Genomic DNA, 110,476 nt, shown 5'->3' with positions numbered 1-110,476 from the left:
AGAAATGCGTTTGAGTTTTCCTGCACCCCGGCTTGCCGAAAATCGGGCGGATGACTTGTGCCGTTTTTATCCTGTGAGGTGTTATGGAGAACTCGATTTTCAACGAAATGGAGTCTTCGGTCGCCTCCTATTGTCGATCGTTTCCCGCCCTCTTCTCGAAAGCCAGTGGCAGCGAAATCTGGGACGTGGAGGGCGTGCGCCGCCTGGACTTCCTGGCGGGGGCCGGGGCGCTGAATTACGGCCACAACCATCCGGCCCTGACCGCCGCGCTGGTCGAGTACATCTCGAAGGACGGCATCGCCATGAGCCTCGATTTGCACACCGAGGCCAAGGCGGCGTTTCTCTCCACCTTCGCGGAAACCGCGATGTCGCGCTGCGGGCTCGATCATGTCGTGCAGTTCACCGGCCCGACCGGCACCAACGCCGTCGAGGCGGCGATGAAGATCGCAAGGAAGGTGACCGGTCGCACCACAATCGCCGCCTTTACCAACGGGTTCCACGGCATGACGCTCGGCGCGCTCGCGGCGACCGGCAATGCCGCGCATCGGCGGGGGGCGGGTCTGCCGCTGCCGGGTGGGGCGCTGTTGCCCTATGACGGGTATCTCGGGCCCGATGTCGACACGACGGCCTATTTCGAGGCGCTGCTCTGCGATCCCTCATCGGGCTTCGATTGGCCTGCCGCCGTGATCGTCGAATGCGTCCAGGGCGAAGGGGGGCTCAACGTTGCGCGGGCAGACTGGCTGCGCAACCTGTCACGCGTCTGCCGCGCCCATGGGGTTCTGCTGATCGTCGACGACATCCAGGCCGGTTGCGGGCGGTCCGGCGGCTTCTTCTCCTTCGAGCGGTCCGGCATCGTGCCCGACATCGTCACCCTTTCGAAATCCCTATCGGGTTCCGGGCTGCCGATGTCGATCGTGCTGATCCGCCGGGATCTCGATCAGTGGGAGCCGGGCGAGCATAACGGCACCTTCCGGGGCAACAACCTCGCCTTCGTCACCGCCCGGGCCGCGCTCGATCTGTTCTGGCGCGACGACACCTTCGAACTTGAGATCGCCCGGAAGGCCAAGCGGGTCCATGAGGCCCTCGCAGGGATCGCGGAGGATCACCCCGGGGTATTCGCGGGGCAGAAGGGGATCGGCATGATGCAGGGGCTGCTCTGCGTCGACGCCGAACGGGCGGCGGCGATCTGCGGCGCCGCTTATGAACGCGGTCTCATCATCGAGAGGGCGGGGCCACGCGACGAGGTGCTGAAGGTCTTCGCGCCGCTGACGACACCACTCGCGCAGCTCGACGAAGGCCTGGGGATCCTAGCCGAAGCGGTCGACGTGACCTCTGGCCAAAGCTGCCGGAATGTCGCCTGATGGCGACATCGTCGCGCGGCTGCGCGTTGAGCCGGACTTGGCTGCCGAGGGCTCCAATGGTGCGCCCGCCGCCGCGGCCGGCAAGGCTCGTTTCGTGCTGCGCTCAGGCCATGACGACCGGCCCCGCTGGCGCCGGGGCGAGCGTCTGCACCACCTGTTCGAACGTATGGCCGACCGCATGCCTGCGTCGGTCGCGGTCGAAACTCAGTGCCGCATCATCACCTATGGCGCGCTCGACCGGCTGGCGAACCGGTTGGCGCGTTACCTGCTGTCGCAGGGGCTGGGCGACGGCGACGTCGTGGGCCTGCTCTTCGACCGCTCGGTGGAGAGCTACGTCGGGTTGCTGGCGGTGCTCAAGATCGGTGCGGCCTACGCACCGCTCGACCCCGGATTTCCGGCTGACCGCATCGCCTTCATCGCCGAGGATGCGGGGATCAAGGCGGTCCTGACGGTCGCGTCCTGGACCGGTCTGGCCGAGGCCGCAGGTGGTCCAGTCTTCGCCATCGACATGCTCGGAGACGAACTGGCCCGGCAGGACGTCGCCCGCCCCGACCGGCCATCGATTGCCTCCGATGCGCTCGCCTACGTGATCTACACATCCGGCACCACGGGGCGCCCCAAGGGCGTGCCGATCGATCATTCCATGATCGTCAACTTCGTCCGCGTGGCGGGCGAGATCTATGGCTATCGGCCGGGCGACCGGGTCTATCAGGGGCTTACCCTCGCCTTCGATTTTTCGGTCGAGGAGGTCTGGGTGCCGCTGCTCACAGGGGCAACGCTGGTGCCGAACGATGCCGGGGCGAGCCTCGTGGGGGAGGACCTGCAAGCGTTCCTCGGCGCGCGGCGCATCACCGCCCTGTGCTGCGTGCCGACGCTCTTGGCGACGCTCGAGCCAGAACTGTCCGAATTGCGTCTCCTCATCGTGTCGGGCGAGAGCTGCCCCGCCGATCTCGTGTCGCGCTGGCACAGTGAGAAGCGGCGGATCCTCAACGCCTACGGGCCGACGGAGGCGACCGTCACCGCCACCGTGGCCGAGCTACAGCCGGGCCGCCTGGTGACCATCGGTGTGCCTCTTCCGACCTACTGGACCTGCATCCTGGATCCCGATACCGGCAGCTTCGTCGAGCGGGGCGGCACGGGTGAGATCGCGATCGGCGGGATCGGTGTCGCGCGCGGCTATCTGAACCGGCCCGGCCTGACCCAAGCGGCTTTCGTGCCGATAAAGCCAGGACAAGCCTCGTCCACGCTCGGCCGATTGTACCGGACCGGGGATCTGGGCCGCGTCGACGAGACCGGCGAACTCGTATGTCTCGGCCGGATCGATACCCAGGTGAAGATCCGTGGCTACCGGATCGAACTGGCGGAGATTGAGTCGGCGATCATGCAGATCGAAGGGATCCGCCAGGCGGTGGTCGAGGTCTTCACGCCAGAGCCTGACATGACCGAACTGGTGGCCTATTTCACCGGCGACACCGCCGTCGAGGAGATCGTCGCGGCGCTGCGGACAAGGCTGCCGGCCTACATGATCCCGAGCTACTTCGAACGCCTCGAAGAGATCCCGATGCTGGTCTGCGACAAGGCGGATCGAAAGGCGCTGCCGCCGCCGCGCAGCCGTCGCATCGGCGGCCGCGGCTGCGTCGCGCCCGGCAACCAGCTAGAACTCGCCCTCGCGGGTTGCCTCGCCAGTGTTCTCGGGCTGGAAGAGGTGTCGGTCGTCGACCACTTCTTCGACGACATGGGGGCGAACTCGTTGCTGATGGCGCGGTTCGCCGCTCGGGCGCGCGCCGAGCTCGGCGTCACGGCGCTGTCGATCCGAGAGGTCTACGGCCACCCGACGATCCGGGGACTGGCGGGCCAGCTTGCATCCCTGCAAGCGCCGGCACCGATCGAGCGGCGCGAGGACAATATCCACCGCGCCGGCGCGCTGGCCTATTGGGGCACCGGTGCCGGTCAGGTCGCGTTCGGCCTGCTCTATACCTGGCTCGGCCTCGAACTCGCGTTGGCGGGGCTTACCTACGTCTTCGAGGCGGCTGGCATCGCGGGGATCTACTGGCGCGCCGTCGCAGTCTCATTCGCCTTGCTTGTCGGGTTCTCGGCGCTGCCGGTGGCGGCGAAATGGCTCCTCGTCGGTCGCTGGCGGGCGACGGAGTTCCCGGCATGGGGGCTGACCTATTTCCGGTTCTGGCTGCTTCGCACCCTGTCGCGCGCCTCGCCGCTGGCGCTGATGACCGGCACGCCGCTCTACAATGCCCATCTCCGGCTGCTCGGCGCCCAGGTGGCCTTGAGCGCGCTGATCCGCTCCAAGCCGCCCGTGCCTGCGGATCTCGTCACCATCGGGTCCGGTACGGTGATCAATCGTGGCGTCCTTCTTTCCGGCTACAAAGCGGTCTCCGGGCACATCCGGCTTGGCCCGGTGCATATCGGGCGCGACGTTCATGTGGGCGAAGGGGCGGTGATCGATATCCAAACACGGATCGGCAATGGCGCGGACATCGCCCATGTCTCGACCGTGATGGAGGGGCAGGACCTGCCGCCGGAGGGCAGCTATGTCGGCGTCCCGGCGAGGCCCGCCGAACGGGGGTTCCGCCCGTTCAGGTCGCGGCACCGCACGGTGCTGCGAAGCTGGCTCTACAGCCTCTATCTGGTTGCCACCATGATCTTTTGGGCCGGGCCGATAGGGCTCGCGCTGTTCTCGGTGCTCTATGCCTTCGTGTCGGGGGCGCTGGAGATGCCAGTGGCGCTGCCCGATACGACGTCCACCCTGCTGGCGCTGCCCTACATCCTCGTCGGCACGCTGGCGCTCTTCGTCGTCGGGATGATCCTGTCGGCGCTGAGCGCCTTGCTGGTGCCCCGGCTGGCATGGCTGTTCCTGAAGGAGGACCGGATCTACCCGCTTTACGGCATCCATCACCTGATGTTCCGGATTCTCGCCGGGGCGGCCAACAACAAGTTCTACAACGAGTTGTTCGGGGACAGCAGCTATATCGTTCCGTGGCTTCAGGCGCTCGGCTACCGGTTCGGGACGGTCGTCAACACCGGCACCAATTTCGGCATGAGCCAAAGCCAGGACGTGCCGTTCCTCTGCGAGGTCGGTGCCGGGACGATGGCCTCCGACGGGCTGGTTCTGGCCAATGCCGAATACGCCAATGGCTGCTTTCGCCTCAAGCGGATCCGCCTCGCCGAGCAGAACTTCCTCGGCAACGCCGCCATCGTGCTCCCCGGCTCCCGGGCCGGGCGGGACGTGCTGATCGGCACCAAGACCCATATCCCGGTTCACGGGCCCTGGCGGCGGGAGACGGGCCTGCTCGGCTCACCGGCCTTCGAGATCCCGAGATCGGTCCGCCGGGACCATCGCTTCGACCGCTACAAGGCGCCGGCGGTGCTGGCCGGACGGCTGCGTCGCAAGAACCGGCACAATATCCAGTCAATGGGGCTCTTTCTGCTGTCGCGGTGGGGCGCGTTCGTGGTCTTCGCGGTGCTGGGGCACATGATGACGGTGGATCTGGGCCTGACGTCGCCCTTCGGGCTGGCCTGCACCATGGCGGTCCTCTTCGTCGCGACGCTGCTCTACCAGATCGCCTGGGAATTGGGTGCGCTCCGCGGACGGCGGCTCGAACCCAATTACTGCTCGATCTACGACAGCTATTTCTGGTGGCACGAGCGCTACTGGAAACTCGGCATTTCCGGCCTGAGCGCGTCGCTCAACGGCACGCCGTTCAAGCCCCTGCTGTGGCGCGCGCTGGGCATGCGGGTGGGGCGGCGGGTTCTCGATGACGGCATGAACGCCCCGGAGAAGTCGCTTTGCGAGATCGGCGACTATTCGACCTTCAACATCGGGTCGGTCCTGCATTGCCACTCCCTCGAGGACGGCACCTTCAAATCCGGAAGCGTTCTCGTCGGTGCGGGCGCGACGATCGGGATTGGGACCTGGGTGCATTACGACACGCGGGTGGGCGCCGGGGGGCTGGTCGATGCGGGCGGCTTCCTGATCAAGGGAGAGGTGGTCGAGGATTGGACCCGCTGGGTCGGGAACCCGGCACGCGCAGCCTCGGCCGAAACCCGAGAGATGAGTGGCCCAAACGCGGACGTCCGCGCCTCCTCCGTGGCAGCGGATGCCGTGTCGGCTTGAGGGTACAGCGACGCCCAAGTCGATATTCGAGGCTGAGGGGCAGGCATGCGGGCCTCGCGATGGCCGGGGGTGCCGCCGTTCATGCGAAGAACAAGGCCAAGAGGGCTCGACTGGCCTTGCCTGCTAGCCCTCGGCTTCATGCAGTCAGACCGTTGAGCAAGGGGCGCCACCAGCCAGCGGCATTGGGTTGATGCAGCCCGGCAACGCAGAGGCATTACCCGGTCCGGGCGCCGCGAGGTCAAGACGGGTATTCCCCGGGTTTTTGAGCAAAATCAGACAGTAGTCTCGTCGGCGGCGGAAAAGACGACTCCGCCACATCCCTGCCACATTCGGTGATTTAACAGGGCACCACAGGGCCAATACTTTAGAATAGGTTTATACTGCTCTCGTACAGTGCTTCGATTTTCGCTAACGAGGCCGGGCAGGCAGCTACCGGAAGGGCAGACCGATGAGCATTTCCTACGCCATGCAGACCGGCGTGAGCGGTCTGCGGGCGAATTCGACGGCGGTGGGCCGGATTTCGGAGAATATCGCCAACGCCAACACCGACGGCTACCGGCGCAGCTTCGTGCAGATGGTCACCACCAGCACGCTGAGCCAGAACGGTACGGTGGCGCCCTCTGGCGTGCGGGCGGTGCAGGGCTCTGAGATTTCGACCGAGGGCGCGCTGCGCGCCACCGAGCGGGCGACCGATCTCGCGATCGGCGGGCCGGGCTTCTTCGTGGTCTCCAAGCAGCCGAACGAGACCAACGAGGCGAACTTCATGCTCACTCGCGCGGGCTCCTTCCTGCCCGACGAGAACGGCAATCTGCGCAACGCCGCGGGCTACTACCTCGCGGGCTTTCCCTACGACCAGACAGCCAATCTGGGCAACATCGACCGCAACCAGTTCGGTGATCTCAAGACCGTCAACCTCGGCAGCCTGTCGCAGACCGGCTCGCCCACGGCGGAGATGACGATCAGCGGCAACATCCCGGCCCAGCAGACCGGCCTGGCAACACCGGGCGAGCCCTTCCTGAGCTCGGCGGAGTATTATAGCCCGTTGGGTGCCGCGCAGCGGATGCAGTTCTCCTGGCAGCCCGGCGCGGTCGACAACCAATGGACCCTCAGCTTCAACGGCGCCGATGGTACCCAATACGGCAGCGTCACGGTCGATTTCCATGACAGCGGCGCGCTGGCAGGGGCGCCGCGGCTCTATTCGAACGCCACCTCCACCGCCGCCGCGCCTGCAAACTTCGCCTTCGACCCCGCGACCGGCGTGGCGACCCTGACGATCGACAACGGCGCGGTGCCCCAGAATGTCGCGATCAACATCGGCGCGCCGGGGACCTATGACGGCATGACCCAGTTCGCGGGCGACTACTCGCCGCTCAAGATCAGCGCCGACGGCGCCGAGAGCGGGGTTCTGGTGCGGACCGAGATCGACGAGCGCGGCGATGTTTATGGCGTGTTCGACAATGGAAGCCGCAAGCCGCTCTACAACATCCCGCTGGCCGAGGTGGCCAACCCCGACGGCCTGCTCAAAGCCGACGGCAACGCCTTCCTGCTGTCCCGCTCCTCGGGCAAGTTCAGCCTCAACCAGGCAGGCGAGGGATCCACGGGATCGTTGACGGCGGGCGCGCTGGAGAGCTCGAACGTCGAGGTGGCTCAGGAACTCACCGACCTGATCAGCACCCAGCGGGCCTATTCCTCGAACGCCAAGATCGTGACCACCGTCGACGAGATGCTCGACGAGACGACCAGACTGAAGCGCTGACCGCGAAACCGGTTACCGGACCGGAAGACAACAAGGCCTGCCGGTTCGATCCGGCAGGCCTTTGTGTTTGCGATCCGCCTTGTGGGTTCTCGGCTTTGGCAAGGTACCTATTGCGCGTGCGTGGCACGGCCGAAGCTCACCGGTTTCCGCGACGGTGCTGCGCGGGTTGCTCAGTCTTCGCGCTCGAGGCGCGCGGCGCGCAGAGCGGCGATCTTGGCATTGCGGGCCTCGTTCTCGGCGTCGAGGATCGCGCGGGCGGCGCGGGTCGTGACGTCCCCCTTGGTTTCCGGCACCGGGGCCGGGGCAGGGCGCTCGGGCATAAGACCGGCCGCACGGCTCATGCGGTCTTCGAGCTTGGCGAAAGTAGATTCGAGGGCGTTCATCAGACGGTCCTTTGGTCTGTCACGCGGCGATGCGATCACCGCGCCATTATACCTGACCTATAGCGCGCACATGTTTCGACAAGGTCGCGTCGTGAATCGAAAGGGGCTGTGGCGGTGCCGCACACCGGTGTAGAAGCAAATCGGACCATGGCACTAAGACCAATCAACGGGACACGGGCAGATGATGACACGGGCATACGGATCTATTGGCATGACGGTGGGGCTGCTGGCCTTGGCCGCGACGGGCGCGCAAGCGCAGGGCTTTGCGGGCGGCACGCTCGCGGTCGAGACCTCGGCGCTGTTCGAGGCGGGCGAGATCGGCCACACCAGCTATTCGGGCGGGCTGCAATTCGACGTCGGACTGGGCTTCGGGCTGGCGCTCGACCTCGCCTCCTACGGCTTTTCGGGCTTTGGCTCGGATGGCAGCAACGCGACCCTGCATGCGATCTACGGGTCCGGGCCCTGGCTCGGTGTCGACGGGCTGGCGCTGGGCGGCTTCGTCGGGCGGGACGGCTTCGATGAGGGCGACTCGGAAATCTACGGCCTCGAGGTCAAGGGCTGGCTTCTCGGGATCGAGACCGAAAGCTACCTCGCCCGTCATGACGGCGAGATCGGTCGGGTCAACCTGGCCGGGCTGAACGCGCGCTACGAGTTCACCCCGGCGATCTTTGCCATGGGCGAGCTGGGCTTTGCCGATGGCGAGGGCGAGTTGCTGCGCGGCGCGCTGGGTGGTGGCTACCAGATCGACGGCGGTCCCGAGATCTGGGGCGAGCTGGGCCGGATCAAGGACGAGGACGATGCCTTCGGAGGCGACGAGACCTATCTGGCGATCGGTGCCGAGATCGGCTTCGGTCAGCTGTCGGGCACCACTTTCGGCACCCGCAGCCTGTTCAACGTGGTCTCGGGGATCTGAGCCCTCAGGGCGCGGCCCCGGCCGCGCCCGCATGACCGATGGCGCGCAGAAACGACGTCACCTGCGCGGCCCACTCATCGGGGCGTTCGGCCGGGGCGAGATGCCCCGCCCGCCGCAGGATCTCGAAACGTGCGCCGGGGATGAGGGCGACCGTCTCGCGCATCAGGTCGGGCGGCGTCGAGCGGTCCTCGGCCCCGGCGAGGCCTAGGGCGGGCAGCCGCAGCCCCGATGTCGGCGTCCAGAAATCGGTGCCGGACACGGCGGCGCATCCGCCGACATAGCCCTCGACCGAGGTGCCGGTCAGCACTCTTCGCGCCCGTGCGGCCACCGGGCCGTGCCGCGCGTCGCGACCCAGCCAGCGGTCAAGCACGGCATCGGCCTGCGCGGCGATACCGGCGCGGCGGATCGCGGCGATCCGCTCCTCCCACAGCTTGGGCGTGCCGATCTTGGCCGCCGTGTTCGCCAGCACCAGCCCCCGCACCAGGTCGAGCCGCTTGATCGCCAGCCCCTGCGCCACCATGCCGCCGAGCGACAGGCCAGCAAAGACCGTGTCGGTGAGGTCATGCGCCTCGATCACCGCCTCGGCGTCCGAGATCATCTGCCCCATCGAGTAGGGCGCGGCAGGCGCGTCGGAATTGCCGTGGCCGCGCAGGTCGTAGCGCAGCACCCGGATGTCACCGGGCAGCAATGGCATCACCGCGTCCCACAGCGTCATGTCCATGCCGAGCCCGTGCGCCAGCACCAGAGCGGGCGCGCCCTCGGGACCCTCGATGCGGGTGGCGAGGCGGCAGCCGTCGCGGGCGGTGACGATCATTCCAGCGTGCTCAGCGCGCGGGCGTAGAGCGCGGCATCGACGTTGCCGCCCGTGGCGACGGCGATCGCCGTCTCGCCCGTCAGCGCCTCGGGGCGGAACAGGGCTGCGGCGAGCGAGACCGCGCCGCCCGGCTCGATCACCACCCGCAGGTGGCGGAAGGCCAGCGCCATGGCGCGCAGCACCTCGTCCTCGCTCACCGCGAGGCCCGGACCGCACAGCCGCCGGAGGATCGGAAAGGTGAGGTTGCCCGGCTGCGGCGTCACGATGGCGTCGCAGATCGAGCCCGACAGGCGGTCGTTGCGGCGGATCTCGCCCGCTGCGAGGCTGCGCGCCACGTCGTCGAAGCCCTCGGGCTCGCAGGTCCGCACCCGCAGGCCCGGCGCCTCGGCTTCGAGCGCCAGCGCCACGCCGGAGCTCAGCCCGCCGCCACCGCAGCAGACCAGCACCTCGGCGCTGGTCACGCCGTGCTCGTTCGCCTGTTCCGCCAGCTCCAGCCCCAGCGTGCCCTGTCCTGCGACGACGAGCGCGTCGTCGAAGGGCTTGATCAGCGTCAACCCGCGCTCCTCGGCCAGCGCCGCGCCCATGGCATCGCGGTCGTCGCGCTCGCGGTCGAACAGCACCACCTCGGCGCCCAGCGCCCGCGTGCCGTCGATCTTGGCCTTCGGCGCGTCCTGCGGCATCAGGATCACCGCCGGGACGCCATGCTCTCGCGCCGCATGGGCCACGCCCTGCGCATGGTTGCCGGACGAGAAGGCGATGACGCCGCGCGCGCGGACCTCGGGCGCGATCGCCGAGACCGCCGACCAGCCGCCGCGCGCCTTGAACGATCCAGTCACCTGCAGGCATTCGGCCTTGAGCAGCACGCGCCGCCCGGCGATCGCGTCGAGGGCGGGCGCCGACAGGAGCGGCGTGCGCCGCAGATTGCCTGCGATGCGCGCGCGCGCGGCGCGGATCATCTCGATATCGCTCAACTTCACTCTCCCCAGACCGACCGGCAGCGCGCCAGCCAGTCGTTCAATGCCGCGCGCGCCGCCGGCTCGTCAAGGAAGGGGACATGGCCGCGTCCCGGCACCTCGGCAAAGATCATCGCGGGATTGCGGCGCTGCATCTCGTCCGCGGTGGCCGCCGTCAGGAGATCCGAGTTCGCGCCCCGGATCAGCGCCAGCGGCAGCCCCTCCAGCGCGTCGAACAGCGGCCAGAGATCCGGCGCCGGCTGCACCGCGCCGCCCAGCACCGTGTCGCGCAGGCGCGGGTCGTAGCGCAGCTCTAGCCCGTCGGGCGTTTCCTCGTACTGGCCCCTGACCTCGGCCAGCCAACGCGCGTGCGGGACGCCCTCGAAGCCGGTCCAGGCGCTGGCACGGAAACGCGCGGCCTCCTCCCATGTGCGCTGTGCCGGACGGCGGCCGAGATATCCTTCGATGATTTTCAGCCCGGCGGGGGCGATCTCCGGCCCGATATCGTTGAGCGCCACGCCGATCACCCGTGGCCGGGCCGTCGCGGCCAGCACCATCGCGATCAGCCCGCCGCGCGAGGTGCCAAGGATCGCCGCGCGCTCCAGCCCCAGATGATCCATCAGGGCGAGGATGTCGCGCGCTTCCTGCGCGACCGTGTAGGTCGCAGGGTCGGCCCAATCCGACCTGCCGCGCCCGCGATAGTCGGGACGGATCAGCCGGACATCCTCCAGATGCGGCGCGACATGGTCGAAATCGGCGGCGTTGCGGGTGAGGCCGGGCAGGCACAGCACCGGCAGCCCTGTGCCCTCGTCGAGGTAGTGCAGCCCGACCCCGTCCTCGGCCTCGTGCCGCGGCATCAGGCGAGGTTCGCGATATGGGTGAGGTCGGGCAGCACATGGGTCGGGCGCGACCAGAGCCGGTCGCGCGGCTGCTCGGTCCGGTTCACCCATGCGGTGATGAAGCCGTAGCCCGTCGCCCCGGCCACGTCCCAGAAGTTCGAGGTGACGAAGAGCACCTCGTCCTTGGTGCCGCCGAAGCGCTTCTGCACGAGGTCGTAGACCCGGGCATCCGGCTTGAACACGCCGACTTCCTCGACCGAAAGCACGGCATCGAGACTGTCACCGATCCCGGCCGAGTCCACCGCGCGCTCCAGCATTTCGGGCGTGCCGTTCGACAGGATCGCGACGTTGCGCCCCTTGGCCTTGAGATCGGCCAGCACCTCGCGCACCTCCGGATAGGCGGGCAGCGTGTCGTAGAGCGCGAGCAGCCGAGCGCGCAGCTCGGGGCTCTCGATGCCGGATTTCTCCATGCTCCAGGTCAGGGCATCGGCCGTGACATGGCCGAAATCGACATGGTTGCCGGTGATCGCGCGCAGCCAGGTGTATTCGAGCTGCTTGAGGCGCCAATCCTGCGCGAGCTGCTCCCAGCAGCGCGCCAGCATCTCGCCGCCGGGCTCGGCGCTCGCGATGCGCGCCGCGCCGTTGACGTCGAAAAGCGTGCCGTAGGCGTCGAAGACGATTGTACTGATGGTCATGCGTTCCCCCTATGGTCGCGAGGCTGACATGCCCCGCCTCCGGAAGAAAGACCTCTGGGGGCGATCGGGTTGCGAACCGCGCGCGGACTTCCTACCTTGATGGGGACCGACGAGGAGCACCCGCGAGCAGGCGGCCTCCAGACATTCACCCCGACAGACCGAAAACAGGAGAGGCTCATGACGCAAGTCAAGCAGGGCGACACCGTGCGCATCCATTACACCGGCACTCTGAACGACGGCCAGACCTTCGATTCCAGCGAGGGCCGCGAGCCGCTCGAGTTCCAGGTGGGCTCGGGCCAGATCATTCCCGGTCTCGACAGCGCCATGCCCGGCATGGAAGTCGGCGAGACCAAGACCGTCGAAGTGGCCTGCGAGAACGCCTATGGCCAGCCCGACCCGAATGCCCGCCAGGCCGTGCCGCGCAACTCGATCCCGGACGATATCCCGACCGAGCCCGGCACCCGGCTGCAGATGCAGACCCCGCAGGGCCAGGTGGTGCCGGTCACCGTGATCGAGGCCAACGAAGAGCAGGTCACGCTCGACGCGAACCACCCGCTGGCGGGCCAGGACCTGACCTTCAAGGTCGAGCTCGTGGGCGTCGACCCGGCCTGATCCAGGCCATCTGAACGATGAAGGGCCCCGGTGACGCGCGTCGCCGGGGCCTTTTCATATGCGGTTCCAGGTATTGCGGGGGGCTCAGCCCTTCTGGGCGGCCATCGCGGCCTGCATCTTCTCCATGTCCATCCAGCCCGGCTCGAACACGTTGCCGTCCGGGTCGCGGAAGGTCCGGCCATACATGAAGTCGCCGAACTCTTGCTTCTTGCCGGTATCGCTGCCGCCATGCGCTACCGCCGCTTCGACGATGGCGTCCACCGCCTCGCGGCTGTCGCGCGACAGCGCCACCAGAACGCCGGTCTGCGTGGCGGGATCGGCGACCGGGCCGGGGGCGAAGCCCGCGAAGACCTCGCGCTCCAGCAGCATCAGGTAGATCACGTCCGAGACGCGGATGCAGATGGAGCGGTCATTGGTGAATTGCGGCACGACCGAGAAGCCCAGCGCCTCGTAGAAGGCACGCGACCTGGCGCCGCTTTCGACCGGCAGGTTGATGTAGACGATCTGTGGCATGGAAAGGCTCGCGACAGGGGTGACCTGCCGCGAGCCTATACCGGTCGCGCCATCGCGCAAGCGTTCAGAGGTTCTCGCTCTGGGGCATACCCAGCACGTGGTAGCCGCCATCGACATGGACGATCTCGCCCGTCGTGCAGGCCGCCGCGTCGGAACAGAGGTAGAGCGCGGTGCCGCCCACCGCCTCAAGCGTCGCGTTGGAGCGCAGCGGCGCGTTGGCGTCGGTGTGCTTGAAGGTCTTGCGCGCGCCGCCGATGGCCGCCCCCGCTAGGGTCTTCATCGGGCCGGGCGACACCGCGTTGACGCGGATGCCCTCGGGGCCGAGATCGTTGGCGAGGTAGCGCACCGAGGATTCCAGCGCCGCCTTGGCCACGCCCATCACGTTGTAGAACGGTGTCACCTTGTTCGAGCCCTGATAGGTCAGGGTGACGATCGAGCCACCCGCGCTCATCAGCGGATGCGCGCGGCGCGCGATATCGATCAGCGAGTAGCAGGAGATGGTGAGCGAGTTGCGGAAGTTCTCGCGCGAGGTGTTGATGAAGCGCCCGGCCAGCTCGTCCTTGTTGGAATAGGCGATTGCGTGGATCACGAAATCCAGCCGGCCCCAGCGCTCCTCGATCTTCGCGAAGGCCGCGTCGAGCGAGGCGTCGTCGGTGACGTCCACATCGAGCAGGAAATCCGAACCGAGCTGGGCGACGAGCGGCGCGACGCGCCGCCCGAAGGTCTCGCCCTGATAGGAGAACGCCAGTTCGGCACCGGCGCCGTGCAGCGCCTGGGCGATGCCCCATGCGATCGAGCGGTCGTTCGCGACCCCCATGACCAGGCCGCGCTTGCCCACCATCGACATCATCTGCGTCTCTCCCGCTCTATCGTCAGTCGTCGTAGCGGGACAGCAGCATCGAGCCGTTGGTGCCGCCGAACCCGAAGCTGTTGGTCATCACCGTGTCGAGCCCGGCATTCTCGCGCAGCTGGGTCGCGATCTCGCCCTCGTTGATCCCCTCGGCGAGGTTCTCGACGTTGATCGACGGCGCGATGTAGTCGCCCTTGAGCATCAGGAGGCAGTAGATCGCCTCCTGCGCGCCGGTCGCACCCTGGCTGTGGCCGGTCATCGACTTGGTCGAGGAGATGGGGGGCGTGTTGCCCTCGCCGAAGACGCGGCGCACGGCCTCGACTTCACCCACATCGCCGACTGGGGTCGAGGTGCCGTGCGCGTTGATGTAGCCGACCTTGCGGCCCTCGGGCAGGGTGGAGAGCGCCAGCCGCATCGCCCGCTCGCCGCCTTCGCCCGACGGGGCGACCATGTCGTGACCGTCGGAGGTCGCGGCGAAGCCGGTGACCTCGGCATAGATCTTGGCACCGCGCGCGCGGGCATGCTCGAGCTCCTCGAGCACCACCATGCCGCCGCCACCGGCGATGACAAAGCCGTCGCGGTCGCGGTCGAACGCGCGCGAGGCCTTGGTCGGGGTGTCGTTGAACTTCGACGACATCGCGCCCATCGCGTCGAACAGGCAGCTCAGCGTCCAATCGAGCTCTTCGCCGCCGCCGGCGAACATCACTTCCTGCTTGCCCATCGCGATCTGCTCGGCGGCAGCGCCGATGCAGTGCAGCGAGGTCGAGCAGGCGGAGGTGATCGAGTAGTTGATGCCCTTGATCGCATAGGCTGTGGCGAGGTTCGCCGAGACCGTCGAGGACATGCCGCGCGGCACCATCAGCGGCCCGATGCGCTTGGGGCTGCCGGTCTTGAGCACGGTCTGGTGCGCGGCAAAGAGGTTCGAGGTCGACGGGCCGCCAGAGCCCGCGATCAGGCCGGTGCGCTCGTTCGAGATTTCGCTCTCATCGAGCCCGGCATCGGCGATGGCCTGGCGCATCGAGAGATAGGCATAGCCCGCACCCGGACCCATGAAGCGCAGGGTCCGCTTGTCGATCTCCTCCTTGAGGTCGATCTTGAGCGTGCCAGCGACACGGCTGCGGAAGCCGTATTCGGCCATTTCCTCGGAGAACTCGATGCCCGAGCGGCCGGCGCGCAGCGCGGCATCCACTTCCTCGGCCGAGTTGCCGATGGGCGAGACGACCCCGAGGCCGGTGACGACGACGCGACGCATGGCGCCTCCTTCCTTGACGGTTCAGCTCTCGGAGAGAGCGACCTTCATGTCCTTGACGAGATAGATGGTTTCACCGTCGGCCTCGACCCGGCCATCGGCGACGCCCATGGTCAGCCGGCGAGTCTGCACCGCCTTGGTGAAATCCACGTAATAGGTAAGCTTCTTGCGGTCCGGGCGCACCATGCCGGTGAGCTTCACCTCGCCGACGCCGAGCGCGTAGCCGCGGCCTTTCCAGCCGCGCCAGCCCAGGTTGAAGCCGGTGAGCTGCCACAGCCCGTCGAGGCCGAGGCAGCCGGGCATGATCGGGTTGCCCGGGAAGTGGCATTCGAAGAACCACAGGTCGGGGGTGATGTCGAATTCGGCCACGACATGACCCTTGCCATGCTCGCCGCCATCCCCGGAGATATCAGTGATGCGGTCCATCATCAGCATCGGCGGCGCCGGAAGCTGCGCGTTGCCCGGGCCGAACAGCTCGCCGCGCGAGCACTTGAGCAGTGCTTCCTTGTCGAACTGGGTCGGATAATCTGACATGTGGCCCCATGGTCTTGCGATGTGTCTGATCCATGCCTCTAGCACCGGCCTGCGCGGCAGGGCAAGGGCGGCGCGGGTCGCCGACATGCTGTCCGAGATTGAAATCGGGCGCGCGGAAGGGCATATCTGTTGCGTCATGACGCAAGCATCCCTTTCCTCCGCCCGCCGCGGCGCCGATTGGCTGGCCACGGCCGGCCTGCGCCCGACGCGGCAGCGGCTGGCGCTCGCCGCGCTTCTGGTCGGCGACGGGCAGGACCGTCACGTCACCGCCGAGAGCCTGTTCGAGGCGGCGGCGGCGGCCGGGCACAAGGTGTCGCTGGCCACGGTCTACAACACGCTGGCCGCGTTCTGCGCCGCTGGCCTGATGCGCGAGATCACCGTCGACGGCTCCAAGAGCTATTTCGACACCGACATGACCGACCACCCGCATTTCTACTGGGAAGAGGAGGCGCGGCTCTCGGACGCGCCGGCCGAACAGCTCGAGATCGCGCGGCTGCCCTCCGCCCCTGAGGGTGCGGAAATCGCCAAGGTCGACGTGGTGATCCGGCTGCGCCGCCGCTGAAGCGGCTTGGGCCGGTCAGACGCTGAACTGCAACTCCACCGGGCCTTCCTGGACCTGCGGCGGGGTGCCGAGATGCGCGGCGTTCTCCTGCAGCCATGCCTTCGCCCGCTTCAGGCTTTCCTCCGTGCCCGAGCTGTCCTGGCAGATCGTGATGGTAGCGCCGCCATCGGAGGTGCGCATGAGCGCGTAGGAGACGAGGCCCGGCACGTCGCGCAGGATCTCCTCGACCTCGGCCTTTCGCTCGCTCAGAAGGTCAAAGAGCTCCGTCGCGCCGGCGCCGGAATAGGATCGTATCATCGCGTGCATGACGACTCCTCCTAATACTGCATGAAAAAATGCGGCGCCGCTGGGCACCTGTGACAGCATAGCACGGCGCGGGGTGCGGGTCTGTCGTTCCGGGCGACGGGAAGGGGCCACGGGCCATCTGCTTGCAGCTTGCCGCCTGCGCGCCTAGCCTCGCGCGAAATTCAAAAAGGAGGTTGCGCCATGCAGATGGATGACGTTGCGCGCCGGGGCCTCGTGCTCCTGGGCTGCGGCAAGATGGGCTCGGCGATGCTGGCGGGCTGGCTCGAGGGCGGGCTGCCGAAGTCCTCGGTGACCGTGCTCGATCCCAAGCCCTCCGACTGGCTGCAGGGGCTGGGCGTCCGGCTCAACGAGGAACTGCCCGAGGATCCGGCGATCGTGCTGGTCGCGGTCAAGCCGCAGATGATGGGCGATGCGCTGCCCTCGATGCAGGCCAAGGGCAACGGCACGACGCTCTTCGTCTCGGTCGCGGCCGGCACGCCGATCGCCACCTTCGAGCAGTCGCTGGGCGAGAAGACCCCGATCGTGCGCGCCATGCCCAACACGCCTTCGGCTATCGGCCGCGGGATCACCGCGATCATCGGCAACGCCCATACCACGCCCGACCAGCTCGACCTCGCAGAGGCGCTGCTGAAGGCGGTGGGGCAGGTGGTCCGGCTCGAGCGCGAGGACCAGATGGACGGCGTCACCGCCGTGTCCGGCTCCGGCCCGGCCTATGTGTTCCACCTGATCGAGACCATGGCCAAGGCCGGCGAGGAGCAGGGGCTCAGCCCCGAACTGGCGCTCCAGCTCGCCAAGGCGACGGTGGGCGGTGCCGGCGCGCTGGCCGAGCGTTCGGACGAGCATCCCGGCAAGCTGCGCGAGAACGTCACCTCGCCCAACGGCACGACCCAAGCCGCGCTCGACGTGCTGATGAACGAAAAGGACGGCTTCCCGGTGCTGCTGAGCCGCGCGCTCAAGGCCGCCGCCGACCGCTCGCGCGAGCTGGCGAATGGCTGAGGTCGCGCCGGAAATCGTCTTCGACGATTTCGCCAAGGTGGACATCCGCGCGGGGCGGGTCATCCGCGCGGAACCCTATCCGGAGGCGCGCAAGCCCGCGATCAAGCTCTGGATCGATTTCGGCCCCGGGATCGGTGAGAAGCGTTCCTCGGCGCAGATCACCGAACATTACGCGCCCGACGCGCTTCTGGGCCGGCAGGTGCTGGCTGTGGTGAACTTTCCGCCCCGCCAGATCGGCAAGTTTCAATCCGAGGTGCTGGTGCTCGGCCTGCCCGATGCCGAGGGCGCGATCGTGCTGATCGGCCCCGACCAGCCCGTGCCGCTTGGAGGGCGGCTGTCATGACCAAGAAGACCATGCTCGTCACGCGGCCGCTGCCGCAATCCGTGCTCGACGCCTGCGCGCAGCAATTCGACGTCACCTTCCGGGATGCCGATCGCGGGCTGACCGAGGCCGAGGCGGCCGAAGCGCTCGGGGCGTATGACGCGATCCTGTGCACGCTGGGCGACCGCTTCACCGCCGAGGCCTTCGCGCAGGCGGGAGAGATCCGTTGCGGCGTGCTCGCCAATTTCGGCGTGGGCTACAACCATATCGACGCGACCGCGGCGCGCGCCGCTGGTGTCGCGGTGTCGAACACCCCCGACACGGTGACCGACGCCACCGCCGATATCGGCATGACGCTGCTGCTGGCCGCCGCGCGGCGCGCGGGCGAGGGCGAGCGGCTGGTGCGTCGGGGCGAGTGGAGCGGCTGGGCGCCGACCCAGATGCTCGGCCGCCACGTCACCGGCAAGACGGTGGGGATCGTCGGCATGGGGCGGATCGGTCAGGCGGTGGCGCGGCGCTGCGCGCTGGGCTTCGAGATGCAGGTGCTCTACCACAACCGCTCGCCCAAGGCGGTGCCGCTGCCGGTGATGCAGGTGGGCGACCTCGAGGAGCTGATGTCCTCCGCCGACTTCATCGTCGTCACCGTGCCTGCGACGCCCGAGACGCGGCATCTGATCAGCCGCGAGATGATCGCGGCGATGAAGCCGGAGGCGATCTTCATCAACATCGCGCGCGGCGACGTGGTCGACGAGACCGCGCTCATCGAGGCGCTGGAGGCGGGCCGGATCGGCGGCGCCGGGCTCGACGTCTACGAGAACGAGCCGCAGGTCCCCGAGCGGCTCCGCCAGCTCCACAACGCCGTGCTGCTGCCGCATCTGGGCACCGCGGCGCTCGAGGTGCGCGAGGCGATGGGGCGGATGGCGCTCGACAATGCCTGCGCCTGGGCCAAGGGCGAAACGCCGCCCAACCTGGTCAACTGAGCCTTACGCGGGGCGGTCGCCGATCGCCTCGCGGAAGTGCCGCCGGCAGAGCGAGACGTAGCGGTCGTTGCCGCCGATCTCGACCTGGTCGCCCGCCATCGCCACGCGACCCTCGGCATCCTTGCGCACCACCATCGTCGCCTTGCGCCCGCAATGGCAGATCGTGCGCACCTCGCGCATCTCGTCGGCCAGCGCCAGCAATGTCGCCGAGCCGGGAAAGAGGTGGCCGAGGAAATCCACCCTCAGCCCATAGCACATCACCGGCACGCCCAGATCGTCCACCGCGCGGGCGATCTGCCAGACCTGCTCGGGCGACAGGAACTGGGCCTCGTCGACGAAGACGCAGGCGCAGGGGCTCTCGAGCCGGGTGCGGATCTTCTCGAACAGGTCGTCGCCCGCGTCGAAGGTATCGGCCTTCGACCCGATGCCGATCCGGCTCTTGATGAAGCCCTCGCCGGAGCGGTTGTCGAAGCGCGCGGTGAGCAGGTAGGTCTGCATCCCCCGCTCGGCATAGTTGTGCGCTGCCTGTAGCAGCACCGTCGACTTGCCGGCGTTCATGGTCGAGTAGTTGAAATAGAGCTTGGCCATGGGCCGGTCACATACAAAGGGCGGCGCGTCCTGACAACGCGCCGCCCGGCGACAAATCCGCTTTTCGGGAAGTTTCGCCGATCCGCTGCGAAGATCGTGGCTCAGATGTTGGAGGGCACGTCGCCCTGCAGCTGCATCCGGCCGATCGGCCGCACGCTCGTCGCCTGCGGACCCATGCCGTTGGGGCCGTCATCGACGATCGACAGCTCCACCGGCGTGTTCTCCTCGAGCTTCTCAAAGCCGTCCTCGGCGACGCTCGCCTTGTGGAACCAGATGTCGCGACCATCGAGCGTCTCGATGAAGCCGTATTCGGTAAAGAGCTGACGCACCCGGCCCTGCGGCGGGCCCTCATGAGACTTCACCTCGCCCTGCACCTTCTGGGCCGCGTGTTCGAGCTGACGCTCCATCGCGTAGAAGGCGTCTCGCACCGCGAGATAGGGGTCGTGCTTGTCGCCCTTGCCCGGGTCGTGGCTGACCACCAGCTCCTTGCCCGGCACGCGGCATTCGACGCGCACGTGATAGCCCTTGGCGCCCGCCTGACTGCGGTTGGGCACTTCGACCACGACGTGGCAGCTGGTGATGTGGTTGTGAAAACGCTCCAGCTTGGCCGCGCGCTCGCGGATCCGGGCTTCGAGCCCGTCAGAGCTGTCCATGTTGTGGAAGGCGATCTCGAGGGGGGTGTCCATGCGTCTCTCCCTTCTGCTTGGTGCGGGAGAAACGCATGGACCAGTGGGCCGTTCCGGTTGACGTCAGGCCTGCAGCGACCGCACGCCGACCTCGCCCTCGGCGCGGGCCTGCATGGCCTGCGCGGCCGCCTGCGCGGCGGCGGCGGTGGTGAAGTAGGGGATCTTGGCATGCAGCGCCGCCGAGCGGATGTCGCGGCTGTCCTCGATCGCCTGCGCGCCCTCGGTGGTGTTCATCACCAGCGCGACATGGCCGTCCTTGAGCCGGTCGACGATGGTGAGCCCGCCCTCGTAGAGCTTGTTCACCAGCTCCGCCTCGATCCCGTTCTCCTTGAGCCAGGCCAGCGTGCCGCGGGTGGCGAGGATGGTCAGGCCGAGGCCGATCACCGTGCGCGCCGCCTCGGCCATGGCCGGGGTCTTGTCGGCGTCGCGGATCGACAGGAAGACGCGCCCCTCGCGCGGAAGATCCGTGCCCGCGCCCATCTGCGCCTTGAGAAAGGCCAGCGCGAAGCTGCGGTCCCAGCCCATCACCTCGCCGGTGGAGCGCATCTCCGGCCCGAGGATGGTGTCGACGCCCGGGAAGCGGGCGAAGGGCAGCACCGCCTCCTTGACCGAGAACCACGGCATGTTCGGGTCGGCCAGCGTCATCGGGTCGGCATAGGGCAGGTCGCTGTCGTAATCGACATTCTCGTAGGCCGGGCGGAACGGGAAGGCGGAGAGCTTCTCGCCTGCCATGAGCCGCGCGGCGATCGAGGCGATGGCGCTGTCGGTCGCCTTGGCGACGAAGGGCACGGTGCGCGAGGCGCGCGGGTTGACCTCGATCAGGTAAACCTCGTCATCCTTGACCGCGAACTGCACGTTCATCAGGCCGACCACGCCCAGCGCCTTGGCCAGCGCTTCGGTCTGGCGCCGGATCTCGGCCTGGATCTCCTCGCTCAGCGAATGCGGCGGCAGGCAGCAGGCGCTGTCGCCCGAATGCACGCCGGCCTCTTCGATGTGCTGCATGATGCCGGCGACGTGGACCTGTTCGCCGTCGCAGAGCGCATCGACGTCCACCTCGGTCGCGCCCGACAGGTAGCTGTCGAGCAGCACCGGGCTGTCGCCCGAGACGACGACGGCGTTGCGGATGTAGCGCTTGAGATGGTCCATGTCGCGGACGATCTCCATGGCACGGCCGCCCAGCACGTAGGAGGGACGGATCACCAGCGGGAAGCCGATGCTGTCGGCGATGTCGATGGCCTGCTGGTCGGTCGAGGCGATGCCGTTGACCGGCTGCTTGAGGCCCAGACGGTTCACCAGGTCCTGGAACCGCTCGCGGTCCTCGGCGAGGTCGATCGCGTCGGGGGTGGTGCCGAGGATCGGGATGCCCTCGTCATGCAGCGCGTTGGCGAGCTTGAGCGGGGTCTGGCCGCCGAACTGCACGATCACGCCGTGCAGCGTGCCCTTTTCCTGCTCGACCCGCAGGATCTCCATCACGTGCTCGAAGGTGAGCGGCTCGAAGTAGAGCCGGTCCGAGGTGTCGTAATCGGTGGAGACGGTCTCGGGGTTGCAGTTGACCATGATGGTTTCGTAGCCCGCATCCGACAGCGCGAAGCAGGCGTGACAGCAGCAATAGTCGAACTCGATGCCCTGGCCGATCCGGTTCGGGCCGCCGCCGAGGATCACCACCTTCTTGCGATCCGAGGGGCGCGCCTCGTCCTCGACCTCGCCCATGACGGGGGATTCGTAGGTCGAGTACATGTAGGGCGTCTGGGCCTCGAACTCGGCCGCGCAGGTATCGATCCGCTTGAACACCGCGGTGACGCCGAGATTGCGGCGGGCGCGGCGGACATTGTCCTCGTCGCGCCCGGTGAGCGCGGCGAGGCGGGCATCGGTGAAGCCCATCATCTTGAGGTGACGCAGGCCTTCCTCGGTGGTGGGCAGGCCGTCCTTGCGGATCTCGTTCTCGGTCTCGACGATCTCGCGGATGCGCGCCAGGAACCACGGGTCGAACTTGGTCACGGCCTGGATCTCGTCGTTCGACAGCCCCTCGCGCATCGCCTGGGCGATGACCCGGATCCGGTCAGGGGTGGTCTTGGACAGCGCCTTGGTGATCGCCGCCTTGTCAGGCGCGCCGGCGATCTCGATCTCGTCGAAGCCGGTCAGCCCGGTCTCCATCGAGGCCAGCGCCTTCTGCATCGATTCGTGGAAGGTCCGGCCGATCGCCATGGCCTCGCCCACCGACTTCATCGCGGTGGTCAGATGCGGCTCGGAGCCGGGGAACTTCTCGAAGGCGAAGCGCGGGATCTTGGTGACGACGTAGTCGATGGTCGGCTCGAAGCTCGCCGGGGTCACCTTGGTGATGTCGTTGTCGAGCTCGTCGAGCGTGTAGCCCACGGCGAGCTTGGCCGCGATCTTGGCGATCGGGAAGCCGGTGGCCTTGGAGGCCAGCGCCGAGGAGCGCGAGACGCGCGGGTTCATCTCGATCACGACCATGCGGCCATCGGCAGGGTTCACCGCCCATTGCACGTTCGAGCCGCCGGTTTCGACGCCGATCTCGCGCAGCACGGCGATCGAGCCGTTGCGCATGTGCTGGTACTCGCGGTCGGTCAGGGTGAGCGCCGGCGCGACGGTGATCGAATCGCCGGTATGCACGCCCATCGGGTCGACGTTCTCGATCGAGCAGACGATGATGGCGTTGTCGGCGCGGTCGCGCACGACTTCCATCTCGTATTCCTTCCAGCCCAGCAGGCTCTCGTCGACGAGGATCTGGCCCACCGGCGAAGCGTCCATGCCGGTGCGGCAGTAATGCTCGTACTCGGCGCGGTTATAGGCCACGCCGCCCCCGGTGCCGCCGAGGGTGAAGGCGGGGCGGATGATCGCCGGCAGGCCGATCTCCTCCAGCGCCTCGATGGCGCTGCTGACGCCGGCGTTGAGGTCGCGCTTGCCGTTGGGCAGCTTCGGCGCGGTGACGATGGTTGCCTTGGGGTTTTCCAGCCCGATCCGGTCCATCGCCTCGCGGAACAGCTTGCGGTCCTCGGCCATCTCGATGGCTTCGCGCCGCGCACCGATCATCTCGACGCCGAACTTCTCGAGCACGCCCATGTCGGCGAGGGCGAGCGAGGTGTTCAGGCCGGTCTGACCGCCCATGGTGGGCAGCAGCGCGTCGGGGCGCTCCTTCTCGATGATCTTGGCGACGACTTCTGGGGTGATCGGCTCGATATAGGTGGCGTCGGCGAGGCCGGGATCGGTCATGATCGTCGCCGGGTTGGAGTTGACCAGGATGACCCGGTAACCCTCTTCGCGCAGCGCCTTGCAGGCCTGGGCGCCGGAGTAGTCGAACTCGCAGGCCTGGCCGATGACGATCGGCCCCGCGCCGATGATCATGATCGAGTTGATATCGGTTCTCTTCGGCATGGGACCCTCGCGCTTTTGAAGGCGCCCGGGGGAGGCGGGCGCGCAAATCGTCGCGGTTATAGACATGGGCGGCCTCGACGCAAGGCCCCATGGTCCCCCGAGGGAAAGCAATCGTCCGCCCCCTGTCGCGCGCGGCCCGCGCGATGTATCGAAACGGTGCGAAAGGATGTGGAACAGCATGCGGATAGGCTTCGACAGCGGTCCCGACGGGCAGGGCGCGATCTTTTCCCGGCCGCGCCGCCTGATCGAGGCCTGGCGGCCCGAGGGGGTGGTGCCGGCGCTGCTCGCGCTCGAGGCAGCGCGGGCCGAGGGGGCGTGGCTGGCGGGATATGCCAGCTACGAGCTGGGCTATGCCTTCGAACGTCGCCTGCTGCCGCTGATGCCGGAGGGGCGTCGCCTGCCGCTGCTGCGCTTCGGTGTCTATCCCGATGGCCCCGACGCCTGGGCGCCTGCGCCGGGCCCCGCTACGCTGGGCCCGGTCAAGCCGCGCTGGCAGGCTGCCGACCACGCCCGGGCGCTGGCGCAGGTGCGCGGCTACATCGCGGCGGGCGACATCTACCAGGCGAACCTGACATTTCCGCTCGACGCCGAGTGTTCGGGGAGCCCCGAGGCCTTGTTCGCCGCGCTGGCGCGGGGCCAGCGGGTCGCGCATGGCGCGCTGGTCGAACAGGAGGGCGGGCCCGCGCTGATCTCGCGCTCGCCCGAGCTGTTCTTCGCCACCGACGGGGCAGGGGGAATCGAAACCCGGCCGATGAAGGGCACACGTCCGCGCGGCGCGACCGAGGCCGAGGACGCGGCGCATCGCGCCTTTCTCGCCTCGGACGAAAAGAACCGGGCCGAGAACCTGATGATCGTCGACCTGCTCCGGAACGATCTGAGCCGCGTTGCGGTGCCCGGCTCGGTAGCGGTGCCCAAGCTGTTCGAGATCGAGACCTATGCCACGGTCCACCAGATGGTGAGCCACGTCACCGCGCGGCTGCGTCCCGGCGCGGGGCTCGGGGCGATCCTCGCCGCGCTGTTTCCCTGCGGCTCGATCACCGGCGCGCCGAAGCTCAGGGCGATGGAGATCATCCGCGAACTGGAGCCTTGGCCGCGCGACGCCTATTGCGGCGCGATCGGCTGGGCGGCGCCGGATGGCCGCGCCTCGTTCAACGTCGCGATCCGGACGCTGACGGTGGAGGCGGGCCGCGCCACGCTCAATGCCGGAGGCGGCATCGTCTGGGACAGCGAGGCGGCCTCGGAATGGGACGAGGCGTTGTGGAAGACCCGCTTCGCGCGCCTGTTGCCCTGAACGCTGACCGGCCGCACCATATTCCCAGACAGGCAAGGAGCCGCGATGCCGTCCGAAACCCTGCCCAAGATCATAGAGACGTTGGGCGCCCATCCAGGCGTGGGCGCGCACCGGCGCGAGGCGCATCTCGACCGGATGGCGGGAACGGCACTGGCGCTGGGCTACCCCTTCGACCGGGCGCGGGCGGCGGCGCTGCTCGACCTCGCACCGGAGACGCCGCTGCGATGCCGCCTCACGCTCGATCATGCGGGCGGGCTCGAGCTGACCACCGCGCCGCTGGGGCCGAACCCGCCCGAGTGGCGCGTGGCGATCCATCCCGAACGGCTCGACCCGTCGGATCCGTGGCTCTACCGCAAGACCACGCGGCGTACGCTCTACGACGCGGCGCGTGCGGCTCTGCCGGACGGGGTGGACGAGTGGCTGTTCCTGAACGGGAGGGGGGAAGTCTGCGAGGGCACCATCACCAACCTCTTCGTCGACGGAAGGACCCCTGCGCTCTCCTGCGGGCTGTTGCCGGGGGTGCTGCGCGCCGAACGGCTGGGGCAAGGCTGGCGCGAGGCGGTGCTGCGCCCCGAGGACATCGAGGGCAGGCGCTTCGAGATGGGCAACGCGCTCCGGGGGGCGATCCCGGCGCAGCTGGTCGCGACCTGACCCCCCGGCTCGCTTGACATCGAGGTCCCAACCCGGTGTATCGGCGCGACACCCGCCGAAAGGGACCAAGAATGCACGCCTACCGCACCCATACCTGCGCCGCCCTGACCCGTGACAATGTCGGCGATACCGTCCGGCTGTCGGGCTGGGTGCATCGGATCCGCGATCACGGCGGCATCCTGTTCATCGACCTGCGCGACCATTACGGCGTGACGCAGGTGCTGTGCGATCCCGACAGCGCGGCCTTCTCCGAGGTCGAGAAGCTGCGCTCGGAATGGTGCATCCGCATCGACGGCGAGGTGAAGGCCCGCGCGCCCGAGCTGGTGAACCCCAAGCTGCCGACCGGCGAGATCGAGGTCTTCGTGCGCGGGGTCGAGGTGCTCGGTGCCTCCAAGGAGCTGCCGCTGCAGGTCTTCGGCGATCAGGAGTACCCCGAGGAGACGCGTCTCAAGTATCGCTATCTCGACCTGCGCCGCGAAGCGATGCAGGCGAACATGACGCTGCGCTCGGACGTGGTGCGCTCGATCCGCCAGCGGATGTGGGACCAGAACTTCCGCGAGTACCAGACGCCGATCATCACCGCCTCCTCCCCCGAGGGCGCGCGCGACTTCCTCGTGCCGTCGCGCTTGCACCCGGGCAAGTTCTACGCGCTGCCGCAGGCACCGCAGCAGTTCAAGCAGCTGCTGATGGTGTCGGGCTTCGACAAGTATTTCCAGATCGCGCCCTGCTTCCGTGACGAAGACCCGCGCGCCGACCGCTCGCCCACCGATTTCTACCAGCTCGACATGGAGATGAGCTTCGTCGAGCAGCAGGACGTGTTCGACACGATCCAGCCGGTGATGCAGGGCATCTTCGAGGAGTTCGGCGGCGGCCGGAAGGTCGACAGCGAATGGCCGTTGATCTCCTACAAGGACGCGGCGCTGTGGTACGGCACCGACAAGCCGGACCTGCGCAACCCGATCAAGATGCAGGACGTGTCCGAGCATTTCAAAGGCTCGGGCTTCGCGATCTTCGCCAAGCTGCTGGAGCAGGACGGCACCCAGATCCGCGCCATCCCCGCGCCCAAGGGCGGCTCGCGCAAGTTCTGCGACCGGATGAACGCCTTCGCCCAGAAGGAAGGTCTTCCGGGCATGGGCTACATCTTCTGGCGCGAGGCCGAGGGCGGCATGGAAGCCGCCGGCCCGCTCGCCAAGAACATCGGGCCCGAGCGCACCGAGGCGATCCGTCAGCAACTGGGACTTGGCGTCGGTGACGCGGCCTTCTTCTTGGGCGGCAAGCCCGAGGCCTTCGAGCGCGTCGCCGGCCGCGCCCGCGTGGTGATCGGCGAGGAGCTGGGTCTGACCGAGACCGATCGCTTCGCCTTTGCCTGGATCGTCGATTTCCCGATGTACGAGAAGGACGACGAGGGCCGGATCGACTTCTCCCACAACCCGTTCTCGATGCCGCAGGGCGGCATGGAGGCGCTGCAGGGCGATCCGCTTCAAGTGCTGGGCTACCAGTACGACCTCGCCTGCAACGGCTACGAGCTGATCTCGGGCGCGATCCGGAACCACAAGCCGGAGATCATGTTCAAGGCGTTCGAGCTGGCCGGCTATGGCGAAGACGAGGTGAAGAAGCGCTTCGGCGGCATGGTCAACGCGTTCCAGTACGGCGCCCCGCCGCATGGCGGCTGCGCGGCCGGGATCGACCGGGTGGTGATGCTGCTGGCCGACGAGGCCAACATCCGCGAGGTCATCCTCTTCCCGATGAACCAGCGGGCCGAGGATCTGATGATGAACGCGCCCTCCGAGCCCAGCAACGAACAGCTGCGCGAGCTGCGGCTGCGGGTGCTGCCGCCCGAGAGCTGAGGTATAGCCTCCGCGCGCGCAAACAGGCCGCCTTCGAGGAGGGCGGCCTTATGCATGTACCGCCCGACTGCTTGACACGGTAGAGCCCACTTACCTAGCGTAAGCAAAGGCGGGTCGGTCCGCGGGAGGAGTGTTTCATGAGTGATCTGGGCGAGGTGCTGGTGGTGATCCGCCACACCGTGGCCGACTACGCCACCTGGCGTCGGGGTTACGACGACTTCGAACCGCAGCGGCGCCGCCACGGCGTCACCGGGGCCGAGGTCTTCGTCGATCCCGACGACGAGACCCGGGTGACCGTGCTGCATCGCTTCGCCAGCCTGTCGGACGCGCAGGACTTCCTGTCGATGCCGGAACTCAAGGAGGCGATGGGCGCGGCGGGCGTGACCGAGGCCCCCGACATCACCATCGCGTCCCGACGCTAGAACACCAGCCCGCCGAGCACGCACAGCCAGGCCAGCCCGACGGCGGTCCCGGCCACGGCAACGGCCGCCGATCCCGAATCCTTGGCCTGCTTGGCGAGCGCGCGCCGCTCCTCGCCGACATCGTCGACCACCCGCTCGATCGCGGTGTTGAGGCATTCGAAGGCCAGCACCATCACCCCGCCCATTAGCAGCATGCCGCGCTCGCCCGCCGAGATTGGCAGCACGAAGGCCAGCAGCGCCGAGACGATGTTGGCCCACATCCACTGGTGCAGGCTGCCCTCGGTGGTCCAGATGTGGCGCAGACCCTGCCAGGACCAGACCGCGCGCATCCGCAGCCGTTCGTAATGTTCGCGCATCTTCCCGTCCCGATCGTTTCATCAAAGATGGCGCGCGACGTGGGGGAAGCCAAGTCACACGACATCGGTTGGTCACAACACCGAAGATCCCCCTTTCGCCGGCGTACCGATGCGCTAGATCGACGTCCATGACACCGAAACATCAAGACTATCCCGCCTATGCCCGTTCCGAGCGGATCGCCGATGGCGTGATCCACGCCCTTGGCGTGGGCTTCGCATTGACGGGGGCGGTTCTCTTGATTGTCTTCGCGACACTCGCGGTCGAGGCGCGAGCCGACCGGATCGCCGCCGTCGCCGTCTATGGCGGTGCGCTGATCGCCACCTTCACGGCCTCGGCCTTCTATCACATGACGCCCTGGACCGGGATGCGCCCGATACTGCGCCGGATCGACCACGCGGCGATCTATCTCAAGATCGCGGGCACCTACACGCCGCTCGTGGTGCTGATCGGATCGGCCTTCGCCTATGGCGTGCTGGCGCTGGTCTGGACCCTGGCGCTGGGCGGCGCGGTGGCCAAGCTGTTCTTCTGGCAGAGCCCGGGGCGTCTCGGCACCGTGCTCTACCTCCTCATGGGCTGGCTCAGCCTTGCCCTGGTCTGGTCGATCGCGGCGACGCTGCCGGTGGCCTCGACCGCGCTGGTGGTGATCGGCGGGCTGCTCTACTCGGCCGGGGTGGTGTTCTTCCTGTGGGAGGCGCTGAAATTCTCGAACGCGATCTGGCACGGCTTCGTGCTGGTCGCCTCGGGCTGCTTCTTCGCCGCGATCGCGCTCGGGGTGCTCGGCTGAGCACCCCGAGCGGGTCGCTCAGAGCCCGGCGACGGTGCGCCGGACGATCTCCATGCGCTGGGAGTTCGGCGGGTGGGTGCCCAGCAGTCGGTCGCCCGGATCGGGAATTCGCAGGAAGAACTGGGCGCCCTTGACCGCGTCATAGCCCGCCCGCTGGGCGATGGTCGCGCCCAGCGCGTCGGCTTCCAGCTCGAAATCCTTGGAGTAGCTGCGCGCACCGACGCCCGCGCCGATCTGCTGCGCGGTGCGTACCAGCCCCTCATTGCCGCCCGCGAGGCCGCCGGCGAGCTGTCCGAACACGGTGGCGCCGATCGTGGCGTTGCGGCTTTGCCGGTCGAGATGGCCGGCGATGTGATGCGCCGCCTCGTGGCTCAGCACGAAGGCCAGCTCGTCCGCGTTCTGCACCTCGCCCAGCAGCGCCACCGTGAAGGCCAAGAGCGGCCGCCCGCGCGCGTCGCGGGTCTGAAAGGCGTTGGCCGGCTGGCCGGGACGGTCATCGACGACGATTCGGAAATCGCAGTCAAGGTTGGGCGCGTTTGCGCGGCAGACCTGCTCGGCCACCGGCTCGAGCCGTTCGACCACCTGCACGAAGTTGCGCGCGGCCGAGCGCGCGGCTTCGGGGTTGGAGACCGGGCCCGGCCCCTTGGAGATCGTGACCTCCGCCGGGGTCGAGCGGGGCAGGGCGGGGCCGGTGACGGTGGTGGTCCGCTGCGGACCGGTGGCAACAACCACCGGCGGGGCGCATGCCGACAGCCCGAGGGCCGCAACGAGGGCGAAGGGAGAAAGGCGTGACAGCATCGAGGCGAGGTTCCGCTTGGTCGTGAAGCACTTGGGCCCGATCCTAGCTGTCGCCCCCCGGCGCGGCCAGCCCCGGCAGGGCACCGCTCACGCGATCGGCATGCCGCCGCCGGGCGCGCTTGCGCGATGTCCCGGACAGGCCTAGGCTGAACCCATGTTTACCATCGAGCACGATTTCGACGCTACTGTGGTCACCCTCGTTGACGAGGGTGGGGTCAATCTGCAGGAAGACGTCACCGTCTGCGCCTTCGAGGATTGCGTGACGGTGGAGCAATATGATCCCCGGCGCGACGCGGTGGTGCGGATCACCCTCTCGCTGCATCAGGCGCGCGAGCTGGGCGCGGCGCTGCACCTGCCCGAAGGGATCTACCGCGCCAAGAAGGGCTGAGGCGGGCTCATCGCCGAGCCGTTCTACCGGCTGCGCCGGACCTGCGACCCATGCCGCGCGAGAGGCCCCGTGCCTTGCCCGGGCCTCCCGTTTCGACGGCGTAATGTCAGGAAATGGATCGAGGGAGTGAGATCACTCTTCCTCGGAATGGGCGAGGACGGCCTTGCCGAACTCGCGCCAGATCTCCGCGCCGCGGCGGGCGAGAGGGGTCAGGCCATCGGCCTCGCCATTGTCCATCATCGCGAAGAGCTTGTCGCGCATCCGCGGCTCCCAGAAGCTGCGCAGATGCTCGGCCACCCGCTCGGCACGGGTGCCCTCGGCCTGGCTTTCGAAGAAGGTGGCGATCTGGTTCGCCATGTAGACGAGCTTTTCGCCGGTGGTTCTAGAGGACATGGGCGCTCCCTATGCGGGCGTGATGGGTAAAGATGCGGGTGCCGTGGCGGTTGCGGGTGACCAGCGCGATGCCCGCCGTTTCGGCCAGGGCGACGGCGGTGGCCGTGGGTTGCGAGACCGAGAGCATGACCGGCGCGCCGATCATCGCGGTCTTCTGCACCATTTCGAGCGACAGGCGCGAGGTCAGCACCACCCCGCCCGAAGCCGGATCGGTGCCGGCGGCGGCCATGGCGCCCGCCAGCTTGTCGAGCGCGTTGTGACGGCCGACATCCTCGCGGGCCAGCACGATCCCCTGGCCCGGCACGTAGAAGCCCGCTGCGTGAACGGCGCGGGTTTCATCATGCAGCGGCTGCAACGCCCGCAATGCGTCGAGCGCCTCGCCGATCTCGGAGGGGGCCAATACGAGGTCGGAGGCGGGGACGCGTGGCACCTCGCGCGCAGCCTGCGCGAGGCTGTCGATGCCGCACAGCCCGCAGCCGACGGGACCGACCTGCGCGCGGCGGCGCGCGTCGAGCGCGGCCTGCTTCTCCTCGGGCAGCCAGATCCGGGCCTCGATGCCCACGGGCTGGCGGACGATCTCGACATCGCCGATCTCGCTCGCCGCGGCGAAGCCCTCGGTGATCGTGAAGCCGCGCGCGAAATCGTCGATATCAGCGGGGGTGGTCATCATCACCGCCTGGGTCGAGCCGTTGTAGACCACCGCCACGGGGGTCTCCTCGGGCAGCGACACGAGGGCGGAGGCCGCCCCCGTGTCATGGGCCGCAACCCGTTTGTAGGGATGCAGCCCCTCGCTCATTCCGCCGCCGGCAGGATGCGGCGCGATTGCTCGGCCTGCGCGTCGTAGTCCTGCTGCCACTCGGAGGGGCCGTTCGACGGGCTCACCTGCACCGCCGTCACCTTGTATTCCGGGCAGTTGGTCGCCCAGTCCGAGAAGTCGGTGGTGATGACGTTGGCCTGCGTCGTCGGGTGGTGGAAGGTGGTGTAGACCACGCCGGGGCTGACCCGGTCGGTGATCAGCGCCCGCAGGCTGGTCTCGCCCGAACGCGAGGCGAGGCGCACATAGTCGCCATCGCGCACGCCACGGGTCTCGGCGTCGTGCGGGTGGATCTCCAGCACGTCCTCTTCATGCCAGCGCGAGTTCTCTGTGCGGCGCGTCTGTGCGCCCACGTTGTACTGCGACAGGATCCGCCCGGTGGTGAGCAGCAGCGGGAAGCGCGGGCCGGTCTTCTCGTCGGTCGCCACGTATTCGGTGCGGATGAACCGCCCGCGACCGCGCACGAAGCCGTCGATATGCATGAGCGGCGTGCCCTCGGGCGAAGCGTCGTTGCAGGGCCACTGCACCGAGCCCTTCTCCTCCAGAAGCTCGTAGCTGACATTGGCGAAGCTCGGCGTCGTCGCCGCGATCTCGGCCATGATCTGCGCGGGGTGGGTATAGGTCCACCCGCCACCCATCGCGTTCGCCAGCAACTGCGTCACCTCCCAGTCGGCATAGCCGTTCTTCGGGGCCATGACCTTGCGCACGCGGTTGATGCGGCGCTCGGCGTTGGTGAAGGTGCCATCCTTCTCGAGGAAGGTCGAGCCGGGCAGGAAGACATGCGCGTAGTTCGCGGTCTCGTTCAGGAACAGGTCCTGCACGATCACGCATTCCATCGCCGCCAGGCCCGCCGCCACGTGCTTGGTGTCGGGGTCGGACTGCAGGATGTCCTCGCCCTGGCAGTAGAGGCCCTTGAAGGTACCGTCGACGGCGGCATCGAGCATGTTGGGAATGCGCAGGCCCGGCTCGCTGTCGAGCTTGACGTTCCACAGGCTCTCGAACACCTCGCGGACCTCAGAGCCCGAGACGTGCCGGTAGCCCGGAAGCTCGTGCGGGAAGCTTCCCATGTCGCAGGAGCCCTGCACGTTGTTCTGGCCGCGCAGCGGGTTCACGCCGACGCCGCGACGACCGATATTGCCGGTCAGCATGGCAAGGTTGGCGATGCCGATGACGGTGGTCGAACCCTGGCTGTGCTCGGTCACGCCGAGACCATAATAGATCGCGCCGTTGCCCCCAGTCGCATAGAGACGGGCCGCGCGGCGCAGCTCCTCGGCCGGGACCCCGGTCAGCATCTCGACCGCCTCGGGCGCGTGACGATCTTCGGCCACGAACTCGACGTAGTCCTGGAATTCCTCCCAGTCGCAGCGGGTGCGGATGAATTCCTCGTCGTAGAGGCCTTCGGTCACGATCACATGCGCCATGGCGGTGACGATCGCGACGTTGGTGCCCGGCCGCAGCGCAAGGTGATGCGCGGCTTCGACATGCGGCGACTTGACGAGGTCGATCCGGCGCGGGTCGACGACGATCAGCTTCGCGCCCTCGCGCAGCCGTTTCTTGAGGCGGCTGGCGAAGACCGGATGGCCGTCGGTCGGGTTGGCGCCGATCACCATGACGATATCGGTATCCTCAACCGAGTCGAAATCCTGCGTACCTGCCGAAGTGCCGTAGGTCTGGCCGAGGCCGTAGCCGGTCGGCGAGTGGCAGACGCGGGCACAGGTATCGGTGTTGTTGTTGCCGAAGACGGCGCGGGCCATCTTCTGGACGAGGTAGGTCTCCTCGTTGGTGCAGCGCGACGAGGTGATCACGCCGATCGACTTCTTGCCGTACTGCTCCTGGATGCCGCGCATCCTCGAAGCGGCAAAGCCGATGGCCTCGTCCCAGGACACCTCTTTCCAGGGCTGGTCGATGCTGTCGCGGATCATCGGGTTGAGGATGCGATCCTTGTGCGCGGCATAGCCATAGGCGAAGCGGCCCTTGACGCAGCTATGACCGCGGTTGGCCTTGCCGTGCTTGTAGGGGGTCATGCGCACAAGCTCGTCGCCGCGCATCTCGGCCTTGAACGAACAGCCGACGCCGCAATAGGCGCAGGTGGTGACGACGGCGCGGTCGGGCGTGCCGATCTCGATCACCGACTTCTCCTGCAGCGTCGCGGTCGGGCAGGCCTGCACGCAGGCGCCGCAGGACACGCAGTCCGAGGTCATGAAGTCGTCGAGCTTGGTGCCTGCTGAAACCCGGCTGTCGAAGCCACGGCCCTCGATGGTCAGCGCGAAGGTGCCCTGAACCTCCTCGCAGGCCCGCACGCAGCGCGAGCAGACGATGCATTTGGAGGGGTCGTAGGTGAAGTAGGGGTTGCTGTCATCCTTGGGGATGAACTGCGGGTTGTTGATGCCCACCGGCTGGCGCAGCCGCGCCTCTGCCTGGGAGCGCGCACCGGTGCCCGAGGGATCGTAGTGGTTGTCGCCGGGCGTGTAGCGCACGTCGCGCAGGCCCACAGCGCCGGCCATGTCCTGAAGCTCGCAATCACCGTTGGCGCCGCAGGTCAGGCAGTCGAGCGGGTGATCGGAGATGTAGAGCTCCATCACCCCCTTGCGGAGCTTCTTGATCTTGGAGGTCTGGGTGTGGGCCACCATGCCCTCGGCCACCGGGGTGGTGCAGGAGGCGGGAGTGCCGCGACGGCCCTCGATCTCGACCACGCAAAGCCGGCAGGAGCCGAAGGCGGCCATGTTGTCCGAGGCGCAGAGTTTCGGCACTTCGATGCCGAGCTCGGCGGAGGCGCGCATCACGCTCGTGCCCTCGGGCACCGTCACCTCGAAGCCGTCGATGCTCAACGTCACCATGCTGGTGGAGGTCGAGGCGGGCGTGCCCATGTCGCGGTCGTCGTGCAGCCCGGTGCCGCCCGGTCCGTCGAAGGGGATCAGAAAGTCCTTCATTCCGCAGCCTCCTTGGCGTTGGCATGGAAATCGTCGGGGAAATGCGTGAGCGCCGACATCACGGGGTAGGGGGTGAAGCCCCCGAGCGCACAGAGCGAGCCGTCCTTCATGGTATCACAAAGATCCGTCAGCAGCGGGATCGCCGAGGCATCGCCGCGGGCGATCCGGTCGACCGTCTCGACGCCGCGCACCGCGCCGATCCGGCAGGGCGTGCACTTGCCGCAGCTCTCGACCGCGCAGAACTCCATTGCGAAGCGCGCCATGCCGAGCATGTCGGCGGTGTCGTCGAACACCACCACGCCGGCATGGCCGATAAGGCCGCCCTGGCCGTCGAACTCCTCGTAGCCGAAGGGCGTGTCGAACTTGGAGCGGGGGAAGTAGGCGCCCAGCGGGCCGCCGACCTGAACCGCCTTGACCGGGCGGCCTGTTGCCGTGCCGCCGCCGATCTCGTCGACCAGCGCGCCCAAGCTCGTGCCGAAGGCGGTCTCGAACAGCCCGCCGAACTTCACGTTGCCCGCGATCTGAATCGGGATGGTGCCGCGCGAGCGCCCCAGACCGAAATCGCGGTAATGCGCCGCGCCCTTTTCGAAGATCACCGGCACGGTGCCGAGCGAGATGATGTTGTTGACCACGGTCGGCTTGCCGAGGAAGCCTTCGATCGCCGGAAGGGGCGGCTTGGCACGCACGACGCCGCGCTTGCCCTCGAGGCTGTTGAGAAGCGAGGTCTCCTCGCCGCAGACATAGGCGCCCGCGCCGACGCGGACCTCCATGTCATAGGCGAAGTCGGAGCCAAGCACCGACGCGCCGAGCACACCGCGCGCGCGGGCGATGCGGATCGCCTCGTTCATGGTGTGGATCGCCTCGGGATATTCCGAGCGCAGATAGATGTAGCCCTTGGTCGCGCCGACGCAGATGCCGGCGATCGCCATGCCCTCGATCAGGCTGAAGGGGTCGCCCTCCATCAGCATGCGGTCGGCGAAGGTGCCGGAATCGCCCTCGTCGGCATTCGCGACAATGTATTTCTGCGAGGCGGGAGCAAGCCGCACCGTGTCCCACTTAATTCCGGTCGGGAAACCGGCGCCGCCGCGACCGCGCAGGCCCGATTCCTTCATCTCGTCGATCATCTCGGTACCGGTCATGCCGAGCGCCCGGCGCAGACCCTTGAGGCCGCCATGCGCCTCGTAGGCATCGAGGGAGAGCGGATCGATGACGCCGACGCGGGCAAAGGTGAGGCGGGTCTGCCGCTTCATCCAGTCGATCTCCTCGGTCGGACCGAGGGCCAACGCGTGCTTGCCCCAATCGGCGTCGAAGAGCGCCTCGACGTCATGCGGCGTCACCGGGCCGAAGGCATGGCGGACGCCGTCCTTCTCGACCTCGACCATCGGCTCCAGCCAGAGCATCCCGCGCGAGCCGTTGCGGATGAGCTCGACCTCGATCTCGCGGATCTTCGCCTCGGCGAAAACCGCCTCAGCCACCTTTTCGGCATCAACCGCGAGCGCGGCAGCGTCGCGGGGGACGTAGATCTTCAGCTTGCTCATGCGCCGACCTCCGTGAGCAGGGTCTCGAGCCGCTTTTCGTCGACGCGCGCCACGACGCGGCCGTCGATCATCGCGGCGGGGCCGGTGGCGCAAAGACCGAGGCAGTAGACCGGCTCAAGCGTCACGCCGCCATCGGCGGTGGTGCCGTGCCAGTCGACGCCGAGCCGGGCCTTGGCCGCAGCCTCGACGCCGTGACCGCCGCGGGCCTGGCAGGCCTCGGCGCGGCAGATCTTGACCATGTGGCGGCCCGCCGGTTCCTCGCGGAAGTCATGGTAGAAGCTGACCACGCCATGCACCTCGGCGCGGCTGATGTTCAGCCCCTCGGCGATGATCGGCAGCGCTTCCTGCGGCACGTAGCCCCATTCGGCCTGCACCGCGTGCAGGATCGGCAGAAGCGGCCCTTCGAAGGTCGCGTGATCCGCGAGGATCGCCCCAAGGCGCGCCTCCAGATCGACGGGGGCTGGCGGTGTCGGCATCGGCTGGCTCCTCCTCGAGTCGTCCGCGCATACAACTGCATGCTCACGCCCCGGATCAATATCGCTATTCCGTGCCGCGATAGAGAGATCCTATCAATCCCGGTCGAAGCGCTTCGCCTCGGCCAGCAGCGCCGACAACAGTGGCGTGTGCGGCTCGCGCCACGGGGCGATCAGCCCGATCTCATGCGCCGCATCGGGCGCGCCAAGCGGCCGCGCGACCAATGGCTGGCCCTGCAGAAAGATCGCCGCCGCCCGTTCGGGCAGGATGGTGATCCAGCCCGAATTCAGCACGTGGGAAATCAGCACGATGGTCGAGTTGGTCTCGATCCTCGGCTCCGCCGCGACACCGGCGGCGGCGAGGTGGCCTGCGATGATCCGGCGGTTCTGCATGTCGGGCGTCAGCAGGCACAGATCAGCCCCGGCGAGATCGGCCCAGCGCAGCCGCGACCGCTCGGCGAGCGACGCGTCGCGCCGCATCACCGCGACGTAGCGCTCGGTATAGAGCGGGACTGTGACGACACGACCCAGCGGCTCGTTGTCGAGATAGCCGATCCCGGCATCGGCTTCGTGATCCTCGATCGCGGCGAGAAGCTGAGTGGTGGTGGCCGAACGCACGGAGAAGCGCAGCGCCGGATGCGCCGCGGCGAAACGTCCGGTGAGCTGGGCCACCGCGCCGAGCGCCGTGGGGATGACGGCCAGCCTCAGCACCCCGGTGAGCCCTTCGCGCGCGGCGCGCAGCTCTTCCTTCATACCGCGCACGTCGCCGGAGATTCGCCGGGCCCAGTCGAGCACCCGCTCGCCCTCGGGCGTCAGCCCCTGAAAGCGCGAGCCGCGCCGCACCAGCATCACGCCAAGCTGATCCTCGAGTTGGCGGATCGCGGCCGAGAGCGTCGGTTGCGTCACGCCCATCGCCTCGGCGGCGCGGCCGAAATGCCTGGCCTTGGCCAGCGCAAGGAACATCTCCAGCCTGTCGATCATCCCAGCGCCCCCGTACCGTGGCGAAGCAGGACTGGCACCACCAGTTCCTCCTCGTCGACGAGATGGCGGTCGAGAAAGCCCTCGAAGCCCGACAGCCGTTCGGCGAAGCCCGCCGCCTCGCCGCGCATTCGAGCCGGGGCGGACGCCTGGCCGATCAGCCCGTTGGCCGCATCGACGAAGCGCTCCAGATGGCCGTCCAGCGCGTGGTGGTCGCCGTCGAGCAGGGCGAAGCCGGCCTCAAGCCGGGGCTCCATTCGTGCGAGGCGCGGAAAGTAATGCGCATCCTCGATGCCGTGATGCCCGTGCAGGTCACCGACGAGCCGCCCGCCCAGCTGGGACAGCACGGCCGCGAAACGGGCCGGATCGGCGCCATCGGCGGCGGCCTCGGTCTCGCGGGTGAGGATCGCCAGCATCTCGCGGAACGCGAGGTGCTTCGACAGCCAGAACCGCACCAGCCCGTCGAAGCCGGGATCCTCCTCCCAGCCGGCGCGCGGATAGTCATCGAGCAGTACACGCAGGGCGTCCGGCAGGCCCTCGCGCCGACCGAGGGCGAGGGTGGAATCGGGGGTATCGTCGGGCATGGCCAAGGCCTCCTTCGGGCCCGAACCTATGCTTTCATGCAGGCCGGGGGGAGGGGGCGTCCGACATCTTTGCGGCGAACTTCGCAGGGCGTGTCGTCACGTTTTGCGGAGCGAGACCCTGCCGGAGTGATGCGATCTTGCTGGAACGGGCGCGCCCCGGCAATCAACTGCCTTCGCAAGGGGCGGAAAATCAACAATCCGTCGAGATGCTTGACTGACGCTGCGGAAATCCGGCGCCTGCCATGTCGCTTGGTCAATCGCCGATAAGTCTTGCATTGCGCGGCATGTCGCAAAAGGATCGTGCCACAACCACGCCCGCAAAGGGCGGACGTCCATCCGGCGCGAAGCTCTCGCGCCTCAGACACAGGGATGACCTCATGACCTTGAAGACCCGCCTTCTCGCCGGTGCGGCGCTGATCGCCATTGCCGGCGCCGCCCATGCCGAGAGTCACGCGATGATGGAGCACCCCGAGACCGGGGAGAAGCTCGCCGCAGACCAGACCTTCACCTACCGCGTGCTCGATGAATTCCCGTCGATCGACCCCAACCTCATCGAGGATGTCGAGGGCTCGGCGATCGGCCGCAACCTGTTCGAAGGCCTGATGAACCAGGACGAGAAGGGCGAAGTGGTGCCGGGCGTGGCCACCGGCTACGAGGTCTCCGAGGACGGCATGACCTATACCTTCACCCTGCGCGACGACGCCAAGTGGTCGAATGGCGAGCCGGTGACCGCGAAGGACTTCGTCTACTCCTGGCAGCGCGCCGCCGACCCGGCGACCGCCTCCGAGTACCAGTGGTACATGGGCCTGATGAAGATCGCCAATGTCGACGAGGTGATCGCCGGCGACAAGGAGCCCTCCGAGCTCGGCGTGAAGGCCGTGGACGACCACACCCTCGAGGTGACGCTGTCGCAGCCGCTGCCCTACTTCCCGCAGATGGTGACCCACACCACCACCTTCCCGGTGCCGCAGTCGGTGATCGAAGAGCATGGTGACGCCTGGACCCAGCCTGGCAACATGGTGTCGAACGGCGCCTACGTGCTCGAGGATCGCGTCCCGCAGGAATACATCACGCTCAAGAAGAACCCCGAGTACTGGGACGCCGAGAACGTCATCATCGAAGAGGTGAAGGCGCTCATCATCAACGACGAGAACCAGGCGCTGACCCGCTATCTCGCCGGCGAGTTCGACCAGACCGACGTGCCCGCGGGCCAGTTCCCGCGTCTGGCGGAAGAGTATCCCGCGCAGGCGATCTCGGTGCCGAACCTGTGCACCTACTACTACAACCTGAACGTTTCCGACTCCGGTCCCGAGGCGCTCAAGGATCCGAAGGTGCGCGAGGCGCTCTACCTCGCCATCGATCGTGACGTGGTCGTCGACAACGTCGTCGCGGGCGGCCAGAAGCCGGCCTACACCCTGACCCACTGGGCCACCGCTGGCTTCGAAGTCCCCGCCGTCGAGGCGGCGCAGATGACCCAGCAGGAGCGCAACGCCAAGGCGCAGGAACTGCTGGCCGAGGCCGGTTACGGCAAGGATGGCGAGCCGCTCTCCTTCGACCTGCTCTACAACACCTCCGAGTCGCACAAGCAGGTGGCCACCGCGATCGGCCAGATGTGGAAGCAGACGCTGGGCGTCGAGATCTCGATGGCCAACATGGAGTGGCAGACCTTCCTCGAGGAGCGCCACAACAAGAACTACGAGATCGCCCGTGCCGGCTGGTGTGCCGACTACAACGAGGCGTCGTCCTTCCTCGACATCATGGACTCGGGGTCGTCCTACAACGACTCGGGCTTCAACAATGCCGATTACGACGGGCTGCTGGCCGAGGCGAAGACCGCCGAGGATCCGCTGCCGCTCTACACCCAGGCCGAGGAGATCCTGACCCAGGAGTTCCCGATCCTGCCGATCTACCACTACGCGACGGTGTTCATGATGGACGACGCCATCAAGGGCTACCCGCTCGAGAACGCGCAGGACAACTGGTACGCCAAGGACCTCTACCGCGTCGCCGCGGAGTAATCCCGGCCTGATTGATCATCGCGCCTCCCGCCTTCGCGGGGGGCGCGACCCATTTCCGCCCGAGGCGGAACCGAGGTATCATCCCCCATGCTGAATTATGTCCTCAGGCGCGTCGCGGTCGCGATCCCGACCCTGCTTCTGCTGATCGTGATCTCCTTCGCGCTGATGTATGCCGCCCCCGGCGGCCCGTTCAATTCCGAGCGCCCGCTGCCCGCGCAGGTGATGGCCAACATCGAGGCCCGCTACGGTCTTGATCAGCCTTACTGGAAGCAGATGTTCGACTATGTCTGGAACGTCGTCGTGCATTTCGACTTCGGGCCCTCCTTCCAGTACCGCGACCGCACCGTCAACGACGTGATCGCTCAGGGCTTCCCGGTGACGCTCACCTACGGGTTCTGGAGCTTCATCGTGGCGCTGGTGGTCGGCGTCTCCCTCGGCGCCGCCGCGGCGATCCGGCACAATTCCTGGCTCGACTACCTCGCCGTCGGCATCTCGATCGGCGCACAGGTTCTGCCGAACTTCGTCATGGCGCCGATCCTGGTGCTGGTCTTCACGCTCTGGCTCGGCTGGCTGCCGGGCGGCGGCTGGCAGGGCGGGCAGATCGAATACGTGATCCTGCCGGTGATCGCGTTGTCGACTTCCTACATGGCCTCGATCGCACGGATCACCCGCTCCTCGATGCTCGAGGTGCTGAACGCCGGCTTCATCCGGACGGCCCGCGCCAAGGGACTGCCGACCAGCCGCATCATCCTGCGCCACGCGCTCAAGCCGACGATGCTGCCGGTGCTGTCCTATCTCGGGCCCGCCTTCGTCGGCATGATCACCGGCTCGGTGATCATCGACGTGTTCTTCTCGACCGGTGGGATCGGGCAGTTCTTCGTCAACTCCGCCTTCAACCGCGACTACTCGGTGATCATGGGGATCACCATTCTGGTCGGCGTGCTGACGGTGCTGTTCAACCTCGTGGTCGACCTGCTCTACGCCTGGATCGACCCGAAGATCCGTTATTGAGGAGGGGTCACATGTCGCTCAATCCCGATCCCGACACCGCCGACCGCCTGCTCGACGCGCATGCCGCGGCAGAGGTGAAGGGCCGCTCGCTGTGGCAGGACGCGCGGACCCGCTTCATGCGCAACCGCGCCGCCGTCGCCGGTCTCGTGGCGCTGATCGCGGTCTGCATCTTCGCCTTCTTCGGCGGCTTCCTGGCGCAGTACGAACCCGACTACGTCGATTTCGCGCTGATCGGCTCGAACGCGACGCAGGGCGTGCCCTCGTTGGAGACGGGCCACTATTTCGGCACCGATTCCAGCGGCCGCGACCTCTATGCGCGCACCGTGCAGGGCACGCGGATCTCGCTTCTGGTCGGCATCGTCGGCGCCGCCGTCGCGGTGGTGGTCGGCACGCTCTACGGCGCGATCGCGGGTTATGCCGGCGGGCGGACCGACGGGGCGATGATGCGCACCGTCGATATCCTGATGTCGGTGCCCTACATGTTCGTGCTGATCCTGATGCTGGTCATCTTCGGCCGATCGATCCTGATGCTGTTCATCGGCATCGGACTGATCTCTTGGCTCGACATGTCGCGCATCGCGCGCGGCCAGACCCTGACCATCAAGGGCAAGGAATTCGTCGAGGCGGCGCACGCCACCGGCGTGCGGCCCCTGACCATCATCCTGCGCCACATCGTGCCGAACCTGCTCGGTCTGGTCATCGTCTACGCCACCCTACTGGTGCCGCAGATGATCATCACCGAGAGCTTCATCAGCTTCCTCGGCCTCGGCATCCAAGAGCCCAACACCTCGCTCGGCGCGCTGATCTCCAATGGCGCGAGCAACATGCAATACGGCGTGATCTGGCAGCTTGCCTTCCCGCTGTTCTTCTTCGTGGTCACGCTGTTCGCCTTCTTCTTCGTCGGCGACGGCCTGCGCGACGCACTCGATCCCAAGGACCGCTGATGGCACTTCTCGATATCGAAGACCTGCGCGTCACCTTCACCACCGGCGATGGCGAGGTGAACGCCGTCAACGGCGTCTCCTTCTCGATCGAGGAGGGCGAGACCCTCGCCATCGTCGGCGAGAGCGGCTCGGGCAAGAGCCAGACCGCCTTTGCCGCGATGGGGCTCCTGGCGCGCAACGGCCGCGCCACCGGGCAGATCCGCTACGACGGGCGCAACCTGCTGGAGCTCAAGCAGAAGGAACTGAACCGGGTGCGGTCCGAGGAGATCGGCATGATCTTCCAGGACCCGATGACCTCGCTCAACCCCTACATGCGGATTTCCGAGCAGATGGCCGAGGTGCTGACTCTGCACAAGGGCATGACCAAGCGCGACGCGATCGCCGAGGCCACCAAGATGCTCGACGCGGTGAAGATCCCCGACGCCAAGAACCGCATCACCATGTTCCCGCACGAGTTTTCGGGCGGGATGCGGCAGCGGATCATGATCGCCATGGCGCTTCTGTGCCAGCCGCGCCTGCTGATCGCGGACGAGCCGACCACCGCGCTCGACGTGACGGTGCAGGCGCAGATCATGGAGCTGATGGCCGAAATCCGGGCCGAGTTCGGCACCGCGATCATCCTGATCACCCATGACCTCGGCATCGTCGCCGACACCTGCGAGCGGACGCTGGTGATGTATGGCGGCCAGGTGATGGAAACCGGCCCGACCGATCAGCTGTTCGAGCGGCCGACCCATCCCTACACGCTGGGTCTGTTGCGCGCCGTGCCGCGGATCGACCGCGACGACGAGACGCTCTCGACCATCGCCGGCGAGCCGCCGGACATGACCCGGCTGCCGAAAGGCTGCCCCTTCACGCCGCGCTGCGCCTGGGCGCATGGGCCGTGCCCGACGATCCGGCCCGAGCTGCTGCCCGCCGAGGGCTATCCGATGCTGCGCCGCGCCTGCCATGCCCCCGTCGAGGAGGTGAAGTGATGACCGATCCGAAGGACGACAAGTTCACCGAGGCCACCGGCCGCGACGAGATCGCCGATCCGGCCCCCGCCGCGCCGCCCGCCTCCGGCACGCCGGTGGCCACGCCGCCATCGCCCGAACCGGCAGGCATCGCCCACAAGGACGCGCCCGTCGCGTCCGAGGCGGACAATGGCGGACGTCCCGACCGCACCGGCAAGCTCGCCCGGCCGATCCTGCGGGTCGAGGATCTGCGCGTGGCCTTCGACATCCGGCCGCGCGGCGCCTGGCCCTGGACCCCGTCGAAGAAGCTGCACGCCGTGGGCGGCATCAGCTTCGACCTCGCGCCGGGCGAAAGCCTCGGCGTCGTGGGGGAGAGCGGCTCGGGCAAGTCGACGCTGGCGCGCGCCATCGTCGGCACCATCGCCTCGACCGGCGGGCGGGTGATGTTCGAGGGCGAGGATCTCGCGGCGATGTCCGAACGCCAGCGCCGCGCCCATCGGCGCGACGTGCAGATGGTGTTCCAGGATCCGCTGGCGGCGCTCAACCCGCGCATGACGGTGGGCGACATCATCGCCGAGCCGCTGGTCACGCACGAGCCCAAGACGCCTCGCAAGGAGGTCCGCCGCCGGGTGGCCGAGCTGATGGAGCGAGTCGGCCTGCTGCCGAACCTCGTCAATCGCTACCCGCACGAGTTCTCGGGCGGGCAGTGCCAGCGGATCGGCATCGCCCGGGCGCTGATCCTCAAGCCCAAGCTGCTGATCTGCGACGAGCCGGTCTCGGCGCTCGACGTGTCGGTGCAGGCGCAGGTGGTGAACCTCCTGAAGGAGCTGCAGCGCGACATGGGGCTGGCGATGATCTTCATCGCGCATGACCTGTCGGTCGTGAAGCACGTCTCCGACCGGATCGTGGTGATGTATCTGGGCCGGGTGATGGAGGTGGCGCGGTCCAAGGCGCTGGTCACCAATCCCGAGCACCCCTACACGCAGGCGCTGATCGCCTCCGTGCCGATCCCGGATCCGGTGCTGGAGCGCCAGCGCCAGCGCCCGGTGCTCGGCGGCGAGCTGCCCTCGCCGATGAGCCCACCCTCGGGCTGCGTGTTCCGGACCCGCTGCCCCAAGGCGCGCCCCGATTGCGCCGAAGGCCTGCCGCCGATGCTCGACCTGGGGAACGGTCACCGCGTGGCCTGTCCCTACCATAAGGAGCCCAGCGTGCTCGACGCGGCGCGGCGGATGGCGGGCTAGCTGGCCTGCAAGGAACGCCACTTACCTGATGCGAAGGAAGCCGCGCGGCATGACGCCGCGCGGCTTCGTCGTGCCGGGCACTCCTCGGCCAATCGAGACAGGCCCACGTCCCCGCAAGGCGCGGAGGCACTCTCCGACGCGGGCGAGTTTTACGAGTTGGAAATAGGGAGGGTGGCGCTCAGAGGCTTTCAGCCATGCGCCAGGGCGCCGCGCGCGGCGGCGATCAGCTGATCCGGGTCATAGGGCTTCTGCACGCAGCTATAGGCGGCGAAGCCCGGCGACAGCCCGGCCTTGGCGTAGCCGGTCGCGAAAACGAAAGGGATGCCGCGGGTCTTGAGCCATTCGGCCAGCGGATAGCTCGTCTCGTTGCCCAGATTGACGTCGATGATCGCAAGGTCGATCTCGGACTCGCGGGCGATCTGCATCGCCTCGTTCAGCCGCATCGCGACGATGACGGCGCAGCCTGCCTCGCTCAGCACGTCCTCGCCGAGCATGGCAAGGATGCTCTCGTCTTCGACGAAGAGCACCCTTGCGCCATCTAGTTCGTTTCTAACCACGTGGCGCACCGGTAACGGGGGTGAGCACGACCGGGTCGGGCAGGGGGGGTACCGTCATGCTGATGCGGCAGGTCAGCCCCTCGGGCGGGAACTCGACCGTGGCGGCACCGCCGAACTCCATCGCGATCTGCCGTTCGATCAGCCGCAGGCCGAAGCCGCGCTTTTCGGGCTTGCCGATGCGGGGACCGCCGCGCTCGACCCAGTCGAGCGTCAGCCGAGTGCCGTCGCCGGCTTCGGGCTCGGCCGACCATTCCAGCGTGACCTGCCCGCCCTCGCTGGACAGCGCGCCGTAGCGCAGCGCGTTGGTACCCAGCTCGTGCAGCGCCATCGACAGGCTGACCGCGGCCTTGGGGTGAAGGGCGATGTCAGGCCCGGTGGCGGTGATCCGGCCCGGCGCCAGCGTTTCGATCGCGGCATCGGCGATCTCGCGCAGCGAGGCCTGCGCCCAGGCGGTCTCGGTTAGCACGTTGTGGGCGCGCGACAACGTGGTCAGCCGTCCCGAGAACCGCTCAAAGGTTTCGGGATCGGTGCCCTTGAAGGTCTGCCAGGCGATCGACTGCACGGTGGCGAGGGTGTTCTTCACCCGGTGGTTCAGCTCGTTGACCAGCAGCCGCTGCCGTTCTCCGGCCCGCTTCTCCTCGGAGATGTCGCGTACCTCGATGATCGTGCCGATGGTCTGGCTTTCCTCGTCGCGGATCGGGCTGGCGGTAAAACCGACCGGGTAGAAATGGCCGTCGCGGTGGACGAAGATTTCTTCGCCCTGGGTTTGGTTGTGCTCGGGAAATGCGCGGTCGATGGCGCATTCATGCAGCGGGAAGTGCCGGCCGTCGGGATAGGTGTGGTGGATGATGTCGTGCAGCGGCTTGTCGAGCGCCACGACCTCTTCCAGCGTCCAGCCGGTTAGAAGTTCGGCGGCGCGGTTCATGTAGACGCATTGTTGCCTGTCATCCATCAGGAAGATCGAGACGCTGGCATTGTTGAGCACGGCATGGAGCCGCCGCTGGGCATCGTCGAGGGGGCGCGCTTGCAATTTTTGCATAAGGAATCGAGTCTCCGTCTGTCGCGCGGTCAGTTGACCCTGCCAGCGCGGCGCCGGCGCTGCCAGAGGCCATTTCCCGGCAATCTAGCGCGCGACGCCTGTCGGCAACACTGACGGGCCGTCACAATCATGGCTCAGCTGCCCACCATCCGGCCCCAGAGATCGTACTCTCCGGCCTCGTCAACCTGCACGGTGAGCATGTCGCCCGGCTTGAGGATCTCGTGGCCGTCATCGATGAACAGGTTGCCGTCGATCTCAGGCGCATCGGCCATAGTGCGGCAGGTCGCGGCCTCCTCGTCGACCTCGTCGACGATGACCTGCAGGTGGCGGCCGACCTTGGCCTGAAGCTTGGCCTCGGAGATCGCCTGCGCCTTTTGCATGAAGCGCTCCCAGCGCTCCTGCTTGACCGCGTCGGGGACATGGTCGGGCAGGTCGTTGGAGCGGGCGCCGGCGACGTTCTCGTACTGGAAGCAGCCGACCCGGTCGAGCTGCGCCTCGTCAAGCCAGTCGAGCAGGTACTCGAACTCGGCCTCGGTCTCGCCGGGATAGCCGACGATGAAGGTCGAGCGCAGGGTGATGTCCGGGCACATCGCGCGCCAGGCCGCGATCTCGTCGAGCGTCTTTGCGGACGCGGCGGGCCGGGCCATGCGCTTGAGCACGTCCGGGTGGCCGTGCTGGAACGGGATGTCGAGATAGGGCAGCAGGCCGGAATTCGGATCCGCCATCAGCGGGATCAGGTCGCGCACATGCGGGTAGGGGTAGACGTAGTGCAGCCGCACCCAGGCACCGAGCGAGCCCAGATCACGCGCCAGATCGGTGATATGGGCGCGGTGGCCGCGCTCATCGGCATGGCGGATGTCGAGGCCGTAGGCGGAGGTGTCCTGGCTGATCACCAGGAGCTCGCGCACGCCCGCCTCCACCAGTTTCTCGGCTTCGCGCATCACCGCGTGCGCCGGGCGCGACTGCAGCCGTCCCCGCATGTCGGGGATGATGCAGAACTTGCACTTGTGGTTGCAGCCCTCGGAGATTTTCAGATAGCTGAAATGCCGCGGCGTCAGCGACACGCCAGAGGCCGGCAGCAGGTCGATGAAGGGGTCGGGCGCCGGCGGCACCGCGCCGTGCACGGCGTCGAGCACCTGCTCGTATTGATGCGGGCCGGTCACGGCGAGGACGCGCGGATGCGTGCCGGTGATGTAGTCGGGCTCGGCCCCGAGACAGCCGGTGACGATCACCTTGCCGTTCTCCTTGAGCGCTTCGCCGATGGCATCGAGGCTCTCGGCCTTGGCGCTGTCAAGAAAGCCGCAGGTGTTGACGATCACCGCGTCGGCCCCGGCATAGTCGGGCGAGATGGCGTAGCCCTCGGCCCGGAGCCGGGTCAGGATGCGCTCGCTGTCCACGAGCGCCTTTGGGCAGCCGAGCGACACCATGCCGATGGTCGGCTGGCCGATGCGGGGACTGTCGACGAGGCGCGCCTTGGGGGCGAGGTCGGGGCGGAGATTCGGCGGGTTCTGCATCCGGCGCCAGATAAAGGCTCTCAGCCCGTCTGGGAAGCCCTCCCGTTCTCGGCCCGCCGGATCGTGATGGACTTCCACAGGAAGGCCGCGATGAAGATCAGCGTGAGTCCGAGGATGATCGTCGGTGCCGGCGCGCTGTCGATCCAGAAGCTGGCATAGATGCCGCCCCAGCTCGCCACCAGCGTCACCGCCACGGCGACGGCGAGCATCGCCCCGAAGCGGCGCGTGACGAGGAAGGCGATCGCCCCCGGCGCGATCAGCAGGCCGATGGCGAGGATGATGCCGACCGCCGAGAGCGTCGAGACGATGGTCAGCGAAAGGAGCGCCAGCAGGCCGTAGTGGAACAGCGCCACCGGCAGCCCCAGCGCGCGTGCATGGGCGGCGTCGAAGGCGTGCAGCATCAGGTCCCGCCAGCGCACGAGCAGCGCGAGGCTGACCAGCCCGCCGACAATGCCGGCCGTCCACAGGTCCTGCGCGTCGATGCCAAGCATGTTGCCGAACAGGATGTGATCGAGATGCACCTCGCTCTCGATCCAAGTGTAGAGCACCAGCCCCATGCCGAACATGCCCGAGAAGACCACACCCATCACCGTGTCCTGCTTGATCCGGCTGTGATCGGTGAGAAAGCCGGTGGCCAGCGCGCAGGCCATGCCAGCGACGAAGGCGCCGATCAGCAGCGGGATGTTGAGGATGTAGGCCAGCACGATGCCGGGCAGCACCGCGTGGCTGACGGCGTCGCCCATCAGCGACCAGCCCTTGAGCACCAGAAAGCACGACAGCAGCGCGCAGGGCACGGCGATCATGCCGCCGATGATGAAGGCGTCGCGCATGAAGTCGAGCTGGAAGGGAAGAAGGAGGTCGTTCATAGCGCCGCCCTCGCGCGGGCCCGCGCCGCCAACCAGCCATGCTTGGGCGCGAAAACGAAGGCTAGAAGGAAGATCAGCGTCTGCAGCGTGATGATGATGCCCCCCGTCGCGCCGTCGAGGAAGAAGGAGACATAGGCGCCGACGAAGCTCGTGACAGAACCCAGCGCCACGGCGATCATGATCAGTCGCGGAAAGCGGTCGGTGAGCAGGTAGGCGGTGGCGCCGGGCGTCACCACCATGGCGATGACAAGGAACGCGCCCACGGTCTGCAGCGCGGCGACGCAGGCCGCCGAGAGCAGCACGAAGAAGACGAAGCGCAGAAGGCCGGGGCGCAGCCCGACCGAGCGGGCATGGGTCTCGTCGAAGAAGGCGACCATCAAATCCTTCCATTTCAGCAGCAGCACCGTCAGGCAGACCGCGCCGATGATGGCGAGCTGGAGCGTGTCCTCGGGCGTGATGGCGAGGATGTTGCCGAGGATGATGGTCTGCACGTCCACCGGCGTCGGCGAGACCGAGACCATGAACAGCCCCAGCCCGAAGAAGCCGGTGAAGATCAGGCCGATCACCGTGTCCTCCTTGAGGCCGGTGCGCTGGTTGAGGAACAGCATCGCGGCGGCGGCCAGCCCGCCCGAGAGGAACGCGCCCAGCGCGAAGGGCAGGCCGAGCATGTAGGCGCCCGCGACGCCCGGCACGATAGAATGCGAGAGCGCGTCGCCGATCAGCGACCAGCCCTTGAGCATCAGATAGGCCGACAGGAAGGCGCAGACCGCGCCGACGAGGGCCGAGACCCACATCGCGTTGAGCATGTAGCCATAGGTGAACGGCTGGGCGAGCGTCTCGATCATCGCTCGTCCCCATTGCTGCCGCCGGTCTGCTGGCGGTCGTCGTAGAACACCAGTGGGCGTTCGTCGTCCGACAGGATCCGCAGCTTGCGGGCATCCTCGTCCTGGTGCAGTTCGGCGCCGCCCAGCACGAAGTGCCGCAGCACGCCGCCGAAGGCGCGCTCGAGGTTGTCGCGCGTGAACACCTCCCGGGTCGGGCCATGCGCCAGAACCGTGCCCTTCACGAGCACGGTGCGGTCGCAGAACTCGGGCACCGAGCCGAGGTTGTGGGTCGAGACCAGCATCACCCGGCCCTCGTCGCGCAGTTCGCGCAGCAGGCGGATGATGGCCTCCTCGGTCTGAACGTCGACGCCGGTGAAGGGCTCGTCGAGGAGGATCACCCGCCCGTCCTGCGCCAGCGCGCGGGCGAGAAAGACCCGCTTGCGCTGGCCGCCCGACAGCTCGCCGATCTGGCGATGCCGGAAATCGGTCATGCCGACCCGCTCCAGCGCCGAGGTGACGGCGGCGTGGTCCGCCGGGCGGGGACGGCGCAGGAAGCCCATGCGGCCATAGCGACCCATCATCACCACGTCCTCGACCAGCACGGGGAAGGACCAGTCGACCTCCTCGGCCTGCGGCACATAGGCCACCAGCCCGGATTTCAGCGCTTGCTTGACCGGCTGGCCGAGGATCGAGATCGAGCCGCGAGCCAGCGGCAGAAAGCCCATGATCGCCTTGAACAGGGTGGATTTGCCCGCGCCATTGACGCCGACCAGCGCGGAGATCGTGCCGACGGGCAACGCGAAGCTCGCCTCGCGCAGCGCCGTGACGCCGTTGCGGTAGGAGACGGTGACGCCCTCGGCGCTCAGCCCCGCGCCGGCGCCTGTCGCGTGTTCGGGAAAGGCGCGGGCATCCATCATTCGCCCCCGTTCAGGCCGCGTGCGACGGTCTCGGTGGTGACGCGCAGCAGCTCGAGATAGCTCGGTACCGGGCCGCCCTCTTCGGAGAGCGAATCGACGTAGAGCTCACCGCCATAAGCCACGCCTGTTTCACGTGCGACCTGCTTGGCAGGGTCGGTGTTGACGGTACTTTCGCAAAACACCGCCGGGATCTCGTGCTCGCGCACCCCGTCGATCACCTTGCGCACCTGCTGCGGCGTGCCGGTGGCGTCGGCGTTGATCGGCCAGAGATAGAGCTCGCGCAGCCCGAGGTCGCGGGCGAGGTAGCTGAACGCCCCCTCGCAGGAGACGAGCCAGCGCTTTTGCTCAGGGACCTTCTCGATCTCGGCCCGGAGCGGCTCGATCATCGCGGCAATCTCTTTCTTGTAGGCCTCGGCATTCGCCGCATAGGTCTCGGCGTTCTCCGGGTCGGCCTCGCTGAGCGCGTCGCGGATGTTGTCCACATAGATCGCGGCGTTGTCCGGGCTCATCCAGGCATGGGGGTTGGGCTTGCCCTCATAATTGCCGCCGGAGATCGAGATCGGCTCGATCCCCTCGGAGATCACCGCGGCAGGCCGGTCGCCGGCATTGTCGAGGAACTGTTCGAACCACAGCTCGAGGTTCAGCCCGTTCCACAGCACCAGATCGGCGTCGCGCACGCCGAGGATGTCGCGCGGGGTGGGCTGGTAGTTGTGGATTTCCGCGCCGGGCTTGGTGATCGACACCACCTCGGCCGCGTCTCCCGCGACGTTGCGCGCCATGTCGGCGATCACGGTGAAACTCGTCGCCACCTTGAGCTTGTCTTCGGCGGCGGCGGGCAGGGCGATAGCCGTCAGGCCGAGGGCGAGAAGGGACGATAGGCGCATCATGGTCTCCGGATGTCAGGAACTCTGCTCACGCTAAGATGCGAACCATTCGCAAGAAGTCAACTGGATTGAGAATAATTCTCAACTAAGCTCGAGCCGTGCCCGGCTGGCCGGCAGCCTTGAGAGGGCGACATCGGCCGGGTAGGTCAGGTCACATGCAGGATTTCGTCCTTCCCCATGATCCGCGCTGGTCCAATCTCTACCACGCCGAGGCGACGGCCATCCGGGCGGCGCTGCCGGGGATGGAGATCATACTGCACCATATCGGCAGCACCGCGATCCCCGGCATCCGTGCCAAGCCGGTCATCGACATGCTCGGAGAAGTCACGGAGTTGCGGGCGTTGGAGGACCGGAATGGGGCCCTAATGGCGCTGGGCTACGAGGCGCTCGGCGCTCATGGCATCGCGGGCCGACGGTACTTTCTCAAGGCCGACGGGGCGGGGCGGCGCACGCATCACCTGCATGTCTACGCGACGGGGGATCCGCATGTCGCGCGGCACATCGCCTTCCGCGACTACCTGCGCCAGCATCCCGGGCGGGCGGCGGAGTATGACCGGCTGAAGGCCCGGCTGACCCGTGGCGGGGTCTCGTCGCGCGAGGCCTATCAGAGCGGCAAGGCACCCTTCATCGCGAGGATCGAGGCCGAGGCGCTGGCGTGGTCCCGACGGAAATGACCCCGCGCCCGGCTCCGGTCCCGCAACGAAAAAGGGGCTGCCCGACGGCAGCCCCTTCGTGATCGGCCCGAAACCGATGGTTTCAGCGCCGACGGTCGCGGCGCGAGGACATCGGCTGGAAGGCGACGCCGACATGCGCTTCGCAATAGGGTTTGCCCGATTGCGTCGGCAGGCCGCAGAACCAGAAATTGTCGGTGGCGGGATCGCCCACCGGCCATTTGCAGGTCTTCTCGGTCAGCTCCATCAGCGTCAGCTTCTTGGCGCCCTTTTCCACTTCGGAGACCTTGGCCAGCGCCTCGGGGCTGATCTCGTTGGCCGAAGGCTGCGGCGGCAGCGGCTGGCCGGCCGGGATGATGGCGCGGCGTGCCGCGCTCATCGGGATCGGCGCGTCCTCGGCCTCGTCGGCCTCCGCGGCGGGCTCGGGCGCAGGCTGCGGCGCGGGCTCCGGCCGCGCGGCGGCGGGGGCGGAGGGCTGCGCCGAGGCAGCGCTCGGCTGCGGTGCCGGGCTGGGCTGCGGGGCCACGCCGGTACGGTTCGACAGGCCGAGCCTGTGGACCTTGCCGATCACCGCGTTGCGCGTCACGCCGCCCAGTTCCTTGGCGATCTGGCTCGCCGACTGGCCCTCGTTCCACATCTTCTTGAGCGTTTCGACGCGCTCGTCGGTCCAGGACATGCAATGCCTCCGATCGGTTGGGCGGTGGCCCGCCGTTTCAGTTGCGACGTGCCGATTTACCCGGCTCTGCCGAGCAGTTCAACCCGCGCCGCGGGGTCTCCTACCTTGCCACCGCGCGCATGACGGCTACAACCCCGACCTCAGGAGGCGCGCAAATGAGCATCGACACGGACCAAGGCATCCGCCGCTTCGGGCGGTTCAACACATTGGGAACCGCGACGCTGGCCAGTCGCGAGATCCGTCGCTTTCTCAACGTCTGGGCGCAGACGGTGATGGCGCCGCTGATCAACGCGGCGCTGTTCCTGCTGATCTTCACCATAGCCATCGGCCCGCGCCGCGGCGAGGTCATGGGGGTCGAGTTCCTGCATTTCCTGGCGCCCGGCCTGCTGATGATGACGGTGATCCAGCAGGCATTCGCCAATACTTCCTCCTCGCTCGCCTCGGCCAAGGTGCAGGGCAACATCGTCGACACGCTGATGGCGCCGCTGTCCCCGGCGGAGGTACTGGCGGGCTATGTGGCGGGATCGGTGGCGCGCGGCCTGATCGTGGCAGTGGTGATCGCGATTGGCGTCTGGCTGTTCCTCGGCATCGGGCTGGCGCATCCGCTCTGGGCACTGGCCTTCTGGGTGCTGGGGTCGGTCTTCATGGGGGCGCTGGGCCTGATCGCCGGGATCTACGCGCAGAAGTTCGATCAGCTCGCCGCGATCACCAACTTCCTGGTGACGCCGCTGGCCTTCCTGTCCGGCACCTTCTACTCGATCGACGCGCTGCCGGACTTCATGCAGGCGCTGAGCCATCTTAACCCGTTCTTCTACCTGATCGACGGCGCCCGCTTCGGCATGATCGGGGTCTCCGACAGCCCGCCGCTGCTCGGCCTCGGCGTGGCGCTGCTGTCCTGCGTGGCGGTACTGGGCTTTGCCTGGACCTGGCTCAGCAAGGGCTACAGGCTCAAGCCGTGAGCCCGCTGCGCGACGCGGTCCCGGCGGATTTCGAGCGTCTCGCGGTGGGGCTGCCGCCGCAGGGGCTGAAGCTGCCAGGGGCCGGGTTGGTCACGGTGCCCGAGGCGATGCTCATGGCCCGGCAATGCGAGCTGCTCCGCGCCCGTCAGGGCTGGGGCGCCTGCCTAGTGGTCGAGGACGACCTGATGGTGGGGTTCGTGGTGTCGGGGTTTCCCGACGCGCGGGGCCATGCCGGCTTCGGCTATGCGATTTCGCCCGCGCAACGCGGCCGGGGGCTGGCCGGCGCCGCCGTCGCGGCCTTCGTCGAACGGGCGCGGGACGAAGGGCTGGACGCCCTGCTGGCCGAGACCGACCCGGGCAATGCCGGCTCGATCCGGGTGCTGGAGCGCAATTTGTTCACGCCGGTCCCGGCGACCCGCCCGGATCGGCTGTGCTGGCGGCGCTACCTGCGGCGATAGAGCCAGAGCACCAGCGGCGCTAGAAGCGCGGTCAGGATCGCGGGCGCCAGCAGGGCGCGGCCGATCTCCCCCCAACCGGCGGTACCAGCCATCAAGGCGCGCAGCGCCGTGGTCATCAGCGACACAGGGTTCACCGCGACGAAGGCCTGCAACCAGCCCGGCATGGTGGCGGGGTCGACCATGATGTTCGAGGCGAAGGTGACCGGGAACAGCACCGCAAAGCCGAGCGTCATCACCGTCATCGGCGTGCGCACCACCAGCCCCAGCACGATGAAGATCCAGCCCCAACCGAAACCGATCGCCAGCAGCAGCGCGAAGGAGGCGAGGATGCCGGGCAGCCCCGCCTCGGGGCGGTAGCCCAGCGCGAGCCCGATGCCGAGGATGATCGCCCCGGCGATGGTGTGGCGCAGCATGTCGCCCACCATCAGCCCGGCAAAGGGGGCAAGCGACCAGATCGGCAGGGAGCGGAACCGGTCGAACAGCCCCTTCGACAGGTCGGTCGACAGCCCCATCCCGGAATAGACCGTATTGAACACCGTCGTCTGCACCAGGATGCCGGGGATGAACCATTGCAGATAGGCGGTGGAGGAGCCTGCCAGCGCACCGCCGAAGATGAAGGTGAAGAGCAGCGTGAACATGATCGGCGTCATCACCAGATCGAAGAGCTGCTCGGGCACATGCTTGAACTTGAGCACCGCGCGCCACGCGAAGGTCAGCGAGGTCGAGGCGGGCGAGGGCGGCGCGGGGCGCGGCCCCTGGGGCAGGGGGGCGCTCATGCCGCTTCCTTTCCGGTGAGGGCGAAGAACACCTCGTCGAGGCTCGGCGCCCCGAGCGAGAATTCCGCCAGCCGGATTCCTGCCTCTGCCAGCCGCGCCAGATGCGCCGCGGCCTCGGTATCGTCGGCCACCGGCACCGAAAGCCGCGCGCCCTCTGGGTCGGCCTGCGCGGTCTCGCCGAGAATGCCGAGCGCGATCGCGCGGTTGCCCGGATCGAGCGGGGTGACGTGGAGAACGCCCGAGCCGGTCTGCGCCTTGAGCTCGCGGCTCGTCCCTTCGGCGATCTTGCGGCCGTGGTCGATCACCGCGATCCGGCTCGCCAGCTGATCCGCTTCCTCGAGGTATTGCGTGGTGAGCAGGATCGTCACCCCCTCGGCGGCGAGCCCGCGGATCAGCCGCCAGACCCCGGCGCGGGCCGAGGGGTCGAGCCCGGTGGTCGGTTCGTCGAGAAACAGCACGCCCGGCGTCACGATCAGCGAGGCCGCGATGTCGAGCCTGCGCCGCATGCCACCCGAGTAGTCCTTTACCTGCTTCCTGGCGGCGTCGGAGAGGTCGAAGGCAGCCAACAGCTCGGCCGCGCGCTGCCGCGCCGCGCGCCAGCCGAAGCCCCACAGCCGGGCCAGCATGACGAGGTTCTCGCGACCCGTGAGATCCTCGTCGAGCGAAGCGAACTGGCCGGTCATGGCGATGGCGGCGCGGACCTTGTCCGGCTCGTGGGCGAGGTCATGGCCCATCACCCGCGCCTCGCCCGCATCGGCGCGGGTCAGCGTGGCGAGAATGCGCAGCAGCGTGGTCTTGCCCGCGCCATTGGGGCCGAGGATGGCGAAGATCGTGCCGCGCGGGACGTCGAGGTCGATGCCGTCCACCGCCCGCAGATCGCCGAATGCCCGCCGCAGCCCGCGCGCCCGGATCGCCGGTTCCATCTCCATGCCGTCCCTCCTGCCGTGTCGCCGCAGGCTAGCACGGGCCTCGGCGGAGGCGCGCGTTTTCCTCTTTTCGTTCCGCGCATCCTCGCCTAACGTCGCGCGCATGACGCAGTTTGCCGCCATTTCTGCGCCTCGACGCCGACGCTGAAGCGCTTTCGCTCCGCGGCCCGGCGCATTCGCGTCATTCCTCCATCCGCCGATTGACTCGCCCCTGCCGCTGCGGCACCAACGGGGCTTCCTGAAGGACCACAGCCATGATCCCCTCGATCCTGCCGACCTACAACCGCGCGCCGCTTGCCTTCGTGAAGGGTGAAGGCGTCTGGCTGGAGACGGAGGACGGGCGGCGATATCTCGACCTGGGCGCGGGCATCGCGGTCAACGCGCTGGGCCACGCCAACCCGGCGCTGGTCGATGCGCTGACGACGCAGGCGCACGCGTTGTGGCACGTCTCGAACCTCTACCAGATCCCGGCGCAGCAGCGGCTCGCCGACGCGCTGGTCGAGGCGACCTTCGCCGATACCTGCTTCTTCACCAACTCGGGCACCGAGGCGATGGAGCTGGCGGTGAAGATGGCGCGCAAGTACTGGCACGATAAGGGCGAGCCCGCGCGCACCCGCATCCTGACCTTCGAAGGCGCCTTCCATGGCCGCTCCTCGGCCGCCATCGCCGCCGTCGGCACGGAAAAGATGACCAAGGGCTTCGGTCCGCTGCTGCCGGGCTTCACCCAGCTGCCCTGGGGCGATCACGAGGCGCTTCGCGAGGCGGCGGCACAGGCCGATGTCGGCGCCATCCTGATCGAGCCGGTACAGGGCGAGGGCGGCATCCGCCCGGTGCCCGACCACTGCCTGAAGGGCCTGCGCGAATTGTGCGACGATATCGGCGTGCTGCTGATCTTCGACGAGGTGCAGTGCGGCATGGGCCGGACCGGCAAGCTCTTCGCGCATGAATGGGCCGGCGTGACGCCGGACATCATGATGGTCGCCAAGGGCATCGGCGGTGGCTTCCCGCTCGGCGCGGTATTGGCGACCGAGGTCGCGGCCGCCGGCATGGTAGCGGGCACCCATGGCTCGACCTATGGCGGCAACCCTCTGGCCTGCGCGGTGGGCGCCAAGGTGATGGAGATCGTGGCCGGCGACGGTTTCCTCGAGGGCGTGCGCGCCCGCGCCGGGCGGCTGCGCCAGGGGCTTGAGGCGCTGGTCGCCGCGCATCCGCAGCTCTTCGAAGGCGTGCGCGGCACCGGGCTGATGCTCGGGCTGAAATGCAAGGCCGCGCCGGGCGATCTGGTGCAGGCGGGCTATGCCGAGAACGTGCTGACCGTGCCCGCCGCCGACAACGTGGTACGGCTGCTGCCGCCCCTGAACATCACCGATGCCGAGATCGACGAGGCGCTGTCCCGGCTCGATCGGGCGGCGGCGCGGGTCGGGTCCGATGCCGGGTGATTACCGCTTCAGGCCGCTGGTCGCCTCCGATCGGCGGCTGTTCGAGCGCTGGCTCGCCGAGCCGCATATCGCCGGCTGGTGGGGCGACGCCGACACCGAGTGGGCCGAGATCGAGCGCGACTGGGAAGAGGGCAACACCGGGACCGACATGCGCATTGTCGAGCATGCGGGCCACCCCTTTGCCTATGTGCAGGACTACGAAGTCCATTTCTACGACATGCCGCATTACGCCCATCTGCCGAAGGGCGCGCGCGGCATGGACGCGTTTCTCGGCGATCCCGCCTATCTCGGGCGGGGACACGGCGCCGGGTTCCTGCGTGATCGAGCGCTGCAGCTGATCGCGCGGGGCGCGCCGCTGGTCGCGGTCGATCCGTCGCCGGACAACGAGCGCGCGATCGCCGCCTATCTGCGCGCGGGCTTCACCGGCGATGCGATCCTGCCCTGCGAGGACGGCACGCCGATCCGGCTGATGACGCTGGAGGCGGCATGAGCGCACCATTCCTTACATACCCCGGGGGGAGTCGCGTCAGCGACGGGGGGCATGCCTCCCCCTCCGCCATCCGACCCGAGAGAACGACATGACCCATTTCCTGGACATCCTGCCCACCCCCACCGACGACCTGCGCTCGATGATCGATCACGCCCGCGCCATGAAGGACGCGCGCGGCGACCGGCCCAAGGGCATGTGCGATGACGAGAAGCCCCTCGACGGCCGGATGGTGGCCCTGATCTTCGAGAAGCCGTCGACCCGGACCCGGGTGAGCTTCGACGTGGGCGCGCGCCAGATGGGGGCCCAGACCATGGTGCTGTCGGGCACCGACATGCAGCTCGGCCATGGCGAGACCATCGCCGACACGGCGCGGGTGCTGTCGCGCTATGTCGACCTGATCATGATCCGCACCTTCGAGGAGCAGACCCTTCTGGAGATGGCGGAATACGCCAGCGTGCCGGTGATCAACGGCCTGACCAACCGCACCCATCCCTGCCAGATCATGGCCGACATCATGACCTACGAGGAGCATCGCGGCCCGATCGGGGGTCGCAAGGTGGTCTGGTCCGGCGACGGCAACAACGTCTTCGCCAGCTTCGCCCATGCGAGCGCGCGGTTCGGCTTCGATCTGGTCTTCACCGGCCCCAAGCCGCTCGATCCGGATCCGGAGATCCTCGAGGCGGCGCGTGCAGCCGGCGCGAATATCGAGATCAACCGCGACCCGATGGCAGCGGTCGAGGGCGCCGATCTGGTGGTCACCGACACCTGGGTGTCGATGCACGACCCGGCCTCGGCCCGCGAGCGGCGCCACAACCAGCTGCGCGGCTACCAGGTCAATGCCGAGCTGATGGGGCGGGCCAAGCCCGACGCGCTGTTCATGCACTGCCTGCCCGCGCATCGCGACGACGAGGTGACGAGCGAGGTAATGGACGGCCCGGCCTCGGTGATCTTCGACGAGGCCGAGAACCGGCTGCATGCCCAGAAGGCGGTGATGCGCTGGTGCCTGGGCGCGTGACGCCCGAATTCCGGCTCGCGCCGCTCAGGGTCGAGGATGCCGAGGCGCTCTCGGCCTTCGAAGCGGCGAGCCGGGACTGGTTCGAGCAACGGGTGCCGCCGCGCCCCGATGCCTATTTCGATCCCGTCGCCCTCGCTGTGATCCTGCAGGGGATGCTGGACGGGGCCGAGGCCGAGCAAGCCCGCTTCTTCCTCGTGCGCGCGCCCGACGGCACGATCCTGGGCCGCGTCAACCTGACCGGCATCACCGAGGGGCCCGGGGGATGGCAAGCCGAAGTCGGCTACCGGATCGGGCCGGATCAGGCCGGGCGCGGTCTTGCCCGCGCGGCGCTGGGCGCGGCGCTCCATCTGGCGCGCGAGATCGGGATCGATCGGCTGGAGGCGCGGGTGGCGCGGCAGCACGCCGCCTCGATCCGGGTGCTGGAGGCCAACGGCTTCGTGCCGACCGGCCGGGCGCTGCAGGATGCGGAACTGCACGGCCAGCCCCTGCCGCTCCTGCATTACCAGCGCGACCTGTGAAGCCCCGCCGATAGGGCGCGTCGCGGCCGCGTGCCCCCTCGACCCCTCCGCGTCAGGGTGCTCCGCAAACGACGATTCGAGAGGGGCGATGCAGATCAGGAAGGCCCGGGCGGATGACGCCGCCGGCATGAGCGCGGTGCTTGCCGCTGCTGTACTCGCCGAATGGGGCAGCGACCGGCCCCGCGACGCCGCGCATGTGCAGGCGCATTACGTCGCGCATCCGGCCTCGGTTCTCTGTTCTGTGGCGGTGGACGAAGGCCGCGTCTGCGGCTTCCAGTCGCTCAAGCGCGCCTGGCCCGGCAACCCTTACGACGTGACGCCGGGATGGGGCATCATCGGCACCTACATGGCCCCTGCAGCGCGGGGGCGTGGTCTCGGGCGGTCGCTGTTTGCCGCGACCGAGACGGCGGCGCGGCGGGCTGCCCGCCATCGACGCCACGATCGGCGCCTCGAATACCCTGGGGCTCGGCTATTACGAGAAGCTGGGGTTCGAGACCTATCGTGATTTCGAGGGCGCCATCCGCAAGAGATACGTCCTCGACCCGATCACATCTCGCGCAGGATCTCGCGCAGACCATCCTCGGTAACGAGTCGCGCGGCGACCTTGGCCGGGACCCAGCGGCGGTCGCGGCGCTTCACCTCCGGGTAGTCGTCGAGCACCTTCTTGGCTTTCACCTCGAAGACGCGGGTCACGCAGATCTCCTCGTCGCCATGCTTGCTCAGCTTGACCGCGACGAAGGTGCCGATCGGCTTGCGCTTGACCTTGCCCTCGCGCACACCCGCTTCCTCCCAGGCCTCGACCAGCGCCGCGTCGCTGTCGCGCATCCCATCGATCGGCCAGCCCTTGGGCAGGATCCAGCGGCCCTCCGACGAGGTCACGAGCAGCACTTCGCGGCCCTTCTTGCCCTTGCGATGGCACAGGGCTGCGAGCTGCCGGTGGATCGGGGTGGTGTAGCTGCCGGACATGTCGTCCGGGAGGTCCTTGGGGGTCATTTGCTGCCTCGGAAAAATCGTACCGTTCTTGTTCTTGTGGCCGGTAACATAACATCATGAACAGGTAATGCAATCTGACCCATCAACCGGGTCCGGCTTTGCGAAAAATGTGGCGCGATTGCCGCTAGGTCCCGCGCGGCTTGGCGCGCAGCGTCGGGGCCGCTTCGGTCGGATCCTCGGGCCAGGGGTGGCGCGGATAGCGGCCGCGCATGTCTTTGCGCACGTCCGAATAGGAGCTGGCCCAGAAGCCGGGCAGGTCGTCGGTGACCTGAACCGGGCGGCCGGCGGGCGAAAGCAACGTCATCTTCAGTGGCGTGCCGCCCACCGTCGGATGGCGCGTCACGCCGAACACCTCCTGCAGCCGGAGCGCCACCTCGGGCTGGGCGCCGCCGTAATCGATCGGGACCTGCCGGCCGAGTGGGGTGGTGAAGCCCGGCGGCGCCTCGCGGTCGAGGGCCTGGGTCTGGCCCCAGTCGAGCATCGCGCGCCACGGTCCCAGCAGGTCGAAGCCCTTCCAGTCGCCGGCGCTGCGGACCCCGCCGAGATAGGGCAGCAGCCAATCTTCGAGACTGGCCAGCAGCGCCTCGTCCGACATGTCCGGCAGGTCGGCGCTGCCCTCGCGCACCAAACGCACGCGGGCGCGAAAGCGCTCGGCGGCGGGGGAGGGGCGCAGGCCCAGTTGGCGCACCCCGTCAATCATCGCGCGGGCGACCTCCTCTTCGGGCGCGTCGCGCCAGATCCTGTCGGTCAGGGCGATCGCGCCGAGCCGTTCCTGTTGCCGCGCGACGACGCGACCCTCGCGCCGGGACCATTCGCAGAAGGCGACCTCTTCGATCCGCTCCGCGAAATGGGCGCGCAGCTCGGCCTCCTCGACCCGTGCCGCCAGCCGAATCCGCGCCTCGGGTACGTCGTCGGACAGGTCGGTGGCGACGATCAGCCGCGCGCCGGCCTGCGGATCCTGCGGCTCCATCCGCGCACCGCGCCCGCCCGAGAGCAGCCAGCGCGGGTCGTCGCCGGGCCGCCTGAGCCCGATCCGGTCGGGATAGGCCAGCGCCGCCATCGCGCCGGGTGACAGATCGGGGCCGGGGGGGCGCTGCCGCCCCAGCCGCTTTGCCTCCTCGCGAATGCGGGCCAGCGCGCCCATGTCCGGCGCGGCCGTAAGGTCGCGCCGTCCCGCGATCGCCGCGAGGCGCAGCGCCAGATCGCTGCCCGCGCCGCGCAGCGGGTCGCGCTCCCCCATCAGCGCGGCCAGCGGCGCGGCCTGCACCCCGGCCACCTCAAGCATGTGTCCGAGCCTCGGATGCAGCGGCAGGGCCGCAAGGCGGCGTCCATGGGCGGTGATCGTGCCCATCCGGTCGAGCGCGCCGAGATCGCGCAGCAGCGCCCGCGCCTCGGCCAGGGCGGGGGCGGGGGGCGGCGTCAGGAAGGGCAGCTCGGCCGATCCCCACTGCGCGAGCTCCAGCGCCAGCGGCGCAAGATCGGCGCTGGCGATCTCGGGATCGGGAAAGGCGGCGAGCGCGCCTTCCTCGCCCCGTGTCCAGAGCCGGTAGGCGATGCCGGGCGCCACCCGGCCCGCGCGGCCCGCCCGCTGCGCGGCCTCGGCGCGGGTGACCCGTTCGGTCACAAGCCGCGACATGCCGGATCCGGGGTCGAAACGCGCGCGCCGTGCCCGGCCGGCATCGACGACGATCCGAATGTCGGGAATGGTGAGCGAGGTCTCGGCAATCGCGGTGGCGAGCACGACGCGGCGGCCATCGCCCGGCTCCAGCGCCTCGGCCTGACGTGCGGGCGGGAGTGCGCCGTAGAGCGGCAGGACGGGGCAGTTCAGCCGCCCCTCCAGCATGGATTGCACGCGCCGGATCTCGCCCTCGCCGGGCAGGAAGACCAGGATCGAGCCCTCGGTCTCGGCCGCCGCGCGCTCGACCAGCGCCGCGGTCTCGGTCTCCAACCGGGCCCGGGGGCCGAGCGGCCGGTCGAGCCAGCGCGTCTCGACCGGGAAACTGCGGCCCTCCGAAACGACCACCGGCGCGCCCATTAGGTCCGCCACCGGCTGCGCGTCGAGCGTGGCCGACATCGCGACGAGCACGAGATCGTCGCGCAGCGCGCCACGAATCTCGAGCGCCAGCGCCAGCCCAAGATCGGCGTTGAGCGAACGCTCGTGGAATTCGTCGAAGATCACCGCACTGACGCCCGGCAATTCGGGGTCGGATTGGATCATCCGGGTCAGGATGCCCTCGGTGACGACCTCGATCCGGGTCGCCTTCGAAACCTTGGCCTCGCCGCGAATGCGAAAGCCGACCGTGTCGCCCACGCGCTCGCCCAGCGTCGCGGCCATGCGGGTCGCGGCCGCGCGCGCAGCGAGGCGGCGCGGCTCCAGCATCACGATCCGTCCCGGCACCCGGTCCAGCATCGCCAGCGGCACCCGCGTCGTCTTGCCGGCGCCCGGCGGCGCCATCAATACCGCCTGACCGTCGCGCTCCAGCGCCGCGAGCAGCTCGGGCAGGGCATCGTCGATGGGAAGTCGGGTCATGTCGCGCCTCGGGCCGACCGGGCGATGAGGGCGCCACCCGGCCATTGATTGCGGTTTCTGTCGCCTGCCTGTCGAACCTGCGGACGACGATCTGTCAATGAATAGGGCACAGGGGCGAGCCGGGGCAGGGGGGCTGCCCTCGTTGCCCTCTGCATGTCTCGGGAATGGCGCCTCAGAACGCGAAAAAGCCCGGCGCCTCGTGGGAGGGCCGGGCCTTGCGATTCGCGGTCCCGAAGGATCAGGCGTTGGCGGAAGCGGCCTTCGCGAGCTCTTTCTTGACCTTCAGCGCGGCGGCCGACAGATCCTCTTCCTTCGCCTTGGCGAGGAAGGCGTCGAGCCCGCCACGGTGGTCGACCGAGCGCAGCGCGTGCGACGAGACGCGGAACTTGAAGCCGCGGCCCAGCGTGTCGGACAGCAGCGTCACGTCCTGCAGGTTCGGCAGGAAGCGGCGGCGGGTCTTGTTGTTGGCGTGGCTGACATTGTTGCCAGTCATCGGGCCTTTTCCGGTCAGTTCGCAGCGGCGCGACATGGTCTCATCCTTCGTGTCTCGGGGCCTGGCAGAAATCCGAGCCCTAAGGCACGGATACGGCGTCGGCAACGGGGCCGGGCCATGAATTCGGTCAGGGGGCCTTACGGGGATTCCTCGGTGCCGTCAAGCATCCCGCAACGCGCGCGCGAGCGGTGCCAGCGCTGCCCGCGCCGCCGCCGCCGGTGCGGCGTGCCCGGCCTCGACCTCGGCGCGCAGATCGGCGAGCCGCCTCTCGAGGCCCGGATCCGCAGTCAGCAGGGCCATCAGCCCGGCGCGCAATTCGTCCTCGAACCACTGGCCCGCCTGCGCTGCGCGCATCCGCGCCAGAACGCCGTTCTCACGCCGCCACTCTGCCAGCCGCTCCAGCGTCGCCCAGGCCTCGTCGAGCCCGTCGCCGGTCAGCGCCGAGACGGTGCGTGCCGCCGGGATGCCCTCGGGGTCGGTGTCGCGCACCCGCATCAGCCGCAGCGCGCCGGCATAATCGGCGCAGGTTCTGCGCGCCTGCGCGGCGAGCTCGCCATCGGCCTTGTTGACCAGCACGAGGTCGGCGATCTCCATGATGCCGCGCTTCACGCCTTGCAACTCGTCGCCGCCGGCGGGGGCGAGCAGCAAGGCGAAGACGTCGGTCATTCGCGACACCAGCGTCTCTGACTGGCCGACGCCCACCGTCTCCACGATCACCACGTCGAACCCGGCCGCCTCACACAGCGCCATCGCCTCGCGGGTGCGGCGCGCCACGCCGCCCAGCTGGTCGGCGGCGGGGGAGGGGCGGATGAAGGCGCGGGGATCGCGGCTCAGCCGTTCCATGCGGGTCTTGTCGCCGAGGATCGAGCCGCCCGAGCGAGCCGAGGAGGGGTCGACCGCCAGCACCGCGACGCGGTGGCCGCGCTCGACGAGCCGGAGCCCCAGCGCTTCGATGAAGCTCGACTTGCCGACGCCCGGCGTCCCCGACAGCCCCACGCGCAGTGCCGAGCGCGACGGATCGGCCAGCCGGTCGAGAAGCGTCTCGGCCGCCTCGCGGTGGTCGGCGCGGGTGCTCTCGACCAGCGTGATCGCGCGGGCCAGCGCCCGCCTGTCGCCCGCCGCGACGCGCGCGGCCAGTTCCTCGGTTCCGTTGTTCATGCCCCCTTGTCGCGGGGCAGGGGCGGCCTGTCCAGATCCGGCCGCCCGCGCGACGTCAGCGACAGATCGCCTCGGCCCGCTCGGCGAAGGCCTTGTAACGGCTCCAGAACGCGCCAGAGCCGTCCTGCTGCCGCGTGTCCTGCGCCTTTTGCGGGTCCTTGAAGAACTTGGCCGCGCGGCGCTGCTCGCTGCCCGAGAGCGTCGCGTCGGCCGCGCCCTGCACGCAGGAGCACAGCGCCGCGTTGGCGCCGGGCCGGCCGCTCGCCTCGCAGGCGCGGCTGATCGCTCCCGATGGCCGACCGCCGCCGCAGGCGGCCAGAGTCAGAAGCGCAACAAGTCCAAGTTTCGCATACATGCCCGTATCCCCCGTGAGACCGGCCCGGGTTGTCCCGGATCGCGGTGCTGCTCTGCCGGGCGTCAAGATGCCGCAAGCCGCGGCCATGGGCAATCGGGGCGCGCATGCGCGGGCTTGCGCGTACCTCACGATGGCGTGAGCCGTGCCGCGCCGCAGCCACCCCGCGCCCCATTGACCGAAACCCCGAACCCCTTCATATGCGGGCCATGACCGAGCTTTCGCATATCCGCAACTTCTCCATCGTGGCCCATATCGACCACGGTAAATCGACGCTTGCCGACCGGCTGATCCAGTCGACCGGGACGGTGCAGGACCGCGAGATGAAGGCCCAGCTGCTCGACAGCATGGATATCGAGCGCGAGCGCGGCATCACCATCAAGGCGCAGACCGTCCGCATCGACTACAAGGCGCTCAACGGCGAGACCTATGTTCTCAACCTGATCGACACGCCGGGTCACGTCGACTTCGCCTACGAGGTCTCCCGCTCGATGCGCGCGGTCGAGGGCTCGCTGCTGGTGGTCGATTCGACCCAAGGGGTCGAGGCGCAGACGTTGGCAAACGTCTATCACGCGCTCGACGCGGATCACGAGATCGTCCCGGTGCTCAACAAGATCGACCTGCCGGCCTCCGAGCCCGCCCGGGTCAAGGAGCAGATCGAGGACGTGATCGGCATCGACGCCTCCGAGGCGATGCTGGTCTCGGCCAAGACCGGCGAGGGCATCCGCGAAACGCTCGAGGCGATCGTCCACCGCCTGCCCGCGCCCAAGGGCGAGCGCGACGCGCCGCTCAAGGCGATGCTGGTCGATAGCTGGTACGACCTCTATCTCGGCGTGGTCGTGCTGGTGCGGATCATGGACGGCGTGCTGCGCAAGAACGACCGGATCAAGTTCATGCAGAACGGCACGATCCACCAGGTCGACCGGATCGGCGTGTTCAAGCCGGGGATGCTGCCCGTCGACGAGCTGGGGCCGGGCGAGATCGGCTTCCTCACCGCCTCGATCAAGCAGGTGCGCGATACCAAGGTCGGCGACACCATCACCCACGAGAAGAAGGGCGCGGATAAGCCGCTGCCGGGCTTCGCGCCCTCCGTGCCGGTGGTGTTCTGCGGCCTGTTCCCGGTCGACTCGGCCGAGTTCGAGGACCTGCGCAACGCGATCGAGAAGCTGGCGCTCAACGACGCCTCTTTCTCCTACGAGATGGAGACCTCGGCGGCGCTCGGCTTCGGCTTCCGCTGCGGCTTCCTCGGGCTGCTGCACCTCGAGGTGATCCGCGACCGGATCGACCGCGAATACGGCATCGACCTGATCACCACCGCGCCCTCGGTCGTCTATCACGTCCATATGCGCGACGGCACGATGATCGAGCTGCACAACCCGGCCGACATGCCCGACCTGACCCATGTCGACCATCTGGAGGAGCCGCGGATCAAGGCGACGATAATGGTCCCGGACGATTACCTTGGCGACGTGCTCAAGCTCTGCCAGGACCGGCGCGGCATCCAGGAGGAGCTGACCTATGCCGGATCGCGCCCTTTAGTGGTCTATGACCTGCCGCTCAACGAGGTGGTGTTCGACTTCTACGACCGGCTGAAATCGGTGACCAAGGGCTACGCCTCCTTCGACTACCAGATCACCGGCTACCGGCAGGACAACCTCGTCAAGATGCAGATCCTCGTCAACGACGAGCCGGTCGACGCGCTGTCGATCATGGTGCATCGCGACCGCGCCGAGGCGCGGGGCCGGGCGATGGTGGAGAAGCTCAAGGAGCTGATCCCCCGCCACATGTTCAAGATCCCGATCCAGGCCGCGATCGGCGGCAAGGTCATCGCCCGCGAGACGCTCTCGGCGATGCGCAAGGACGTGACTGCCAAGTGCTATGGCGGCGACGCGACCCGGAAGCGCAAGCTCTTGGACAAGCAGAAGGCGGGCAAGAAGAAGATGCGCCAGTTCGGCAAGGTTGACATCCCGCAGGAGGCGTTCATCTCCGCCTTGAAGATGGACAGCTGATCTATTCTAGAAATTTGTCGAAACCTCCGGCCCCCAGGGCCGGAGGTTTTTCTTTGGTTGCAAGGACGTGACTGCCACGCGAGGCGCGTCTCACCCCTCCAGAAAGCCCCTGACCGCCGCCTCGACCTCGCGCGGCTTTTCCGCGTGCAGCCAATGCCCGGCGCCCTCGATCACCTCGAAGGACGGGTCCGCGAACAGCGCGTGGATCGCGTCATGGCGCGCCTCGCCGACATAGTTGGAGTTCGCCCCCGACAGGAATAGCGCCGGGCCGTCGAAGCGGCCCTCAACCTCCGGAAAGCCGAGGATCGTCTCCATGTCGCGCTCCAGCACGTCGAGGTTCAGCTTCCAGCGCTTTTCCTTGAGGTCGAGCGATTGCAGGAAGAACGCCGCCGTCGCGGCCTCCAAATCGTCGCCCAGCATCTCGGTCGCCTCGGACCGGCTGCCGATCCGCTCAAGGTCGACCTGCTTCATGCGGCGGATATTGTCGATCTGGTCATGGCCGTAGGACACCGGCGCGATGTCGGCCACGATCAGGCGACGCACGAGGTCGGGCCGGGTGAGGGCGAGCACCATCGACGCCTTGCCGCCCATCGAGTGGCCGAGCACGTCGGCGCGGCCATGGCTCTCCAGCACCTCGGCCAGATCCTCGGCCATGCCGAAATAGTCGTGGCTCTCGGTCCAGTGGCTGTCGCCGTGGTTGCGCATGTCGACCGAGATGACCTGCCGGTCCTCGCCCAACCGGCGCGCGATGACGCCCCAGTTGCGGGCCGAGCCGAACAGGCCATGGACGATCAGGAGGGGCGGGCGGTCGGAGGGCTCTCCGGTGAGGATGGTATTGAGCATGGGGGATGTTGTAGCGCCTGCATCCGCGCGCGCCAGCCCCGTCATCTGCCATTGAGTGCCGCCGCCCGGGGCGCTAACAAAGTCGCATGGACCGCACCACGATAACCGGCTGGACGCGCGAGATTTCCCGGCTGCTCACCGACCGCGCCGGGGTCGACGGACGCACGTTGGGCGACCGTCTCGACCGCGCCGCACCGGTGCTGCCGCCCGAGATCCTGTCGCGCGCCCGTTTCCTCGCCGCCGCCGAAGCGGTGGCCCGGATGCCCGGACGCGCCGAGGCGATCGACATGGAGCGGGTGGAGGCGGCCTATGTCACCGTGCAGAGCTGGCTGATGGCCGAGGAGCCCGACGAGCTGCGCCACGCGCTGCACCGGGCGATCTGGCGGCGCAGGATGCGCCATGCGATCACCATCCTCGTCGCGGCGGTGATCGCCTGGGTGCTGTGGCGCGAGGTCCTCTGACCCCGCGCCGACCTTCTCAGAGGTTGGGGTAGAGCGGGAAGCGCTTGCAGAGCTCCTCGACTTCGCCGCGCACCTTCTCCTCGACTTCCGCGTTGCCCTCGGCGCCGTTCGCCGCCAGCCCGTCGACCACCTCGACGATCCAGTCGGCGATCTGCCGGAACTCGGCCTCGCCGAAGCCGCGCGTGGTGCCCGCGGGCGAGCCGAGGCGGATACCGGAGGTCACGGCCGGCTTCTCCGGGTCGAAAGGGATGCCGTTCTTGTTGCAGGTGATGTTGGCGCGGCCCAGCGCGTCCTCGGTCGCGTTGCCCTTCACGCCCTTGGGGCGCAGGTCGACGAGCATCAGGTGGCTGTCGGTGCCGCCGGTGACGATGTCGAGGCCACCCTTCATCAGCTGGTCGGCGAGCGCCTGGGCGTTCTTCACGACCTGCTGCTGGTAGGTCTTGAACTCGGGGCGCAGCGCCTCGCCGAAGGCCACGGCCTTGCCGGCGATGACATGCATCAGCGGACCGCCCTGGATGCCCGGGAAGATCGCCGAGTTGACCTTCTTGGCGATCGCCTCGTCATTGGTGAGGATCATGCCGCCGCGCGGGCCGCGCAGCGTCTTGTGCGTGGTGGTGGTGGCGACATGCGCATGCGGGAAGGGGGAGGGGTAGAGACCCGCCGCCACGAGGCCCGCGAAATGCGCCATGTCGACGAGCAGATACGCACCGACGCTGTCGGCGATCCCGCGCATGCGCGGGAAGTCGATGATCCGCGGAATGGCCGAGCCGCCGGCGATGATCATCTTCGGCTGGTGCTCGGTCGCGAGCTCCTGGATCCGGTCGTAGTCGATCTGCTGGTCCTGCTGGCGCACGCCGTACTGGACCGCGTTGAACCACTTGCCCGACTGGTTCGGCTTGGCGCCGTGGGTCAGGTGGCCGCCCGCGTCGAGGCTCATCCCGAGGATGGTGTCGCCCGGCTGCAGCAGCGCCTGGAACACGCCCTGGTTCGCCTGCGAGCCGGAGTTCGGCTGCACGTTGGCGAATTCGCAGGAGAACAGCTGCTTGGCGCGGTCGATGGCGAGGTTCTCGGCCACGTCGGCAAACTCGCAGCCGCCGTAGTAGCGCCGCCCCGGATAGCCTTCGGCATACTTGTTGGTGAGCACCGAGCCCTGGGCCTCGAGCACGGCGGCCGAGACGATGTTCTCGCTGGCGATCAGCTCGATCTCGTGGCGCTGGCGGCCGAGTTCGTCGGTGATCGCCTTGGCGATCTCGGGGTCGCGGCTGGCGAGCGTTTCGGTGAAGAAGCCGTCGTCGCGGGTGGATGCGTTCATCTCGGACACCTCGTGCGGGGTTGCGTCGCGGCACTCTTAGCGCAGGGGAAGGGGGGTCAAAAGCCCCGAAACCGTCGCGGCTTGCCTTTCGGTCATGGCTGGCCGACAACCTATCGGCAGCATCCGGGAGGACAGGGATTTGGGGACCGACCGCATCGCCTTTCTGGCCAGCGAGACCGGTGTGGCGCAGGAGACGCGCGAACGGCTCGCGCTGCGCTACGGCGACCACCCGCTCGCGGATGCCGACGTCGTGGTGGCTCTGGGCGGCGACGGCTTCATGCTGCAGACGCTGCACGCGACCGAGGGGCTGGACCTGCCGGTCTATGGCATGAACCGCGGCACCGTGGGCTTCCTGATGAACGCCTTTTCCGAGGACGACCTGCCCGAGCGGGTCGCCGCCGCAGAGGAGGCGATCATCAACCCGCTCGCCATGCTGGCCGAGACCGCCTCCGGCGAGGTGCAGCGCGGTTTGGGTATCAACGAGGTCAGCCTGCTGCGCGCCGGGCCCCAGGCGGCCAAGCTGCGGGTCATCGTCGACGGGCGGGTGCGCCTCGAGGAGCTGGTCTGTGACGGGGCGCTGGTGGCGACGCCGGCCGGGTCGACGGCCTACAACTACTCCGCCTACGGGCCGATCCTGCCGATCGGGGCCGACGTGCTCGCGCTCACCGCCATCGCGCCGTTCCGGCCCCGGCGCTGGCGCGGCGCGCTGCTGCCCACCGGCGCCACGGTGCGCTTCGAAGTGCTCGAGCCCGAGAAGCGGCCGGTGATGGCCGATGCCGACAGCCGGCTGGTGCGCGACGTGGTCGCGGTCGAGATCCGCTCCGAGCCGCGGGTGCGCCACCGCATCCTCTTTGATCCCGGCCACGGGCTCGAGGAGCGGCTGATCCGCGAGCAGTTCGCCTAGTTGAAGCTGATCACGGCGAGGATCACCGCGAGGATCGAGAACAGGCCGGCCCCGGCGCCCAGCCCGGCAATGCGCGCCGCATCCGGGGCGCGGGCCGCACGGGCGGCGCGGCGCGCTTCGACCTGCATCAGCACCGTCATCGCGGTCAGCCCCAGTACCGCCAGCATCTTGAGCCAGAAGGACAGCGGCAGCGCGGCGCCATAGACCAGGCCGGCCATCCAGGGGCCGGTGATCCAGAGCACCACCAGCGCCCCGACCGAAACCATGCCGATCCGCTTCTGCAATGCACCGAAGGCTGGCGCCGCCTCGGGGCGCGACCGGGCCAGACGTGCCGCGATGGCGTTGGCCACGCCGCCGCCCAGGCCCAGCGCCAGCGCGAGGATGTGCAGGCTCTTGAGCAGCCCGAATGTGGCCGTCACGCCGTCTTCTCCGTCTTGGTCATGCCGTAGCCCAAGGGCGCGATCGCGGCCCGCAGCTCGTCGAGGATGGTGGGGTCGTCGATCGTCGCGGGCATCGCGAAATCCTCGCCATCGGCGATCTTGGCCATGGTCGCGCGCAGGATCTTGCCCGAACGGGTCTTGGGCAGCCGTTCGACCACCACCGCCAGCTTGAAGGCGGCCACCGGCCCGACGCGTTCCCGCACCAGATCGACCGCTTCGCCGACGATATCCTCGGGCGGCCGTCCGCAATTGCGGTTCAGACAGAGAAAGCCCATCGGCAGCTGTCCCTTGAGCGGATCGGACACGCCGATCACCGCGCACTCGGCCACGTCGGGATGATCGGCCAGCACCTCCTCCATCCCGCCGGTCGAGAGGCGATGCCCGGCCACGTTGATCACGTCGTCGGTCCGCGCGAGGATCGAGACATAGCCATCCTCGTCGATCATCCCGGCATCGCCGGTGGTGTAGTAGCCGGGATGGGTCGAGAGATAGCTGCGGCGGAACCGTGCCTCGTCGCCCCAGATCCCGGTGAGCGTGCCCGGCGGCAGCGGCAGGCGGATCGCCACCGCGCCCAGCTCGCCGCGCGGCCGGTCGTGGCCCGCCTCGTCGAGGATGTGCACGTCGTAGCCCGGCATCGGCACCGTCGAGGAGCCGTCCTTCACCGGCAGCGGCTCGATCCCGACCGGGTTGCCGGTGATCGTGTAGCCGGTCTCGGTCTGCCACCAGTGGTCGTAGACCGGCACCTGCGCCACGTCGCGCGCCCAGGCAACCGTGTCGGGATCGGCCCGCTCCCCGGCAAGATAGATCGCGCGCAGCGCGGAAAGGTCGTGGTCGCGCGCCATCCGTCCCTCCGGATCCTCACGCTTGATCGCGCGCAACGCAGTGGGCGCTGTGAAGAAGGTCCGCACCTTGTTCTGGGCGATCACCCGCCAGAAGGCGCCGGCATCGGGCGTGCCGACGGGCTTGCCCTCATAGACCACCGTCGTGTTGCCGTGGATCAGCGGCGCGTAGCAGATATAGCTGTGGCCCACGACCCAGCCGACATCGGATGCGGCCCAGAACACCTCGCCCGGCTCGGTGGCGTAGATGTTCTTCATGGTCCAGTGCAGCGCCACGAGATGGCCGCCGGTGGGGCGGACCACGCCCTTGGGCCTGCCGGTCGTGCCGGAGGTATAGAGGATATAGGCCGGGTGGTTCGCCTCCACCGGCACGCAATCGGCCGGTTCGGCCTCCTCCTGAAAATCGTGCCATTCGATGTCGCGGCCATGCTCGATCGCGGCCATCGCCTGCGGACGCTGCAGGATCACGCAGAATTCCGGCTTGTGGTCGGCCTCGCGCAGCGCCTGATCCAGCAGCGGCTTGTAGGCGACCACGCGGTTCGGCTCGATCCCGCAGGACCCGGCGAGGATCGCCTTGGGCTTGCAGTCGTCGATCCGCACCGCGAGTTCGCGCGCCGCGAAGCCGCCGAAGACCACGCAATGGATCGCGCCGATCCGGGCGCAGGCCAGCATCGCCTCGATCGCCTCGGGGACCATCGGCATGTAGATCACGACGCGGTCGCCCTTGGTCACCCCGCGCGCCTTGAGCGCGCCTGCCAACCGCGCGACCCGACCCAGAAGCTCGCCATAGGTGATCTCGGTCCGGCTCTCGGTGACGGGGCTGTCATGGATGATCGCGATGTCATGGGTTCGGCCCTCGGCCACGTGCCGGTCGAGCGCGTTGTGACAGCCATTGACCATGCCGTCGGGAAACCACAGCGGCACCGGGTCGGCCTCTTCCGAGAGCGCCTGGCTCGGGAAGCGGTGCCAGTCGATGGCACGCGCGGCCTGCAACCAGAAGCCCTCGGGATCCGAGCGCCAGCTTTCATAAACTTCCGCATAGGTCATGGCCGTCCTCCCTCGGGACGGAATCCTACGCCTGCCCAAGGGTTTCGGGCAAGTGTCACGCACCGTAGTCCGGCGCGATCCAGGGCAAACGGTGCGGATTGCCCGAATAGGCGGAGCGGAAAGTGGGGGAGGCGTGTGCCTCCCCGCAGGATCTCAGCCGTAATGCGCGACCGGCGTGCCGGCGATGGCCGACATGTTGAGAAGGCCGCGCGCGGTGATCGAGGGGGTCACGATATGGGCGCGGTTGCCCATCCCCATCAGGATCGGCCCGACCTCGAGCCCGGCGCCCTTCATCTTGAGGATGTTGCGCACGCCCGACGCCGCGTCGGTGTTGGCGAAGACCAGACAGTTGGCCGCGCCGTTGAGCCGTGCGCCGGGGAAGATCCGCTCCCGCAGCACCGGGTCGAGCGCGGCATCGACATGCATCTCGCCCTCATAGGCGAAATCGCGCGGGCTCGCGTCGAGAACCTCCAGCGCGGCGCGCATCCGGCGCCCGGTGCCGATGTCGAGATTGCCGAACTGCGAATGCGAGCACAGCGCGATCTGCGGCGCGAGGCCGAAGCGGCGGATATGCCGGGCGCAGCCCTCGACCGTCTCGGCGATCTGCTCGGGCGTCGGCTCGGCATGGACCTGCGTGTCGGCGATGAACAGCGGCCCGTCCTCGAGGATCATCAGCGACAGCGCGCCGACCGGGCGCAGATCGGCGGTGCCGAGCACCTGCTCGATATAGTTGAGGTGCCACAGATACTGGCCGAAGGTGCCGCAGATCAGGCTGTCGGCCTCGCCGCGATGCACCATCACCGCGCCGATCGCGGTGGTGTTGGTCCGCATGATCGCCTTGGCCAGATCGGGGGTCACGCCCTTGCGGGCCATGATCTCGTGATAGGTGCCCCAGTAGTCGCGGTAGCGGGGGTCGTTCTCGGGATTGACGATCTCGAAGTCCATGCCGGGCCGGATGGTCAGGCCCGCGCGCTCGCAACGGGTCTCGATCACCTCGGGGCGTCCGATCAGGATCGGCGTGTCGGTGGTCTCCTCGATGATCGCCTGCGCGGCGCGCAGCACGCGCTCGTCCTCGCCCTCGGCGAAGACGATCTTGCGCGCCGCCTCGCGGGCCGCGTCGAAGACCGGGCGCATCAGCAGCGCCGATTTGAACACCGAGCTGTCGAGCCGTTCCTTGTAGCCCTTCATGTCGGCGATCGGGCGCGCCGCGACGCCGGTCTCCATCGCGGCCTTGGCCACGGCCGAGGCCACGACGCCCATCAGCCGGGGATCGAAGGGCTTGGGGATCAGGTAATCGGCGCCGAAGGTGAGCTGCTCGCCACTGTAGGCGGCCGCCGCCTCGGCCGAGGTGGTGGCGCGCGCCAACGCTGCGATGCCCTCGACGCAGGCGATCTTCATCTCGTCGTTGATCGTCGTCGCGCCGACATCGAGCGCGCCCCGGAAGATGAAGGGGAAGCACAGCACGTTGTTGACCTGGTTCGGGAAGTCCGACCGGCCGGTGGCGATGATCGCGCCCGGTTTCACCTCGCGGGCGAGGTCGGGCATGATCTCGGGCGTCGGGTTGGCGAGCGCGAAGATGATCGGGCGGTCGGCCATCCTTTCGACCATCTCGGGCTTGAGCACGCCGGGGCCTGACAGGCCGAGGAACAGGTCGGCGCCGTCGATCACGTCGCCAAGGCCGCGCGGCCCGCCCCGCTGGGCATAGGCGGCCTTCTGGGGGGTCATGTCCTCTTCGCGGCCCTCATGGACGAGGCCGGCGAGATCGCACAGGAACACGTTTTCGCGCTTCACGCCGAGCTTGATCAGCATGTCGAGGCAGGCGATGCCCGCGGCACCTCCGCCGGTCGAGACGACCTTGATCTCCTCGAACGACTTGCCGGCCACCCGCAGCGCGTTGGTGGCGGCGGCGCCGACGACGATCGCGGTGCCGTGCTGGTCGTCATGGAAGACGGGGATGTTCATCCGCTCGCGGCAGATCTTCTCGACGACGAAGCAGTCGGGGGCCTTGATGTCCTCGAGATTGATCGCGCCGAAGGTCGGCTCGAGGGCGCACACGATGTCGGCGAGCTTCTCGGGGTCGCTTTCGTCGAGTTCGATGTCGAAGCAGTCGATATTGGCGAACTTCTTGAACAGGACCGCCTTGCCCTCCATCACCGGCTTGGAGGCCAGCGCGCCGATATTGCCCAGACCCAGGACGGCGGTGCCGTTGGTGACCACGGCGACCAGATTGCCGCGCGAGGTGTAGTCGCGCGCCGTGTCCGGCTCGGCCTTGATCTCGAGGCAGGCCTCGGCGACGCCGGGGGAATAGGCGCGGCTCAGGTCGCGGCCATTGGCCAGCGGCTTGGTGGCGCGGATCTCCAGCTTTCCGGGCTTGGGCAGCCGATGATAGTCGAGCGCGGCCTGCCGCAGCCCGTCGGAGCCCCCGCGGGCGGTGTCGTCACTGCTTTCGGCCATCGCGTCGTCTCTCCCCAAAACGGAATGGTTCAGCATTAAACCTTTTCTTCGGGGGCGCGAAAGCCCTATCGCTCGTCGCGCCTCTCGCGCAGCGCGGCGATCCGCTCGTCGGCCTGTGCCTCGGTGAGCGCGGTGTCGAACTCCTCGCCGGTCTTCTCGCACAGGTCGCGCAGGATCGTCGCCTGCTGCGGGTTCATCGGTGCGTCGGGATCGTCGGGGGTGCGCGCCTCGGTTTCGGGCAACACGGATTTGGTCGGTTCGATCATGTCGGGACCTCCTGTGATTGCGAAACCGGGCAGCGGGGCAGGGGTTCCGCGAGGGCGGACTTGCATGAAGCGGGGGCGCGGGACACAGTTTCCGGCAAACCCCCGATGGAGGCCCCTTATGTCGCTGGTCGATGACGCGCGCGCGGTGCGCGAGAACGCCTATGCCCCCTATTCCAACTTCAAGGTCGGCGCGGCGATCCGCGCGACTTCCGGCACCGTGCATCTCGGCGTCAATGTCGAGAACGTCGCCTATCCGGAAGGCACCTGCGCCGAGGCCGGCGCCATCGCCGCGATGATCGCCGCCGGCGATGCCGAGATCGCGGAGGTGGCGGTGATCGCCGACAGCCCGGTGCCGGTCTCGCCCTGCGGCGGCTGCCGCCAGAAGCTGGCCGAATTCGGCAAGGGCGACGTACGGGTCACGCTGGCCACCACCGACGGTAAAACCCGGCAGACCACGCTGGCCGAGCTTCTGCCCGGCGCCTTCGACCGTCACCAGATGGACCGGGCCTGATGCAGGCGGCGCGTCTCATCGCCGCCCTGCGGCGCGGCGAGACACCCCCGGCGGAGGCGGTGCGCGAGTTTGCGCGCGGCCTCGCCGACGGCACCGTGTCCGACGCGCAGGCCGGGGCCTTCGCCATGGCGGTCTGCTGCCGGGGTCTTGGCGAGGCGGGTCGCGTGGCCCTGACCGAAGGGATGCGCGACAGCGGTGACCGGCTGTCCTGGGACCTGCCGGGGCCGGTGCTCGACAAGCATTCGACCGGCGGCGTGGGCGACCCGGTGTCGCTGCTGCTCGCACCGGCGCTGGCGGCCTGCGGCGTCTTCGTCCCGATGATTTCCGGACGGGGCCTCGGTCATACCGGCGGCACGCTCGACAAGCTCGAGGCGGTACCGGGGCTCTCCACACAGGCCGACGAGGACCGGCTGCGCGCGATCACCCGCGAGGTGGGCTGCGCCATCGTCGGTGCGACCGGGCGCATCGCCCCGGCCGACAAGCGGCTCTACGCCATCCGAGACGTCACCGGCACGGTCGACAGCGTCGACCTGATCACCGCCTCGATCCTGTCCAAGAAGCTCGCCGCCGGACTGGAAGGGCTGGTGCTCGACGTGAAGCTCGGCTCGGGTGCCTTCATGAAGTCGCGCGAGGAGGCGCTTGCGCTGGGCGGCGCGCTGGTGGCGACCGCCAATGGCGCGGGCTGCCCGACCGCGGCCTTCATCACCGACATGGACGAGCCCCTCGCCCCGGCGCTGGGCAACGCCACCGAGATGGCCGTCGTGATGCGCGTGCTCGAAGGCGACCGTCTCGCCGCGCCGCGGCTGCACGACCTGACCGTGGCGCTGGGCGGGCGGCTGATGGCGCTGGCCGGTGGCGCCGAGGGCGAGGGCGAGGAAATGATCGCCCATGCCATCGCGAGCGGCCGGGCGATGGAGCGCTTCGCCGCGATGCTGCACGGCCTCGGCGGCCCTGCCGACATGGCCGAGAACTGGCGCGCGCATCTGCCGTCGGCGCCTGTGGTGCGCGATGTCGCCGCCCGCGAGGCCGGGCATCTCGCCGCGATCGACGGCGAGGCGCTGGGCCACGCGGTGGTGGGTCTCGGTGGCGGTCGGCGGGTCGAGAGCGACCGGATCGACCCGGCCGTGGGCCTGACCGACGTGACCCGGCTCGGCACCCGGATCGCCCCCGGCGACCTGCTGGCGCGCATCCACGCGGCGAATGAGGAGGCCGCCGATGCCGCCGAGGCGGCGCTGCGCGACGCCATGCGCATCGGCTCGGCGCCGCAACTCAACGACCTGGTGATCGAAAGGATCGACCCATGAGCCGTGTCTTCCTGCTGGTGATGGACAGCGCCGGGATCGGCGGCGCGCCCGATGCTCACGCCTTCTTCAATGGTGACACCCCCGATACCGGCTCCAACACGATCGGCCATATCGCCGAAGCCTGCGCCGCGGGGCGCGCCGAGGAGGGCCGCTCCGGTCCGCTGCGCCTGCCGACGCTCGACTCCCTGGGGCTCGGGCGGGCCATCGCCCTGGCCTCGGGCCTCGACGCGCCCGGTCTCGGGGCCGAGCCCGTGGGCCCTTGGGGCGCCGCGACCGAGGTGTCGAACGGCAAGGACACGCCCTCGGGCCACTGGGAACTCGCCGGCGTGCCGGTGCCGTGGGACTGGCACTATTTCCCAAAGGAGATCCCGGCCTTTCCGACCGAGGTGACCCGGGCGCTGATGCAGGCTGCCGGCACCGACGGCATTCTCGGCAACCGCCATGCCTCGGGCACCGCCGTCATCGACGAGGAGGGCCCCGAGCACATGCGCACCGGCTGGCCGATCTGCTACACGTCGGTCGACAGCGTGCTGCAGATTGCCGCCCATGAGGAGCGCTTCGGCCTTGAGCGGCTGCTGGAGATGTGCCGGGAGGTCGCGCCGCTGCTGCACGACATAAAGGTCGGCCGCGTCATCGCCCGGCCCTTCGTCGGCGACGAGACGACCGGCTTCACCCGCACCGCCAACCGTCGCGATTTTGCCATCGCGGCGCCGGGCCGCACGCTGCTCGACAGCGCGAAGCGGGCGGGGCGGGACGTGCACGCGGTCGGCAAGATCGGCGACATCTTCTCGATGCGCGGCGTCACCGACCTGCGCAAGGGACCGGATGCGAAGCTGATGGAGCACCTGTCGGACCTTGTGGACGAGGCCCGGGACGGCGCCCTGGTCTTCGCCAACTTCGTCGAGTTCGACACCAATTACGGCCACCGCCGCGACGTGTCGGGCTATGCGCGTCACCTCGAATGGTTCGACGCCGAGCTGGGCCGCATCCTGCCGCGGATGCGTGCGGACGATCTCGTGATCGTCACCGCCGATCACGGCAACGACCCGACCTTCGTCGGCACCGATCATACCCGCGAGCGGGTGCCGGTGCTGTGCCACGGCCCGGAGCCGCGCGCGCTGGGGCAGATCGGTTTCACCGATGTCGGCGCGCTGGCGGCAGCGCATCTCGACATTCCGCTCCCCGACCCGGAGGCCACGCCATGAGCTATCGATCCATGCCCAAGGTCGAGCTGCACCTGCACCTTGAGGGCGCGGCGCCGCCATCTTTCATCAAGGGGCTCGCTCGCGAGAAGCACATCGATATCGACCGCATCTTCGCCGAGGATGGCGGCTATGCGCGCGGCAGCTTCGAGTGGTTTCTCAAGGCCTATGACGCGGCCTGCACCACGCTGCAGGGGCCCGAGGATTTCCGCCGCCTGATGCTCGCGGTGCTGGAGGAGAGCGCCGCGCATGGGGTGATCTACACCGAGTTCTTCGTCTCGCCGGATTTCTGCGGCGGCGGCGATCTCGCGGCGTGGCGCGACTATCTCGACGCGATGACCGATGCCGCCGACGAGGCCGAGCAGCGCATGGGCATCGCCTCGCGCGGCGTCGTGACCTGCCTGCGCCATCTCGGCCCAGAGGCCGCCAAGCCGATCGCGCGCTGCGCCGCCGAGACCAAGGGCCGCTTCGTCACCGGCTTCGGCATGGCCGGCGCCGAGATGATGCACCGGCCCGGCGATTTCTCCTGGGCCTTCGACGCCGCGCGCGAGGCCGGGCTGGGGCTGACCGCCCATGCCGGCGAATGGGGCGGACCCGACATGGTCCGCGAGACCGTCGACCTGCTGGGCTGCGCGCGGATCGGCCATGGAATCAATGCCGTGTCGGACCATGCGCTGTGCGACCACCTGATCGAGCGGGGCGTCACCCTCGAGGTCTGCCCGGTCTCGAATCTGGTGCTCGGCGCGGTGCCGGACTGGAAGAGCCACCCAATCGAGGAGTTGCGCGATCGCGGGCTGCGCGTCACCGTCTCGACCGACGACCCGCCCTGGTTCGGCACCACCATGACCCATGAATACGACATGCTGGAAAAGCATTTCGGCTGGGAAGAGGAACGGCTGGCGATCGCCAACCGCGTTGCCGCCGAGGCGGCCTTCTGCGATGACGCCACACGCGCGGAGATCCTGAAGAAACTGGAGGCGGCATGAGCCACACCGACAAACATTTGACCGTCGTCGAACACCCGCTGGTCCAGCACAAGCTGACCCTGATGCGGAAATCCGAGACCTCGACCGCGAGCTTCCGGCAGCTCCTGCGGGAGATCAGCCTGCTCCTCGCCTACGAGGTGACGCGCGATCTGCCGATGACCACCACCCGCATCGACACGCCGATGCAGCCGATGGACGCCCCGGCGATCGAGGGCAAGAAGCTGGCGCTGATCTCGATCCTGCGCGCCGGCAACGGCCTGCTCGACGGCATCCTCGAACTGATCCCCTCGGCCCGGGTCGGCTTCGTGGGCCTCTATCGTGATCCCGAAACGCTGGAACCGGTGGAGTACTACTTCAAGGTGCCCGGCGGCCTCGACGCGCGGCTGACCATCGCGGTCGATCCGATGCTGGCCACCGGCAATTCCTCGGTCGCGGCGATCGACAAGCTGAAGGAGGCGGGCGCCAAGGACATCATCTTCCTGTGCCTGCTGGCGGCGCCCGAAGGCGTGGCGCGGATGAAGGAAGCCCATCCCGACGTGCCGATCGTCACCGCCGCGCTCGACGAGCGACTCGATGATCATGGCTACATCGTGCCCGGACTGGGGGATGCGGGTGACAGGATGTTCGGAACCAAGTAGCGCCAGCTTTACAGCTTGACGGGGCTGCGCCATGGTTTCGGAAAACATCCCGGGGGCAGGGGGCAGCATGTTCAAGACGATACTCGCCGTGTCGGCGACGGCCTTGGCCGTGGCGGGCCCGGCCATGGCGCAGGACCGGCTTCCGGCGGAGTTTCCGCCCGAAAGCTATGCCGGCAACCAGTATGTGGACAGTGAAGGCTGCGCCTTCATCCGTGCTGGCATCGGCGGCATGACCAACTGGATCCCGCGCATGAGCCGGGACCGCGAGCCGCTCTGTGGGTTCCAGCCCACGCGCATCGCCGGCGCCGCGCCGCCGGTGCTGCCCGATCCGGCCCCCGCCGCCGCGCCCGAGCGGCGCGCCGAGGCGGTGGCCGCAAGCGCGCCCGCGACGCGTCGCGCGGCGCCCAGTTCGCCCCGCGTCGTCGCGCCGCAGCCGGTCCGGAGCGAGGCGCCGCGCCTGACCTTCGCCGCCTTCTGCGCCGGCCGCAGCGGCCCGCAGCCGGGCTATGTCAGCAGCCGCACCGGCGAGACCATCGATTGCGGTGGTGCTGTCGCGGCGCCGGGCGCACCGCTGCGCGGCGCGGTGACTCTGGCCGCCGTCTGCGCCGACATGGCGGCGACCGGGCGGCGTTACGTGCTGCGCGACACCGGCGCGCCGGTGACCTGTGGGCCGCAGAGCGCGACCGCCCCGGCGCCGGGCAGCCGCCTCGCCGCGACCCGCATGCCCACGGCGCCCGCCGCCCCGGGGGCGCCGGTCGCCGCCGGGCAGGGGCCGGTGGCGATGGCCGTCACGAGCTGCGCCGAGACCGGCCGCTCGGGCCTGCCGCGTCGCTGCGGACCGCAGGCGCAATCCCCCTCGGGCATCGGCAACGCCGCCCGGGCCGCGACGGCGCCCGCCGCCGGCCATGCCGCCGCTCTGGCCTTTCTCGACCCGCAGGCCGATCGGCTGATGCGCGCGGCCGCGGCGGTGACACTGCCCGATCCGGCAACGCCGCCGGCCGGCTATCGCCGCGCCTTCGACGACGGCCGGCACAACCCGCTGCGCGGCGTTCGCATCGTCGAGCGCGCGGGTGCGGGGCAGGTGCGTGCGCCGGTCACGGCCGCGCCGGTGGCCGTGCCGACGGCGCTGGTGGCCCGCGTGTCGACCAGCTCCGCCCCGGCGCAGGCCGCAACGGGCCGCTTCGTGCAGCTCGGCACCTATGCCGAAGCGGCCAATGCCGAACGGGCAGCAGCGCGGTTGCGGGCAATGGGCCTGCCGGTGGCGCAGGGCCATGTCAGCCGCAACGGCACCAAGATGCGGGTGGTCGCGACCGGCCCCTTCGCCGACCCCGCGACGCTGGGCCGGGCGCTGGGCGCGGTGCGGGCCGCCGGATACACCGACGCCTTCGCCCGTCGCTGAGCTTGGGTAACAGGCCGGGGCTCAGCCCCGGCAGATGCCCTGCAGGCTGACCCAATCGCCATCCGAGATCACCGGACCGGCGCTTCCGGCAGGCTCGGCAGCCACTAGGACAGCCGCGTCGAGCCCGGCGGCGCCGGTGGCGCGGACCCATGGCCCGATCGGCACGCCGGCCTCCGCGAATTTCCCCAAGAGCAACGTCTCATCGGCGCGCGGCGTCGGCGTCACGGCGAGGTAACGGGCCTGCGCCTGCAGCTTTTCGGTCGGGATGTCGCCGGTGGTCAGCAGCCGCAGCACCGTGCCGAAACCGGCCTCGCGCAGCAGCGCGTCGAGCGGGTCATGCTCATCTCGGCTGGCGGCCGTGGCCAGCACGTGGCCGGCAACCACGGCCGGGTCCTCGGTCTCGGTCAGCAGCGTCTCGGGCAGCACGATGATCCCGCCGGGAAGATAGAGCGGGCCTTCGAGCCCTTCGGGCACCACCACGATCTGGCCGCCGCGCCGGCCCAGAAGGCGGTCGCGCAGCCGGTTCAACGCCTCGCTGCCTAGCGGATCGCGGCAAGTCGGCCCGGTGATCTCCTGGATCATCCCGAGCAGCGTCGCGCCGAACTCGCTGCGCTTGCCCGGCGGCACGACGCTCAGGGTCTGCTGCATCAGCGCGCCGGGCAGCCAGAACACCGCCAGCCCGATCGCGAGCGCGGTGCTGCCCCAGATCACGCCTTGGCGCAGGCGCCCCGGCCGGGGCTGCCGCGCGGCGACGGCGCGGCGCACCTTTTCCAGCGCGCCGATCATGGTGTCGTCTTCGATTTCGAGCGTCTCGCTGGCCTCGGCATCGGGAGCGTAGAGGGCAGGGCGCTGACCGGGGTTGAGCCGGTTGAGCGCGGGCAGCGACCAATGGGTGACCGGCAGGCCGCTATCGTCCGACAGGACCAGCGTCGCCTCGCCAAAGGATACCGTGACGCCACGCGGCTCGGCGCCCGGTTCCGGATACCAGGTGCCGATCGTTTCCAGCCGGGCGAATTCCTTCAGTGCGGTCATCGGTCCTTTCGCGGCCAAACCCTTCCCGGCCTGCCGTTTGGCGCAACATAGCCCCCGCTCCGGGGGAGGAACAGGGGCCAAGCGTGGATCGGTTCCCGCCGAAGCGCGCATATCGCGGCGCTCCGGCGGGAAGTGGCTCAGGCGGCAGCCGCGCGGCCGTCGCCATAGCGGCCGTAGAAGCTCTGCCCGGCATCGGCGAGCTCCCGCAGAAGCCCGGGCGTGGCAAAGCGCGTGCCGTGCCGTGCGGCGAGGCCGTCGCAGCGCTCCGCCGCGGTGCCGGCGCCGATCATGTCGAGCCAGGAGAACGGCCCGCCCGACCAGGGCGCAAAGCCCCAGCCGAGGATCGCCGCCACGTCGCCCTCGCGGATGTCGGTGAGAACGCCGTCTTCGAAGGCGCGCACCGCTTCGAGCACCTGCGCGAAGAGCAGACGCTGCTGCACCTCGACGAGATCGGGCTGCTCCGCCGCGACCGGGAAGCGATCCCGCAGGCCGTCCCACAGGCCGGTGCGCTTGCCCTTGTCGTCATAGGCATAGAAGCCGGAATTCGACTTGCGCCCCATCCGGCCCTGGTCGGCCATCCAGAACAGCACCTCGTCCACCGCCTCGTCCGGATAGGCGTCGCCCATCGCGGCCTTGGTCGCCTTGGCGATCTTGACGCCCAGATCGATCGAGGTCTCGTCGACCAGCTGCAGCGGCCCGAGGGGCATGCCGACCAGACGCGCGGCGTTCTCGATCAGCGCGGGCTCGACCCCTTCGGCAACCATGCGGATGCCTTCGTTGATGTAGGGGATGATGCAGCGGTTGGCGTAGAAAAAGCGCGCGTCGTTGACCACGATCGGCGTCTTGCGGATCTGCCGCACGAAATCGAGCGCCTTGGCCACCGCCACGTCGCCGGTTTCGCGACCCTTGATGATCTCGACCAGCATCATCTTGTCCACCGGCGAGAAGAAGTGGATGCCGATGAACCGATCGGGCCGCTGGCTGGCGCGGGCCAGTTCGGTGATCGGCAGGGTGGAGGTGTTGGTGGCGAAGATCGCGTCCTCGCCGATCACCGCCTCGACCCGCTGCGTCATCTCCGCCTTGACACGGGGATCCTCGAACACCGCCTCGACGATCAGATCGCAGCCCCGGAGCGCTTCGATCTCGGGCGTCGCAGTGATCCGGCCCAGCACGGCTTCCTTCTTCTCAGGCGTCACCTTGCGGCGCTGGATGCCCTTGTCGAGAAGCCCTTCGGAATGGGCCTTGCCACGGTCGGCCGCCTCCTGGTCGCGGTCGATCAGCACCACCTCGATGCCTGCCAGAGCCGCGACATGGGCGATGCCCGCGCCCATCATACCGGCGCCCAGCACGCCCAGCTTCCTGACGCTCTGATCGGGCGCCTCGGGCCGGTTGGCGCCCTTCTCCAGCGCCTGCTTGCTCAGGAAGAGCGAGCGGATCATCGCCTCGGAGGAGGGGTTCATCAGCACATGGGTGAACCAGCGCGCCTCGATCCTGATTGCGGTGTCGAAATCGACCAGCGCGCCTTCATAGACCGCCGAGAGCAGCGCCTTGGCGGCCGGGTAGACGCCCTGCGTCTTGCCATGCACCATCGCGCTCGCGCCGACGAAGGTCATGAAGCCCGCCGGGTGGTAAGGCGCGCCGCCGGGCATCTTGTAGCCCTTGGCGTCCCAGGGCTTCACCAGATCGGCGTCCTTGGCGCTCAGCACCCAGGCCTTCGCGGCGGCGAGCGGGTCCTCGACCACCTCGTCGACGAGGCCGAGCGCCTTGGCCTTCTTTGGGTCGCTCAGCTTGCCCTCGAGCAGCAGGGGCGAGGCGCCCATCGCGCCCAGCTTGCGCACGAGGCGGGTGGTGCCACCGGCGCCGGGGAAGATGCCGACCATGATCTCGGGGAGGCCGATCTTGGCCTTCGGGTTGTCGGCCACGAAGATCCGGTGACAGGCGAGCGGGATCTCGAGCCCGATCCCCAGCGCGGTGCCGGGCAGGGCGGCGGCGATCGGCTTGCCGCCCTTGTTGGTCTTGGGGTCCATCCCGGCGCGCTCGATCTTGCGCAGCACGCCATGCATCCGCATCACGCCTTCGAACACGGCCTTCGCCGGCTCGTCGCCGCCGGCCTGCTTCATCCCGGCGATCACGCCGAGATCCATGCCGCCGGCGAAATCGGGCTTGGCCGAGGTGATGACGATGCCCTTCACGGCTTCGTCGGCCAGGGCCTCGTCGATCCGCGCCTCGAGCTCCTCGAAGCCCTGCATCGACATCACGTTCATGGAACGGTCCGGCACGTCCCAGCTAATGACGGCAACGCCGTCGGCGCCCTTCTCGAGGGTGAAATCGGTCATCACGACCTCCCGTTGGCAGGATATGTGGAAAGGGGGCGGCGTGCCGCCCGTGTCAGTCGGCCGGCTCCGGCGGCGCGCCGAACTCGATCATCTCGATCACCGGGCGCGGCTTGTCGAAGCGGCAGTAGTAGATCACGTCCAGGTCGACCCGGTCGTGCCCGTCGTTCTCGAAGCTGCGCTCGATCCAGACCCGGAACCGGCCCGAGCGGGGCAACTCCAGCGTGTGGATGCGCAGCCGGCTTTCCCGCATCTGCCGCTTGCCGAGATCGCGCTGCCAGTTCTGCAGCCAGCTGCGGTACATGTCGCGCGTGGCGAGCACCCGCATGCCGTCCCTGCCCTGCACAGGCAGGGGATAGGCGCAATCGTCCAGCATCTCCTCGATCCGTCCCTCGCGGAACAGCTGGGCATGATGCTCGATGAACTGCGACAGGGGACAACCCATGCCAAGAACCTTCACGCTTGGGAGCGGTCGAGATCAAACAGACATTAGTTCCCGGCGCAATCATGTCCATGCGGCGGCGCGCGCCAAGATGCGGTGCTGCCACGGATCAGACCCGCTCGATGATGGTGGCCGCACCCATGCCCGAGGCCACGCAGAGCGTGGCGAGGCCGGTGCCCTTGCCGGTGCGCTCCATCTCATCGAGCAGGATGCCGAGGATGATCGCTCCGGTTGCGCCGAGCGGATGCCCCATCGCGATGGCGCCGCCATTGGGGTTGAGCGCGGCGGGGTCGATGTCGAAGGCCTGCTGGAAGCGCAGCGGGATCGCCGAGAAAGCCTCGTTGACCTCGAACAGGTCGATGTCGGAGATCGCCATGCCGCTGTCGGCGAGGATCTTCTCGGTCACGGGCACCGGGCCGGTCAGCATGATGGTCGGGTCGGTGCCGATCTTGGCGGTGGCGCGGATGCGCGCGCGCGGCTTGAGCCCATGCGCCCGTCCGAATTCCGCATCGCCGATCAGCAGACCCGCGGCGCCATCGACGATGCCCGAGGAGTTGCCCGCGTGGTGGACGTGCTCGATCCGCTCCAGATGCGGATACTTCATCAGCGCGACCTTGTCGAAGCCGGGCATCACCTCGCCCATCGCCTTGAAGGAGGGCTCGAGCGCGCCCAGCGCCTGCATGTTGGTCTGCGGCCGCATGTATTCGTCGCGATCGAGAATGGTCAGGCCGTTGACGTCCTTGACCGGTACCACAGAACGGGCGAAGCGGCCGTCATCCCAGGCTGCCTTGGCGCGGCGCTGGCTCTCGACGGCGAAGGCGTCGACATCGTCGCGCGAGAAGCCGTATTGGGTCGCGATGATGTCGGCCGAGATCCCCTGCGGCACGAAATAGCTCTTCATCGCGAGCGACGGGTCGACGGCGATGGCCGCGCCGTCCGAACCCATCGGCACGCGGCTCATCGCCTCGACCCCGCCGGCGATATAGGCGCGGCCCGCACCGGCGCGGACCTGGTTGGCGGCGAGGTTCACCGCCTCCATGCCGCTGGCGCAGAAACGGTTGATCGACAGGCCCGGAATGCGCTCGTCGAGCGAGGATGCCAGCACGGCGGAGCGGGCGAGGCAGCCGCCCTGTTCGCCGACCTGCGTGGCGTTGCCCCAAATCACGTCCTCGACCGCATGGCCTTCCAGCCCATTGCGGGACGCGAGCGCGTCGAGGACGAAGGCGGAGAGCCGGAGGCTCGTGACCTCGTGCAGCGAGCCGTCCTTGCGGCCCTTGCCGCGCGGCGTACGGATGGCGTCGTAGATATAGGCGTCGGTCATGTCGTCACTCCTTCCCGGTCGGCGGGCGATCCGGGCATCAGCTCGTATGGGTGTTTCCAGCCGGGCAGGGCCGCGATGCGGTCGAGCCAGCGGTCGATATGGGGGTGCGCGGCCCGGTCGAAGCCGAAGGGCTCGGGATAATAGAGGTAGCCGCAGCAGGAGAAGTCGGCATTGGTCGGCCCGTCGCCCACCAGCCAGTCGCGGGTCTCCAGCGCCCGGTCGAGGGTGGCATAGGTCGGGGCGAGCCGTCCCTGCAGCCACTTGATCACCTGTTCGGGCCGCTTCTCGGGCGGCAGGAAGTTCATCAGGAAGCGCAGGCTTCCGGCCTGCCCGGAGAGCTTGTGGTTGTCCCACAGAACCCAGCGCAGCACCTCGCGCTTCTGCTCGGGCGTCTCGCCGCCGAACTTGCCGGTACGCTCGCTGATCCAATCCTGGATCGCGCCGGACTGGCTGAGACGGAGCCCGTCATCGGTTTCCAGCACCGGCACCTCGCCCATCTCGTTGAGCGCGCGGAACGCGTCCGAGCGGGCGGCGCCGGCGAAGAAATCGACCTTCACCGGCTCCCAGTCGAGCCCCGCGAGGGTCATCGGCAGCGCCGCCTTGTAGGCGTTGCCGCTCTCGCCGAAGCAATGCAGTCGGATCATCTTACCTCCCCGGATCGTGGTGCCCGATCGTGATCGGGCCTCTGCGTGATTGAAGAATGATGAAGCGGGGCGGCTGCCTTAACGGATCGTCAAGCTTTGCCGTCCATGCTCCGTCTTGCGGTACAGGCTGGCGAGCCGATGACCGCGAGTAGTGAAGCCCGGACCCCGCATCGCTCTTGGCGATCGACGCGGGGTTCGGGTGGAGCGCCGGCCCCTTCACCATTCTAAAAATACGCAATTCCTCCATCGGCCCTCCCGCGCAGGTGCTATCTCTTGCGCGCCTCCAGCTCCGCATTGAACAGCCGCAACCGGTGGCCGAACGTGTCCGCGTCGATGACGCTGTCGAAATTCTCGAACAGGAAGGAGAGCGCCTCGCCCTCATCGAGTCCGGCCTCCCGCGCGAAGCGCTTCAGGCGGCGATAGCCGTCCTCGCTCATCGCGACAGGAAAGCGGCGGGTCAGCTTCAGGCGCTTGGGCATCTCGTCCTCCGGGTCCGTGGTCCGGGGCGAGCCTCGCCCCGGACGCGGCCCTCGTCCATCAGAAAGCGTCGGCCTCGAGCGCCATCACCGTCGCCGCGCCGCTCTGGATCCGGGCGAGATGCATCTTGGTCGCCGGCAACTGACGCGCCATGTAGTAGCGCCCCGTGGCGAGCTTGGTCTCGTAGAAACCACGGTCGCCCGCGCCCGAGTCCAGCCCGGCCTGCGCCGCGCGGGCCATCCGGGCCCAGGTCCAGCCGAGGCAGACATGGCCCATCAGATGCATGAAGTCGGTGCTGCCCGCGAGCGCGGCGTTCGGATCCTTCATGCCGTTCTGCATGAAGAACATCGCCGCAGCCTGCATGTCCTTCGAGGCGGCCTTGAGCGGCTCGAGGAAGTCGCGTGCGAAGGCCTCGTCCTCGGCGTTTTCCTTGCAGAAGACCTTGATCTCCTCGATCAGGGTCATCATCGGCTTGCCGCCCTGCGCGGCCAGCTTGCGGCCCACGAGATCGAGCGCCTGCACGCCGTTGGCCCCCTCGTAGATCATGGCGATCCGGGCGTCGCGCACGAACTGCGACATGCCCCATTCCTCGATGTAGCCATGCCCGCCAAAGATCTGCTGCGCCTGCACGCACATCTCGAAGCCCTTATCTGTCAGGAAGCCCTTGATGATCGGGGTGAGGAGCGAGATCATCCCCTCGGCTTCCGCGTCGCCGGTCTTGTGGCTGCGATCGATCAGCATCGCGCCCCAATAGGTGAAGGCGCGCGCCGCCTCGTTGAAGCTCTTCTGATCCATCAGCGAGCGGCGGATGTCGGGATGCACGATCAGCGGATCGGCCGGGCCCTCGGGGTTCTTCGCGCCGGTAACGGCACGGCCCTGCAGCCGGTCCTTGGCGTAGGCGAGGGCGTTCTGGTAGGCGACCTCGGACTGCGCCCAACCCTGCAGGCCGACGCCGAGACGGGCCTCGTTCATCATGGTGAACATGGCGCGCATGCCCTTATGCGCCTCGCCCAGAAGATAGCCCTCGGCCTCGTCGTAGTTCATGACGCAGGTGGCGTTGCCGTGGATGCCCATCTTCTCTTCGAGGTTGCCACAGGCGACGCCGTTGCGTGCGCCGAGCGAGCCGTCCTCGTTGACGAGGAACTTCGGCACCACGAAGAGCGAGACGCCCTTGATGCCCTCGGGTCCGCCGGGGATCTTGGCCAGCACGAGGTGGACGATGTTCTCGGCCATGTCGTGCTCACCGGCCGAGATGAAGATCTTCTGGCCCGAGATCCGGTAGGTCCCGTCCTCCTGCGGCACCGCCTTGGTGCGCATCAGGCCGAGATCCGTGCCGCAATGCGGTTCGGTCAGGTTCATCGTGCCGGTCCATTCGCAGGAGCCGAGCTTCGGCAGCCAGCGGGACTTCTGTTCGTCGGTGCCGTGGATCTTGATCGCCGTATAGGCGCCGTGGGTCAGGCCCTGATACATGTTGAGCGCCATGTTGGCCGAGACCATCGGCTCGTTGGCGGCGGTATGCATCAGATAGGGCAGGCCCTGGCCACCGAATTCCTCGGCGACGTCGATGGCGGTCCAGCCGCCGTCGCGGATCTTGTCGAAGGCCTCCTTGAAGCCCTTCGGCGTGCGCACCATACCGTTCTCGATCCGGCAGCCCTCGTGGTCGCCCAACATGTTCAGCGGCGCGAGGACCCCCGAGGAAAGCTTGCCTGCCTCCTCGAGGATCGCTGCGGTGAAGTCGGCGTCGAGATCCGCGTAGCCGGGGATGTCCTGCTCCGAGACCTTCAAGGTCTCGTGCAGCACGAATTGCATGTCGCGGATCGGCGCGGTGTAGCTTGGCATTCCCTGTCTCTCCTCCGGCGGGCCCATGGCCCGGTCTGGTCCGATGCGCGCGTCCCGGGCCTCCCCGTCCCGGACCGCGCCTGTCTCACATCGACCAGAAGGAGAGGGCGGTCAGGCCGCCGTCGCCCGTGCGCGCAGCTGGTTCAGCCGCTCCGCGCCCCATTGCATCTGCGACTCCAGTTCCCGGATCGCTTCGTCGAGCGCGGCGCGCTGCTCCTGCATCTCCTTGAGATGCCGCTCGGCCACCTCGTAGGTGCGCGCAAGCTGCACCTCCTGCTGGTCGTCGGTCTCGTAGAGATCGAGCAGCTGACGGATCTCTTCGAGGCTGAAGCCGAAGCGCTTGCCGCGCAGGATCAGCTTGAGCCGGGCCCGGTCACGCCGGGTGAAGAGCCGCTTGGTGCCCTCGCGAATGGGAAACAGGAGCTCCTTTGCCTCATAGAAGCGCAATGTGCGGGGCGTCACATCGAAGCTGTCGCACATCTGGCGGATGGTCATGGTCTGGTCGGTCATTTTTTTTGAACCCTCGGTGTCCGGTCAGACGCTCCACCTGCAGGCTCTGAATCGACCTTACAAGCAAAGGTGACGCGAACGTAAACATGACGCGACGTCAGAGCAGGGATGACGAAAGGTCAAGAAAAATCCTATCTTTCCGGAGAAATTTTGTTCTCTTGGTCAAAAATCACCGCTCGCCCCATGGTTGAGCCAAGATTTTACTCTTCATCGAGAGAGTTGGCAGATTCGTCGCGAAGCCGGCGCAGATCGGCGATCGTGCGGTCGAGTTCGGCCCGCTGCTCGGACAGAACCTCGAGTTGGCGGTCTGCCATGCCCACCCAGGTCCGCATCTGCGCCTGCGTGCCTTCGGTCTCGTAGATCATCAGGAATTGCCGGATTTCCTCGAGGCTGAAGCCGAAGCGGCGTCCGCGCAGGATCAACGTCATCCGCGCCACTTCGCGCGGGCCATAGAACCGGGCGCGTCCCTCTTTCTGAGGTGCGAGCAGCTCGATGTATTCGTAGTAGCGCAAGGTCCGGGGGGTCACCTCGAAGCGCTCGCACATTTCCTTGAAAGTCATGGGGGTATCGGACATTTTTTGCGCTCCTTCGAGGCAGACTCTAGGCCTGCGATGCCGCGACGACAACACGGCTGAGACTGAGGTTCCGCGAAGATAACGCTTGCGACCCATCTTCGGATCGCCAAGCTGCGAACATGACCTCCGATCCCGATACCGACCTCGCGCGCGCGCAGAGTTTCATCGACGCCTTGCCGCATGCCCAGGCGCTCGGGTTGCGCCTCAAGGCCTTGGCCGATGGCCATGCCGCGATCGCGATGCCTTATGACGCCCGGCTCGTGGGCGATCCCGAAACCGGGGTGATACACGGCGGCGCGGTCTCGGCCTTGATGGACACCTGCGCGGGGGCGGCGGTCATGTCGCACCCCTCCGCCCCGGTCAGCACGGCCACGCTCGACCTGCGGATCGATTACATGCGTCCGGCGACGCCGGGCGAGACGATCACGGCGCGGGCCGAATGCTGGCACGTGACCCGCTCGGTCGCCTTCGTGCGGGCCGTGGCCTGCGACAGCGACGAGGCGCGCCCCGTCGCCACCGCGACAGGCGCCTTCACCCTCGAAGCCCGAAAGGCGAAGCCATGAGCCGCCCCCGTCCCGAGCCGGTGCAGGTGATCAAGACCCGCCGTGACGGCGCCTTGCAGCGCCTAGTCGACGGCATTCCCTACATCGCATTTCTCGGCATTCGCTTCGAGCGGCATGGCGACGAGCTGACCGCCGTGCTGCCCTATGCCGATCGGTTGATCGGCAACCCGATGCTCCCGGCACTGCATGGCGGCGCGACGGCGGCGTTTCTCGAGACCACCGCCATCGTCGAGCTGGCCTGGACCCGGATGTGGGGGCTGATCGAAGCGGGCACGCCCGAGGCGCAGGCCGAGGCCGAGGCCCGGCCGAACTGGCCGCGCACGATCGATTTCACCGTCGATTACCTGCGCTCGGGCTTGCCGCGTGACGCCTATGCACGGGCCCGGATCAACCGATCCGGCCGTCGCTATGCCAGCGTCCATGTCGAGGCGTGGCAGGACAACCGCTCGCGGCTCTTCGCGCAGGCGACCGGGCATTTCCTGATGCCGGGGCTGGATGGCTGAGGTCGCGGCGCCGCCGGACCGGCCGCTGACCCATCGGCGCGTGCTGAAGATCGCGCTGCCGATCGTTCTGTCCAACGCAACGGTGCCGATCCTCGGCGCAGTCGACACCGGTGTGGTGGGTCAGATGGGCGCCGCTGCCCCAATCGGCGCGGTCGGCATCGGCGCGGTGGTCCTCTCGGCGATCTACTGGATCTTCGGCTTCCTGCGCATGGGCACGACCGGGCTCGCCGCGCAGGCGCTGGGCCGGGGCGAGGGGGCGGAGGTCGCGGCGCTGCTGAGCCGCGCGCTGCTCATCGCCTTTGCCGCGGGGGCCGGGATCATCCTGCTGCAGGCGCCGATCTTCGCCCTGTCCTTCACCCTCGCGCCCGCCAGTGCCGAGGTCGAGACATTGGCGCGCGACTACCTCGCGATCCGGGTGTGGTCGGCCCCGGCTGCGATCGCGATCTACGGCCTCACCGGCTGGCTGATCGCACAGGAGCGGACCAGCGCGGTGCTGGTGCTGCAGCTGTGGATGAACGGCGTCAACATCGCGCTCGACCTGTGGTTCGTGCTGGGGCTGGGCTGGGGCGTGCCAGGCGTCGCCACGGCCACCTTCCTGGCCGAATGGTCGGGTCTCGCTCTGGGCCTCTGGCTGTGTCGCGACGCCTTTCGCAACACCGCATGGTGCGACCGGGCGCGGGTGTTCGACGCGGCCCGGCTGCGACACATGGCGGCGGTGAACACCGACATCCTGATCCGCTCGGTGCTGCTGCAATCGATCATCATCAGCTTCCTGTTCTGGGGCGCGTCCTTCGGTGACGTGCCTCTCGCCGCGAACCAGGTGCTGCTGCAGTTTCTGAACATCACCGCCTTCGCGCTCGACGGGTTCGCCTTTGCGGCCGAGGCGCTGGTGGGGCAGGCAATGGGCGCGCGCGCGGCGCTGAGGCTCAGGCGCGCGGCGATCCTGCCCTCGATTCAGGGAGGCGTGGTCAGCCTCGGTCTGGCGGCGGGGTTCGCGATCTTCGGACCCACCATCATCGACACCATGACCACCGCGCCCGAGGTGCGGGCGGCGGCGCGCGACTTCCTGCCCTGGATGGTGGCGACGCCGCTGTTCGGGCTGATCCCCTGGATGCTCGACGGGATCTTCATCGGCGCCACCCGCAGCCGCGACATGCGCAACATGATGGTGTTGTCGGCGGCGATCTACTTCGCCGCCGCCGTTCCGCTCACAGCGGCCTTCGGCAATCACGGCCTTTGGGCCGCGATGCTGGTGAGCTACGTGGCGCGCGGCGCGACATTGGCCGCGCGCTATCCCGCTCTCGAACGCGCCGCCGCCTAGAGCCAGTCGGCCCGGCCGGTGCCGACGGCCTCTGAGACGTTGGCGAAGCCGTCGCGCTCCAACAGCCGGTCGAGCCCGCGCGCGATCTCGCCCGCGAGGCTGACGCCGCCATAGACCAGCGCGGTGTAGAGTTGCACGGCCGAGGCGCCAGCGCGGATCTTCTGATAGGCCTGCTCGGCCGAGCCGACGCCACCGACGCCGATCAGCGGCAGATCGGTGAGCGAGGACAGACGCGCCAGCACCCGCGTCGATTTCTCGAACAGCGGCTGGCCCGACATACCGCCCATGTTGTCCTTCTGGGGATCGCTCAGCCCCTCTCGCGACAGGGTGGTGTTGGTCGCGACGATGGCCGACACGCCCGTCTCTTCGGCCACCCGCGCCACGTCCTCGATCTCGGCCTCCGAAAGGTCGGGGGCGATCTTGAGAAAGACGGGCAGGGGCCGCGAAAGCCCGGCATTGGCCGTCATCACCCCGGCGAGCAGCGCCGAAAGCGCGGCGCGGCCCTGCAGGTCCCGCAGCTTCTCGGTGTTGGGCGAGGAGACGTTGACGGTGGCGAAGTCGAGATGCGGGCCGCAGCGTTTCAGCACCGTCGCGAAATCGGCTGCCCGATCCTCGCTGTCCTTGTTGGCGCCGAGATTGAGGCCGATGACACCACGCGGCCGACGCTCCAACCGTCCGGCGATGGCCTCCATGCCTTCGTTGTTGAAGCCGAAGCGGTTGATCGCGGCGCGGTCGGCGCTCAGCCGCCACAGCCGCGGACGCGGGTTACCCTCCTGCGGGCGTGGCGTTGCGGCGCCGACCTCGATGAAGCCGAAGCCGGTCTTCGACAGCGCATCAAGAGCGACGGCGTTCTTGTCGAAGCCCGCGGCCAGCCCGACCGGGTTGGGCAGGTCGATCCCTGCCACGCGGGTTGCAAGCCGCGCGCTCGTCACCGGCCCGCCCTTGGGGCCGAGGCCGGCCTTCAGCGCCTTGAGCGCCAGCCCATGCCCGGTCTCGGGATCAATCCGGTGCAGCGCCGCGAGGCCGATCTTTTCCAGCGCGCTCATGCCATGTCCTCCGGAAACTCGTGACGCCCGCCTGCGAGCGGAAGCTTCTTCGACCAGACCACCTCGGACCGCTTCAACGGACGGTAGAGATGCGGAAAGAGCTGCCCGCCGCGCGACGGCTCCCAGCGCAGGGCGTCGCCCAGATCGTCCGCCTCGATGGCGGCGAGCACCAGCCCGTCCTCGCCCGCGAAATGCTTCGCGGCGGTCTCGGGCGCCTGCGCGGCGGTGGAGAAATGGATGTAGCCATCGGCGAGGTCGACCGGCGCGCCGCGTGTCTCGCCCGCGAGGTCCAGATCGGCCCATTCGGGGGCGCGGAATATCTTGAAGATCAGCATGCGCGCTGCATGGCCGCAGCCCGCCGCGACGTCAAGCATCGCCGTCATGCGTCCGTCATGCCGCTAGGGCAGGGCAAGAGCGGCTTTGACAGGGACGCGCAGGCTGGCGCAGGCTCGGGCCACAACGAAACCGACAGGGACGCTCCAAGATGAAACTCGGACTCTTCGGCACAACCGCAGCGGTCGCACTGGCCGCCGGCGCGGCGCAGGCCGAATACTCGCTGACCATCCTTCATACCAACGATTTCCACGACCGTTACGAGCCGATCTCGGCTTATGATTCGACCTGCGCACCCGAGGACAACGAGGCGGGCGAGTGCTTTGGCGGCATCGCGCGGCTGATCACCGCCGTCCAGGAGGCGCGTGGGCGGGCCGGTGACAACATGCTGCTCGTCGATGGCGGCGACCAGTTCCAAGGCACGCTGTTCTACACCTATTACAAGGGCGAGATGACCGCCGAGTTCATGAACCGGCTCGGCTATGACGCGATGACCGTGGGCAACCACGAATTCGACGATGGCCCCGAGGTGCTGCGTGCCTTCATCGACAATGTCGAATTCCCGGTGCTGATGTCGAACGCCGACGTTTCGGGCGAGGCGAAGCTCGCCGATGCGATCCAGAAGAGCACCGTGATCGAGCGCGGCGGCGAGAAGATCGGCCTCATCGGCCTCACCCCGCAGGACACCGACGAGCTGGCGAGCCCCGGTCCCAACGTGATCTTCACCGATCCGGTCGATGCGGTGCAGGCCGAGGTCGACCGCCTGACCGAGGAAGGCGTCAACAAGATCGTCGTGCTCAGCCATTCGGGCTTCGAAACCGACAAGCGCGTGGCCGAAGGCACCACCGGCGTCGACGTGATCGTCGGCGGCCACTCCAACACGCTGCTGTCGAACGAACAGGAAGGCGCGGTCGACGTCTATCCGGTGATGGTCGGCGATACCGCGATCGTACAGGCCTATGCCTATGGCAAGTTCCTGGGCGAGCTGAACGTGACCTTCGACGACGAGGGCGTGATCACCGAAGCCTCGGGCGAGCCGGTGCTGATCGACGGCAAGGTGGTCGAGGACCAGGAGGCGCTCGACCGCGTCTCGGAACTGGCCAAGCCGCTCGACGAGATCCGTAATCGCGTCGTCGCCAACACCACCGCGCCGATCGAGGGCAACCGCGACGTCTGCCGCGCGCAGGAATGCGAGATGGGCAACCTCGTGGCGGACGCGATGCTCGACCGCGTGAAGGATCAGGGCATCCAGATCGCCATCGCCAACTCGGGCGGCCTGCGCGCCTCGATCGACGAGGGCGAGGTGACGATGGGCGAGGTGCTGACCGTGCTGCCGTTCCAGAACACGCTCTCGACCTTCCAGGTGTCGGGTGCGGTGCTGAAGGAGGCGCTCGAGAACGGCGTCGGCCAGATCGAAGAGGGCGCCGGCCGCTTCCCGCAGGTCGCCGGCATGACCTTTGCCGTCGATCCCGCCGCCGAGCCGGGCAGTCGCGTGTCTGACGTGATGATCGATGGCGAGGCGCTGGATCCGGAGGCAACCTACGGCGTGGTGTCGAACAACTACGTCCGCAATGGCGGTGACGGCTATGCGATGTTCGTCGATGCCGAGAACGCCTATGACTTCGGCCCCGACCTTGCCGATGTGACGGCCGAGTACATGGCGGCGCAGGGCGACTACAAGCCCTACACCGATGGCCGCATCACGATGAAATAAGGCCCGCTTTTGGGTTATTCGAACGCGCGCCGGGCGACCGGCGCGCGTTTTTCATGTCAGCGGCACGCGACCAGATGCAGCCGATAGCGGTTTCCTGGGCGATGGCTCCCATCACTCGTTTCCGAGGGATCGATCCTGTTCAGAGATCCCGAACCTGCAGACCCGTCTCCTCGCGGATCAGCTTCGCCACGATCCGGCGGTGGCACCCTGCAGCACAGGCTTCGAAACACAGCAGCGCCGCGTGGCGCTCGCGGGCGATGGTTTTGGCGAGGGCGAGCCCGTCCTGCGCCTCGGGCGTTTTCATGTGCTCGGCGAAGATCGCCTCCATCTCGGCAATGCGTCCCTTGCGTGCCGCCTCGCGCCCGGGCTTGGGGGTGCCGAGGCTGCGCAGATGCTCGTAGCCGATGCCCTCGGCCTCGAGGGAGGCGCGCAGCATGGTTTTCGAGAACCCGGCCCGTCGCGATGCGGCCACCGCGCGCACGTCGATCACGACCGTGACGCCTGCCGATTTCAGCTTCGCGATCACTTCGGGCAGCGTCGCGGATTCGTAGCCGATGGTGGAGAGAACCCGGTCCATGTGTCCTCCGTCGTGCCGTTCACTGTCGAAGGGTACCGCGCCATGGACCCGATTGGCAGCCGTTCTTCTTCCCTTTCGAGAGGCGGACGCGGGCGGTCGTCCCTTTCCTTTCCAGGCGCATCTGCCAGATTGATCTCAAAGGAGAAGCAAGATGTGCGGACGCATGGCGATCACGCTGCCCCATGACGCGATGGCCCAGATGTTCGAGGCGACCCCGGCCAACGACCTGCCGGAGGTGCCGAACTACAACGTCTGCCCGACGGTGCAGGTGCACACGGTCACCGCCCATGAGGGCAATCGCCGCCTGCGCCCGATGCGCTGGGGCTTCATCCCGCATTGGTACAAGAAGCCGAATGACGGCCCGCTGCTGATCAACGCCCGCGCGGAGACGGTGGCCGAGAAGCCCGCCTTTCGCGCGGCGGTCCGCAAACGTCGCTGCCTGATTCCGGCCTCGGGTTTCTATGAATGGACGGTCGATAAGGCGGGCAACAAGCTGCCCTGGCTTATTCATCGCGAGGATGGCGACCCGCTGGCCTTTGCCGGGGTCTGGCAGGACTGGGAGCGGGACGGGGAGGGCTTCGTCACCTGCGCCGTGGTCACCACGGCCGCGGCGGGCGCGATGTGCGACATTCACAGCCGGATGCCGGTGATCCTGGAGCCCGCCGACTGGCGGCTCTGGCTCGGCGAGGCGGGGCATGGCGCGGCGGTGCTGATGAAGGCCAACCCCGAGGTGCTGGCCTTTCACCGGGTCGATCCGAAGGTCAATTCGAACCGGGCCAGCGGCCCGGAACTGATCGAACCGATTGACGTCTAGGCCGTCTTGAAGCCTCCCGCGCGAGCCGCTATCAAGGCCCCGAAGCGGGCGTGATGTAGTGGTAGCCTGTCAGCCTTCCAAGCTGAACGTGCGGGTTCGATTCCCGCCGCCCGCTCCAATCCCCACCAGACCGAGACGGACGATACGGGGCGGACGCGCCGCCCCGCATGGCGTCACGCGGGGACCGATGTCGTCCGGTCGGAGGCACGCGGGCCGCTCTCCTGCCACTCGCCTTCGAAGTCGCGCGGCACCAGCAGGTTATGCGGGCCGAGATCGGCCACGTCGCGCTCGCCGCACAGCGCCATGGTGAGGTCGAGCTCCTTGCGGATCACCTCGAGCGCGGTCGTCACGCCCTTTTCGCCCATCGCACCGAGACCATAGAGCCAGGCCCGGCCGATCATCGTGGCGTCGGCGCCAAGCGCCAGCGCCTTGAGGACGTCCTGTCCCGAGCGGATGCCGCTGTCGAGCCAGATCTCCGTCTCGCCCTTCACCTCGCGCACGATGGAAGGGAGGATGCGGATCGAGGAGAGCGCGCCGTCGAGCTGCCGGCCACCATGGTTCGACACGACGATGGCGTCGGCCCCGCATTCGACCGCCTTGCGCGCGTCGCCGGCGTCGAGGATGCCCTTGAGGATCAGCTTGCCGTCCCACTTCTGGGCGATCTTGCGGACCTTCTCCCAGTCGAGCTTGAGGTCGAACTGCTCGGCGGTCCACTTCATCAGGGAGCGCGTGTCCTCCACGTCCGAGGCGTGACCGACGATGTTGCCGAAGAAGCGCCGCTTGGTGCGCAGCATCTCCAGCCCCCATGTCCACTTGGTCGACAGGTCGAGCATCGTGGCCGGGGTCAGCTTGGGCGGGGCGGAAAGGCCGTTCTTAAGATCCTTGTGCCGCTGACCCAAGAGCTGCAGGTCGAGCGTGAGAACCAGCGCCGAGCAGCCGGCGCGCTTGGCCCGCTCGATGATCCGGTCGACGAAATCCTCGTCGCGCATCACGTAAAGCTGGAACCAGAAGGGGGCGGAGGTGTGCTCGGCCACGTCCTCGATCGAACAGATCGACATGGTCGAGAGGGTGAAGGGCACGCCGAATTTCTCGGCCGCGCGGGCCGCCTTGATCTCGCCGTCGGCGTTCTGCATGCCGGTCATGCCCACGGGGGCGAGCGCCACCGGCATGGCCACCTTCTGGTCCAGCATCCGGCCCACGGTGGAGCGGTCGGACATGTCCACCGCCACCTTCTGGCGCAGCCGGATCTTCTCGAAATCCGTGGTGTTCTCGCGAAAGGTCTGCTCGGTCCAGCTGCCGGATTCGGCGTAGTCGAAGAACATCTTCGGCGCCCGGCGTTTATGCAGGCGTTTCAGATCCTCGATGCAGGTGATGACTGGCATGGTTCCCTCCCCCGATTGGTCAGGATGATTTACCAGTGGTCACGCTGCGCCGCAACGAAAACGGCGCCCCACGGGGCGCCGTCTGGTCGTCATTTCCGGCACTTGCCGAAGGATCAGGCGGAATGCGCGCCGTCGGCCAGCGCCTTCACGAAGGCGAGGATCTCGGGCACGGGCTTGCCTTCGGCGATCTGGCTCACGATGGCCGATCCGACCACGGTGCCGTCGGCGATTCCGGCGATGTTCTTCGCGGTCTCGGGCGTCTTGACGCCGAAGCCCACGATGATCGGCAGGTCGGTCTTCGACTTGATCCGGGCCACTTCGGGTGCCACCGCGTCGGCCTGCGCCTCGGCCGCGCCGGTGATCCCGGTGATCGAGACGTAATAGACGAAGCCGGTGGTGTTCTGCAGCACCTTGGGGAGGCGCGCGTCGTCCGTGGTCGGCGTCGCGAGGCGGATGAAGTTGAGGCCCGCCTGCTGGGCCGGGATGCACAGTTCGGCATCCTCTTCGGGCGGCAGGTCGACGACGATCAGCCCGTCGATCCCGGCCTCGTTGGCCTGTTCGAGGAACTTCGCCACGCCGCGGGAATGGATCGGGTTGTAATAGCCCATCAGCACGATCGGCGTCGTGGTATCGGTCTTGCGCAGGTCGCGCGCGATGTCGAGCGTGCGGTCGAGCGTCATGCCCTGCGCCAGCGCGCGCTGGCCCGCGAGCTGGATCGTCGCGCCATCGGCCATCGGGTCGGTGAAGGGCTGGCCCAGCTCGATGATGTCCACGCCCGCGCCGGGCAGTCCGCGCACGATCTCCTTGGAGGTCTCGAAATCCGGATCGCCGGCCATCACATAGGCGACGAAGGCCTTGCGCCCCTCGGATTTCAGCCGCGCGAAAGTGTCGTCGATCCGTGTCATGCCCGTCCCCCTTGGCCGATCCCTTCGCGGTGTGGGCCAAAGGGGGGCGGAAATCAATGGGGCCTCAGCCCATCGTGCCCTCGCTCTCGACGCCGATCATCCAGCGGATGCCGTAGCGGTCGGTCAGCATGCCGAACCCCTTCGACCAGAAGGTCGGCGAAAAGGCCATGTGCACCTCGCCATGATCGGCCAGCGCGTCGAAGACGGCGCGGGCGCGTGCCGCGTCGGGCAGGTCCACCGTCACCGAGCAGCCGGCCATGCGCGGCGTGCCGCCCATGATGTCGTCCGAGCCGTAGATCCAGCCATCGCCGATCTTCAGCGCCGCGTGCAGCACCGCCTGCGGGCTGGTCTCGGGCATGCTGTCGCGCACGTCCTGCGGCGCCTCGCCGAAGGTCATCACATTGGGCTCGGGCGCGTCGAAGATCCGGCGATAGGTCTCGAGCGCCTCGAGGCAGTTGCCGTGGAAGGTGAGGTAGGGAATCGGGGTCATGAAAGCTCTCCTGTCACTGGCCCCGAGCATGGCATGCGGGCCGGGCCGGGACCAAGGCTTGGCTTGCGCGGCGGCCCCCGTGCGGATAGGACCGCCGCGATGTGCTGATAGGAGGCGTGACATGGGCTTTCGCATGGGGATCGTGGGGCTGCCGAATGTCGGCAAATCCACCCTGTTCAACGCGCTGACGCGCACCGCTGCGGCCCAGGCCGCGAACTTTCCGTTCTGCACGATCGAGCCGAATGTCGGCGACGTGGCCGTGCCCGATCCGCGGCTCGACAAGCTGGCCGAGATCGCCAAGTCGAAGCAGATCATCCCGACCCGGATGACCTTCGTCGATATCGCCGGTCTGGTGAAGGGCGCGTCCAAGGGCGAGGGCCTCGGCAACCAGTTCCTCGCCAACATCCGCGAGACCGACGCGATCGCCCATGTGCTGCGCTGCTTCGAAGACGGCGATGTCGTGCATGTCGACGGCCGGGTCGATCCGGTCGCCGACGCGCAGGTTATCGAGACCGAGCTGATGCTCGCCGATCTGGAGTCGGTCGAAAAGCGGCTTCAGAACATCACCCGCAAGGTGCGCGGCGGCGACAAGGAAGCCGTCGACCAGGAGCGGCTGCTCAAGGCCGCCCATGCGATGCTCTCGGATGGCAAGCCCGCCCGCATGGTCGAGGTGGCCGACGAGGACGCCAAGGCCTGGAAGATGCTGCAGCTGATCACCGCCAAGCCGGTGCTCTATGTCTGCAACGTCGAGGAGGCCTCGGCCGCCTCCGGCAACGAGCATTCCGCCCAGGTGGCCGAGATGGCCGCCGCCGAGGGCAACGCCCATGTCGTGATCTCTGCCCGCATCGAGGAGGAGATCAGCCAGCTCGACGCCGAGGAACAGGCGATGTTCCTCGAGGAGATGGGCCTCGAGGAAGCCGGCCTCGACCGCTTGATCCGCGCGGGCTACGAGCTGCTGCATCTTGAGACCTACTTCACCGTGGGCCCCAAAGAGGCACGCGCCTGGACCATCCGGCAGGGCACGCTGGCACCGCAGGCGGCCGGCGTCATCCATGGCGATTTCGAGCGCGGCTTCATCCGCGCCGAAACCATCGCCTATGACGACTATGTCAGCCTCGGCGGCGAGAGCGCGGCCAAGGAGGCGGGCAAGATGCGCGCCGAGGGCAAGGGATATCTCGTCAAGGACGGCGACGTGATGCACTTCCTGTTCAATACCTGACCTGCGCGGGGGCACGGCGCACCGGTTGCGCCGCGCCCCCCGAATCGGGCAGTCAGACCCTTTTTCGCTGCCGAGAAAGGGAAAAGCCCGATGCCCAACCTGTCCCTCCGCCGCAATCGCGAGCGCGACCTCGCCCCGCTTGCGCGCCTGCTGACCGACGAAAACGATCTGCGTCTGGTCAACCCGTCCGCCGGCCACCCCTTCGATCCGCTCGAATGGCAGGAGAAGTGGCTGGGCGATTTGCACGACGAATCCTTCTACGTGCTGGACGGGCAGGGGCGCGAGATCGGCTTCTTTGCAATGCGCGTCGGCATCGGCCCGGAGGTGCGGCACCTCACCTACGTATTTCTCGAAGAGGCGGCGCGTGGTGGTGCCGGGGCCGAGATGGCGCGGCTGATCGAGCAGGCCGGGCGCGAACTCGAGGCGCTGTCGATCACGCTCAAGGTCGAGACCGACAACGGCCCGGCCCGCAACCTCTACCTCTCTGCCGGATACGAAGAGCTGAGCCAACGCGACGGCATGGCGACGATGCGGCTCGATCTCGACTAGGAGGCGCGCAGCTCTTCGAGATGGGCTTGGGCCGATTTCAGGTCGGCGCGGAACTTGTCGGTTTCCTCGTCGCGCAGCGCCGGGTCGGGCAGTCGCAGCAGGTATGAGGGGTGGACCGTCAGGAAGACCGGCACGCCGTTCTCCGTGGCCTCCAGGGTGCCGCGCCGTGACAGGATCCCCTTGCGCGAGCCGGTCAGGCTCTCGGCCGCCGTGCCGCCCATCGACAGGATCAGCCGGGGCTTCACGATCTCGATCTCCGACTGGACCCAAACCCGGCAGGCCTTGATCTCGCCGGTGTTGGGGTTCTGGTGGATCCGTCGCTTGCCGCGCGGCGTGAACTTGAAGTGCTTCACCGCATTGGTGACGAAGGCGCGCGACCGGTCGATCCCCGCTTCCTTAGCCAGCCGGTCGAAAAGCTGGCCCGCGGGTCCGACGAAGGGCCGACCTGCCAGATCCTCCTGGTCGCCGGGCTGCTCGCCCACGACCATCAGCTCGGCATCGTGCGGACCCTCGCCCGGCACCGCCTGGGTCGCGTTCTCGTAGAGCGGACATCGGGTGCAGGCATTCTCTTCCGTACGAAGCTGATCGAGATCATCGGCCATCGGCCGCAGAACGCTCGGCGCAGAGAGCCGCTCCATGATCTTGGCCGCACGCAGGGGCGGCAGGGTGGGTGCGGCGGCCTGCATCGCCTCGGCCCGTGCGCCCGCCGTCGCGATCATCTCGGGGATGTGCCGCGCCTCGGGCAGGTTCTTCCAGTATTTCTTGGGCATCTCCGACATCATCGCCCCGACCTTGAGCCGGGCGGGGTTGAAGATGTTGCGGAAATAGGTGCCCCAGAGTTCCTCCGTCGCATCGTCCGGAATATCCGATTTGGGCTGGCCTTCGGCGAAGTCGAGCCGCCCCTCCTCGAACAGCGCCGTCAAGTCCGGCGTGGCGATCATCCAGTCCATGTCCGCGAAGCGCCGCGCGAAGAACGGCGCGGTCGGCTCGAGCGTGAAATGCGTCGGCTCGAACCAGGCGGCAAAGCGGCGGCGGGGCAGATCGCGTGCGCCGATCTCGCGAAACCGCACGAAGGCGGTCATCTTGTGCCGGTCGCGATGCACGGCCTTTTCCATGGAGCGCAGTTTGGCGAGATCGGCGTCGCCGCGATCTTCCATCAGCCCCTTCTCCGACCTCAGCCGCCACAGCATCGCGTAGAGCCGGGCAAAGCGTTCGGGGTCCCGGTGCCAGACCACCGATCCCGCCAGTGACACGAAATCGCGCGGCACCTTGAGCGTGGAGCGGGTTGGCGCGATCTCCTCCGTCGGCTGGGCGAAGAGATCATCCGCCGCCGCGCCACGGCTCCAGGTCACCTCCGCGGGCGGGACGCGGCGCGCGATCAGCCCCCGCGCCGCCGCGCGCCAGGCCGTGTCGGTTCCGATGCGAGGCAGGGCGACGTGGGGCATGGGCGCGAAACGTCAGAACAGCGAGAGCTGTTCCGGCTGCGGCGCGAAGCGCGCGGCGAGATCCGGCGCATCGAGCAGCGCCCCGGGCGTCCAGTCGAGCAGCGTCACGAAGGGGCGGGCGTTCTTCATGTTGGCGCCCATCCGCACAAGGTCGTCCCAACGCAGTCGCCGATGGCGCCGAGCCGCGATGATCCTGTTCACCGTCTTGGTGCCGAAGCCGGGCACCCGCAGCAGCGCCTCGCGATCGGCCCGCATCGGATCGACCGGGAAAGCGTGGCGGTTGCGCAGCGCCCAGGAGAGCTTGGGGTCGATGGCGAGATCGAGATTGCCGTCCGTCCCTGCGGTGATCTCGGTCGCGTCGAACCCGTAGAACCGCATCAGCCAGTCCGCCTGGTAGAGCCGATGCTCGCGTAGCAGCGGCGGCTTGATCAGCGGCAGCTTGGCGGTGGCGTCTGGGATAGGCGAGAAGGCGGAGTAGTACACCCGCTTCAGCCCATAGGAGGAATAGAGCCGGGTCGACTGCCCGAGGATCGTCGCGTCGTTCGAGCCGTCGGCGCCGATGATCATCTGCGTCGACTGGCCGGCCGGTGCGAAGCGGGCAGGGCGCTTGCCGGTATGGCTGCGATCCTTCGCCGCCTCCTTGCGCAGCCGGACGCCGGCCATGGCCTTGCGAATGGTCTCGGGCTTCTTCTCGGGGGCGTATTGGGTCACGCTCGCATCGGTCGGCATCTCGACGTTGATCGAGACCCGATCGGCATAGAGCCCCGCCTCCTCGATCAGTTCCTGGCTCGCCTCGGGGATGGTCTTGAGGTGGATGTAGCCGCGGAAGTTCTCTTCGAGCCGCAGCTTCTTGGCGATGCGGACCATGTCCTCCATCGTCTTGTCGGGGCTCTGGATGATGCCCGAGGAGAGGAACAGCCCCTCGATGTAGTTGCGCCGGTAAAACTCGAGCGTAAGCTTCACGACTTCGTCGACCGAGAACCGCGCGCGCTCCACGTTGGATGACACCCGGTTCACGCAATAGGCGCAGTCGAAGATGCAGAAGTTCGTCATCAGGATCTTGAGCAGGCTGATGCAGCGCCCGTCAGGCGCATAGGCATGGCAGATGCCCGAGCCTTCGGTTGAACCGAGACCCTTCCCGTCCTTGGAGTTACGCTTCGACGTCCCCGACGACGCGCAGGAAGCGTCGTAACGAGCGGCGTCCGAGAGGATGGCGAGCTTACGCTCGAGGCTTTGCGCTGTCATGGCGTTCAGCTAATGTTCCACCCCCGTTCCGACAAGGCGCGTGGCCTGCGACAGGTTGTCCGCTAGCGCAGATCCGCTAGGTCCGGGCGCATGACCGCTTTCGACGTGATCCCCGACCTTCATGCCGATCCCGGCCGCCTCGAGCGCAGCCTCGCTGCGGTAGACGCTGGGGCACGGATCGCCTTTCTGGGCGATTTCATCGACGCGCTGTCTGGGCAGGCCGCGGTCTCGGACCGCGCCGTGCTGGAGCGCGTGCGGGACTTGGTCTACTCCGGTCGGGCCGTGGCGGTGATGGGCAACCACGAACTCAACGCCATCCTGTTTCACCGTCTCGGCGTCGACGGCGCGGCGCTACGCCGCCACACGCCGCGCAACATGGCCGGGCATCGCAGCTTCGTGGCGGATTTCGGGATCATGACGCCGGAGGCGCTGGGCTGGACCGAATGGTTCCTGACGCTGCCGCTCTGGCGCGAACTGGAGGGGCTACGCCTCGTCCATGCCTGCTGGAGCGCGCCGGCGATCGAGACGGTGGCCGCGCGTCGCCCGGATGGCCGCCTGCGCGTCGAAGACCTCCCCGAAATCGCGGCCCGCTCGACCCGCTTCGGCCGCGCCGTGCACATGCTGGTGACCGGGCCGGAGCTGACCGTGCCGGAGGGCAGGGGGTTCAGCGACAGCCACGGCGATCACCGCCGCAGGGTGCGCCTCGCTTGGTGGCGCCATGCGGCCACAACGTGGCGCGAGGCCGCGCTCTCGGTCCCCAATCCGGGCGAGCTTCCGGACGCGCCCTTGCCCGAGAGACCGAATCTGGCCTTCTATCCCGCCGGGGCGCCGCCGGTGCTGTGCGGCCATTACAAGATGCAGGGCCCGCCGCGTCTCGAGGAGGACAACGTCGCCTGTCTCGATCATCCCGACACGCCTTGTCTCTACCGCTGGCGTGGCGAAGCGGTGCTGCGCGAGGCGCATCTGGTCTGCGCCTGACGGCGCGGCAGATTTCTTCGATGCCCCGGATTTCGCCCTTGTTTTCACCCGGCCCGCCGCATAGACACACCGGCGGAGACGTGGCCGAGTGGTCGAAGGCACACCCCTGCTAAGGGTGCAGGCGGGAAACCGTCTCGAGGGTTCGAATCCCTTCGTCTCCGCCACTTCCCCTGTAAGTCACTGTTGCCCAAGGAATATGTGCTTTCCTATGCTCGCGGGCATTAGGAGGGACATTACTCGGGACATTACTGTGATGCAGACCTACCCCAAGGCCTCACTCGTTCGGGTTAAGGGCAAGTGGTATGTACAGGCCACCATTCCCCCGCACCTGCGCGAAGCGTTCAAGGGCAAGAAGCAGCTACGGCGAAGTACAGGCACTTCCGACCGTGGAGAGGCAGAGCGGCGGCTTCATGGGAAAGCCGGAGAGATATTCGAAGAGTTTCGCAGGGCGGAGCGGTTACATGATCCCCTTACCAATGCGGCGAATGCTCTCTCTCAGTATCTACCGGGAGAACCGAGCTGGAGTTCGGAGGACTGGGAGCCGGAAAGCTTCTCTCGCTCCGAGTGGCGGATCGAGGCGCTATATTACAACTTCATGCACGTTGACCCCTTCGGGCTAGAGGGGCCGGAGGACTACATCCTCCTTGGCCAGATGCGGGATAAAGCAGAGCAGCTGTATTACGACTACAGGGATGAACTCGAGCGGAGGAAGGCCAGTGGCCCCCGGTCTACGCGCTGCGTTTCGAGCGTATCGGAAGAACTGATCGCTAATCGCAAATTTGGCAGGCAGAAGACACGGCAAGATCATGAGCGAGCAGTGCAGAAATTCATCGCTTTTGCAGGTGACCTGCCGATCAGTCAGGTCGACAGGCCTTTAGCTTTGTCGTTCGTGGATGAACTCGCCCAGCGCTTGGCCCACAACACACTGCAGCGGGATGTAACCTTCGTTCGCCAAGTCTTCGCATTTGCGTTGGATCGCGGGTGGATCGACCGCAACCCCTTCGAGGGGGTCAGCCTGCGGGGGAAGGGGGCCAGTAGCACCAGGCGGATACCCTTCCGGCCCTCGCAACTGCAGCGGCTGTTCGCCCTCGATATGAAGCCACAAGACCGCCTTTGCTTGTCGATCCTCGCAGCCACTGGGATGCGCCTGGACGAGGTCGCCTTACTGGAGTGGCAGGACATCCGTGACGAGGGGGGTATTCGGTACTTCGACCTCCAGCGCATGCACAAGGTGGTCAAGAACGAGACGGCAGCAAGGCAGGTACCTGTGCCGTCTGCTCTCCGCCTTCCGCCTCGTGGGGTTGGTCGCCTGTTCACCTATCGGCGGGATGCCGATGGAAAGGCACAGAACGCCGCATCGAAGGCGCTGATGAAGTACATCAGGAAGGTTCGAGACGACCAGACTGATAGCCGCCTTACAGTCCACAGTCTCCGACACACCTACAAGGACGCGCTGCGTGAGGCGGGAGTACCGGAGGAGGTACAGAACTTCCTCATGGGCCACTCAGGCGCTGGGCAGGGGAGCCGATACGGATCGGGGCCGTCGCTCGCAGTTAAGGCCAAGTGGGTAGAAACGCTCGACCTCTCGTTCCTTAATGGAAAGACGGACAAGCAGCTGAAGGTCGCTTGACGCTCTGTAAACCTACTACCCCCTCTCAGCCGCTGATGTTGACAGAACAGGGGCCAAGAGGGGGTAGCGAGGAGAAGCACGTAGTGCGGCTCACGAGGTCAATGCAGCACCGGTCGGGGAGATGTACCGGAAAAGACAAGAGAAGCAGGGGGGAGTACCGGCTCCTCAAGGAGGTGAGCAATCGGCCTGAACAGCTCCAGCGGGAGGAGGAACGTCGGCTTGCCGGATACCTTCCGTTTCCTCAGTTCGGTACGCTTCTCCCGCAGGTCCTCCGCGTTCACATAGCTGAAAGGGGAGTATCCCGGCAGGTGGGCAAGGGTTTCGCAGTACACGACCAGGAGAACGGCCGGGAAGAAGGCGGCAGCCCGGTTCAGCAGGTGGAGCTGGCGTTCGTCGAGGTAGAAGAAGGTGTCATTGCGAGCGAGGCTTCCCTCCAGCTTCTTCGCCTTGACCTGTGCGAGCATGGTGGGCTGTCCCGGGACGGTGAAGGCGATGTCAGGTGCGATGTAGTAGGCCACATCGGTGCCGTCCGGCGTCAGCATCGTCCCCCGTGGCTGGTAGTGGCGAACTACAGGGGCGTGGCCGATCTTGAGGGCCGAGCCTCCTAGGCGGGCAACCGCATGCATGAAGTCGAGTTCGACTTCGTCTCCTTTGGCTTTGTCACGGGCGAATTGTTCGGCGGTACGGGAGTCAGTAGGCAATGTCTTTCTCCGAAGCCCGCCTCCTCATCCGGGCTGGTTTGAGGTGAATGTCGATAGCCCCAGACCCCGACCTTGGAACAGGTCAGGGCCAGAGCTGCACGGCTGGCCGGGTCAGGCCCGGTTCGCTTAGCTCTCCGTATGCCCGCTGCACATTTTGGTACGGCAGAGTGCCGGGAACTGCCTCGTGCGGGGTTTGCCTGGTTGCGGATTCCGTGGTCAGCGGGCCGCGCTGCAACCAGAACGGCTGGGGTCATGGGCCGCGAAAGCATAGCGATGGTGTTGAGAGATGTGTGCAGGAGCCGGTCCTGACACACTTCCAAAGCATACCACCAAACGTACTGCGCGTCAAACGGAGCGGCGGTTTTCTGCCTACATATCAGTTGGTTGACAGTGTTGTCCTCGCTGCTTGGGGCGAGGCTGTACACGCCATCCCATACCCCCGGGGGAGTGGCACTCGCCTCCCCCGGCACTTAACGATCCTCGTGCTGAGCGAAGATCGTAACTCAGGTCTGGCTGGACTGAACCCAACCCTGCGATGTACCAATTGATCTGATCTCACCCTCAGGGAGGTAGGCGCTTTGCTGAGAAAGCTCCTCGGACTAAAGGCCCGGATTCTGCCGCGGCAGAGTACGTGGCCAGGCCTCGCTCTGGTCGTATCTTGCGCCGTGGGCGGGGCAGGCGGTGCTATCGCACAGCGCATGGATGGTGCCGCATTTGTTGATGCTCGCTGGGTGCATGCGGCGAACGCGATGACCTTCAACACTGCCATTGACGATCAGGTCAGGAATGGATGCTGGACGTCAGCGGAGAGTTCCAAGGATGTGGTGGAGCTAGAACTGATCCGCAGTGGTGCTACGCTCGAAGAAGAGGATGGCTTCCACCCCAGCGTCTTTGTTTCCGCGCTAGGACACGAGACCGGCGATTACCACTGTGCAGTAAATGTGGAGCTGAGCGTATGGGCCGCAACGGCATCCTCGTTCGTCAGGGAGGGCCGGGAGATCGGGACCCTAACCCATACTCTCCTCTGGTCATCCAATAGCCTCCTGACCGGGGACAGAGTGTCGATGAACGAACGCATTCGCAGCACGCACCAGCAGTTGATTCAGAAGTTCCTGATCGCTCTGGAAAAGAATGACCGCTACGCTCGCGAACAGATGATCGAAAGCGTGGGCGAGGAACACGCGGCTTTCTGGAAAGCCATACTGGAGTAGGAAAGCAGCAGTGGACCTGAAGGAATTCGTAACCGAGACAGTCAGCGCGATTGCAGATGCAACAGCGGAGCTGCAAGAGCGGTACGCGGGTAAAGGCGTATTGGTGAATCCGCCCACCAACTCCACCGGTGAACAGTTATTCGTCGTAGGAAGAGAAGATTACCATTTCCGTTATGTGGAGAAGGTCGAGTTCGACGTCGCATTGACGGTGGGAAGTACTAAGCAGGGGGAGGGGAAGGCAGGGATCAGGATTGCAAGTGTCGAGATCGGCGGCGGCGGCTCGAAGTCGGTTACCTCAGAGGCTGTGAGTCGAGTACGCTTCACCATTCCCCTTGCGCTAAGTCCCACCGCTGAAGAAGGGCAGAACCTCGGCCGCAGCCGAGAAGAAGACGAGCGTTTCAACCGAGAAATGGCGAAGCGCCACGCGGGATACGATCTTCCCTGAGGCAGAAAGGACATTATACAGGCGAGTATAGGCGACATTCCGCTCATTGTAAGTGATTGAAATTGAAAGGAAGATATTGGTCGGCGGGCAATCCCTTCGTCTCCGCCACTAGCCCAAAAAATTGATAACATAATCAGTGTGTTATTTGTTGGCTTTGCTGGTCCGTATTCCGTTTCGTATACCTACGGCATATGTGCAGTAAGAGGGGCGTCACGTGCGCGCATTGCCGTCTGCGGTGTCGAGGGTACCCCTAAGCTCAGGACCCATTGATTTGCTTGCGGTTGCATTGGCTGCATGATTCACCCTCCGGAGCTGATGGAGGCGTGATGACCGATCTGTTCTGGCTGACTGAAGATTAGATGAGCCGACTTCGGCCATTCTTTTCAAGGAGCCATGGCAGGCCGAGGGTCGACGATCGACGGGTTCTGAGTGGAATAATATTCATCAATCGCAATGACTTGCGATGGTGTGATGCGCCTACTGAATACGGCCCCTCGAAGACACTCTATAACCACTGGAAGCGCTGGAGTGAGATGGGTGTGTTCGCCCGGATCTTTGAAGGATTGGCTGCCGAGGCAGCGGATCCAAGCACGGTCATGATCGACGCCACCTATCTCAAGGCATACCGCACGGCATCGAGCCTGCGGTCAAAAAGGTGGGGGCGTGGAAGACTAATCGGGCGGACCAAGGGTGGCATGAACACTAAGCTACATGCTGTCAGAGAGGCACACGGTCGCCGCCAAAACCCTTCATGGCCGCACAGGTTAAGTGAGCGACTATACCGGCGCTGCAGCGCTGATGAGGAGCTTGCCCGAAGCTCACTGGCTGCTCGCCGATTGGGGCTATGACGCCAACTGGTTTCGCGAAGCCCTGAATGACAAAGGTATCAAGTCCTGCATCCCGGGCCGGAAGTCCGGCGACTGATCGTTGAAATACGACAAGCGTCGATACAAACGCCGCACCGCATCGAGATCATGTTCGGCAGGCTCAAGGACTGGAGACGCGTCGCCACTTGCTACGATAGATGTCCCGAAGCGTTCCTGTCCGCCGTCGCTCTCGCAGCAAGCGTCATCTTCCGGCTCTGAAACTCAATGAGTCTGCAGCCTGAAGATGCGTTGTTCGTCCTCCTGAGAATACAGGTGCAGATTGAGCACAGGTATCCTTAAGGCTGTGAGCCCTTGTTGAGGTTACCGGAAAAAAGGTTCTCTCTACACTCGGCAGGGCAACCAGGGCGTGAAAATAGGGGGGGGATACGTGTACTCTGCCGACCATGGTGCTAATGGCGCCTCTAGCCTTTGCATGACAAGTTTTTTCGGCGAAGCGCCTCGCATATGGCTGAAAAGATCTCGACGATGTGGACGATACCGTCGTCATGTTTGTCCTCCAGGACGATGTCGCAATCGTTCGCTCAGGCATTGCTCAGAGCAACAACTGAGCGAGCAACGCCAACGGCGATGCCTAGGAAAATTGACGTAGTTGGCTAAGCCTATGGCACCTCTAGCGCGACTTAGGCGCCTATGATGCAGGAGATTTATTGGAGGCCAAACATTGAACGAAGGGGAGATTTGCTAGTCGGGCTAGGCTCAGGACCCATTGATCTTGATGAGGCTGCGTGATTCAGGCTCCCCGAGGAGCATGATCAATGAGCAACCTTTTCTGGCTGACGACCGAGCAGATGGCCCGGCTGCAGCCCTTCTTTCCAAAAAGTCACGG

At 67.7% G+C, this 110,476-nt stretch carries 109 protein-coding genes, 2 tRNA genes and 1 pseudogene; 51 read left to right on the top strand and 61 right to left on the bottom strand.

The annotated features are described in order from the left end of the window. Positions 1-83 precede the first annotated feature (83 nt). From ectB to FHS00_RS06225, 3 genes are all read left to right on the top strand, one after another. Positions 84-1,361 carry a diaminobutyrate--2-oxoglutarate transaminase gene (gene ectB / locus FHS00_RS06235; protein WP_183470928.1) on the top strand — a complete coding sequence of 426 codons (1,278 nt, stop codon included), beginning with the start codon at positions 84-86 and terminating at the stop codon, positions 1,359-1,361. After that, the gene (locus FHS00_RS06230) at positions 1,351-5,490 is read left to right on the top strand and encodes a Pls/PosA family non-ribosomal peptide synthetase (RefSeq protein WP_183470926.1); all 4,140 of its coding nucleotides are present in this window, start codon (positions 1,351-1,353) and stop codon (positions 5,488-5,490) included. Before ectB ends, FHS00_RS06230 begins: the two co-directional genes overlap by 11 nt. A gap of 448 nt (positions 5,491-5,938) precedes the next feature. Continuing rightward, positions 5,939-7,246, top strand: coding sequence for a flagellar hook protein FlgE (locus FHS00_RS06225; protein ID WP_183470924.1), 1,308 nt, complete (start codon positions 5,939-5,941; stop codon positions 7,244-7,246). Between the two features lie 170 nt (positions 7,247-7,416). Here FHS00_RS06225 and FHS00_RS06220 read toward each other — a convergent pair whose 3' ends face one another. Beyond that, a complete protein-coding gene (locus FHS00_RS06220) occupies positions 7,417-7,629 on the bottom strand; it encodes a hypothetical protein (protein WP_183471233.1) in 213 nt (70 codons plus the stop codon). A gap of 211 nt (positions 7,630-7,840) precedes the next feature. On the opposite strand from FHS00_RS06220, the gene FHS00_RS06215 reads away from it, so the two are divergent. After that, positions 7,841-8,542, top strand: coding sequence for a hypothetical protein (locus FHS00_RS06215; protein WP_183470922.1), 702 nt, complete (start codon positions 7,841-7,843; stop codon positions 8,540-8,542). Between the two features lie 4 nt (positions 8,543-8,546). On the opposite strand, the gene pcaD is transcribed toward FHS00_RS06215, so the two are convergent. The 4 genes from pcaD to FHS00_RS06195 are packed head-to-tail and all read right to left on the bottom strand — an operon-like array spanning position 8,547 to position 11,843. Next, positions 8,547-9,356: a 3-oxoadipate enol-lactonase gene (gene pcaD, locus FHS00_RS06210; protein WP_183470920.1), complete on the bottom strand. Its 810-nt coding sequence runs from the start codon at positions 9,354-9,356 to the stop codon at positions 8,547-8,549. Further along, on the bottom strand, positions 9,353-10,327 hold the full coding sequence (locus FHS00_RS06205; RefSeq protein ID WP_183470919.1) for a threonine ammonia-lyase: 975 nt from the start codon (positions 10,325-10,327) through the stop codon (positions 9,353-9,355). The genes pcaD and FHS00_RS06205 overlap by 4 nt, the downstream gene beginning before the upstream one ends. Positions 10,328-10,329: 2 nt before the next feature. Continuing rightward, positions 10,330-11,166: an alpha/beta fold hydrolase gene (locus FHS00_RS06200; RefSeq protein WP_183470917.1), complete on the bottom strand. Its 837-nt coding sequence runs from the start codon at positions 11,164-11,166 to the stop codon at positions 10,330-10,332. Continuing rightward, a complete protein-coding gene (locus FHS00_RS06195; RefSeq protein WP_183470915.1) occupies positions 11,166-11,843 on the bottom strand; it encodes a haloacid dehalogenase type II in 678 nt (225 codons plus the stop codon). The genes FHS00_RS06200 and FHS00_RS06195 overlap by 1 nt, the downstream gene beginning before the upstream one ends. Positions 11,844-12,020: 177 nt before the next feature. Here FHS00_RS06195 and FHS00_RS06190 point away from each other — a divergent pair, with 177 nt between their 5' ends. After that, complete coding sequence (locus tag FHS00_RS06190; RefSeq protein WP_183470913.1) at positions 12,021-12,455, top strand: FKBP-type peptidyl-prolyl cis-trans isomerase; 435 nt, start codon at positions 12,021-12,023, stop codon at positions 12,453-12,455. A gap of 84 nt (positions 12,456-12,539) precedes the next feature. On the opposite strand, the gene FHS00_RS06185 is transcribed toward FHS00_RS06190, so the two are convergent. From FHS00_RS06185 to fabA, 4 genes are all read right to left on the bottom strand, one after another. After that, complete coding sequence (locus tag FHS00_RS06185; RefSeq protein ID WP_183470911.1) at positions 12,540-12,968, bottom strand: VOC family protein; 429 nt, start codon at positions 12,966-12,968, stop codon at positions 12,540-12,542. A gap of 64 nt (positions 12,969-13,032) precedes the next feature. Next, positions 13,033-13,818 (bottom strand): enoyl-ACP reductase FabI, encoded by a 786-nt coding sequence (locus FHS00_RS06180; protein ID WP_183470909.1) that lies wholly within the window; start codon positions 13,816-13,818, stop codon positions 13,033-13,035. 22 nt (positions 13,819-13,840) lie between these two features. Beyond that, complete coding sequence (gene fabB / locus FHS00_RS06175; protein ID WP_183470907.1) at positions 13,841-15,070, bottom strand: beta-ketoacyl-ACP synthase I; 1,230 nt, start codon at positions 15,068-15,070, stop codon at positions 13,841-13,843. 21 nt (positions 15,071-15,091) lie between these two features. Then, on the bottom strand, positions 15,092-15,601 hold the full coding sequence (gene fabA / locus FHS00_RS06170) for a bifunctional 3-hydroxydecanoyl-ACP dehydratase/trans-2-decenoyl-ACP isomerase (RefSeq protein ID WP_183470905.1): 510 nt from the start codon (positions 15,599-15,601) through the stop codon (positions 15,092-15,094). A 136-nt stretch (positions 15,602-15,737) separates the two neighbouring features. Between fabA and irrA the strand changes: the two genes are divergently transcribed. Continuing rightward, positions 15,738-16,163, top strand: a complete 426-nt coding sequence (irrA, locus tag FHS00_RS06165) for an iron response transcriptional regulator IrrA (protein ID WP_183470903.1) — start codon at positions 15,738-15,740, stop codon at positions 16,161-16,163. A gap of 15 nt (positions 16,164-16,178) precedes the next feature. Here irrA and FHS00_RS06160 read toward each other — a convergent pair whose 3' ends face one another. After that, the gene (locus FHS00_RS06160; protein WP_183470901.1) at positions 16,179-16,469 is read right to left on the bottom strand and encodes a hypothetical protein; all 291 of its coding nucleotides are present in this window, start codon (positions 16,467-16,469) and stop codon (positions 16,179-16,181) included. Between the two features lie 180 nt (positions 16,470-16,649). Here FHS00_RS06160 and proC point away from each other — a divergent pair, with 180 nt between their 5' ends. Genes proC through FHS00_RS06145 form a run of 3 tightly spaced genes read left to right on the top strand, consistent with a single transcriptional unit; the run spans position 16,650 to position 18,767 of the window. Then, the gene (proC, locus tag FHS00_RS06155; RefSeq protein ID WP_183470899.1) at positions 16,650-17,465 is read left to right on the top strand and encodes a pyrroline-5-carboxylate reductase; all 816 of its coding nucleotides are present in this window, start codon (positions 16,650-16,652) and stop codon (positions 17,463-17,465) included. Beyond that, positions 17,458-17,808 (top strand): tRNA-binding protein, encoded by a 351-nt coding sequence (locus FHS00_RS06150; protein WP_183470897.1) that lies wholly within the window; start codon positions 17,458-17,460, stop codon positions 17,806-17,808. Before proC ends, FHS00_RS06150 begins: the two co-directional genes overlap by 8 nt. Next, positions 17,805-18,767 carry a 2-hydroxyacid dehydrogenase gene (locus tag FHS00_RS06145; protein ID WP_183470895.1) on the top strand — a complete coding sequence of 321 codons (963 nt, stop codon included), beginning with the start codon at positions 17,805-17,807 and terminating at the stop codon, positions 18,765-18,767. Before FHS00_RS06150 ends, FHS00_RS06145 begins: the two co-directional genes overlap by 4 nt. A gap of 3 nt (positions 18,768-18,770) precedes the next feature. On the opposite strand, the gene FHS00_RS06140 is transcribed toward FHS00_RS06145, so the two are convergent. From FHS00_RS06140 to carB, 3 genes are all read right to left on the bottom strand, one after another. Continuing rightward, a complete protein-coding gene (locus tag FHS00_RS06140; RefSeq protein WP_183470893.1) occupies positions 18,771-19,355 on the bottom strand; it encodes a thymidine kinase in 585 nt (194 codons plus the stop codon). Between the two features lie 101 nt (positions 19,356-19,456). Then, the gene (locus FHS00_RS06135; RefSeq protein ID WP_183470891.1) at positions 19,457-20,041 is read right to left on the bottom strand and encodes an HPF/RaiA family ribosome-associated protein; all 585 of its coding nucleotides are present in this window, start codon (positions 20,039-20,041) and stop codon (positions 19,457-19,459) included. 63 nt (positions 20,042-20,104) lie between these two features. Continuing rightward, complete coding sequence (carB, locus tag FHS00_RS06130; RefSeq protein WP_183470889.1) at positions 20,105-23,434, bottom strand: carbamoyl-phosphate synthase large subunit; 3,330 nt, start codon at positions 23,432-23,434, stop codon at positions 20,105-20,107. A 178-nt stretch (positions 23,435-23,612) separates the two neighbouring features. On the opposite strand from carB, the gene FHS00_RS06125 reads away from it, so the two are divergent. The 4 genes from FHS00_RS06125 (at position 23,613) to FHS00_RS06110 (ending at position 27,645) form a co-directional block, all read left to right on the top strand. Beyond that, the gene (locus FHS00_RS06125) at positions 23,613-24,725 is read left to right on the top strand and encodes an aminodeoxychorismate synthase component I (protein ID WP_183471210.1); all 1,113 of its coding nucleotides are present in this window, start codon (positions 23,613-23,615) and stop codon (positions 24,723-24,725) included. A 45-nt stretch (positions 24,726-24,770) separates the two neighbouring features. After that, a complete protein-coding gene (locus FHS00_RS06120) occupies positions 24,771-25,376 on the top strand; it encodes an aminotransferase class IV (protein ID WP_183470887.1) in 606 nt (201 codons plus the stop codon). Positions 25,377-25,447: 71 nt separating this feature from the next. Continuing rightward, positions 25,448-27,223, top strand: coding sequence for an aspartate--tRNA ligase (gene aspS / locus FHS00_RS06115; protein ID WP_183470885.1), 1,776 nt, complete (start codon positions 25,448-25,450; stop codon positions 27,221-27,223). 137 nt (positions 27,224-27,360) lie between these two features. Beyond that, positions 27,361-27,645, top strand: coding sequence for a putative antibiotic biosynthesis monooxygenase (locus FHS00_RS06110; RefSeq protein WP_183470883.1), 285 nt, complete (start codon positions 27,361-27,363; stop codon positions 27,643-27,645). Here FHS00_RS06110 and FHS00_RS06105 read toward each other — a convergent pair. Beyond that, positions 27,642-28,001, bottom strand: coding sequence for a diacylglycerol kinase (locus FHS00_RS06105; protein WP_183470881.1), 360 nt, complete (start codon positions 27,999-28,001; stop codon positions 27,642-27,644). The genes FHS00_RS06110 and FHS00_RS06105 overlap by 4 nt on opposite strands. 128 nt (positions 28,002-28,129) lie before the next feature. On the opposite strand from FHS00_RS06105, the gene trhA reads away from it, so the two are divergent. Further along, on the top strand, positions 28,130-28,786 hold the full coding sequence (gene trhA, locus FHS00_RS06100) for a PAQR family membrane homeostasis protein TrhA (RefSeq protein WP_183470879.1): 657 nt from the start codon (positions 28,130-28,132) through the stop codon (positions 28,784-28,786). Positions 28,787-28,804: 18 nt separating this feature from the next. Here trhA and FHS00_RS06095 read toward each other — a convergent pair whose 3' ends face one another. Next, positions 28,805-29,584 (bottom strand): M48 family metallopeptidase, encoded by a 780-nt coding sequence (locus FHS00_RS06095; RefSeq protein ID WP_246391122.1) that lies wholly within the window; start codon positions 29,582-29,584, stop codon positions 28,805-28,807. 154 nt (positions 29,585-29,738) lie between these two features. Between FHS00_RS06095 and FHS00_RS06090 the strand changes: the two genes are divergently transcribed. After that, complete coding sequence (locus FHS00_RS06090; RefSeq protein WP_183470877.1) at positions 29,739-29,972, top strand: hypothetical protein; 234 nt, start codon at positions 29,739-29,741, stop codon at positions 29,970-29,972. A 132-nt stretch (positions 29,973-30,104) separates the two neighbouring features. Here FHS00_RS06090 and FHS00_RS06085 read toward each other — a convergent pair whose 3' ends face one another. The 7 genes from FHS00_RS06085 to FHS00_RS06055 form a co-directional block, all read right to left on the bottom strand. After that, complete coding sequence (locus tag FHS00_RS06085) at positions 30,105-30,365, bottom strand: formate dehydrogenase subunit delta (RefSeq protein ID WP_183470874.1); 261 nt, start codon at positions 30,363-30,365, stop codon at positions 30,105-30,107. Continuing rightward, the gene (gene fdhD / locus FHS00_RS06080) at positions 30,355-31,161 is read right to left on the bottom strand and encodes a formate dehydrogenase accessory sulfurtransferase FdhD (RefSeq protein ID WP_183470872.1); all 807 of its coding nucleotides are present in this window, start codon (positions 31,159-31,161) and stop codon (positions 30,355-30,357) included. Before fdhD ends, FHS00_RS06085 begins: the two co-directional genes overlap by 11 nt. Continuing rightward, positions 31,158-34,109, bottom strand: coding sequence for a formate dehydrogenase subunit alpha (gene fdhF, locus FHS00_RS06075; protein WP_183470870.1), 2,952 nt, complete (start codon positions 34,107-34,109; stop codon positions 31,158-31,160). The genes fdhD and fdhF overlap by 4 nt, the downstream gene beginning before the upstream one ends. Continuing rightward, on the bottom strand, positions 34,106-35,638 hold the full coding sequence (locus FHS00_RS06070; protein ID WP_183471206.1) for a formate dehydrogenase beta subunit: 1,533 nt from the start codon (positions 35,636-35,638) through the stop codon (positions 34,106-34,108). The genes fdhF and FHS00_RS06070 overlap by 4 nt, the downstream gene beginning before the upstream one ends. Before the next feature lie 5 nt (positions 35,639-35,643). Then, a complete protein-coding gene (locus FHS00_RS06065) occupies positions 35,644-36,123 on the bottom strand; it encodes a formate dehydrogenase subunit gamma (protein ID WP_183470868.1) in 480 nt (159 codons plus the stop codon). 93 nt (positions 36,124-36,216) lie between these two features. Then, complete coding sequence (locus FHS00_RS06060; RefSeq protein ID WP_183470866.1) at positions 36,217-37,101, bottom strand: LysR family transcriptional regulator; 885 nt, start codon at positions 37,099-37,101, stop codon at positions 36,217-36,219. Beyond that, entirely contained in the window at positions 37,098-37,682 is a 585-nt protein-coding gene (locus FHS00_RS06055; protein ID WP_183470864.1) for a hemerythrin domain-containing protein, read from the bottom strand. The genes FHS00_RS06060 and FHS00_RS06055 overlap by 4 nt, the downstream gene beginning before the upstream one ends. A gap of 377 nt (positions 37,683-38,059) precedes the next feature. On the opposite strand from FHS00_RS06055, the gene FHS00_RS06050 reads away from it, so the two are divergent. The 5 genes from FHS00_RS06050 to FHS00_RS06030 all read left to right on the top strand — a co-directional run bounded on the left by FHS00_RS06050 (position 38,060) and on the right by FHS00_RS06030 (position 43,849). Further along, positions 38,060-39,700, top strand: a complete 1,641-nt coding sequence (locus tag FHS00_RS06050; RefSeq protein WP_183470862.1) for a peptide ABC transporter substrate-binding protein — start codon at positions 38,060-38,062, stop codon at positions 39,698-39,700. Positions 39,701-39,787: 87 nt separating this feature from the next. After that, positions 39,788-40,711: an oligopeptide ABC transporter permease OppB gene (oppB, locus tag FHS00_RS06045; protein WP_183470860.1), complete on the top strand. Its 924-nt coding sequence runs from the start codon at positions 39,788-39,790 to the stop codon at positions 40,709-40,711. 11 nt (positions 40,712-40,722) lie between these two features. After that, positions 40,723-41,655: an ABC transporter permease subunit gene (locus tag FHS00_RS06040; RefSeq protein WP_183470858.1), complete on the top strand. Its 933-nt coding sequence runs from the start codon at positions 40,723-40,725 to the stop codon at positions 41,653-41,655. Further along, positions 41,655-42,629, top strand: a complete 975-nt coding sequence (locus FHS00_RS06035) for an oligopeptide/dipeptide ABC transporter ATP-binding protein (protein WP_183470856.1) — start codon at positions 41,655-41,657, stop codon at positions 42,627-42,629. Before FHS00_RS06040 ends, FHS00_RS06035 begins: the two co-directional genes overlap by 1 nt. After that, positions 42,629-43,849 carry an oligopeptide/dipeptide ABC transporter ATP-binding protein gene (locus FHS00_RS06030; RefSeq protein WP_246391119.1) on the top strand — a complete coding sequence of 407 codons (1,221 nt, stop codon included), beginning with the start codon at positions 42,629-42,631 and terminating at the stop codon, positions 43,847-43,849. The genes FHS00_RS06035 and FHS00_RS06030 overlap by 1 nt, the downstream gene beginning before the upstream one ends. Before the next feature lie 188 nt (positions 43,850-44,037). Here the strand turns inward: FHS00_RS06030 and FHS00_RS06025 are convergent, their stop codons facing one another. The 7 genes from FHS00_RS06025 to FHS00_RS05995 all read right to left on the bottom strand — a co-directional run bounded on the left by FHS00_RS06025 (position 44,038) and on the right by FHS00_RS05995 (position 50,450). Next, positions 44,038-44,376, bottom strand: coding sequence for a response regulator (locus FHS00_RS06025; protein WP_183470854.1), 339 nt, complete (start codon positions 44,374-44,376; stop codon positions 44,038-44,040). Positions 44,377-44,398: 22 nt separating this feature from the next. Further along, on the bottom strand, positions 44,399-45,445 hold the full coding sequence (locus FHS00_RS06020) for a sensor histidine kinase (RefSeq protein WP_183470852.1): 1,047 nt from the start codon (positions 45,443-45,445) through the stop codon (positions 44,399-44,401). Between the two features lie 134 nt (positions 45,446-45,579). After that, the gene (gene rimO, locus FHS00_RS06015; protein WP_183470850.1) at positions 45,580-46,959 is read right to left on the bottom strand and encodes a 30S ribosomal protein S12 methylthiotransferase RimO; all 1,380 of its coding nucleotides are present in this window, start codon (positions 46,957-46,959) and stop codon (positions 45,580-45,582) included. Between the two features lie 20 nt (positions 46,960-46,979). Further along, positions 46,980-47,825, bottom strand: a complete 846-nt coding sequence (locus tag FHS00_RS06010; RefSeq protein ID WP_183470848.1) for a metal ABC transporter permease — start codon at positions 47,823-47,825, stop codon at positions 46,980-46,982. Then, complete coding sequence (locus tag FHS00_RS06005) at positions 47,822-48,670, bottom strand: metal ABC transporter permease (RefSeq protein ID WP_221188741.1); 849 nt, start codon at positions 48,668-48,670, stop codon at positions 47,822-47,824. The genes FHS00_RS06010 and FHS00_RS06005 overlap by 4 nt, the downstream gene beginning before the upstream one ends. Then, positions 48,667-49,563: a manganese/iron ABC transporter ATP-binding protein gene (locus tag FHS00_RS06000; protein WP_183471200.1), complete on the bottom strand. Its 897-nt coding sequence runs from the start codon at positions 49,561-49,563 to the stop codon at positions 48,667-48,669. Before FHS00_RS06000 ends, FHS00_RS06005 begins: the two co-directional genes overlap by 4 nt. Then, on the bottom strand, positions 49,563-50,450 hold the full coding sequence (locus tag FHS00_RS05995) for a metal ABC transporter substrate-binding protein (RefSeq protein WP_183470846.1): 888 nt from the start codon (positions 50,448-50,450) through the stop codon (positions 49,563-49,565). Before FHS00_RS05995 ends, FHS00_RS06000 begins: the two co-directional genes overlap by 1 nt. Before the next feature lie 155 nt (positions 50,451-50,605). Between FHS00_RS05995 and FHS00_RS05990 the strand changes: the two genes are divergently transcribed. After that, positions 50,606-51,124, top strand: a complete 519-nt coding sequence (locus tag FHS00_RS05990; RefSeq protein WP_183470844.1) for a GrpB family protein — start codon at positions 50,606-50,608, stop codon at positions 51,122-51,124. Between the two features lie 82 nt (positions 51,125-51,206). Here FHS00_RS05990 and FHS00_RS05985 read toward each other — a convergent pair whose 3' ends face one another. Beyond that, entirely contained in the window at positions 51,207-51,797 is a 591-nt protein-coding gene (locus FHS00_RS05985; RefSeq protein WP_183470842.1) for a GcrA family cell cycle regulator, read from the bottom strand. Between the two features lie 155 nt (positions 51,798-51,952). Here FHS00_RS05985 and FHS00_RS05980 point away from each other — a divergent pair, with 155 nt between their 5' ends. Both FHS00_RS05980 and FHS00_RS05975 read left to right on the top strand, forming a co-directional pair. After that, the gene (locus FHS00_RS05980; RefSeq protein WP_183470840.1) at positions 51,953-52,756 is read left to right on the top strand and encodes an ABC transporter permease; all 804 of its coding nucleotides are present in this window, start codon (positions 51,953-51,955) and stop codon (positions 52,754-52,756) included. After that, positions 52,753-53,214 carry a GNAT family N-acetyltransferase gene (locus FHS00_RS05975; RefSeq protein ID WP_183470838.1) on the top strand — a complete coding sequence of 154 codons (462 nt, stop codon included), beginning with the start codon at positions 52,753-52,755 and terminating at the stop codon, positions 53,212-53,214. The genes FHS00_RS05980 and FHS00_RS05975 overlap by 4 nt, the downstream gene beginning before the upstream one ends. Here the strand turns inward: FHS00_RS05975 and FHS00_RS05970 are convergent. Then, entirely contained in the window at positions 53,199-53,990 is a 792-nt protein-coding gene (locus FHS00_RS05970) for an ABC transporter permease (protein WP_183470836.1), read from the bottom strand. The two genes, FHS00_RS05975 and FHS00_RS05970, sit on opposite strands and share 16 nt — an antisense overlap. Next, positions 53,987-54,919 (bottom strand): ATP-binding cassette domain-containing protein, encoded by a 933-nt coding sequence (locus tag FHS00_RS05965; protein WP_183470834.1) that lies wholly within the window; start codon positions 54,917-54,919, stop codon positions 53,987-53,989. Before FHS00_RS05965 ends, FHS00_RS05970 begins: the two co-directional genes overlap by 4 nt. A gap of 251 nt (positions 54,920-55,170) precedes the next feature. Between FHS00_RS05965 and FHS00_RS05960 the strand changes: the two genes are divergently transcribed. The 5 genes from FHS00_RS05960 (at position 55,171) to FHS00_RS05940 (ending at position 58,883) form a co-directional block, all read left to right on the top strand. Then, on the top strand, positions 55,171-56,355 hold the full coding sequence (locus FHS00_RS05960; protein WP_183470832.1) for an aspartate aminotransferase family protein: 1,185 nt from the start codon (positions 55,171-55,173) through the stop codon (positions 56,353-56,355). Next, entirely contained in the window at positions 56,345-56,845 is a 501-nt protein-coding gene (locus FHS00_RS05955) for a GNAT family N-acetyltransferase (protein ID WP_183470830.1), read from the top strand. The genes FHS00_RS05960 and FHS00_RS05955 overlap by 11 nt, the downstream gene beginning before the upstream one ends. 88 nt (positions 56,846-56,933) lie before the next feature. Next, the gene (argF, locus tag FHS00_RS05950; protein WP_183470828.1) at positions 56,934-57,860 is read left to right on the top strand and encodes an ornithine carbamoyltransferase; all 927 of its coding nucleotides are present in this window, start codon (positions 56,934-56,936) and stop codon (positions 57,858-57,860) included. Beyond that, on the top strand, positions 57,857-58,378 hold the full coding sequence (locus FHS00_RS05945; protein WP_183470826.1) for a GNAT family N-acetyltransferase: 522 nt from the start codon (positions 57,857-57,859) through the stop codon (positions 58,376-58,378). Before argF ends, FHS00_RS05945 begins: the two co-directional genes overlap by 4 nt. Positions 58,379-58,466: 88 nt before the next feature. Then, a complete protein-coding gene (locus FHS00_RS05940; RefSeq protein WP_246391114.1) occupies positions 58,467-58,883 on the top strand; it encodes a GNAT family N-acetyltransferase in 417 nt (138 codons plus the stop codon). 41 nt (positions 58,884-58,924) lie between these two features. Here FHS00_RS05940 and FHS00_RS05935 read toward each other — a convergent pair whose 3' ends face one another. The 5 genes from FHS00_RS05935 to FHS00_RS05915 all read right to left on the bottom strand — a co-directional run bounded on the left by FHS00_RS05935 (position 58,925) and on the right by FHS00_RS05915 (position 63,907). Then, positions 58,925-59,371 carry an NUDIX hydrolase gene (locus tag FHS00_RS05935; RefSeq protein WP_246391111.1) on the bottom strand — a complete coding sequence of 149 codons (447 nt, stop codon included), beginning with the start codon at positions 59,369-59,371 and terminating at the stop codon, positions 58,925-58,927. A gap of 124 nt (positions 59,372-59,495) precedes the next feature. Further along, positions 59,496-61,901, bottom strand: coding sequence for an ATP-dependent helicase HrpB (hrpB, locus tag FHS00_RS05930; protein ID WP_183470824.1), 2,406 nt, complete (start codon positions 61,899-61,901; stop codon positions 59,496-59,498). A 238-nt stretch (positions 61,902-62,139) separates the two neighbouring features. Then, positions 62,140-62,430, bottom strand: a complete 291-nt coding sequence (rpmB, locus tag FHS00_RS05925; RefSeq protein WP_183470822.1) for a 50S ribosomal protein L28 — start codon at positions 62,428-62,430, stop codon at positions 62,140-62,142. Positions 62,431-62,553: 123 nt separating this feature from the next. Then, positions 62,554-63,552, bottom strand: a complete 999-nt coding sequence (gene meaB, locus FHS00_RS05920; protein ID WP_183470821.1) for a methylmalonyl Co-A mutase-associated GTPase MeaB — start codon at positions 63,550-63,552, stop codon at positions 62,554-62,556. A 55-nt stretch (positions 63,553-63,607) separates the two neighbouring features. Then, positions 63,608-63,907, bottom strand: coding sequence for an arginine transporter (locus FHS00_RS05915; RefSeq protein ID WP_183470819.1), 300 nt, complete (start codon positions 63,905-63,907; stop codon positions 63,608-63,610). A gap of 206 nt (positions 63,908-64,113) precedes the next feature. Between FHS00_RS05915 and lepA the strand changes: the two genes are divergently transcribed. Further along, positions 64,114-65,913 carry a translation elongation factor 4 gene (gene lepA / locus FHS00_RS05910; protein WP_183470818.1) on the top strand — a complete coding sequence of 600 codons (1,800 nt, stop codon included), beginning with the start codon at positions 64,114-64,116 and terminating at the stop codon, positions 65,911-65,913. A gap of 90 nt (positions 65,914-66,003) precedes the next feature. Here the strand turns inward: lepA and FHS00_RS05905 are convergent, their stop codons facing one another. Next, positions 66,004-66,756, bottom strand: a complete 753-nt coding sequence (locus FHS00_RS05905; protein WP_183470816.1) for an alpha/beta fold hydrolase — start codon at positions 66,754-66,756, stop codon at positions 66,004-66,006. Positions 66,757-66,842: 86 nt separating this feature from the next. Between FHS00_RS05905 and FHS00_RS05900 the strand changes: the two genes are divergently transcribed. After that, positions 66,843-67,217, top strand: coding sequence for a hypothetical protein (locus tag FHS00_RS05900; protein WP_183470814.1), 375 nt, complete (start codon positions 66,843-66,845; stop codon positions 67,215-67,217). A gap of 16 nt (positions 67,218-67,233) precedes the next feature. Here FHS00_RS05900 and glyA read toward each other — a convergent pair whose 3' ends face one another. Then, positions 67,234-68,529 carry a serine hydroxymethyltransferase gene (gene glyA / locus FHS00_RS05895; protein WP_183470812.1) on the bottom strand — a complete coding sequence of 432 codons (1,296 nt, stop codon included), beginning with the start codon at positions 68,527-68,529 and terminating at the stop codon, positions 67,234-67,236. 139 nt (positions 68,530-68,668) lie between these two features. Between glyA and FHS00_RS05890 the strand changes: the two genes are divergently transcribed. Continuing rightward, the gene (locus FHS00_RS05890; protein WP_183470810.1) at positions 68,669-69,433 is read left to right on the top strand and encodes an NAD kinase; all 765 of its coding nucleotides are present in this window, start codon (positions 68,669-68,671) and stop codon (positions 69,431-69,433) included. On the opposite strand, the gene FHS00_RS05885 is transcribed toward FHS00_RS05890, so the two are convergent. The 4 genes from FHS00_RS05885 to FHS00_RS05870 form a co-directional block, all read right to left on the bottom strand. After that, positions 69,430-69,852, bottom strand: a complete 423-nt coding sequence (locus FHS00_RS05885) for a DUF2269 family protein (RefSeq protein WP_183470808.1) — start codon at positions 69,850-69,852, stop codon at positions 69,430-69,432. The genes FHS00_RS05890 and FHS00_RS05885 overlap by 4 nt on opposite strands. Beyond that, positions 69,849-71,759, bottom strand: coding sequence for an AMP-binding protein (locus FHS00_RS05880; protein ID WP_183470806.1), 1,911 nt, complete (start codon positions 71,757-71,759; stop codon positions 69,849-69,851). The genes FHS00_RS05885 and FHS00_RS05880 overlap by 4 nt, the downstream gene beginning before the upstream one ends. Before the next feature lie 153 nt (positions 71,760-71,912). Beyond that, a complete protein-coding gene (locus tag FHS00_RS05875; protein WP_183470804.1) occupies positions 71,913-74,213 on the bottom strand; it encodes an NADP-dependent malic enzyme in 2,301 nt (766 codons plus the stop codon). A 65-nt stretch (positions 74,214-74,278) separates the two neighbouring features. Beyond that, complete coding sequence (locus FHS00_RS05870) at positions 74,279-74,479, bottom strand: DUF3072 domain-containing protein (RefSeq protein ID WP_183470802.1); 201 nt, start codon at positions 74,477-74,479, stop codon at positions 74,279-74,281. A 118-nt stretch (positions 74,480-74,597) separates the two neighbouring features. Between FHS00_RS05870 and FHS00_RS05865 the strand changes: the two genes are divergently transcribed. The 6 genes from FHS00_RS05865 to FHS00_RS05840 all read left to right on the top strand — a co-directional run bounded on the left by FHS00_RS05865 (position 74,598) and on the right by FHS00_RS05840 (position 80,519). Beyond that, complete coding sequence (locus FHS00_RS05865) at positions 74,598-74,990, top strand: cytidine deaminase (protein ID WP_183470800.1); 393 nt, start codon at positions 74,598-74,600, stop codon at positions 74,988-74,990. Beyond that, positions 74,990-76,294 carry a thymidine phosphorylase gene (locus FHS00_RS05860; protein WP_183470798.1) on the top strand — a complete coding sequence of 435 codons (1,305 nt, stop codon included), beginning with the start codon at positions 74,990-74,992 and terminating at the stop codon, positions 76,292-76,294. Before FHS00_RS05865 ends, FHS00_RS05860 begins: the two co-directional genes overlap by 1 nt. After that, the gene (locus tag FHS00_RS05855) at positions 76,291-77,499 is read left to right on the top strand and encodes a phosphopentomutase (RefSeq protein ID WP_183470796.1); all 1,209 of its coding nucleotides are present in this window, start codon (positions 76,291-76,293) and stop codon (positions 77,497-77,499) included. The genes FHS00_RS05860 and FHS00_RS05855 overlap by 4 nt, the downstream gene beginning before the upstream one ends. After that, positions 77,496-78,482, top strand: a complete 987-nt coding sequence (locus FHS00_RS05850) for an adenosine deaminase (protein ID WP_183470794.1) — start codon at positions 77,496-77,498, stop codon at positions 78,480-78,482. Before FHS00_RS05855 ends, FHS00_RS05850 begins: the two co-directional genes overlap by 4 nt. Then, a complete protein-coding gene (upp, locus tag FHS00_RS05845; RefSeq protein ID WP_183470792.1) occupies positions 78,479-79,120 on the top strand; it encodes a uracil phosphoribosyltransferase in 642 nt (213 codons plus the stop codon). The genes FHS00_RS05850 and upp overlap by 4 nt, the downstream gene beginning before the upstream one ends. A 67-nt stretch (positions 79,121-79,187) precedes the next feature. Next, positions 79,188-80,519 carry an SPOR domain-containing protein gene (locus tag FHS00_RS05840; protein ID WP_183470790.1) on the top strand — a complete coding sequence of 444 codons (1,332 nt, stop codon included), beginning with the start codon at positions 79,188-79,190 and terminating at the stop codon, positions 80,517-80,519. Positions 80,520-80,540: 21 nt separating this feature from the next. On the opposite strand, the gene FHS00_RS05835 is transcribed toward FHS00_RS05840, so the two are convergent. From FHS00_RS05835 to FHS00_RS05795, 9 genes are all read right to left on the bottom strand, one after another. Further along, entirely contained in the window at positions 80,541-81,551 is a 1,011-nt protein-coding gene (locus FHS00_RS05835; protein ID WP_183470788.1) for a hypothetical protein, read from the bottom strand. Between the two features lie 137 nt (positions 81,552-81,688). Then, on the bottom strand, positions 81,689-83,887 hold the full coding sequence (locus tag FHS00_RS05830; protein ID WP_183470786.1) for a 3-hydroxyacyl-CoA dehydrogenase NAD-binding domain-containing protein: 2,199 nt from the start codon (positions 83,885-83,887) through the stop codon (positions 81,689-81,691). Positions 83,888-83,939: 52 nt separating this feature from the next. Next, positions 83,940-84,329, bottom strand: a complete 390-nt coding sequence (locus FHS00_RS05825; protein WP_183470784.1) for a hypothetical protein — start codon at positions 84,327-84,329, stop codon at positions 83,940-83,942. A 106-nt stretch (positions 84,330-84,435) separates the two neighbouring features. Next, complete coding sequence (locus FHS00_RS05820; RefSeq protein ID WP_183470782.1) at positions 84,436-85,647, bottom strand: acetyl-CoA C-acetyltransferase; 1,212 nt, start codon at positions 85,645-85,647, stop codon at positions 84,436-84,438. Further along, positions 85,644-86,291, bottom strand: a complete 648-nt coding sequence (locus FHS00_RS05815; protein ID WP_183470780.1) for a glutathione S-transferase family protein — start codon at positions 86,289-86,291, stop codon at positions 85,644-85,646. The genes FHS00_RS05820 and FHS00_RS05815 overlap by 4 nt, the downstream gene beginning before the upstream one ends. A gap of 266 nt (positions 86,292-86,557) precedes the next feature. Continuing rightward, positions 86,558-86,770: a hypothetical protein gene (locus FHS00_RS05810; RefSeq protein WP_085895624.1), complete on the bottom strand. Its 213-nt coding sequence runs from the start codon at positions 86,768-86,770 to the stop codon at positions 86,558-86,560. Between the two features lie 58 nt (positions 86,771-86,828). After that, the gene (locus FHS00_RS05805; RefSeq protein WP_183470778.1) at positions 86,829-88,607 is read right to left on the bottom strand and encodes an acyl-CoA dehydrogenase C-terminal domain-containing protein; all 1,779 of its coding nucleotides are present in this window, start codon (positions 88,605-88,607) and stop codon (positions 86,829-86,831) included. A 111-nt stretch (positions 88,608-88,718) separates the two neighbouring features. After that, complete coding sequence (locus tag FHS00_RS05800; protein WP_183470776.1) at positions 88,719-89,117, bottom strand: MerR family transcriptional regulator; 399 nt, start codon at positions 89,115-89,117, stop codon at positions 88,719-88,721. Between the two features lie 200 nt (positions 89,118-89,317). After that, the gene (locus tag FHS00_RS05795) at positions 89,318-89,692 is read right to left on the bottom strand and encodes a MerR family transcriptional regulator (RefSeq protein WP_183470774.1); all 375 of its coding nucleotides are present in this window, start codon (positions 89,690-89,692) and stop codon (positions 89,318-89,320) included. 119 nt (positions 89,693-89,811) lie between these two features. Here FHS00_RS05795 and FHS00_RS05790 point away from each other — a divergent pair, with 119 nt between their 5' ends. From FHS00_RS05790 to FHS00_RS05780, 3 genes are read left to right on the top strand one after another with little or no spacing between them, the layout of a single operon-like run. After that, positions 89,812-90,255 carry a PaaI family thioesterase gene (locus FHS00_RS05790; RefSeq protein ID WP_183470772.1) on the top strand — a complete coding sequence of 148 codons (444 nt, stop codon included), beginning with the start codon at positions 89,812-89,814 and terminating at the stop codon, positions 90,253-90,255. After that, positions 90,252-90,758: a PaaI family thioesterase gene (locus tag FHS00_RS05785; protein WP_183470770.1), complete on the top strand. Its 507-nt coding sequence runs from the start codon at positions 90,252-90,254 to the stop codon at positions 90,756-90,758. Before FHS00_RS05790 ends, FHS00_RS05785 begins: the two co-directional genes overlap by 4 nt. Beyond that, positions 90,751-92,079, top strand: coding sequence for an MATE family efflux transporter (locus FHS00_RS05780; protein ID WP_183470768.1), 1,329 nt, complete (start codon positions 90,751-90,753; stop codon positions 92,077-92,079). Before FHS00_RS05785 ends, FHS00_RS05780 begins: the two co-directional genes overlap by 8 nt. Here the strand turns inward: FHS00_RS05780 and FHS00_RS05775 are convergent. Together FHS00_RS05775 and FHS00_RS05770 are read right to left on the bottom strand one after the other, a co-directional pair. Beyond that, on the bottom strand, positions 92,076-93,125 hold the full coding sequence (locus FHS00_RS05775) for a quinone-dependent dihydroorotate dehydrogenase (protein WP_183470766.1): 1,050 nt from the start codon (positions 93,123-93,125) through the stop codon (positions 92,076-92,078). The two genes, FHS00_RS05780 and FHS00_RS05775, sit on opposite strands and share 4 nt — an antisense overlap. Next, entirely contained in the window at positions 93,122-93,460 is a 339-nt protein-coding gene (locus FHS00_RS05770) for a DUF952 domain-containing protein (RefSeq protein ID WP_183471196.1), read from the bottom strand. Before FHS00_RS05770 ends, FHS00_RS05775 begins: the two co-directional genes overlap by 4 nt. A gap of 149 nt (positions 93,461-93,609) precedes the next feature. Here FHS00_RS05770 and FHS00_RS05765 point away from each other — a divergent pair, with 149 nt between their 5' ends. Then, positions 93,610-95,172 carry a bifunctional metallophosphatase/5'-nucleotidase gene (locus tag FHS00_RS05765; protein WP_183470764.1) on the top strand — a complete coding sequence of 521 codons (1,563 nt, stop codon included), beginning with the start codon at positions 93,610-93,612 and terminating at the stop codon, positions 95,170-95,172. Positions 95,173-95,311: 139 nt separating this feature from the next. Here the strand turns inward: FHS00_RS05765 and FHS00_RS05760 are convergent, their stop codons facing one another. Next, positions 95,312-95,749 carry a DUF488 domain-containing protein gene (locus FHS00_RS05760; protein WP_183470762.1) on the bottom strand — a complete coding sequence of 146 codons (438 nt, stop codon included), beginning with the start codon at positions 95,747-95,749 and terminating at the stop codon, positions 95,312-95,314. A gap of 151 nt (positions 95,750-95,900) precedes the next feature. Between FHS00_RS05760 and FHS00_RS05755 the strand changes: the two genes are divergently transcribed. Together FHS00_RS05755 and FHS00_RS05750 are read left to right on the top strand one after the other, a co-directional pair. Beyond that, positions 95,901-96,563: an SOS response-associated peptidase gene (locus FHS00_RS05755; protein WP_183470760.1), complete on the top strand. Its 663-nt coding sequence runs from the start codon at positions 95,901-95,903 to the stop codon at positions 96,561-96,563. Positions 96,564-96,607: 44 nt separating this feature from the next. Beyond that, positions 96,608-96,681 (top strand) — tRNA-Gly (locus tag FHS00_RS05750). 55 nt (positions 96,682-96,736) lie between these two features. Here FHS00_RS05750 and FHS00_RS05745 read toward each other — a convergent pair. From FHS00_RS05745 to FHS00_RS05735, 3 genes are all read right to left on the bottom strand, one after another. After that, positions 96,737-97,945: an alpha-hydroxy acid oxidase gene (locus tag FHS00_RS05745; RefSeq protein WP_183470758.1), complete on the bottom strand. Its 1,209-nt coding sequence runs from the start codon at positions 97,943-97,945 to the stop codon at positions 96,737-96,739. A 113-nt stretch (positions 97,946-98,058) separates the two neighbouring features. Next, on the bottom strand, positions 98,059-98,850 hold the full coding sequence (gene trpA / locus FHS00_RS05740; RefSeq protein WP_183470756.1) for a tryptophan synthase subunit alpha: 792 nt from the start codon (positions 98,848-98,850) through the stop codon (positions 98,059-98,061). A gap of 64 nt (positions 98,851-98,914) precedes the next feature. Beyond that, on the bottom strand, positions 98,915-99,340 hold the full coding sequence (locus FHS00_RS05735; protein WP_183470754.1) for a VOC family protein: 426 nt from the start codon (positions 99,338-99,340) through the stop codon (positions 98,915-98,917). 121 nt (positions 99,341-99,461) lie between these two features. On the opposite strand from FHS00_RS05735, the gene ychF reads away from it, so the two are divergent. After that, positions 99,462-100,559 (top strand): redox-regulated ATPase YchF, encoded by a 1,098-nt coding sequence (ychF, locus tag FHS00_RS05730; RefSeq protein ID WP_183470752.1) that lies wholly within the window; start codon positions 99,462-99,464, stop codon positions 100,557-100,559. Positions 100,560-100,649: 90 nt separating this feature from the next. Further along, entirely contained in the window at positions 100,650-101,108 is a 459-nt protein-coding gene (locus FHS00_RS05725; protein ID WP_183470750.1) for a GNAT family N-acetyltransferase, read from the top strand. Here the strand turns inward: FHS00_RS05725 and FHS00_RS05720 are convergent. Continuing rightward, positions 101,105-102,553, bottom strand: coding sequence for a UdgX family uracil-DNA binding protein (locus FHS00_RS05720; protein ID WP_183470748.1), 1,449 nt, complete (start codon positions 102,551-102,553; stop codon positions 101,105-101,107). The genes FHS00_RS05725 and FHS00_RS05720 overlap by 4 nt on opposite strands. A 12-nt stretch (positions 102,554-102,565) precedes the next feature. After that, positions 102,566-103,798, bottom strand: a complete 1,233-nt coding sequence (locus FHS00_RS05715; protein WP_183470746.1) for a putative DNA modification/repair radical SAM protein — start codon at positions 103,796-103,798, stop codon at positions 102,566-102,568. A 90-nt stretch (positions 103,799-103,888) separates the two neighbouring features. On the opposite strand from FHS00_RS05715, the gene FHS00_RS05710 reads away from it, so the two are divergent. The 3 genes from FHS00_RS05710 to FHS00_RS05700 all read left to right on the top strand — a co-directional run bounded on the left by FHS00_RS05710 (position 103,889) and on the right by FHS00_RS05700 (position 106,406). Beyond that, positions 103,889-104,776, top strand: a complete 888-nt coding sequence (locus FHS00_RS05710; RefSeq protein WP_183470744.1) for a metallophosphoesterase — start codon at positions 103,889-103,891, stop codon at positions 104,774-104,776. Positions 104,777-104,850: 74 nt separating this feature from the next. Further along, positions 104,851-104,940 (top strand) — tRNA-Ser (locus tag FHS00_RS05705). Between the two features lie 89 nt (positions 104,941-105,029). Next, positions 105,030-106,406 (top strand): DUF6538 domain-containing protein, encoded by a 1,377-nt coding sequence (locus FHS00_RS05700; RefSeq protein ID WP_183470743.1) that lies wholly within the window; start codon positions 105,030-105,032, stop codon positions 106,404-106,406. A 98-nt stretch (positions 106,407-106,504) separates the two neighbouring features. On the opposite strand, the gene FHS00_RS05695 is transcribed toward FHS00_RS05700, so the two are convergent. Beyond that, entirely contained in the window at positions 106,505-107,107 is a 603-nt protein-coding gene (locus tag FHS00_RS05695) for a hypothetical protein (protein ID WP_183470742.1), read from the bottom strand. A 698-nt stretch (positions 107,108-107,805) separates the two neighbouring features. On the opposite strand from FHS00_RS05695, the gene FHS00_RS05690 reads away from it, so the two are divergent. The 3 genes and pseudogenes from FHS00_RS05690 (at position 107,806) to FHS00_RS05680 (ending at position 109,848) form a co-directional block, all read left to right on the top strand. Continuing rightward, a complete protein-coding gene (locus FHS00_RS05690) occupies positions 107,806-108,318 on the top strand; it encodes a hypothetical protein (RefSeq protein ID WP_183470741.1) in 513 nt (170 codons plus the stop codon). Positions 108,319-108,328: 10 nt separating this feature from the next. Continuing rightward, a complete protein-coding gene (locus FHS00_RS05685) occupies positions 108,329-108,763 on the top strand; it encodes a trypco2 family protein (protein WP_183470740.1) in 435 nt (144 codons plus the stop codon). A gap of 359 nt (positions 108,764-109,122) precedes the next feature. Then, positions 109,123-109,848 (top strand): annotated as a pseudogene (locus FHS00_RS05680) (IS5 family transposase). Positions 109,849-110,476: the final 628 nt, after the last annotated feature.

The organism is Limimaricola variabilis, assembly GCF_014195545.1.
Lineage (GTDB): Bacteria > Pseudomonadota > Alphaproteobacteria > Rhodobacterales > Rhodobacteraceae > Limimaricola > Limimaricola variabilis.
This window is presented reverse-complemented; position numbering and strand designations above follow the sequence as displayed.

Bases quoted from the DNA above. Each gene is read 5' to 3' on its own strand.
- FHS00_RS05840 (WP_183470790.1), top strand. From the start codon at position 79,188: ATGTTCAAGACGATACTCGCCGTGTCGGCGACGGCCTTGGCCGTGGCG.
- meaB (WP_183470821.1), bottom strand. From the start codon at position 63,552: ATGAACAACGGAACCGAGGAACTGGCCGCGCGCGTCGCGGCGGGCGAC.
- FHS00_RS05830 (WP_183470786.1), bottom strand. From the start codon at position 83,887: ATGACCGATTTCACCCTCGAGAAGGGCGCCGACGGCGTTGCCGTCATT.
- FHS00_RS05995 (WP_183470846.1), bottom strand. From the start codon at position 50,450: ATGCGCCTATCGTCCCTTCTCGCCCTCGGCCTGACGGCTATCGCCCTG.
- FHS00_RS05755 (WP_183470760.1), top strand. From the start codon at position 95,901: ATGTGCGGACGCATGGCGATCACGCTGCCCCATGACGCGATGGCCCAG.
- FHS00_RS05765 (WP_183470764.1), top strand. From the start codon at position 93,610: ATGAAACTCGGACTCTTCGGCACAACCGCAGCGGTCGCACTGGCCGCC.
- trpA (WP_183470756.1), bottom strand. From the start codon at position 98,850: ATGACACGGATCGACGACACTTTCGCGCGGCTGAAATCCGAGGGGCGC.
- FHS00_RS05900 (WP_183470814.1), top strand. From the start codon at position 66,843: ATGGACCGCACCACGATAACCGGCTGGACGCGCGAGATTTCCCGGCTG.
- FHS00_RS05775 (WP_183470766.1), bottom strand. From the start codon at position 93,125: ATGAGCGCGCTGGAAAAGATCGGCCTCGCGGCGCTGCACCGGATTGAT.
- FHS00_RS05880 (WP_183470806.1), bottom strand. From the start codon at position 71,759: ATGACCTATGCGGAAGTTTATGAAAGCTGGCGCTCGGATCCCGAGGGC.
- FHS00_RS06020 (WP_183470852.1), bottom strand. From the start codon at position 45,445: ATGCAAAAATTGCAAGCGCGCCCCCTCGACGATGCCCAGCGGCGGCTC.
- ectB (WP_183470928.1), top strand. From the start codon at position 84: ATGGAGAACTCGATTTTCAACGAAATGGAGTCTTCGGTCGCCTCCTAT.
- FHS00_RS05715 (WP_183470746.1), bottom strand. From the start codon at position 103,798: ATGACAGCGCAAAGCCTCGAGCGTAAGCTCGCCATCCTCTCGGACGCC.
- FHS00_RS05820 (WP_183470782.1), bottom strand. From the start codon at position 85,647: ATGACCGACGCCTATATCTACGACGCCATCCGTACGCCGCGCGGCAAG.
- FHS00_RS05700 (WP_183470743.1), top strand. From the start codon at position 105,030: ATGCAGACCTACCCCAAGGCCTCACTCGTTCGGGTTAAGGGCAAGTGG.
- FHS00_RS05915 (WP_183470819.1), bottom strand. From the start codon at position 63,907: ATGTATGCGAAACTTGGACTTGTTGCGCTTCTGACTCTGGCCGCCTGC.
- FHS00_RS06110 (WP_183470883.1), top strand. From the start codon at position 27,361: ATGAGTGATCTGGGCGAGGTGCTGGTGGTGATCCGCCACACCGTGGCC.
- FHS00_RS05860 (WP_183470798.1), top strand. From the start codon at position 74,990: ATGCAGGCGGCGCGTCTCATCGCCGCCCTGCGGCGCGGCGAGACACCC.
- FHS00_RS06185 (WP_183470911.1), bottom strand. From the start codon at position 12,968: ATGCCACAGATCGTCTACATCAACCTGCCGGTCGAAAGCGGCGCCAGG.
- FHS00_RS05770 (WP_183471196.1), bottom strand. From the start codon at position 93,460: ATGCTGATCTTCAAGATATTCCGCGCCCCCGAATGGGCCGATCTGGAC.
- FHS00_RS05810 (WP_085895624.1), bottom strand. From the start codon at position 86,770: ATGCCCAAGCGCCTGAAGCTGACCCGCCGCTTTCCTGTCGCGATGAGC.
- FHS00_RS05865 (WP_183470800.1), top strand. From the start codon at position 74,598: ATGTCGCTGGTCGATGACGCGCGCGCGGTGCGCGAGAACGCCTATGCC.
- FHS00_RS05815 (WP_183470780.1), bottom strand. From the start codon at position 86,291: ATGATCCGACTGCATTGCTTCGGCGAGAGCGGCAACGCCTACAAGGCG.
- lepA (WP_183470818.1), top strand. From the start codon at position 64,114: ATGACCGAGCTTTCGCATATCCGCAACTTCTCCATCGTGGCCCATATC.
- FHS00_RS05905 (WP_183470816.1), bottom strand. From the start codon at position 66,756: ATGCTCAATACCATCCTCACCGGAGAGCCCTCCGACCGCCCGCCCCTC.
- FHS00_RS05980 (WP_183470840.1), top strand. From the start codon at position 51,953: ATGAGCATCGACACGGACCAAGGCATCCGCCGCTTCGGGCGGTTCAAC.
- FHS00_RS06200 (WP_183470917.1), bottom strand. From the start codon at position 11,166: ATGCCGCGGCACGAGGCCGAGGACGGGGTCGGGCTGCACTACCTCGAC.
- fabB (WP_183470907.1), bottom strand. From the start codon at position 15,070: ATGCGTCGCGTCGTCGTCACCGGCCTCGGGGTCGTCTCGCCCATCGGC.
- FHS00_RS05795 (WP_183470774.1), bottom strand. From the start codon at position 89,692: ATGTCCGATACCCCCATGACTTTCAAGGAAATGTGCGAGCGCTTCGAG.
- FHS00_RS05935 (WP_246391111.1), bottom strand. From the start codon at position 59,371: ATGACCCCCAAGGACCTCCCGGACGACATGTCCGGCAGCTACACCACC.
- FHS00_RS05875 (WP_183470804.1), bottom strand. From the start codon at position 74,213: ATGGCCGAAAGCAGTGACGACACCGCCCGCGGGGGCTCCGACGGGCTG.
- FHS00_RS05965 (WP_183470834.1), bottom strand. From the start codon at position 54,919: ATGGAGATGGAACCGGCGATCCGGGCGCGCGGGCTGCGGCGGGCATTC.
- argF (WP_183470828.1), top strand. From the start codon at position 56,934: ATGACCCATTTCCTGGACATCCTGCCCACCCCCACCGACGACCTGCGC.
- carB (WP_183470889.1), bottom strand. From the start codon at position 23,434: ATGCCGAAGAGAACCGATATCAACTCGATCATGATCATCGGCGCGGGG.
- FHS00_RS05725 (WP_183470750.1), top strand. From the start codon at position 100,650: ATGCCCAACCTGTCCCTCCGCCGCAATCGCGAGCGCGACCTCGCCCCG.
- FHS00_RS06190 (WP_183470913.1), top strand. From the start codon at position 12,021: ATGACGCAAGTCAAGCAGGGCGACACCGTGCGCATCCATTACACCGGC.
- upp (WP_183470792.1), top strand. From the start codon at position 78,479: ATGAGCCACACCGACAAACATTTGACCGTCGTCGAACACCCGCTGGTC.
- FHS00_RS06065 (WP_183470868.1), bottom strand. From the start codon at position 36,123: ATGCCGACACCGCCAGCCCCCGTCGATCTGGAGGCGCGCCTTGGGGCG.
- FHS00_RS05790 (WP_183470772.1), top strand. From the start codon at position 89,812: ATGACCTCCGATCCCGATACCGACCTCGCGCGCGCGCAGAGTTTCATC.
- glyA (WP_183470812.1), bottom strand. From the start codon at position 68,529: ATGAACGCATCCACCCGCGACGACGGCTTCTTCACCGAAACGCTCGCC.
- FHS00_RS05805 (WP_183470778.1), bottom strand. From the start codon at position 88,607: ATGCCAAGCTACACCGCGCCGATCCGCGACATGCAATTCGTGCTGCAC.
- FHS00_RS06055 (WP_183470864.1), bottom strand. From the start codon at position 37,682: ATGCCCGACGATACCCCCGATTCCACCCTCGCCCTCGGTCGGCGCGAG.
- FHS00_RS06180 (WP_183470909.1), bottom strand. From the start codon at position 13,818: ATGATGTCGATGGTGGGCAAGCGCGGCCTGGTCATGGGGGTCGCGAAC.
- FHS00_RS06220 (WP_183471233.1), bottom strand. From the start codon at position 7,629: ATGAACGCCCTCGAATCTACTTTCGCCAAGCTCGAAGACCGCATGAGC.
- FHS00_RS06145 (WP_183470895.1), top strand. From the start codon at position 17,805: ATGACCAAGAAGACCATGCTCGTCACGCGGCCGCTGCCGCAATCCGTG.
- FHS00_RS06215 (WP_183470922.1), top strand. From the start codon at position 7,841: ATGACGGTGGGGCTGCTGGCCTTGGCCGCGACGGGCGCGCAAGCGCAG.
- FHS00_RS05760 (WP_183470762.1), bottom strand. From the start codon at position 95,749: ATGGACCGGGTTCTCTCCACCATCGGCTACGAATCCGCGACGCTGCCC.
- FHS00_RS05855 (WP_183470796.1), top strand. From the start codon at position 76,291: ATGAGCCGTGTCTTCCTGCTGGTGATGGACAGCGCCGGGATCGGCGGC.
- fabA (WP_183470905.1), bottom strand. From the start codon at position 15,601: ATGTCAGATTATCCGACCCAGTTCGACAAGGAAGCACTGCTCAAGTGC.
- FHS00_RS06085 (WP_183470874.1), bottom strand. From the start codon at position 30,365: ATGTCCTCTAGAACCACCGGCGAAAAGCTCGTCTACATGGCGAACCAG.
- FHS00_RS05985 (WP_183470842.1), bottom strand. From the start codon at position 51,797: ATGTCCTGGACCGACGAGCGCGTCGAAACGCTCAAGAAGATGTGGAAC.
- FHS00_RS05735 (WP_183470754.1), bottom strand. From the start codon at position 99,340: ATGACCCCGATTCCCTACCTCACCTTCCACGGCAACTGCCTCGAGGCG.
- rimO (WP_183470850.1), bottom strand. From the start codon at position 46,959: ATGCAGAACCCGCCGAATCTCCGCCCCGACCTCGCCCCCAAGGCGCGC.
- FHS00_RS05825 (WP_183470784.1), bottom strand. From the start codon at position 84,329: ATGGGTTGTCCCCTGTCGCAGTTCATCGAGCATCATGCCCAGCTGTTC.
- pcaD (WP_183470920.1), bottom strand. From the start codon at position 9,356: ATGATCGTCACCGCCCGCGACGGCTGCCGCCTCGCCACCCGCATCGAG.
- FHS00_RS05955 (WP_183470830.1), top strand. From the start codon at position 56,345: ATGCCGGGTGATTACCGCTTCAGGCCGCTGGTCGCCTCCGATCGGCGG.
- irrA (WP_183470903.1), top strand. From the start codon at position 15,738: ATGACGCAAGCATCCCTTTCCTCCGCCCGCCGCGGCGCCGATTGGCTG.
- FHS00_RS06050 (WP_183470862.1), top strand. From the start codon at position 38,060: ATGACCTTGAAGACCCGCCTTCTCGCCGGTGCGGCGCTGATCGCCATT.
- FHS00_RS05690 (WP_183470741.1), top strand. From the start codon at position 107,806: ATGGATGGTGCCGCATTTGTTGATGCTCGCTGGGTGCATGCGGCGAAC.
- FHS00_RS05990 (WP_183470844.1), top strand. From the start codon at position 50,606: ATGCAGGATTTCGTCCTTCCCCATGATCCGCGCTGGTCCAATCTCTAC.
- FHS00_RS06105 (WP_183470881.1), bottom strand. From the start codon at position 28,001: ATGCGCGAACATTACGAACGGCTGCGGATGCGCGCGGTCTGGTCCTGG.
- aspS (WP_183470885.1), top strand. From the start codon at position 25,448: ATGCACGCCTACCGCACCCATACCTGCGCCGCCCTGACCCGTGACAAT.
- FHS00_RS05720 (WP_183470748.1), bottom strand. From the start codon at position 102,553: ATGCCCCACGTCGCCCTGCCTCGCATCGGAACCGACACGGCCTGGCGC.
- FHS00_RS06010 (WP_183470848.1), bottom strand. From the start codon at position 47,825: ATGAACGACCTCCTTCTTCCCTTCCAGCTCGACTTCATGCGCGACGCC.
- oppB (WP_183470860.1), top strand. From the start codon at position 39,788: ATGCTGAATTATGTCCTCAGGCGCGTCGCGGTCGCGATCCCGACCCTG.
- FHS00_RS06135 (WP_183470891.1), bottom strand. From the start codon at position 20,041: ATGGACACCCCCCTCGAGATCGCCTTCCACAACATGGACAGCTCTGAC.
- FHS00_RS05745 (WP_183470758.1), bottom strand. From the start codon at position 97,945: ATGCCAGTCATCACCTGCATCGAGGATCTGAAACGCCTGCATAAACGC.
- FHS00_RS05710 (WP_183470744.1), top strand. From the start codon at position 103,889: ATGACCGCTTTCGACGTGATCCCCGACCTTCATGCCGATCCCGGCCGC.
- FHS00_RS06035 (WP_183470856.1), top strand. From the start codon at position 41,655: ATGGCACTTCTCGATATCGAAGACCTGCGCGTCACCTTCACCACCGGC.
- fdhD (WP_183470872.1), bottom strand. From the start codon at position 31,161: ATGAGCGAGGGGCTGCATCCCTACAAACGGGTTGCGGCCCATGACACG.
- ychF (WP_183470752.1), top strand. From the start codon at position 99,462: ATGGGCTTTCGCATGGGGATCGTGGGGCTGCCGAATGTCGGCAAATCC.
- FHS00_RS06090 (WP_183470877.1), top strand. From the start codon at position 29,739: ATGTTTACCATCGAGCACGATTTCGACGCTACTGTGGTCACCCTCGTT.
- FHS00_RS06160 (WP_183470901.1), bottom strand. From the start codon at position 16,469: ATGCACGCGATGATACGATCCTATTCCGGCGCCGGCGCGACGGAGCTC.
- hrpB (WP_183470824.1), bottom strand. From the start codon at position 61,901: ATGACCCGACTTCCCATCGACGATGCCCTGCCCGAGCTGCTCGCGGCG.
- proC (WP_183470899.1), top strand. From the start codon at position 16,650: ATGCAGATGGATGACGTTGCGCGCCGGGGCCTCGTGCTCCTGGGCTGC.
- FHS00_RS05940 (WP_246391114.1), top strand. From the start codon at position 58,467: ATGCAGATCAGGAAGGCCCGGGCGGATGACGCCGCCGGCATGAGCGCG.
- FHS00_RS05780 (WP_183470768.1), top strand. From the start codon at position 90,751: ATGGCTGAGGTCGCGGCGCCGCCGGACCGGCCGCTGACCCATCGGCGC.
- FHS00_RS06095 (WP_246391122.1), bottom strand. From the start codon at position 29,584: ATGCTGTCACGCCTTTCTCCCTTCGCCCTCGTTGCGGCCCTCGGGCTG.
- FHS00_RS05870 (WP_183470802.1), bottom strand. From the start codon at position 74,479: ATGATCGAACCGACCAAATCCGTGTTGCCCGAAACCGAGGCGCGCACC.
- FHS00_RS06150 (WP_183470897.1), top strand. From the start codon at position 17,458: ATGGCTGAGGTCGCGCCGGAAATCGTCTTCGACGATTTCGCCAAGGTG.
- FHS00_RS05800 (WP_183470776.1), bottom strand. From the start codon at position 89,117: ATGACCGACCAGACCATGACCATCCGCCAGATGTGCGACAGCTTCGAT.
- FHS00_RS05850 (WP_183470794.1), top strand. From the start codon at position 77,496: ATGAGCTATCGATCCATGCCCAAGGTCGAGCTGCACCTGCACCTTGAG.
- FHS00_RS06195 (WP_183470915.1), bottom strand. From the start codon at position 11,843: ATGACCATCAGTACAATCGTCTTCGACGCCTACGGCACGCTTTTCGAC.
- FHS00_RS06000 (WP_183471200.1), bottom strand. From the start codon at position 49,563: ATGGATGCCCGCGCCTTTCCCGAACACGCGACAGGCGCCGGCGCGGGG.
- FHS00_RS06030 (WP_246391119.1), top strand. From the start codon at position 42,629: ATGACCGATCCGAAGGACGACAAGTTCACCGAGGCCACCGGCCGCGAC.
- FHS00_RS06060 (WP_183470866.1), bottom strand. From the start codon at position 37,101: ATGATCGACAGGCTGGAGATGTTCCTTGCGCTGGCCAAGGCCAGGCAT.
- FHS00_RS06005 (WP_221188741.1), bottom strand. From the start codon at position 48,670: ATGATCGAGACGCTCGCCCAGCCGTTCACCTATGGCTACATGCTCAAC.
- FHS00_RS05970 (WP_183470836.1), bottom strand. From the start codon at position 53,990: ATGAGCGCCCCCCTGCCCCAGGGGCCGCGCCCCGCGCCGCCCTCGCCC.
- FHS00_RS05785 (WP_183470770.1), top strand. From the start codon at position 90,252: ATGAGCCGCCCCCGTCCCGAGCCGGTGCAGGTGATCAAGACCCGCCGT.
- FHS00_RS05835 (WP_183470788.1), bottom strand. From the start codon at position 81,551: ATGACCGCACTGAAGGAATTCGCCCGGCTGGAAACGATCGGCACCTGG.
- FHS00_RS06140 (WP_183470893.1), bottom strand. From the start codon at position 19,355: ATGGCCAAGCTCTATTTCAACTACTCGACCATGAACGCCGGCAAGTCG.
- FHS00_RS06040 (WP_183470858.1), top strand. From the start codon at position 40,723: ATGTCGCTCAATCCCGATCCCGACACCGCCGACCGCCTGCTCGACGCG.
- trhA (WP_183470879.1), top strand. From the start codon at position 28,130: ATGACACCGAAACATCAAGACTATCCCGCCTATGCCCGTTCCGAGCGG.
- FHS00_RS06125 (WP_183471210.1), top strand. From the start codon at position 23,613: ATGCGGATAGGCTTCGACAGCGGTCCCGACGGGCAGGGCGCGATCTTT.
- FHS00_RS06225 (WP_183470924.1), top strand. From the start codon at position 5,939: ATGAGCATTTCCTACGCCATGCAGACCGGCGTGAGCGGTCTGCGGGCG.
- rpmB (WP_183470822.1), bottom strand. From the start codon at position 62,430: ATGTCGCGCCGCTGCGAACTGACCGGAAAAGGCCCGATGACTGGCAAC.
- FHS00_RS05960 (WP_183470832.1), top strand. From the start codon at position 55,171: ATGATCCCCTCGATCCTGCCGACCTACAACCGCGCGCCGCTTGCCTTC.
- FHS00_RS06230 (WP_183470926.1), top strand. From the start codon at position 1,351: ATGTCGCCTGATGGCGACATCGTCGCGCGGCTGCGCGTTGAGCCGGAC.
- fdhF (WP_183470870.1), bottom strand. From the start codon at position 34,109: ATGAAGGACTTTCTGATCCCCTTCGACGGACCGGGCGGCACCGGGCTG.
- FHS00_RS06120 (WP_183470887.1), top strand. From the start codon at position 24,771: ATGCCGTCCGAAACCCTGCCCAAGATCATAGAGACGTTGGGCGCCCAT.